Origin of the sequence: Psychromonas marina, from assembly GCF_030161115.1 — a bacterium.
Taxonomy (GTDB): domain Bacteria; phylum Pseudomonadota; class Gammaproteobacteria; order Enterobacterales; family Psychromonadaceae; genus Psychromonas; species Psychromonas marina.
This window is the reverse complement of sequence record NZ_BSPQ01000002.1, coordinates 57,672-156,195: the sequence shown is the minus strand read 5'-3', so window position 1 is coordinate 156,195 and position 98,524 is coordinate 57,672. Positions and strand designations below refer to the sequence as shown.

At 39.1% G+C, this 98,524-nt stretch carries 88 protein-coding genes and 3 tRNA genes (2 of these 91 only partly in view); 39 read left to right on the top strand and 52 right to left on the bottom strand.

Features of this window, described 5'->3' with window-relative positions; genetic code table 11:
• Positions 1–73: transfer RNA gene (locus QQK09_RS04815), tRNA-Leu, on the top strand; it begins 179 nt to the left of the window's first position.
• 722 nt (positions 74–795) lie between these two features.
• Here QQK09_RS04815 and QQK09_RS04810 read toward each other — a convergent pair.
• The gene (locus tag QQK09_RS04810) at positions 796–1,143 is read right to left on the bottom strand and encodes a hypothetical protein (protein ID WP_284202991.1); all 348 of its coding nucleotides are present in this window, start codon (positions 1,141–1,143) and stop codon (positions 796–798) included.
• A 220-nt stretch (positions 1,144–1,363) separates the two neighbouring features.
• Between QQK09_RS04810 and QQK09_RS04805 the strand changes: the two genes are divergently transcribed.
• Complete coding sequence (locus QQK09_RS04805) at positions 1,364–2,152, top strand: class I SAM-dependent methyltransferase (protein ID WP_284202990.1); 789 nt, start codon at positions 1,364–1,366, stop codon at positions 2,150–2,152.
• Positions 2,153–2,196: 44 nt separating this feature from the next.
• Here the strand turns inward: QQK09_RS04805 and QQK09_RS04800 are convergent, their stop codons facing one another.
• Positions 2,197–2,502 (bottom strand): DUF1244 domain-containing protein, encoded by a 306-nt coding sequence (locus tag QQK09_RS04800; RefSeq protein WP_284202989.1) that lies wholly within the window; start codon positions 2,500–2,502, stop codon positions 2,197–2,199.
• A 96-nt stretch (positions 2,503–2,598) separates the two neighbouring features.
• On the opposite strand from QQK09_RS04800, the gene QQK09_RS04795 reads away from it, so the two are divergent.
• Positions 2,599–3,480, top strand: coding sequence for a chemotaxis protein (locus QQK09_RS04795; RefSeq protein ID WP_284202988.1), 882 nt, complete (start codon positions 2,599–2,601; stop codon positions 3,478–3,480).
• Positions 3,481–3,517: 37 nt separating this feature from the next.
• Here QQK09_RS04795 and QQK09_RS04790 read toward each other — a convergent pair whose 3' ends face one another.
• Together QQK09_RS04790 and QQK09_RS04785 are read right to left on the bottom strand one after the other, a co-directional pair.
• Complete coding sequence (locus tag QQK09_RS04790; protein ID WP_284202987.1) at positions 3,518–4,999, bottom strand: alanine/glycine:cation symporter family protein; 1,482 nt, start codon at positions 4,997–4,999, stop codon at positions 3,518–3,520.
• A 56-nt stretch (positions 5,000–5,055) separates the two neighbouring features.
• The gene (locus QQK09_RS04785; protein ID WP_284203479.1) at positions 5,056–5,487 is read right to left on the bottom strand and encodes a MerR family transcriptional regulator; all 432 of its coding nucleotides are present in this window, start codon (positions 5,485–5,487) and stop codon (positions 5,056–5,058) included.
• Positions 5,488–5,583: 96 nt separating this feature from the next.
• Between QQK09_RS04785 and QQK09_RS04780 the strand changes: the two genes are divergently transcribed.
• On the top strand, positions 5,584–6,225 hold the full coding sequence (locus QQK09_RS04780; RefSeq protein ID WP_284202986.1) for a cation efflux transmembrane domain-containing protein: 642 nt from the start codon (positions 5,584–5,586) through the stop codon (positions 6,223–6,225).
• Here the strand turns inward: QQK09_RS04780 and QQK09_RS04775 are convergent.
• Positions 6,222–7,340 (bottom strand): GGDEF domain-containing protein, encoded by a 1,119-nt coding sequence (locus QQK09_RS04775; protein ID WP_284202985.1) that lies wholly within the window; start codon positions 7,338–7,340, stop codon positions 6,222–6,224. The two genes, QQK09_RS04780 and QQK09_RS04775, sit on opposite strands and share 4 nt — an antisense overlap.
• Positions 7,341–7,468: 128 nt before the next feature.
• On the opposite strand from QQK09_RS04775, the gene QQK09_RS04770 reads away from it, so the two are divergent.
• From QQK09_RS04770 to QQK09_RS04755, 4 genes are all read left to right on the top strand, one after another.
• Complete coding sequence (locus QQK09_RS04770; protein WP_284202984.1) at positions 7,469–8,101, top strand: glutathione S-transferase; 633 nt, start codon at positions 7,469–7,471, stop codon at positions 8,099–8,101.
• A 107-nt stretch (positions 8,102–8,208) separates the two neighbouring features.
• Positions 8,209–8,736 carry a cytochrome b gene (locus QQK09_RS04765; protein WP_284202983.1) on the top strand — a complete coding sequence of 176 codons (528 nt, stop codon included), beginning with the start codon at positions 8,209–8,211 and terminating at the stop codon, positions 8,734–8,736.
• A 16-nt stretch (positions 8,737–8,752) separates the two neighbouring features.
• Positions 8,753–9,322, top strand: coding sequence for a YceI family protein (locus QQK09_RS04760; RefSeq protein WP_284202982.1), 570 nt, complete (start codon positions 8,753–8,755; stop codon positions 9,320–9,322).
• A gap of 146 nt (positions 9,323–9,468) precedes the next feature.
• The gene (locus QQK09_RS04755) at positions 9,469–11,391 is read left to right on the top strand and encodes a methyl-accepting chemotaxis protein (protein ID WP_284202981.1); all 1,923 of its coding nucleotides are present in this window, start codon (positions 9,469–9,471) and stop codon (positions 11,389–11,391) included.
• Between the two features lie 130 nt (positions 11,392–11,521).
• Here the strand turns inward: QQK09_RS04755 and QQK09_RS04750 are convergent, their stop codons facing one another.
• The 3 genes from QQK09_RS04750 to QQK09_RS04740 form a co-directional block, all read right to left on the bottom strand.
• On the bottom strand, positions 11,522–11,896 hold the full coding sequence (locus tag QQK09_RS04750) for a DUF2799 domain-containing protein (protein WP_284202980.1): 375 nt from the start codon (positions 11,894–11,896) through the stop codon (positions 11,522–11,524).
• A gap of 210 nt (positions 11,897–12,106) precedes the next feature.
• Positions 12,107–13,171 carry an endonuclease/exonuclease/phosphatase family protein gene (locus QQK09_RS04745; RefSeq protein WP_284202979.1) on the bottom strand — a complete coding sequence of 355 codons (1,065 nt, stop codon included), beginning with the start codon at positions 13,169–13,171 and terminating at the stop codon, positions 12,107–12,109.
• Between the two features lie 20 nt (positions 13,172–13,191).
• Entirely contained in the window at positions 13,192–14,211 is a 1,020-nt protein-coding gene (locus tag QQK09_RS04740; RefSeq protein ID WP_284202978.1) for a PLP-dependent cysteine synthase family protein, read from the bottom strand.
• Positions 14,212–14,353: 142 nt separating this feature from the next.
• Between QQK09_RS04740 and QQK09_RS04735 the strand changes: the two genes are divergently transcribed.
• Entirely contained in the window at positions 14,354–14,806 is a 453-nt protein-coding gene (locus QQK09_RS04735) for an Lrp/AsnC family transcriptional regulator (RefSeq protein WP_284202977.1), read from the top strand.
• Positions 14,807–14,858: 52 nt separating this feature from the next.
• Here the strand turns inward: QQK09_RS04735 and QQK09_RS04730 are convergent, their stop codons facing one another.
• The 4 genes from QQK09_RS04730 to coaE are packed head-to-tail and all read right to left on the bottom strand — an operon-like array spanning position 14,859 to position 16,814.
• Positions 14,859–15,203 (bottom strand): HopJ type III effector protein, encoded by a 345-nt coding sequence (locus tag QQK09_RS04730; protein WP_284202976.1) that lies wholly within the window; start codon positions 15,201–15,203, stop codon positions 14,859–14,861.
• Between the two features lie 44 nt (positions 15,204–15,247).
• Positions 15,248–15,436 (bottom strand): DNA gyrase inhibitor YacG, encoded by a 189-nt coding sequence (yacG, locus tag QQK09_RS04725; protein ID WP_284202975.1) that lies wholly within the window; start codon positions 15,434–15,436, stop codon positions 15,248–15,250.
• A gap of 16 nt (positions 15,437–15,452) precedes the next feature.
• The gene (zapD, locus tag QQK09_RS04720) at positions 15,453–16,193 is read right to left on the bottom strand and encodes a cell division protein ZapD (protein WP_284202974.1); all 741 of its coding nucleotides are present in this window, start codon (positions 16,191–16,193) and stop codon (positions 15,453–15,455) included.
• A 27-nt stretch (positions 16,194–16,220) separates the two neighbouring features.
• The gene (gene coaE / locus QQK09_RS04715; RefSeq protein WP_284202973.1) at positions 16,221–16,814 is read right to left on the bottom strand and encodes a dephospho-CoA kinase; all 594 of its coding nucleotides are present in this window, start codon (positions 16,812–16,814) and stop codon (positions 16,221–16,223) included.
• A gap of 105 nt (positions 16,815–16,919) precedes the next feature.
• Between coaE and nadC the strand changes: the two genes are divergently transcribed.
• Together nadC and QQK09_RS04705 are read left to right on the top strand one after the other, a co-directional pair.
• Positions 16,920–17,771, top strand: a complete 852-nt coding sequence (gene nadC / locus QQK09_RS04710; protein WP_284202972.1) for a carboxylating nicotinate-nucleotide diphosphorylase — start codon at positions 16,920–16,922, stop codon at positions 17,769–17,771.
• A gap of 63 nt (positions 17,772–17,834) precedes the next feature.
• Positions 17,835–18,662: a DNA ligase gene (locus QQK09_RS04705; protein ID WP_284202971.1), complete on the top strand. Its 828-nt coding sequence runs from the start codon at positions 17,835–17,837 to the stop codon at positions 18,660–18,662.
• Between the two features lie 6 nt (positions 18,663–18,668).
• On the opposite strand, the gene QQK09_RS04700 is transcribed toward QQK09_RS04705, so the two are convergent.
• From QQK09_RS04700 to QQK09_RS04685, 4 genes are all read right to left on the bottom strand, one after another.
• Positions 18,669–18,950: a hypothetical protein gene (locus QQK09_RS04700; RefSeq protein WP_284202970.1), complete on the bottom strand. Its 282-nt coding sequence runs from the start codon at positions 18,948–18,950 to the stop codon at positions 18,669–18,671.
• Between the two features lie 36 nt (positions 18,951–18,986).
• Positions 18,987–19,367: an 8-oxo-dGTP diphosphatase MutT gene (gene mutT, locus QQK09_RS04695; RefSeq protein WP_284202969.1), complete on the bottom strand. Its 381-nt coding sequence runs from the start codon at positions 19,365–19,367 to the stop codon at positions 18,987–18,989.
• 86 nt (positions 19,368–19,453) lie between these two features.
• The gene (gene secA, locus QQK09_RS04690; protein WP_284202968.1) at positions 19,454–22,174 is read right to left on the bottom strand and encodes a preprotein translocase subunit SecA; all 2,721 of its coding nucleotides are present in this window, start codon (positions 22,172–22,174) and stop codon (positions 19,454–19,456) included.
• A 40-nt stretch (positions 22,175–22,214) separates the two neighbouring features.
• A complete protein-coding gene (locus QQK09_RS04685) occupies positions 22,215–23,138 on the bottom strand; it encodes a M23 family metallopeptidase (RefSeq protein ID WP_284202967.1) in 924 nt (307 codons plus the stop codon).
• Positions 23,139–23,167: 29 nt separating this feature from the next.
• On the opposite strand from QQK09_RS04685, the gene QQK09_RS04680 reads away from it, so the two are divergent.
• Complete coding sequence (locus tag QQK09_RS04680; protein WP_284202966.1) at positions 23,168–23,620, top strand: DciA family protein; 453 nt, start codon at positions 23,168–23,170, stop codon at positions 23,618–23,620.
• Between the two features lie 66 nt (positions 23,621–23,686).
• On the opposite strand, the gene lpxC is transcribed toward QQK09_RS04680, so the two are convergent.
• The 16 genes from lpxC to mraZ form a co-directional block, all read right to left on the bottom strand.
• Entirely contained in the window at positions 23,687–24,613 is a 927-nt protein-coding gene (gene lpxC / locus QQK09_RS04675) for a UDP-3-O-acyl-N-acetylglucosamine deacetylase (RefSeq protein ID WP_284202965.1), read from the bottom strand.
• A gap of 96 nt (positions 24,614–24,709) precedes the next feature.
• On the bottom strand, positions 24,710–25,903 hold the full coding sequence (gene ftsZ, locus QQK09_RS04670) for a cell division protein FtsZ (RefSeq protein WP_284202964.1): 1,194 nt from the start codon (positions 25,901–25,903) through the stop codon (positions 24,710–24,712).
• 30 nt (positions 25,904–25,933) lie between these two features.
• Positions 25,934–27,178 (bottom strand): cell division protein FtsA, encoded by a 1,245-nt coding sequence (gene ftsA / locus QQK09_RS04665; protein ID WP_284202963.1) that lies wholly within the window; start codon positions 27,176–27,178, stop codon positions 25,934–25,936.
• 24 nt (positions 27,179–27,202) lie between these two features.
• Positions 27,203–27,949 carry a cell division protein FtsQ/DivIB gene (locus QQK09_RS04660; protein ID WP_284202962.1) on the bottom strand — a complete coding sequence of 249 codons (747 nt, stop codon included), beginning with the start codon at positions 27,947–27,949 and terminating at the stop codon, positions 27,203–27,205.
• Positions 27,950–27,959: 10 nt separating this feature from the next.
• The gene (locus QQK09_RS04655) at positions 27,960–28,880 is read right to left on the bottom strand and encodes a D-alanine--D-alanine ligase (protein WP_284202961.1); all 921 of its coding nucleotides are present in this window, start codon (positions 28,878–28,880) and stop codon (positions 27,960–27,962) included.
• Entirely contained in the window at positions 28,880–30,340 is a 1,461-nt protein-coding gene (gene murC, locus QQK09_RS04650) for a UDP-N-acetylmuramate--L-alanine ligase (RefSeq protein ID WP_284202960.1), read from the bottom strand. The genes QQK09_RS04655 and murC overlap by 1 nt, the downstream gene beginning before the upstream one ends.
• A 115-nt stretch (positions 30,341–30,455) precedes the next feature.
• Positions 30,456–31,541, bottom strand: a complete 1,086-nt coding sequence (gene murG, locus QQK09_RS04645) for an undecaprenyldiphospho-muramoylpentapeptide beta-N-acetylglucosaminyltransferase (protein ID WP_284202959.1) — start codon at positions 31,539–31,541, stop codon at positions 30,456–30,458.
• Complete coding sequence (ftsW, locus tag QQK09_RS04640; RefSeq protein ID WP_284202958.1) at positions 31,528–32,748, bottom strand: putative lipid II flippase FtsW; 1,221 nt, start codon at positions 32,746–32,748, stop codon at positions 31,528–31,530. The genes murG and ftsW overlap by 14 nt, the downstream gene beginning before the upstream one ends.
• On the bottom strand, positions 32,745–34,082 hold the full coding sequence (gene murD, locus QQK09_RS04635) for a UDP-N-acetylmuramoyl-L-alanine--D-glutamate ligase (RefSeq protein WP_284202957.1): 1,338 nt from the start codon (positions 34,080–34,082) through the stop codon (positions 32,745–32,747). Before murD ends, ftsW begins: the two co-directional genes overlap by 4 nt.
• A 1-nt stretch (position 34,083) precedes the next feature.
• On the bottom strand, positions 34,084–35,166 hold the full coding sequence (gene mraY, locus QQK09_RS04630; RefSeq protein ID WP_284202956.1) for a phospho-N-acetylmuramoyl-pentapeptide-transferase: 1,083 nt from the start codon (positions 35,164–35,166) through the stop codon (positions 34,084–34,086).
• A gap of 4 nt (positions 35,167–35,170) precedes the next feature.
• Positions 35,171–36,583 carry a UDP-N-acetylmuramoyl-tripeptide--D-alanyl-D-alanine ligase gene (locus QQK09_RS04625; protein ID WP_284202955.1) on the bottom strand — a complete coding sequence of 471 codons (1,413 nt, stop codon included), beginning with the start codon at positions 36,581–36,583 and terminating at the stop codon, positions 35,171–35,173.
• Positions 36,580–38,097, bottom strand: a complete 1,518-nt coding sequence (murE, locus tag QQK09_RS04620; protein ID WP_284202954.1) for a UDP-N-acetylmuramoyl-L-alanyl-D-glutamate--2,6-diaminopimelate ligase — start codon at positions 38,095–38,097, stop codon at positions 36,580–36,582. Before murE ends, QQK09_RS04625 begins: the two co-directional genes overlap by 4 nt.
• 4 nt (positions 38,098–38,101) lie before the next feature.
• Entirely contained in the window at positions 38,102–39,940 is a 1,839-nt protein-coding gene (locus tag QQK09_RS04615; protein WP_284202953.1) for a peptidoglycan D,D-transpeptidase FtsI family protein, read from the bottom strand.
• Between the two features lie 2 nt (positions 39,941–39,942).
• On the bottom strand, positions 39,943–40,257 hold the full coding sequence (gene ftsL, locus QQK09_RS04610; protein WP_284202952.1) for a cell division protein FtsL: 315 nt from the start codon (positions 40,255–40,257) through the stop codon (positions 39,943–39,945).
• Entirely contained in the window at positions 40,258–41,205 is a 948-nt protein-coding gene (gene rsmH / locus QQK09_RS04605) for a 16S rRNA (cytosine(1402)-N(4))-methyltransferase RsmH (protein WP_284202951.1), read from the bottom strand.
• The gene (gene mraZ, locus QQK09_RS04600) at positions 41,205–41,663 is read right to left on the bottom strand and encodes a division/cell wall cluster transcriptional repressor MraZ (protein WP_284202950.1); all 459 of its coding nucleotides are present in this window, start codon (positions 41,661–41,663) and stop codon (positions 41,205–41,207) included. The genes rsmH and mraZ overlap by 1 nt, the downstream gene beginning before the upstream one ends.
• A gap of 323 nt (positions 41,664–41,986) precedes the next feature.
• On the opposite strand from mraZ, the gene rsfS reads away from it, so the two are divergent.
• From rsfS to QQK09_RS04575, 5 genes are read left to right on the top strand one after another with little or no spacing between them, the layout of a single operon-like run.
• Positions 41,987–42,313, top strand: coding sequence for a ribosome silencing factor (rsfS, locus tag QQK09_RS04595; RefSeq protein WP_284202949.1), 327 nt, complete (start codon positions 41,987–41,989; stop codon positions 42,311–42,313).
• Positions 42,313–42,783, top strand: a complete 471-nt coding sequence (gene rlmH, locus QQK09_RS04590) for a 23S rRNA (pseudouridine(1915)-N(3))-methyltransferase RlmH (protein WP_284202948.1) — start codon at positions 42,313–42,315, stop codon at positions 42,781–42,783. Before rsfS ends, rlmH begins: the two co-directional genes overlap by 1 nt.
• A 3-nt stretch (positions 42,784–42,786) precedes the next feature.
• On the top strand, positions 42,787–44,673 hold the full coding sequence (gene mrdA, locus QQK09_RS04585; RefSeq protein WP_284202947.1) for a penicillin-binding protein 2: 1,887 nt from the start codon (positions 42,787–42,789) through the stop codon (positions 44,671–44,673).
• Positions 44,666–45,763, top strand: coding sequence for a rod shape-determining protein RodA (gene rodA / locus QQK09_RS04580; RefSeq protein WP_284202946.1), 1,098 nt, complete (start codon positions 44,666–44,668; stop codon positions 45,761–45,763). Before mrdA ends, rodA begins: the two co-directional genes overlap by 8 nt.
• Positions 45,764–45,783: 20 nt before the next feature.
• Positions 45,784–46,566 (top strand): septal ring lytic transglycosylase RlpA family protein, encoded by a 783-nt coding sequence (locus QQK09_RS04575; protein ID WP_284202945.1) that lies wholly within the window; start codon positions 45,784–45,786, stop codon positions 46,564–46,566.
• Between the two features lie 50 nt (positions 46,567–46,616).
• Here the strand turns inward: QQK09_RS04575 and punC are convergent, their stop codons facing one another.
• Entirely contained in the window at positions 46,617–47,852 is a 1,236-nt protein-coding gene (gene punC / locus QQK09_RS04570) for a purine nucleoside transporter PunC (protein WP_284202943.1), read from the bottom strand.
• A 99-nt stretch (positions 47,853–47,951) separates the two neighbouring features.
• On the opposite strand from punC, the gene punR reads away from it, so the two are divergent.
• Positions 47,952–48,854: a DNA-binding transcriptional activator PunR gene (gene punR / locus QQK09_RS04565; protein WP_284202942.1), complete on the top strand. Its 903-nt coding sequence runs from the start codon at positions 47,952–47,954 to the stop codon at positions 48,852–48,854.
• A gap of 457 nt (positions 48,855–49,311) precedes the next feature.
• On the opposite strand, the gene pmbA is transcribed toward punR, so the two are convergent.
• Positions 49,312–50,637 (bottom strand): metalloprotease PmbA, encoded by a 1,326-nt coding sequence (gene pmbA, locus QQK09_RS04560; protein WP_284202941.1) that lies wholly within the window; start codon positions 50,635–50,637, stop codon positions 49,312–49,314.
• Positions 50,638–50,732: 95 nt separating this feature from the next.
• On the opposite strand from pmbA, the gene yjgA reads away from it, so the two are divergent.
• Positions 50,733–51,239 carry a ribosome biogenesis factor YjgA gene (gene yjgA, locus QQK09_RS04555; RefSeq protein ID WP_284202940.1) on the top strand — a complete coding sequence of 169 codons (507 nt, stop codon included), beginning with the start codon at positions 50,733–50,735 and terminating at the stop codon, positions 51,237–51,239.
• A gap of 66 nt (positions 51,240–51,305) precedes the next feature.
• On the opposite strand, the gene tldD is transcribed toward yjgA, so the two are convergent.
• The 12 genes from tldD to gyrA all read right to left on the bottom strand — a co-directional run bounded on the left by tldD (position 51,306) and on the right by gyrA (position 68,764).
• Positions 51,306–52,751 carry a metalloprotease TldD gene (tldD, locus tag QQK09_RS04550; protein ID WP_284202939.1) on the bottom strand — a complete coding sequence of 482 codons (1,446 nt, stop codon included), beginning with the start codon at positions 52,749–52,751 and terminating at the stop codon, positions 51,306–51,308.
• Between the two features lie 11 nt (positions 52,752–52,762).
• Positions 52,763–53,599 (bottom strand): carbon-nitrogen hydrolase family protein, encoded by an 837-nt coding sequence (locus QQK09_RS04545; RefSeq protein WP_284202938.1) that lies wholly within the window; start codon positions 53,597–53,599, stop codon positions 52,763–52,765.
• The gene (locus tag QQK09_RS04540) at positions 53,589–57,524 is read right to left on the bottom strand and encodes a YhdP family protein (protein WP_284202937.1); all 3,936 of its coding nucleotides are present in this window, start codon (positions 57,522–57,524) and stop codon (positions 53,589–53,591) included. The genes QQK09_RS04545 and QQK09_RS04540 overlap by 11 nt, the downstream gene beginning before the upstream one ends.
• Before the next feature lie 28 nt (positions 57,525–57,552).
• Complete coding sequence (gene rng / locus QQK09_RS04535) at positions 57,553–59,025, bottom strand: ribonuclease G (protein ID WP_284202936.1); 1,473 nt, start codon at positions 59,023–59,025, stop codon at positions 57,553–57,555.
• Positions 59,015–59,602, bottom strand: a complete 588-nt coding sequence (locus QQK09_RS04530) for a Maf family protein (protein ID WP_284202935.1) — start codon at positions 59,600–59,602, stop codon at positions 59,015–59,017. The genes rng and QQK09_RS04530 overlap by 11 nt, the downstream gene beginning before the upstream one ends.
• 13 nt (positions 59,603–59,615) lie before the next feature.
• Positions 59,616–60,098, bottom strand: a complete 483-nt coding sequence (gene mreD / locus QQK09_RS04525; protein WP_284202934.1) for a rod shape-determining protein MreD — start codon at positions 60,096–60,098, stop codon at positions 59,616–59,618.
• On the bottom strand, positions 60,082–60,960 hold the full coding sequence (gene mreC / locus QQK09_RS04520) for a rod shape-determining protein MreC (RefSeq protein ID WP_284202933.1): 879 nt from the start codon (positions 60,958–60,960) through the stop codon (positions 60,082–60,084). Before mreC ends, mreD begins: the two co-directional genes overlap by 17 nt.
• 35 nt (positions 60,961–60,995) lie before the next feature.
• Positions 60,996–62,039 (bottom strand): rod shape-determining protein, encoded by a 1,044-nt coding sequence (locus QQK09_RS04515; protein WP_284202932.1) that lies wholly within the window; start codon positions 62,037–62,039, stop codon positions 60,996–60,998.
• A gap of 387 nt (positions 62,040–62,426) precedes the next feature.
• Positions 62,427–63,719 (bottom strand): 3-phosphoshikimate 1-carboxyvinyltransferase, encoded by a 1,293-nt coding sequence (gene aroA, locus QQK09_RS04510; RefSeq protein WP_284202931.1) that lies wholly within the window; start codon positions 63,717–63,719, stop codon positions 62,427–62,429.
• Between the two features lie 2 nt (positions 63,720–63,721).
• Positions 63,722–64,831 carry a histidinol-phosphate transaminase gene (hisC, locus tag QQK09_RS04505; RefSeq protein WP_284202930.1) on the bottom strand — a complete coding sequence of 370 codons (1,110 nt, stop codon included), beginning with the start codon at positions 64,829–64,831 and terminating at the stop codon, positions 63,722–63,724.
• A 53-nt stretch (positions 64,832–64,884) separates the two neighbouring features.
• Entirely contained in the window at positions 64,885–65,973 is a 1,089-nt protein-coding gene (gene serC / locus QQK09_RS04500; protein ID WP_284202929.1) for a 3-phosphoserine/phosphohydroxythreonine transaminase, read from the bottom strand.
• Between the two features lie 67 nt (positions 65,974–66,040).
• A complete protein-coding gene (gyrA, locus tag QQK09_RS04495; protein WP_284202928.1) occupies positions 66,041–68,764 on the bottom strand; it encodes a DNA topoisomerase (ATP-hydrolyzing) subunit A in 2,724 nt (907 codons plus the stop codon).
• Positions 68,765–69,016: 252 nt separating this feature from the next.
• Here gyrA and ubiG point away from each other — a divergent pair, with 252 nt between their 5' ends.
• On the top strand, positions 69,017–69,757 hold the full coding sequence (gene ubiG, locus QQK09_RS04490; protein ID WP_431312577.1) for a bifunctional 2-polyprenyl-6-hydroxyphenol methylase/3-demethylubiquinol 3-O-methyltransferase UbiG: 741 nt from the start codon (positions 69,017–69,019) through the stop codon (positions 69,755–69,757).
• Positions 69,758–69,836: 79 nt separating this feature from the next.
• Here ubiG and QQK09_RS04485 read toward each other — a convergent pair whose 3' ends face one another.
• The 3 genes from QQK09_RS04485 to QQK09_RS04475 all read right to left on the bottom strand — a co-directional run bounded on the left by QQK09_RS04485 (position 69,837) and on the right by QQK09_RS04475 (position 72,334).
• A complete protein-coding gene (locus tag QQK09_RS04485) occupies positions 69,837–70,088 on the bottom strand; it encodes a hypothetical protein (protein WP_284202927.1) in 252 nt (83 codons plus the stop codon).
• A 1,598-nt stretch (positions 70,089–71,686) separates the two neighbouring features.
• A complete protein-coding gene (locus QQK09_RS04480; RefSeq protein ID WP_284202926.1) occupies positions 71,687–71,860 on the bottom strand; it encodes a hypothetical protein in 174 nt (57 codons plus the stop codon).
• A gap of 78 nt (positions 71,861–71,938) precedes the next feature.
• Complete coding sequence (locus tag QQK09_RS04475) at positions 71,939–72,334, bottom strand: ACT domain-containing protein (protein ID WP_284202925.1); 396 nt, start codon at positions 72,332–72,334, stop codon at positions 71,939–71,941.
• Positions 72,335–72,604: 270 nt separating this feature from the next.
• Here QQK09_RS04475 and QQK09_RS04470 point away from each other — a divergent pair, with 270 nt between their 5' ends.
• The 4 genes from QQK09_RS04470 to QQK09_RS04455 all read left to right on the top strand — a co-directional run bounded on the left by QQK09_RS04470 (position 72,605) and on the right by QQK09_RS04455 (position 78,384).
• Complete coding sequence (locus tag QQK09_RS04470) at positions 72,605–73,375, top strand: hypothetical protein (RefSeq protein ID WP_284202924.1); 771 nt, start codon at positions 72,605–72,607, stop codon at positions 73,373–73,375.
• A 758-nt stretch (positions 73,376–74,133) separates the two neighbouring features.
• A complete protein-coding gene (locus tag QQK09_RS04465; RefSeq protein WP_284202923.1) occupies positions 74,134–75,831 on the top strand; it encodes an endo-1,4-beta-xylanase in 1,698 nt (565 codons plus the stop codon).
• Between the two features lie 309 nt (positions 75,832–76,140).
• Positions 76,141–77,697 (top strand): alanine/glycine:cation symporter family protein, encoded by a 1,557-nt coding sequence (locus QQK09_RS04460; RefSeq protein ID WP_284202922.1) that lies wholly within the window; start codon positions 76,141–76,143, stop codon positions 77,695–77,697.
• A 120-nt stretch (positions 77,698–77,817) separates the two neighbouring features.
• A complete protein-coding gene (locus QQK09_RS04455) occupies positions 77,818–78,384 on the top strand; it encodes a hypothetical protein (protein ID WP_284202921.1) in 567 nt (188 codons plus the stop codon).
• A 36-nt stretch (positions 78,385–78,420) separates the two neighbouring features.
• Here QQK09_RS04455 and QQK09_RS04450 read toward each other — a convergent pair whose 3' ends face one another.
• Positions 78,421–79,041: a LysE/ArgO family amino acid transporter gene (locus QQK09_RS04450; RefSeq protein ID WP_284202920.1), complete on the bottom strand. Its 621-nt coding sequence runs from the start codon at positions 79,039–79,041 to the stop codon at positions 78,421–78,423.
• A 113-nt stretch (positions 79,042–79,154) separates the two neighbouring features.
• Between QQK09_RS04450 and QQK09_RS04445 the strand changes: the two genes are divergently transcribed.
• Complete coding sequence (locus QQK09_RS04445) at positions 79,155–80,051, top strand: LysR family transcriptional regulator ArgP (protein ID WP_284202919.1); 897 nt, start codon at positions 79,155–79,157, stop codon at positions 80,049–80,051.
• 20 nt (positions 80,052–80,071) lie between these two features.
• Here QQK09_RS04445 and QQK09_RS04440 read toward each other — a convergent pair whose 3' ends face one another.
• Complete coding sequence (locus QQK09_RS04440; RefSeq protein ID WP_284202918.1) at positions 80,072–80,272, bottom strand: hypothetical protein; 201 nt, start codon at positions 80,270–80,272, stop codon at positions 80,072–80,074.
• A 596-nt stretch (positions 80,273–80,868) separates the two neighbouring features.
• Between QQK09_RS04440 and nrdA the strand changes: the two genes are divergently transcribed.
• The 11 genes from nrdA to QQK09_RS04385 all read left to right on the top strand — a co-directional run bounded on the left by nrdA (position 80,869) and on the right by QQK09_RS04385 (position 95,751).
• Entirely contained in the window at positions 80,869–83,142 is a 2,274-nt protein-coding gene (gene nrdA / locus QQK09_RS04435) for a class 1a ribonucleoside-diphosphate reductase subunit alpha (RefSeq protein WP_284202917.1), read from the top strand.
• 324 nt (positions 83,143–83,466) lie between these two features.
• A complete protein-coding gene (locus tag QQK09_RS04430) occupies positions 83,467–85,620 on the top strand; it encodes a dihydrolipoyl dehydrogenase family protein (protein WP_284202916.1) in 2,154 nt (717 codons plus the stop codon).
• Between the two features lie 140 nt (positions 85,621–85,760).
• Positions 85,761–86,510: a DUF547 domain-containing protein gene (locus tag QQK09_RS04425; RefSeq protein WP_284203477.1), complete on the top strand. Its 750-nt coding sequence runs from the start codon at positions 85,761–85,763 to the stop codon at positions 86,508–86,510.
• 282 nt (positions 86,511–86,792) lie between these two features.
• Positions 86,793–87,941 (top strand): class Ia ribonucleoside-diphosphate reductase subunit beta, encoded by a 1,149-nt coding sequence (gene nrdB / locus QQK09_RS04420; protein WP_284202915.1) that lies wholly within the window; start codon positions 86,793–86,795, stop codon positions 87,939–87,941.
• 6 nt (positions 87,942–87,947) lie between these two features.
• A complete protein-coding gene (gene yfaE, locus QQK09_RS04415; protein WP_284202914.1) occupies positions 87,948–88,199 on the top strand; it encodes a class I ribonucleotide reductase maintenance protein YfaE in 252 nt (83 codons plus the stop codon).
• A gap of 141 nt (positions 88,200–88,340) precedes the next feature.
• Positions 88,341–90,056: a tetratricopeptide repeat protein gene (locus QQK09_RS04410; RefSeq protein WP_284202913.1), complete on the top strand. Its 1,716-nt coding sequence runs from the start codon at positions 88,341–88,343 to the stop codon at positions 90,054–90,056.
• Positions 90,057–90,125: 69 nt separating this feature from the next.
• Positions 90,126–91,742, top strand: coding sequence for a cation:proton antiporter family protein (locus tag QQK09_RS04405; protein ID WP_284202912.1), 1,617 nt, complete (start codon positions 90,126–90,128; stop codon positions 91,740–91,742).
• A gap of 219 nt (positions 91,743–91,961) precedes the next feature.
• On the top strand, positions 91,962–93,632 hold the full coding sequence (gene asnB / locus QQK09_RS04400; protein ID WP_284202911.1) for an asparagine synthase B: 1,671 nt from the start codon (positions 91,962–91,964) through the stop codon (positions 93,630–93,632).
• Positions 93,633–93,743: 111 nt separating this feature from the next.
• Positions 93,744–94,223: a YchJ family protein gene (locus tag QQK09_RS04395; RefSeq protein ID WP_284202910.1), complete on the top strand. Its 480-nt coding sequence runs from the start codon at positions 93,744–93,746 to the stop codon at positions 94,221–94,223.
• Positions 94,224–94,239: 16 nt separating this feature from the next.
• Positions 94,240–95,076: a formyltetrahydrofolate deformylase gene (gene purU, locus QQK09_RS04390; RefSeq protein ID WP_284203476.1), complete on the top strand. Its 837-nt coding sequence runs from the start codon at positions 94,240–94,242 to the stop codon at positions 95,074–95,076.
• Between the two features lie 123 nt (positions 95,077–95,199).
• Positions 95,200–95,751 carry a VC2662 family protein gene (locus tag QQK09_RS04385; RefSeq protein WP_284202909.1) on the top strand — a complete coding sequence of 184 codons (552 nt, stop codon included), beginning with the start codon at positions 95,200–95,202 and terminating at the stop codon, positions 95,749–95,751.
• A 94-nt stretch (positions 95,752–95,845) separates the two neighbouring features.
• Here QQK09_RS04385 and QQK09_RS04380 read toward each other — a convergent pair whose 3' ends face one another.
• Complete coding sequence (locus tag QQK09_RS04380; protein WP_284202908.1) at positions 95,846–96,382, bottom strand: VC2046/SO_2500 family protein; 537 nt, start codon at positions 96,380–96,382, stop codon at positions 95,846–95,848.
• Between the two features lie 124 nt (positions 96,383–96,506).
• Between QQK09_RS04380 and QQK09_RS04375 the strand changes: the two genes are divergently transcribed.
• The 3 genes from QQK09_RS04375 to QQK09_RS04365 form a co-directional block, all read left to right on the top strand.
• Positions 96,507–96,590 (top strand) — tRNA-Tyr (locus QQK09_RS04375).
• Between the two features lie 478 nt (positions 96,591–97,068).
• A tRNA-Tyr gene (locus QQK09_RS04370) sits at positions 97,069–97,152 on the top strand.
• A gap of 133 nt (positions 97,153–97,285) precedes the next feature.
• A protein-coding gene (locus QQK09_RS04365; protein WP_284202907.1) for a response regulator crosses the window boundary here: on the top strand, positions 97,286–98,524 show its 5' portion. Its footprint extends 396 nt past the window's final position; only the first 1,239 of its 1,635 coding nucleotides appear in the window; it begins with the start codon at positions 97,286–97,288; its stop codon lies off the right edge, out of view.

Sequence of the window (98,524 nt, the reverse complement as noted above, 5' to 3'; positions counted from 1 at the left end):
TCTAACCAGATTTAGGTTCAGCTATTCGAAGTAAGCGTAAGATGTGAGCGTTCAAGTCTCTCTTTCCGCACCATTATTCCTTGTTTTAATTAACAATGGAGTAAATAAAATAACCAGCTTATTGCTGGTTTTTTTATATCAAAATTTGAGAAATGAAACGATACAATAAATCTAACAAGATTTAGGTTCAGCTATTCAAAGTAAGCGTAAGATGTAAGCGTTCAAGTCTCTCTCTCCGCACCATTATTCCTTGTTTTAATTAACAATGGAGTAAATAAAATAACCAGCTTATTGCTGGTTTTTTTATACCTAAAATTTGAGGGATGAGACGATACAATAAATCTAACCAGATTTAGGTTCAGCTATTCGAAGTAAGCGTAAGATGTGAGCGTTCAAGTCTCTCTTTCCGCACCATTATTCCTTGTTTTAATTAACAATGGAGTAAATAAAATAACCAGCTTATTGCTGGTTTTTTTATACCTAAAATTTGAGGAATGAGACGATACAATAAATCTAACCAGATTTAGGTTCAGCTATTCGAACTAAGCGTAAGATGTGAGCGTTCAAGTCTCTCTTTCCGCACCATTATTCCTTGTTTGAATTAACAATGGAGTAAATAAAATAACCAGATTTAGGTTCAGCTATTCAAAGTAAGCGTAAGATGTGAGCGTTCAAGTCTCTCTTTCCGCACCATTATTCCTTGTTTTAATTAACAATGGAGTAAATAAAATAACCAGCTTATTGCTGGTTTTTTTATACCTAAAATTCACCAAATAATGCATTATTTGGATTCGACTACTCCAAATCAATTAACCTGATCGCTTGCTTTAAAAAATTTGACTTAAGCTGAAACTTTTCACTATTAGGTTTGTTTTTACTTGCATAAAGCTGGCTCTCTACAGCCACTAACTCCTGAAATAACCAGCCACGAATCATCGAGTAATAACGACTATCGGTCCCATATAATTGAATTGTTTGTAGCGCTTGCTCATCTCTCACTTTTAACGCTTGCTGTAATGTTTCTACCATCACCCCTATTTGATAAGTTTCACTCTCTTTTTGCTGCTGTATTGTTTGTGAAATAGCACTATGCACAGTTAACAGAGAAAATAGAATAAATAGAGATTTTAATATTAAACGCACATTAACTTCCTAAACTGATAAATGAATAATTATTATACAACACACAAGCCAATAATATTTTTGTTGATTTAATATTTGACCTAATGGGTTAAGTAGAGAATCAGTAAAATATCCTCATTAAAGATTTGATGGACGATAAAGTATTTATTTAAGGGTAATGCTTAATCAACCAATCATTAAGTGTTAAATTAGCGCTGAATTTATTTGATGAGTATTGTGGATGATTATTAACAAAAACTGGCGCATATTAACCGTAGGAGATGGTGATCTCTCTTTTTCTCACTCTCTATATAAGCACCACCAGCCAGAGAGCTTAACTGCAACGGTATACGATTCTTTTGATACGATGACCAGCAAGTATAGTGAAAATGCATACAGCGCATTAGCAGAGAATAAAGTACCGCTTTTATTTGGTTTTGATGTTACTGATCCAGAAAGTTGGTCAACGCTTAAAAAGCAGCAGTTTGATGTAGTTATCTTTCAATTTCCACTGTTACCCGCTTTTCGCTCTTTTGATGAATATAAACAGCACGGTGCAGAAGTAAGTGTCAATACCCTTAACCGATCCCTATTAAGAACATTTTTAAAAAATGCTTTTAAACATTTTTTAGACCCCAAAGGAGAGCAACTCTGCTTCATTACATCTAAAGATGTAAAACCTTACCGTGAGTGGAATATTGAGAATGCATTACATCAACAGACAGATTTTTATTATTTAGGCTCTTCTCTGTTTGATATTAAAAACTTTCCTGATTATAAAGTACGCAATGTAGATCGTGACAAGCATGTACGCGATACACAAGGTAGAACATACGTGTGGAGTTTAAAAGAAGACCATCCTTTGAAAGTGGCATTGGATGGAGCAGTTTATCAACAGCAAGGTTGCTGTACGCTGTGCCGAGCAGGCCCTTTTAGTACACAACAAGATAGAGAGGAGCACAATGCCTCGAAAAAACATCAACAGATGTTACATTTCGAGGCATTGTGGTCAGCACATATTTCAAGATAGTGATTGATTTATTGAGCAAATATTACCGATACAATAGAGCGCGATTATTTATTACCTTTATTTGCTTGTATCTTCTCAAAAATAGCTAATTGTTCTGCCGTTGCTGGTAGTTGATGGTTCTCTTTCCACTGTGAATATGGCATCCCATAAACCTGCTCTCTGGCTTGATCATAATCAAGATCAATATCCATTGATGTCGCTTCTGCCATCATCCATTTTGATAAGCAGTTACGACAGAAACCAGCGAGGTTCATCAACTCTATATTTTGCACATCTTTGCGGCTATCTAAATGTTTTAGTAAACGACGAAAAGCAGCAGCTTCAAGTTGAGTTTGTTGATCAGATCTCATATATTTCCCTAGAATAAGTTAACATTACAATATGTTAGCATCTATTTTAGACTTATCATCCACAATTTAAGATTGAACCATATATACGGATACTTTATGCAATCAACCTCTAGTCAATCACAGGGTTTATTACTTTTTAAACTATCAGCACTACAAAGTTTTGCGCTTGGCACATTGAAGATTCAAGAAATAGTCCCCTACCAACCTTTAAGTCAGTTACCTAATGCTGATAGTAATATTATTGGTGCGACCAGTATTCGCGGACAAACATTGTCGATTATCGATATGGCAGCAGCAGTTGGTTACCCACCTATTAGCGACGATGAAAAAGCAAACTGTGTCATTATTATTACAGATTGTAGCCGTCAACATGTTGGCTTTTTAGTTCGTAAAATTGAACGTATTATTGAATGTAACTGGAAAAACATAGAGCCGCCGCCTAACGCTCTTGGACATAAAACCTATATAACCGGCGTGACTCACTATGAAAAAAAGCTGATTCAGCTCCTAGATATTGAACTATTACTGTCACAAATTTTTCCTGATACTGATGATCATGCTGTTGAAATAACAGGTGTGCAAAAAGGCTTATTACAAAATGAGCATATTTTACTGGTTGATGATTCCGCAGTTGCACGTAAACAGCTAGAGAATGCATTAACTCAAATTGATGTGCCCTTTAAAGTATGTAAAAACGGTGATGATGCACTGCAAGTGATAAAAAGGTGTGCAGAAAAGCAGGATCCAATTACTATCTTGGTGAGTGATATTGAGATGCCAGGACTGGATGGCTATGAACTTACCTTTGAAGTACGCAGTTTAAAAGAGGTTGTTAATCCCTATATTATTTTACACACCTCTCTTTCAAGTGAGATGAGTGTCGATAGAGCGCAACAAGTGGGGGCAGATGACGCCTTAACTAAATTTGCCGCACAGTCATTGGTCGATGCAATGTTGAAAGGTACATCCAAAAAATAAAAATGGCTTGAGCGATCAAGCCAACTTTACTAACCAGTTACTTTTTAATTTTATCTTCCCAAAACGTGGCATTTTTAATGCCTAGTTTTAGAGGGTCAAAGCTATATTTCTCTTTTTTCATTTTACGTTGCTGTTCATAATCTTTTAATGCTTTCAAAGCAGGTTTACCCATAAAGAAGATGATCAATAAACCGATGATGTTTAACCAAGCCATCACCCCTACTCCTATATCTCCCAATCCCCATGCTAAATTAGCCGTTTTAATGGTGCCGTAGAAAGTAGCAGCCATCAGAACAATCTTTAAAATAAACGTAAAGTTAGTCATTTTTAGAGTACGTCGAATATAAGCAACATTCGTTTCGGCAATATAGTAATACGCGAGAATGGTGGTAAAAGAGAAGAAAAATAACGCTAATGCAATAAAAGGCTTACCAACACCCGGTAACACTCTTTCAACGGCCATTTGCGTAAAGGCAGGACTGTTAGCGGCGATATCTGCTGCAACATTCTGTACTAAGAAGCTTTCCCCCATACCATGCACATTATAAGCTCCTGTGATCAAGATAACGAATGCAGTCGCTGAGCAGACAAATAATGTATCGATATAGACAGAAAAAGCCTGCACCAACCCCTGCTGAGCCGGATGTTCAACTTCTGCAGCTGCAGCCGCATGAGGACCAGTTCCCTGCCCTGCTTCATTAGAATAGACACCACGCTTTACTCCCCAACCTATCGCGGCACCAAACCCTGCCATAGGTGTGAATGCATCACCTATGATCATGGCAAAAACTGCAGGTAGTTCATTAATGTGCAGCGCAATAATCACACAAGCAATAATAATATAAGCAAGCGCCATAAACGGAACAACAAATTGAGTGAAACTGGCGATACGTTTCACGCCACCAAAAATAATAAAACCCAATATTAAGACTAAGCCCGATGCAGTCATTATTTTAGTTGCACTAATTAAACCAATGCCAGTATCGATTAATTCGCCAGGACCAAATGCCAACTCAACGGCATTACCAATACTATTGGATTGAATACCGGGTAACAGAAAACCACAAGCTGCAATAGTAGCGATGGCAAAAATAATCGCATACCACTTTTGTCCTGTCACTTTCTCAATATAATAAGCAGGGCCACCACGATATTGGCCATCATCGACCTCTTTATAAATTTGCGCTAGTGTAGATTCTGTATATGCGGTTGCAGCCCCTAAAAATGCCACCACCCACATCCAAAATACAGCACCAGGCCCACCAAAACCAATTGCAGCGGCTACTCCAGCAATATTACCAGTACCGACACGGCCGGAGAGTGAGACGGCTAATGCTTGAAATGAGGAGATGCCATGGTCTGATTTTTTTCCTGATATTAATAACAGCCACATTTCATGAAACAGACGAACTTGAACAAATCGTGTCTGAATAGAATAAAACAGTCCAGCGGCTAAACATAAGTAGATAAGCGCAGGGCTCCAGATAATACCATTTAAAAAATTAACAAATTCTTGCAAGGTAACACTCCTCATCATCGTGTTTAAATGCACTGAAAGTTGTTATCACCACTCTTCTATTTAACAACGGTGACACTATCATTAAGGTCTACATGACTATTTAAAATACTCAAAGTTTGGCAACCTTGGGCTTCTCCTTCAGAACAACATTTAACGACTTCTTGTAATTCATTTGCTAATAATTGTAGTTGATTAATTTTCTGCAGTACATCTTGTAGATGTTTCTTTGCAATCACATGTGCTTCATCAGGCGAATGTTTATTGCAATCTTGCAGATGAATCAGTTGCCGAACTTCCTCTAAATTGAACCCTAAAGAGCGACAATGGCGAACAAAGCGCAAACATTGTAAATGTTCATCGTTATAACGTCGTTGATTGCCTTCACTTCTCTGAGCAACAGGGATAATACTAGCCTCTTCGTAGTAACGAATAGTCGTAATTTTACAACCAGTTAGTTTTGCCAATTGCCCAATACCATAAATCGCCATCAATAGGACTCCATTTTATTTCAAATAACACTTGAACCTCTAGCTACTAGAGGTTTTATACTTAACTTAATATAAAACCATTATTAAGGAAAGAAAATGGCAGGATGTTGTGGTGGTCACGCAAACTTTGACGGCATGAGTCAACAGTATAAACGCATTTTATGGTGGGTCATTGCGATCAATGGAGTCATGTTTTTCATTGAAATGAGTGCCGGTATAGGTGCACAATCTCAAGCTTTACAAGCCGATGCTTTAGACTTTTTAGGTGATACTCTCACCTATGGCATCAGTTTATGGGCAATTGGAAAATCCCTTACGCTACGCAGTAATGTTGCTCTGTTTAAAGGTTATAGCCTCTTAATCATGGCATTATGGGTATTTGGATCAACACTATACCGATTTTTTATCATCAATAGTCCAGAACCTTTTACCATGGGCAGTATTGCATTACTCGCATTTTCTGCAAATGTAGTGAGCGTATTATTACTGATGCGCTATAAAGATGGCGATGCCAATGTCCGCTCGGTATGGTTATGTAGTAGAAATGATGCAATAGGAAATTTAATCGTATTAATAGCGGCTTCCGGGGTTTGGTATAGCAATAGCGCATTACCAGATTTGATCGTTGCTTTTATTTTAGCCGCACTATTTTTATCTTCAGCTTGGCAAATCATTAACCAAGCCAAGGCAGAAAAGAAAAAAGCAGAATCTGCGTCTCGTTGCCATAGTGAAAATTAAAATGTTTTGACGCAGCTTTTTCCAGCTTGCTTCGCTAAATAAACACCTTGATCGGCCATTTTTATTAACTCATCAAGGTGTTGCATAGAAGCAAGCTTAGTAGCAACACCGATGCTGATACTGCCAAACCATTGTCCATCACCCACTGTTACTACTAACTCTTTTACGGCAGTAGAGAGTAATTGAGCTGCATATTGAGCACCCGCAAGGTCTGTATTTTCACATATGACAAAAAATTCATCCCCACCTAAACGGCAAATAATGTCATCGTTACGTAGTGTTTGCTGTAATTTTTTGGTGAGTTCAATTAACACTTTATCACCGGCATCATGTCCGAAGCTATCGTTCACTATTTTAAAATTATCAACATCAATCATTAAACAAGATAACGGTTTTTCTGATAATTCAGCGTATTCTGTGTCCGCTTCAGTCCAAAGCGCTTGAAGATGAGAAATAGCAAAGCGGCGATTAGGCAGATTTGTCAATTGATCAGTAATTGATAGATGCTTTAAATCATCATTCATTTTTTGTAATTCAATGGTTCTTTCAGATACTTTATTTTCTAAGCTTTGATTTAATGACTCAAGCGCCAGGTTACGTTGTGCTACCTCAGAAAAAAGGTGATTTAATGCATTAACTAAAATTTCTGTTGCCGAATCGTTAGATTTTTTTTCCGATTTAAAAGCTTCTTTAGAAGAGACACCTGACTCAATCTTTTCTATTTGTCGCCCCATACTTTTATCAACGATAAGAATATGAACAATTAACCAATGAACTAAGAAATCAGAGAGGCGATGACAATCATCAAAGTTGTCAGCGGTTATGTTTTGATACATACGCTTTATTTCAGCCAAAAACATTTGATGCGCTTTAATGTGGTCATCCAAAAAGTCCGCATCAATGCCTGCATCGCGCATTAATTGCTCTTCTTCTTGAAAATGATAAACAGAGTATTCTTCTAAGGCCGCGTAAATTTCAGACACTTCCTTGAGTGATACTTTATTTTCCGTGATTAACGCAATAAATTGATTGATTAAAGTCACTAAGTAAAAGTGCTGGTCATCAACCTCTTTTTGTCCGGTTAAAAACTTATCACTCCATGGAAATGGATTCATTGTTGCTCCTACTCTGGTCACGATTAATTATTAAAAACGTAATAACAGGTTGGATAATATAGCAAACAAAGATACTTTATTAACTACAATAATATAATTTATGTGTTTAATTGTTCAGGATCAAATCTATGACTAACCTTTTATATTCATTTCGTCGCTGCCCTTATGCTATCCGGGCACGACTGGCGATCGTTTACAGTCAACAAACGGTTCAACTACGTGAGGTAGTATTGAAGAACAAACCTCAAGAGATGCTGCAACTCTCAAGTAAAGGTACCGTGCCCATTTTGCAGATCAATGATACTGAGGTACTTGATGAGAGTTTAGATATTATGGTTTGGGCCATTTCACAAAATGATCCAGATAACTGGTTAACGCAGGATATTCATCCTATGTTAGCACTGGTTGATAAAAACGATTTTGAGTTTAAAGGTTGGCTCGACAAATATAAATATGCAGATCGTTTCCCTGAATATAGTGAACATTATTACCGTGAGCAGTGTGAGGAGTTCTTAGTCGAGTTAGAGCAACGCCTACAGATTAATGCTTACCTATTTTCAGCTAATTTATCACTTGCTGATATCGCCATTGTGCCTTTTATCCGTCAATTCGCTTTAGTAAATGAACAATGGTTTAAAAATAGCCCTTACCCACATCTACAAAAATGGTTGTATACACTGATCAATAGCCCGCTATTTGACTCTGTCATGCTTAAATATTCGCCTTGGTCAGAGCAAAAGCAACAATATGAATTATCATAACATCAAATTTTTTGAACAAAACATTCTCCATCTATCTGTTTGATTTTAAATTCATTTGATTACAATACGTTAACTCAATTAACAATATTAAAACAAAGGAACTGTGAATGTCTCAACCTACCTCACAATATAATACTATTGCAAAAGTACTACATTGGCTCTCTGCACTAGCTATTTTCTCACTGTTTGCACTTGGTTATTGGATGGTAGAACTAACCTACTACAGTGAATGGTACAAGGTTGCTCCTTACTGGCATAAATCCATAGGATTAACACTATTTGCATTGACGATATTTCGCGTCATTTGGAAATTTTTCAATAAAGCACCTCAAATAGAGGGGGCGGCATGGGAAAAAAATGGTGCTAAAGTAGCCCATGCACTACTCTATATTTTACTCTTTGCAACATTCATTTCGGGCTATCTAATATCAACAGCCGATGGTCGAGGTATTGAGGTATTTAATTTATTTACTCTCCCAGGCTTAGGTTCAATCATAGAAAACCAAGAAGACATTGCGGGAGATGTTCACTTTTATCTCACTTATACCTTAATTGGATTAGCACTTTTACATGCAGCAGCGGCACTTAAGCACCACTTTATCAACAAAGACAATACTCTTAAAAAAATGATCTAACAGACAAGGAAGCAATATGAAAAAATTATTACTCGTTACCACATTAGCGTCAACATTGTTATTACCAACATTAGCCAATGCGGCTGATTATAAAATTGATACTAAAGGTGCACATGCCTCAGTAAACTTTAAAGTAAGTCACTTAGGTTATAGCTTTATTCAAGGTCGATTTAATACTTTCTCTGGTGATTTTAGCTTTGATGCCAACGATGTAGAGGCGTCGAAAGTTTCTGTATCGATCGATACAACAAGTTTAGATTCAAATCATGCAGAACGAGACAAGCACATTAGAAGTGACGATTTTATCAATGCAAGTAAATTTTCAACCTCTACTTTTGTTAGTAATAAAGTGGTTAAAAATGCAGATGGTAGTTTAGCGATCAGTGGTGATTTAACACTACATGGTGTGACAAAAAATATTACCTTAGACACTCAATTTATTGGTGAAGGTTCTGATCCATGGGGTGGCTATCGTGTTGGTTTCGAAGCGACAACACGCCTTGAACTGAAAGATTTTGGTATTAAGGTAATGGGCGCATCAAGCTATGTAGATATGAATCTACAAGTAGAAGGCATCAAACAGTAAAAAATCATATCGGTACGTAAAGTTAACCTTAACGTGCCGATAATAAATTTTTAATAATAAAGTAAGTTATACTCTTCTTTTTAACACCTCATATCCTACATATTTTTGCTCGTTATTATTCAATATGAACAGGAGAATTTGATGCCATGAAGCTGTTACACTTATTTTCAATTAAACAAAAACTCACCATAATATTTTTATTTCTCTTAACTGCCGTGAGTTATCTTGCGATTAGTACCATTCAGAATACGCAGCAGCATAATAAAAACATTATTCAGATCGACGTCGTACAACAACAGAGAGTAGTAGTAAAAAACTACCTGAGCCTGTTTTTATTAAACAGTCAACAAACTATCATGAGTGGTGAAGAGGCGGATAAAAGTGAGCTCAAACAGAGTCAATTTATTTTTAATAAAAACTCAAAAGCACTACTTACAGGTGGGGAAGCTTATCGAGAACTAGAGACGGACAACAGTATCAATCTGGATCCTATTATGGATTTGGAAGCTAGAGATGCTATTCAAATCAGTCAAAAACTGTGGGTGGAATTACAAATTGCATTGCAAACATTACATACCGATTCAGCAACAATTGAACAACTTTCGATTGTCCATCATCTAGCGGACAGTTTACATAAAACACTCACTGAAATAATCAATACACTGTCTAAGGACAGTTTGCACGAGGCAGAAAAAAACCGCCTCATTCTACAAATCAGTTGGTTCGTTATCGTTCTCATGGGGTCTATTTTTTCCTGGCTTATTGCAAAAAACATTACTAACCCCCTAAATAATGCAGCGCAAGCAGCCTCTCGTATGCGTTTAGGCGACTTACAATCTTATCCAGATCAGAACAATCATCGTGATGAACTAGGTACACTGATTTATGAAGCCGATGAAATGCGCCATACATTAGGTAAACTTATTTTAGAAATTCAGCAACATAATAAACAGATAGTTTACTCTTCTGCGCACTTAAGCGAACTCTTTGCAGATATGAAAAAAACACATCTGCTTCAACATAACCAGCATGAAAAATTAGAAATGCAGAGCAACAGATTACAACAAAAAAATCACGAATACAGCCAGTTACTTGCTCTGCACCAACAATCTAATCAACTAAAGAAACAGTTCATCGATAGTGCTACTAAAAGTATTCAGGTCGCAATAACAGATCTAAAAAGTACGCATAATAGCCATACGGTCTGTATCGACAATATGAACAACTTACAAAAAACAGCCGAACAGCTATATCTTTTATTGTCCAACTTAGAACAGGTAACCCTTGAAACAGAAGGCTTAGCCTCAAAAAACACAACTGACATGATTAAACAAATGTCACCGTTACTGACACTATTAAAAGAGCAGGTTAATTACCTACCAATACCGCTTCATCAAGCAGAGATGCAAGTTACTAATTTACAACTACAGTTAAGTTCATCAACCCAATTGCTTGCATCACTAAACACGACAGATAGCAAAATACAGGAAACAAGTATCGACCTCGAGGCACATAACAAACAACAGGGGTTACAGATCAATATACTAAGTAAAGCGCTAGACAATGCTTTACAACTGTTAAAAGAGACGAATACTAAAATAGTGACAAACCAACTGTTTGCCCAGGATTTACATACAACAGCAATGCAGCTTGATAAGTTAACAGCTGATTTTAAAACCGACAAAAAAGTGAAAAGAGCACGCAGGGGCAATGATAAACGACTCCACCCGCGGATTAACAACCAGTTGGAAATTTCATTACAACAGCAAGATAAAGTATTACACGGATTAACACAGGATATCAGCTTGTCGGGATTACAAATGAAGTCATTACAGCCCATACAGTTTGATCATACTGAACCAGTGAATTTTTCAATTATTCTCCCGAATAACAGTATTCAAATGGAGTATATAACCATTACTTTACTTGCTGATATTGTTCATTATAAGCAACAACAGCATAATTTTTTATATCGTCTTAGCTTCCATTCTTTGGACTTAAAAGACCAAGCAAAAATACAACAGATATTTGATTATTTTGATAAAAGCTCAGAGTTTAAGATGAAGTGATGCCGTCGATGATATTAATCATATTATCAAACAGCAGAAATAATTTAATGGGGCATATAAGGGAGATAACGTTAGTCGCTAGATCAGTAGCGATCCGGTTAACTCCTTACAATAAAAATAATAAAAAGACTTATCCTCTTGCACTGCCACGAGTTGAAGTTAGCCAGTCATGATAGAAAAAACCACCATTAGGAAAACGATCACAGGCATTCATATATGGTTTACCTAGTATCGCCAATCGATGTGCATTTTTGGGTTCACAATAAATAATGACTGCGGCTAAATAACTCTCTTGGTACTGTTTATAATCTACAGCCCCGCCATTAAATTTATCACTGACTACCTGTAATTGTTGTTGAGACTTTTCAGGTAAGCCTTCACTACCATCATACCTTCCTACTGCTTGCCAGTCACTGCTCGCTATATAACCTTGTGATTCATAAGAGACTGATGAACAAGAAATTAAAAAAAACGTAAGGGGTAAAATAAGATAAAATTTCAGCATAAAAGCCACCACTTGATTAAGGTTAAAGAAAATATAGTTTTAGGAAAATGAGTAAAACACCACTCAACTTCCTTTCTATGCGTTTATAAAATTGTAGCTAGATAATAATGAAATGTAACACTATCAATTTACGCCTATTTTACGAACAATTCAAAGTAGCCCTGAAATTATTTACAATACAACACATTAAAGAACATTATTATTGGTAAGTTAACTACGCAGTTGCAGTGTAACTAACACAATCCCATGATCAGTACTTTCACCATCTCGATCAAATATCGGATTAATTAGATGGCGATCATAAGTATCATAATCAGTCACTGAAAATACACTTTTATTGTATTTGGCATCAAACTCACAAGAAACTAATATATGATCTAATACCGAGCTTGATTCACCAAAATAATGGGTTGGTTGACGTGACTGCCCTTGATAAAAATCACTTTCAGTGAACAGACTCCAAACATCCTGTAAGCAATATTTTTCTAAAAACTTATCTTTATCCACCTTAGAAACAAAGCGCAGGTTGTTGGTTAACAATTGACTTAAAACGCCATCATTTAAATTGTTATTAAAATCGCCCATCAATAACATTGGCTTTTGTGTTTCTACTTTACGCTTTATCATCTCAACCATCAGCAACGTAGCCTCACTTCCTCGTTGAATGGTTGAAGCCCAGCCTCCCGCCACATTTGCTTTGAGGGATTCGATAATATTTTCTTCACCTGTGAGATGTTCGTCTTCGGTATGTTCCAAACGCGCCCGTTTAGATTTAAAATGAACAACATAACAATCGCACTCACCAATATGAGGAAGGTCTACGGTGGCACGCAATATTTCTCGACTAAAGACAAAGTCATCAGCAAGCCCTATTTCAGTCGCTAATGCAGCGTCTTGTGTAACCGCAACCGCATCGGTGATCGGGTAGCGAGAAGCAAGTGCAACCACAGGAGAACTACAGATAAAGTCATCAACAACAGTACATTCATCAATAACTGAAAAATAGTCATAACCACACTCTTTGACTAAGGCTTGCAATGAAGCGGGGCTAAATACCTCTTGAAAACCAATTACATCAGGCTGGCACTGCGCTAAATAATCACGGATCCAGCGTTGCTTTTTCTGCCATTGTTGCTCGCTGTATATACGTTCAAATTCATAACAAGCAAAAGGCGGCTCAAGGTAGTTAAGCAGATTAAAGGTTGCAATTTTTAATCTGCTATTAGGAATTTCTAATGAGGTTGTTGTAGCGTTAGGCGTTATTGTTGATATCAATGCGCTGATCTTCTTTAGGCTTATGTGATATGCAGTTTAACCCACTCAGGCGAATAATAACTATTTAAATAACGATCACCTCGGTCACAAAGTAGCGTCACAATTGCACCCTGCTCGCCTTTTTCCTGCATCTCTCTCGCAAGTTGCAATACCCCAACCATATTAGTACCAGTACTTGGCCCCACTTTTCTCCCTAATACCGTTTCTAGCCATAACATGGTGTTAATAGATTCAATATCAGCAACTTTTATCATTTTATCAACCAATGAAGCAATAAATGATGGCTCTACCCGTGGACGCCCAATCCCCTCGATTCGGCTGCAGCTATCTGAAACTAACGATTTATCACCGTTTATAAAATAGTCATGAAATACTGAGTTTTCAGGATCAACAACTACTAACTTACAACTGAGCTGGTTATAACGAATATAACGCCCGATAGTAGCACTTGTGCCCCCAGTCCCCGCACTAACAACGATATACCTGGGGACAGGATGTGCTTCAAGTTCCATCTGCTTAAAAATAGAATCGGCAATATTATTATTCCCACGCCAATCCGTTGCGCGCTCAGCATAAGTAAACTGATCCATATAATAGCCATTTAGCTGTTTTGCAAGCACCTCTGACTGTTCATATATCATCTCTGTTGATTCGACTAGATGACACTGCCCACCATAATTCTCTATTAAGGTTAACTTCTCTTGGCTGGTATTTTTTGCCATCACAGCAATAAACTTAAGTCCTAACAAGCGTGCAAAATAAGCCTCCGATATGGCAGTACTACCAGAGGAAGCTTCAATAATAGTTGTCTCTTGATTGATATTGCCATTACACAGTGCATACAGAAACAGTGAACGTGCTAAACGGTGCTTAAGGCTGCCCGTTGGGTGTGTACTTTCATCTTTTAGATAAATATCAATGCTGGGAAACTCATTAAGTTCAAGCTTAATTAAGTGTGTATCGGCACTACGTTGATAGTCTGCTTGGATCAAAGCAATTGCATTATTAACCCATTGGCGGTCGTGACTCAAATTATTCATCAGTTATTCCTTATTACGTTGAACTCAGTATAAAGAACAATCAGCAGAACTTTCCTCCCATTTTACTGCAAACAATGACAATAAAAGAAAAACAACCCGCTATAATAAGGTTATATAGAAAATAAACCCTAATGAGGTCAAAGTGGATAAAATAGACAAGCAAATTTTAAGACTATTACAGCAAGATTGCTCTCTGTCACTACAACAGATTGCCGAGTCTCTTCACCTCACCACTACCCCCTGTTGGAACCGAGTAAAACGTTTAGAGAATGAAGGGGTTATTAAAAAGCGGGTTGCCTTACTCGATACTGAGAAAGCGGGCTTAGAGTTGATTGCGTTTGTACAGATTAAAACGCAACAACATTCTGAAACTTGGTTTGAAGACTTCGTTTTACAGGTAAAGGGGTTTTCCCAGGTGATGGAGTTTTATCGTATGGCGGGGGAGTACGATTACATGATGAAAGTATTAGTGAAGGATATGCGTAGCTATGACACCTTCTATAAAACCTTGGTTAATAATGTCAGTGGTCTAAGTGATGTCACTTCCAGCTTTGCGATGCAGCAGCTAAAATATACGACTGAGCTACCTTTATGAAAAGGTGCTGGATAAAGAAGCGCAAAACAACCGTTCTGCGCTGAATATTACTTTATTTAGCAGTTAATGCTGGCGCACTAAAATTAATCGCATCCCAACCATTAGCCATAAACTGACGAATGTTTTGATGGTCGTTACCGTCAGGATTTTTTAAAACGTCTTCACGGTAGTAATCACCAAAACAAGCAAGAGTTTGTGCAGCGGAAAGATTTTGCTGTAAAGCAAAGGCAAACAGTTTACATGATCCTGAGTTTTCTCCAGCTCCATTTTGTTGCTGACCATTTGAAAATTCTGTTTCAGTGAACAGATAATTTGCTTCGATCACCGCCATCGTATCAGTGAATTCAACGCTCTCAGGCGCAGTGTTTAGTTTGTCTAAAAATGTTGTTATCAACATATTATTTCCTTGATTAAAAAATACTGTAGCGCTAAATTTTATGCTTAGTCGAAATAGATAGTTTTATTTTGAGGTAGGTTCTCTGCAGTAACAGTTTCACCTTTAATGCGTTTTTCTTCATCAGCCCACTCACCTAAATCAATAAGTTGGCAACGCTTACAACAAAATGGTCGATGTAGGCTCTCTTTACACCATTCAACCTCTTTTTTACAAGTTGGACAATTTACTTTCATTCTTTACTCTCTTTTTCTAACAACAAATCTGTTTAAATTCTATATTTTCAGCTAAATGATGCTCAATATCACTGCTCATAAAACGCACCGAATAGCGATCTTTATGTCCGCTAATCATCGGATAAACCGCTAACGATTTTTCAAATTCAATGCTGACAAAACAGCTATTTTCTACTTCGCCCTGAAAAAAACCATTAACTGCTGTTTGCTTTGATACCACACCTTGCGAGCGCTTAATTTTCAGGTACAAGATTAATGCTTTTTGTAACGCGTCAAAATGAGTAAGCCAGATCGCTGCATCCTTTTGTTGTTTCTCTTGCCCTTCAGCAAGCCAAAAATGGTACTGCGGAAGATCGAAATTACAACAGCCACTCGGAATAGAAAAGCGTTGCTTAAGTGAGGTTAAGAAGCGATTGGTTTTAAAGTAGCGCAGCTGTTTTGGCATCAATAAAACCGCAGTGATTAATTCATCGATCTCTAATAACAGTTGAGAAACGGCCTCATGATCCACTTGATCATGGTTCAGCCATAATTTCATCTGTGTCGACAATAAACGTAAGTCTTTAATTAAGTCATGACGAATATCGCAACGCTCACTCAGCTCTAAGAGCTCAAACAGTGCTTTAAAGAAAACCGTTGTATCACTTTCATGATTAAATTTTTTGCTTTTAACAATTTGTAAAAAAAGAAATTCAAAGCGCAGGTAACTACGCATTTTTTCATTCAACGGATATTCAAAAGTGATCATATTAGTCATGTTAATCTCATTACACCAAGTTACTGCCTATTGTAACGCCCGAAGTTGTTTATCTAAAGCAATTACCGATTTTTCTAGCTGTAGTAATGAAATTGTACTATTTTCGATGACAAAGTTGGCTTTTTGTAAACGCAGCTGACGTTCAATTTGGCTATTAATGATCGCTTTGATCTGTTCAATACTATTATTATCTCGTGCACTGGCGCGTTTAACTTGCACTTGTTCATCAATATCGACCACCACCACGTAATCACAATATGTTTCAAGCTTATTTTCAAATAATAACGGCGCTTCTAAAATAACGTAATCTCCCTTGGCATCTGCAAGTTGCGTTAACATCTGCTCGCGAATAAGAGGATGAAGTAATTTATTTAACCAATTTTTCTTTTCTGGATCAGCAAAAATAATTTCACGTAATTTAGGTCGATTTAATTCCCCCTCGATAAGTATATCAGGACCAAAGTAATCATGGATTTTCTTCAAAGCCATCTGGCCTTTGGCAACTACCTGCCGTGCCACAACATCGGCATCAATAACACTCACATTTAATGCTTTGAATAAGCCTGAAACAGTTGATTTACCACTACCAATGCCACCTGTTAAACCGATCACAACACTCATTTTAACTCCTTCAACTATACTGTTTAACCATTTTATAAGAGTTGTGTCATTAAATCTTAACTTCATGCTAAAATTAGTTTTTTATTGTTGCTTGGAAAGAAAGTCATGGTTGAAGAAGAAATTTCACAAAGCGTTAAATTAGCGCTTCATGAAGATTTAAATGGTTTATCAGCTGCAGAGGGGGATATTACCGCTAATTTAATCCCTGAAGATAAACAAGCGAAAGCGATCGTTATTACACGCGAAGATGCAGTTTTTTGTGGACAAGCATGGACCCAAGAGGTCTTTCGTCAGCTTGGTAATAGCATTACTATTACTTGGCATGTTAAAGATGGTGACTTTGTCAAAGCAAATACCACATTGTTTACCCTTGAAGGTTGCGCACGAACACTGCTCACAGGTGAGCGCAGTGCATTAAACTTCATTCAGACACTTTCAGGTATTGCGACACGAGTTAAACAATACTTGGATTTAATCAGTGAAACGAACTGTAAATTGCTCGATACACGCAAAACGCTACCTGGTTTACGAAATGCGTCTAAATATGCGGTATTGTGTGGCGGTGGCTTTAATCACCGTATCGGTTTATACGATGCTTATCTGATCAAAGAAAACCATATTTTAGCATGTGGTGGCATCAAGCAAGCGATTGAAATGGCGAATAAACAGCACCCTGAACGTTGGGTTGAAGTTGAAGTGGAAAGCATTGATGAACTAAAACAAGCGCTCGATGCGGGTGCACAGCGCGTCATGCTCGACAACTTCACAGTACCAATGATGGAACAAGCCGTCGCAATTAATCGTAGCAATGTGCATACTGCTGATTTAGAAGTATCGGGCAATGTAACTACTAGTACGATTTTGAGTTATGCATGCACAGGCGTAGATTATATCTCTGTTGGTGCACTCACAAAACATGTTAACGCTGTTGATCTTTCAATGCGTTTTGTTGATTAACAAAAGTACATTGCACAATGGCTAAAACTTCCTAGACTGATTAAATCACTAGGGAGTTTTTTTATGCCATTTTTACTACTATTCATATTATTTATTGCCCCTCTCGCACACTCAACCCCACCACCCATTCAACTTGCCAGTAAATTTCATGATGATATCAATATTGAGCATTATTGGGTCAGTGAAAAACTCGATGGTGTACGAGGATATTGGGATGGGAAACAACTTATCTCTAAACAGGGTAATCCATTTGCAGCCCCCCCTTGGTTCACCAAGGATTTTCCCGAACAACCGCTTGATGGTGAATTATGGATAAGTCGAAGTGCCTTTGAAGAGGTTTCTGGTATTACTCGTACCCAGCAAGGTGGTAGCAATGCATGGAAAAAGGTCTCTTTTATGATTTTTGACCTGCCAAGCTCCACAGAAAAATTTACGCAACGAGTGATAAAAATGCAAAAATTAGTGGCCGATACACCCTCTCCCTACTTAAAAATGATTCCACAACAAAAAATAGCAACGCATCAAGCGCTGCAAAAAAAACTCGATGAAGTTATTGCAGGCGGCGGTGAGGGACTCATGCTGCATCATATCAATGCTTACTATCAGGTAAAGCGCAGCCTAGATTTAATGAAACTAAAGCGTTATGATGATGCAGAAGCCGTTGTGCTAGAACACCTTGCCGGCAAAGGTAAGCACTATGGTCGAATGGGGGCGCTAGTGGTAAAAACAACGGAAGGCATCGTCTTTAAAATAGGCACAGGTTTTAGTAATGCTGAACGTGAAAATCCACCAAATATTGGTGACACTATAACTTATCAATATATTGGAAAAACTAAAAATGGTGTACCACGTTTTGCCAGTTATTTACGAATTAGGTATAAATTAGAATAGTAGTAATTAACGTCGTAGCTTACTTTTAATCAATAACTCTAAAATAATATGACAGGCATGATTAAACTGTTCACCCGAATTAGGGTGACTTTCAAGCGTGCTTAATTGCTCAAAATAGAGTTTATATTCAGCAATAAGTTCATTAGCAAGGTCGCCGATTACACCGGCAGAGAAACAAACATCTCTAATTAATGGCTCAATAGCAGCAAAGCTGTCGATATCTTCACAATCGCTACTTTCTAAACTTGGTTTAGCAATATAATCGCAAAAGTTAATAATATTACTCATAATTTCTCCTAGCTACCCATCCTCAGTGCTTATAGCTTATAGCTTAGCAATAACGCTAAGATTCGCTTCAGGAAATGCATACTCTGCTAATTGTGATTTACTAACCCATTTTAGTGGTTGTCCCTCTTTGCCTGACGCTTCGCCAGTAAAATCCTCAACTAGATAAAAGTACAAATTCAATTGTTTATCACCATAGTCAAAAAAAAGCTTTTCAAACAACTGATATTGCGAGGCTGTTAAGCCAACCTCTTCATATAACTCACGGCACATCGCCTGTTCAGGAGTTTCATCAATTTCGATCTTACCACCCGGAAACTCCCACTTTCCGCCTTGGTGGCTTGCATCTGGTCGCAGCGTAATAAGAAAATGATGCTGTGCATTTTTTATAATTGCAATGCTGATATCAATGACTTTCATAAAACCTTCTTTGCTTACGTTAATTTAGAAAAATAAAACAAAAAAAATGGCTCATTAAGAGCCATTTTTGTTATTACAGCAGTAAATTAAACTGATAATTTACCGTGACATTGTTTGTATTTTTTACCAGACCCACAAGGGCAAGGCTCATTACGACCCACTTTACGTTCTTCACGTTTGAACGGATCAGAACCTTCTTCAGACTCATCTTGCTCGCCATTTGATGCGCTAGCATGTTTCATCTCAAGTTTTGCTTTTTCATCAGCAAGACGACGCTGTTCTGCAATCGCTTCTACTTCTTCTTTGCTTTGTACTTGTACTTTCGAAAGAATTGTAACCACATCATGTTTTAGCGTATCTAGCATCGCGAGGAACATTTCAAAAGACTCACGTTTGTATTCCTGTTTCGGATCTTTTTGCGCGTAGCCACGTAAGTGAATGCCTTGGCGTAGATGATCCATCGATGCCAAATGTTCTTTCCATAATGTATCAATCGTTTGCAGCATTACTGATTTTTCAAAACCAGCGATAATATCTTGACCAACTTGCTCTTTTTTAGCTGCGTAGACTTCCTTCGCATGTACTAAGATATTCTCTCGAATCGTCTCTTCTTGTAAATTAGCTTCATCAACTAACCACTGTTGAACTGGCAATTCAATTAAGAAATCAGATTTAAGCTTACGCTCTAATCCCTCTAAGTCCCATTGTTCAGTCAGTGATTGCTGCGGGACATATTGGTCAACACAATCATTGAATACGTCATCCCAAATACCATCGATTGTTTCAGTGATCTCTTCACTGTCCATCACACCATTTCGTTGTTGGTAAACAACTTTACGCTGATCATTTGCAACATCATCAAAATCAAGTAACGACTTACGCATATCAAAGTTACGCCCTTCAACTTTACGCTGTGCATTTTCAATCGCACGTGTTACCCATGGATGTTCAATCGCTTCACCATCTTCCATGCCTAATTTTTTCATCATGTTAGACACTTTTTCAGATGCAAAGATACGCATCAAAGAATCTTCCATAGACAGGTAGAAACGACTCTCACCTGCATCACCTTGACGACCGGCACGACCACGTAATTGATTATCGATACGACGAGACTCATGACGCTCAGTACCAATGATGTACAAACCACCTGCTTCAAGCACCATTTTGTGCTCTTCTTGCCATGCCGCTTTTTCTGTTTCTATTTGTGCTTCAGAAAGGTTACCTAATTTATCAAGGCGTGCCTGTAAGTTGCCACCTAATACGATATCGGTACCACGTCCCGCCATGTTCGTAGCGATAGTTACAGAGCCTAGCGCACCAGCTTGGGCGATAATATCTGCTTCTTTTTCATGGAACTTGGCGTTTAATACACTGTGCTTAATTTTAGCTTTAGTCATCAACGTTGATAAAAGCTCAGAGTTTTCGATAGAAACGGTACCAATTAACACCGGTTGACGACGTTCAAGGCGCTCTTGGATATCTTTAACAATCGCTTGATATTTCTCAACTTCAGTTAGATAAACAAGATCACCACCATCAAGTCGTAACATCGGTTTATTGGTTGGAATCACGATCGTTTCTAGGCTGTAAATAGACTGGAACTCAAATGCTTCAGTGTCCGCAGTACCGGTCATACCCGCTAATTTTTCATATAAACGGAAGAAATTTTGGAAAGTAATCGACGCTAGCGTTTGGTTTTCATTTTGAATTTCAACACCTTCTTTTGCTTCAACGGCTTGATGTAGACCTTCTGACCAGCGACGACCTGGCATGGTACGACCCGTATGCTCATCAACAATAACCACTTCACCTTTATCAGTAACGATGTATTCAACGTCTTTTTCAAATAAAGTGTGTGCGCGTAAAGCTGCATTAGCATGATGTAACAAACTGATGCTAGACGCTGAATAGAGTGATTGATTTTCGCCTAACAAACCACGATCTTGAAGAATTTTTTCAACTTTTTCTTGGCCACGTTCAGTCAGTAGTACCTGTTTACTTTTCTCATCAATAGTATAATCACCCTCGCCAATGTACTCTTCAGTATCTTCTTGATCCTGTTTAGTTAACATAGGGATGACGGTATTTAGCTCAGTGTATAACGTTGCATCACCATCCGTTGGGCCCGAGATAATCAATGGTGTACGCGCTTCATCGATTAAAATTGAGTCAACTTCATCGACAATCGCGTAGTGTAATGGGCGCATAACACGTTGTGTCGCTTCAAAAGCCATGTTGTCACGAAGATAATCAAAACCAAACTCATTGTTTGTACCGTAAGTAATATCAGCAGCGTAAGCTTGGCGCTTCTCTTCACCCTGCATACCTGAAAGGTTAATACCTACCGTCAAGCCTAAAAATTCAAATAATTGAGCATTCCACTCAGCATCACGTTTCGCAAGATAATCATTCACAGTAATAACATGAACACCTTTCCCGGTTAAAGCATTCAGATAGGCTGGCAATGTCGCAGTTAATGTTTTACCTTCACCGGTACGCATCTCAGCAATTTTATTTTCATTTAAGATCATGCCACCGATTAATTGCACATCAAAATGACGCATACCAAACACACGCTGTGATGCACTACGTACAACAGCAAATGCTTCAACAAGAATAGAATCAAGACTTTCACCAGCTTCAACGCGCTGTTTAAACTCGGCGGTTTTTGCTTGTAATTCGAGGTCTGAAAGTGCTTCTATCTCAGGTTCCAATTTATTAATTTCATTAACAACCTTACGAAGTTGCTTTAAGTATCGGTCGTTACGACTGCCTATTATTTTTGTTATTAGCTGTGTGATCATTTTACTTTCTCATTATTTTAAAATTAAATTTGTTTTCTGACTAACCCGCAACGCGGTGAATATAATAATCGGGATCTACCTGTCTATCATTTTTTAATACTTCATAATGTATGTGGGGCCCCGTCGAACGTCCAGTACTCCCCATTACAGCAACCTGTTGTCCTTTACTAACTATTTCCCCTACTTTAACCGTTAATTCAATAGCGTGTGCATAACGCGTGGCTAAGCCATTACCATGCTGTATTTCCACCATTAACCCGTAACCACCTCGCTGACCAGCTTCTACGACCACACCTGCAGCAGTTGCAATTAATGGCATACCAGCGGGACCTGCAATATCAACCCCACGATGACTTCTTAATTTACCAGAAAAAGGGTCTTTACGTGTCCCATAAAGTGATGATATCCAAGAACCTTTCCCTTTAACTGGGCGTCCAGAAATATATAGCTCATCAAGCAAATGGCGATTATTAATTGCAATTTCAAGGCGCTGCAGCTGTTTTTCTTTTTTTATCAGATGTTGATCAAGGTTTTCAATATCATTTAATAACACAGAGGATTGAAAACTATCATCCGTTGCAACACTTTCTATTTTACCCGAAGCAGGAAGTGCTTCAAAATCAAATTCCTCTTTCGGTAATGCTGATTTTTCAATGATACGTTCACCAAGCATATTTAATCGCTCAATATTAGCCTCTAGCTCACCCACTTTACTGCTTAGTACCATCAACTTTTGGTCGCTTTGCGCTTTAATCAGCTGCAGGTATTTATCTTTACTAATATCGTTATCATTCAACGCATCGATTTTAAATTGCGCAAGTTGATTTTTATAATAGGATTGAATAAACCACGTGCTTGCGGCAAATAATGTAATAAAAAGAAAAGGGATCAACAGAAACCTGTTTTTTGTGAAGGAAAAAGTATGATCTTGTTCCTCTCTTGAATAGATTACCGTTATACTCATAATTATGAATTCACTATTGAAAGATATAAATGAATAGAAGCCGCCAACCAAAACCGATGGCTCAACTACTTAAAAAGAGTGAGCTGCAATATAACCAACCCCTTTTCACCAAGCTAGACAGTCTACTACAAAGTTTTTTGAAACAACATAATATCGATGGCTGTCGTCTAGGTAATTTACAAAATGGGAGCTTGCTTATAGAAATCCCCAATGCTACTTGGATGGTTCGCTTGCAATTTATGCGTAATGACCTACTAAGCTTACTACGACAAGCTTCACCTGGATTGTTAAAAATTAATATTAAGGTCAATCCACGTTTATCAATTACTAAAAATATCCCTAAAAAGAATAAAAACAGGGTGAAAAAACGTGCAAGTAAGATGCCTTCAGATGTCGCGGATAGCTTTTTAGCGATGGCTGATGATGCCGAACCCGCGCTTAAAAAAGCACTTCAATCTCTTGCTCAATTCTCAAAAAAATAGCGCCAAAAAAAGAACAAAAAAAATCCTGCAAATTTGCAGGATTAAGTTTTAGTATGGTAAGTATTCTCAGAAAGCCAATACAGGTTCGATGTATTGCACTGGTGACTCACTCACAGGTTCTTCAAAAGTAACCATTTCAAATGCTTCTTGATCTGCAAGTAGTGCACATAACAGTTTATTATTTAGTGCATGACCGGTTTTAAACGCTGTTAGGTGACCTAAGATGGTGTAACCAGAAAGGTATAAGTCACCAATAGCATCTAATACTTTATGCTTAACAAACTCATCTTCATAACGAAGACCATCTGGATTTAATACACGGAACTCATCAAGTCCAATTGCATTATCTAAGCTTGCACCTAACGCTAGATTATTTGCTTGAAGTTGTTCAACACCCTTCATAAAACCAAAAGTACGTGCACGGCTGATCTCTTTAACAAATAGATCACCAGAGAACTGCATCTCAATATGTTGGTTTTGACCTTCAAATACAGGGTGATCAAAATCAATTTTAAAATCTAAGCTGAAACCCTTGTTAGAAGGTCGTAACTCAGCAAATTTACCTTCTGCTTCATCTTCAACACGAATTGTTTTTTTAACGCGAATAAATTTTTTCGCTGCGTTAAGCTCTTCAATACCGGCAGATTGTAATAAAAATATAAACGGACTAGCACTACCATCCATAATTGGAATTTCTGGCGCATCAACATCGATAATAATATTATCAATACCAAGACCAGCAAGTGCAGCAGAAAGATGCTCAACCGTCGATATTTTCTGACCGTCATCGTTCACTAGACACGTACATAGTAACGTTTCTTGCACCGCTTGTGCGTGCGCTTTAAACGTCACGACAGGGTTAAGATCGATACGACGATAGACGATACCTGTATTAGCAGGTGCAGGGTGCAACTCAATCGTCACTTTATTCCCAGAATGTAAACCAATACCAGTTGATTTAACACTTTGCTTTAACGTTCTTTGTTTAATCATCGTATCTCCTTTGTACTTATTTTTTGTATATTGGTGATAGTATACCAGTTTGAGATTTACATCACAAACTGAACAAAAATCACACAACCGTTAATGCTAATCTGCTTGCTTACGTAAGAAAGCAGGAATGTCTAAATAACTACCTTCTACCTTTGCAGCTTCAACAACGGGTTCTTCTACAACTTCATCTTCAACTTTTTCTTCAACTGCTTCAGCTACAGTCTCTGTCAACACAGCAGCCTCAGCTTTAACCGTAGGGTTTTTCACTACTGTTAAATCTGATTTACGTTCGCCTAGACCAGTAACAATAACTGTTACGTGTAGGTCAGCTGTATCGATAGTTGGATCAACGGTTACACCAATAATGATTTGCGAGTCTTCAGATGCAAATTCACGCAATGCATCACCCACAGTTTCATATTCATCCCAAGCAAAATCCATTCCCGCAACAATATGTACAAGTACACCACGCGCGTTAGAAAGATCAACATCTTCAAGTAGTGGGCATGAGATAGCTTGTTCAACCGCTTCCTCTGCACGCTCTTCACCAGATGCAATACCAATACCCATCACAGCAGTTGTACCCGCTTCGGTCATCACCGTACGTACATCGGCGAAATCGATATTGATTGTGCTTTCTTCATTATTAATAATGGCAGAGAAACCAGAAACAGCATCATATAAAACACCATTAGCAGCTTCTAAAGCCCCCAAGAAAGTAACACCTTTAGGTAATGATTTCTGTAACTTATCATTTGGGATGATAAGCAGTGAATCAATATGCTCAGAAAGGCGAGAGATGCCCTGGTTTGCATAATTGATGCGTTTTTTACCTTCAAAGAATGACGGTTTAGATACCACACCAATCGTTAAAGCACCCAGTTCTTTTGCCACTTCAGCAACAACAGGTGAAGCACCCGTTCCTGTTCCACCGCCCATGCCTGCTGCGATGAACACAACGTCAGCACCGGTTAGCATTTCACGGATTGTCTCTTTGTCTTCAAGTGCAGATTTATAACCTACTTCAGGGTTTGCACCCGCACCAAGGCCATTCGTAATTGACGCACCAAGTTGCAAGCGAATTGTCGCTTTTGATTTACGCAATGCCTGAGCATCAGTGTTCATAACAATAAACTCAGCGCCCATCAAACCTTGGTCTATCATGTGATTAACAGCGTTACCGCCACCACCACCAACACCAACGACTTTTATTACAGCTTGTTGTTCGTACTCTTCATCAACTATTTCAAACATTTGGTCTTTTTCCACTTTATTTAAATCATCAGACATGATGTGCCTCCATCGGTATTGAGATACCCACTAATATTCTTTTTTTATCCAGCTTTTAACTTTATTTAAAAGTTGGCTAAAGCGATTTTCTTCAAGCTCTTCCTGGCCTTCGCTATATTCATCATTTTTGTAACGTAGTAAACCAAGGGCAGTTGAATAAACAGGAGACGCGATATCATCTGCTAATCCCTTTACATTTTGTGGTATGCCAATACGAACTTGCATACTATCAAAAACTTGTTCTGCCACTTCAACCAATCCTCTGATTTGTGCACTACCACCCGTTATAACAATGCCTGCAGCAAGTTGTTGTTTTAACCCATCGGGATCAGATGCATAACCTAGGGTATACAGTTGTTTCTTGACTAAACCTAATAACTCGCTATAACGAGGCTCAACGACATCAATTAATGTATGTCGCTCTAGGGAACGACTAGCACGCCCTCCCACACTAGGTAGCTCAATCTTTTCATCAGGACTAATGCCATCTTTTGATAGGCTGCCATATTTTATTTTTACTTCTTCAGCAGAAGTTGGCGGTGCACTAAAAGCAATCGCGATATCATTGGTGACTGAATTTCCGGCATAATCCAATACACTGCTATGGCGTAATGCCCCGGCAATATAAACAGAGATATCCATAGTGCCGCTGCCCATGTCAACAACGCAGACACCTAATTCTTTTTCATCTTCACTGAGTATCGCCGCACTTGATGCAACGCCAGAGAAAGTTAATTGATCGACATTTAAATGGCAGCGTTCAACGGCTTTTTCTAAGTTTTTAACTAAATCATTGTGACAAGTGATTAAATGCACATCTGCCTTTAGCTTAATACCAGATAAACCTAACGGGTTATTAATACCACTTTGTGAATCAATTGAGTATTCCTGAGGAATAACATGTAACAAACGTTGATCATCGCGTAATTTAATAGAGCGCGCATTATGAATAACACTTTCAATGTCATAGGGTTTTACTTCGTGTTCATAGATAGCCCATGTACCAGATTCATTTAATGACTCAATATGTGCACCAGAAATGGATAAGCTAACCGAAGAAACCTGACAATCAGCCATATCTTCTGCTATTTTTAATGCTTTTTTGATAGCAATAACAACAGAATCTAGGTCTGTGACCGCTCCTTTATCCACACCTTTTGAATAAGATTCACCGATACCTACAATGTTAATTTGTTCATTCGCAAGCAGCTCGCCAATCAAAACGACAATTTTATGGCTACCAATATCTATACCAACGGTGTAATCATTTTCCATACTCTAGTTATACCTTAACATCATTTAATTAACTGACTGATTGTCGCTCTTCCAGCCTATTGCAAAACCAGTATCATATCGTAGATCGATGTAATCAATCTTGTTTACATCATATTTTTTACCTATTAATGGGTAAACTGCTAAAAACGACTGAACTCTATCCAGCTTTTGCTCTTTTCCTAAACGTAATACAATATCATTTTGTAACGTTAATGAAGTCGCTTGTCTGCGGTCGCTGCTTAATGAAGCGATATCAAACTGATTTACTTTCAACAGTTGGTGCAATTTCATATAAGTAGTTAACACATCACCCGCTTGCTCATCATTACCGTATAGTTCAACATACTCTTGTTTTGCTGATTCTGGTGGTGCGTCCACTATCTCGCCAAAACGATTTAACAATGCTTTGCCATTCCAAACTGCAACAATTGATTGTTCAACAATATGGATTTTCAACGTTTCTGGCCAGCGTTTACGAATTGAAACAGAATATACCCAGGGCATATCCTCTAACTCTTTTTGAATCTGAGCGATTTCAACAGTAAAAAAATTAAGTCTATCTTGTTGCCGAATGAGCACATTACGTACGTCATCAAACTGAACATGGGTATTATCACCCGTTAAAATCAATGCACTTAATGGCACTGATTTTTCATCGGTTAACCAGTCTTTTAAGCTAAAGTAACTCCACTGCAACAGATAAAGTAAGCCGATAAAAAAAAGCGCACTTATTAACCTAGCTACATTTATCTGTTTTAGTTTTTCCCACATAATGCGTTACTTATAAAGTCTGCTTGAGAATTTCTACGACTAATCGCTCAAAACTATAACCAGCCTGTTTCGCAGCCTTTGGTACTAGACTCGTTGGCGTCATGCCAGGCACTGTATTCACTTCTAATAAGTACCAATTGCCCTGTGCATCTTGCATAAAGTCAACACGCCCCCATCCGCTACAACCAATTGCTTCAAATGCTTCGTTAGCAATTTGGTTTAGCGTTGCGAGATTATTTTCTTCTAAGCCGCACGGGCAAAAATACTGTGTTTCTGTTGATTGATACTTAGCTTGATAATCATAAAATTCATTTTTTGTTTGCATGCGAATAGCGGGTAATGTTTTACCATTAAGTAACGCAACCGTATATTCCGGTCCTGTTATCCATGATTCAACGAGCACTTTATTATCAAACTTAAAGGCTTCAATTAATGCACTTTTCAGTTGTTGAGCATTGCTGGCCTTTGCCATACCAATGCTAGAACCCTCATTAATCGGTTTCACCATTACCGTACCAGATAAGTCAGCTATTATAGAGGCACACTCACTTTCATCAAAGCACTCTTTGACAATAACTTGATATTTTGCAGTCGGTAACTGTAAACTTTGCCAAATCTGTTTAGTTTTGGCCTTATCCATTGCAATTGCAGAGCTTAAAACATCACAACCGGTAAAAGGGATGCCTAATGTGGTTAAGAAACCTTGAATCACACCATCTTCGCCACCACGTCCGTGCAGTGCGATGAATACACGCTCAAAACCCTGTTTTTTTAATAACGTAATATCATCAATTTTAGGGTCTACTGCGATCGCATCAATACCTTGGTCGACGAGTGCTTTCAAAACTGCGTTACCAGATGCTAATGACACTTCACGTTCCGCACTGTTACCACCTAATAAAACCGCAACCTTGCCAAAATTAATGCTCATTATTTTTCGCCTACTAATTTCATTTTTTCAATGTCTAACTTTAAATCTGCTAATGTTTTTACCACTGCACCAATGTTTCCTGCGCCTTGGGTTAATACAATATCACCTTCGCCAATAACCTGTGCCAGTGCAGCAGGTAATGCCTCGGGTGACGCAACAAAAATGGGTTCTTTGTCTGTATGTTGACGTATTGTGCGACATAAAGAACGGCTATCTGCTCCGGCGATAGGCGCTTCGCCTGCAGCATAAACATCCAGTAACAAGAGCTGATCGACCTGTCCTAAAACATGCGCAAAGTCTTCATAGAGATCACGAGTTCGCGTATAACGGTGTGGCTGATAAGCCATCACTAAGCGCTTCTCTGGCCAACCTTCACGTACTGCATTAATGGTTGCCTGCACTTCTGTTGGATGATGACCATAATCGTCAACCAACATCGCTTTACCATTACCCGTTTCAAATTCACCATATTGCTCAAAACGACGACCAATGCCTTCGAACTCTGAGAATGCTTGGATAATGGCTTCATCACCAATTTCATCTTCCATAGCAACAGCAATCGCCGCGGCCGCATTTAATGCATTATGTTTACCAGGCAGGTTCAACTGAATTGTAATGTCCTCGCGGTTAACACGATGTACAGTAAATTCGCTGCGATTCATTGACTGTTTAAAACCTGAAATGCGTACATCTGCTTTTTCATGAAAACCATAAGTAACACATTGTCGTGCAAACTGTGGAATCAACTCTTCAACCACTTCATCGTCTAAACAAACCACCGCCGTACCATAAAAGGGTAAGTTTTGGATAAAAGTAACAAAGGTATCTTTTAATATTTCAAAGCTGCCTTGATAGGTATCCATATGATCCGCTTCAATATTAGTGACCACTGAAACCATCGGCTGAAGGTGTAAAAAGGATGCGTCACTCTCATCAGCTTCGGCAATCAGATAACGACTTTGTCCTAATTTTGCATTGGTTCCGGCACTGTTCAAAAGGCCACCAATAACAAAGGTCGGATCTAAGCCTGCTTGACCATAAATACTGGCAATCAAACTTGTTGTGGTGGTTTTACCGTGGGTGCCTGCAACTGCAACACCATGTCGGTAACGCATCAACTCAGCCAACATTTCAGCACGTCGAACAACCGGAATACGTGCTTGTTGTGCTGCTAATAATTCTGGGTTTTCAGGATTGATTGCCGTAGAAACGACGACAACAGAAGCACCATAAATATTTTCTTGTTGGTGACCAATAAAGATTTCTGCACCAATTGAACGTAATCGTTCGACAACTGAGTTTTCAGCTATATCTGAACCCGTTATTTTATAACCTTCATAAGCAAGCACTTCTGCAATACCACCCATACCGGCACCGCCAATACCCACAAAATGAATCTGTTTTACCCTGCGCATTTCAGGAATAATGGTGCGTATTTTTGCAAGTTCAATTTTTTTCATAATTCGTCGGTCACTTATTTTTTTTATTCGTTATTACTCGTTAATACTCGTTAATACAGAGTAATTAGACTCTATTGTTAATAAATAGCAGAAATTTACATGCTAATATTTACTTTTATTTGTGTGAATTAACTGTCTCTATACATATTTGTGCAACACGCTCAGTTGCATCCGCAATCCCTGCTTTTTTACATTGCTCAGACATATCAATCAATAACTGCCTATTTTGGCTGAATGCTTGTAAATAATCACTTAATTTTTTCGCATTTAACTGTTTTTGAGGGATTAATACTGCTCCCCCTTGGCTCACTAAATCCTGCGCATTCTTGGTTTGATGATCATCAACAGCATGCGGCAAAGGAACGAATATGGCCGGTAAACCAACCACGGCAACCTCAGCAACAGTCAACGCACCCGCCCGGCAAATAACGAGATCGGCCCATGCATAACTTGCATCCATATCCGTAATAAATTCTTGTACATCAACATTTATCTGTTTACAGCTCGTTGCGTAACTATCCTGAACTTGTGCAAGCTTACCTTTACCGGTTTGATGAATAACTGAAACGCTATCATTCTCGAATGTAGCAATCACATCAGGCAACAAATCATTTAATACTTTCGCACCTAGGCTACCACCAACCACTAATACTTTAAGGGACTGTTGTGGCTCAGAAATAACCTTTTCTGGCAACTTAAGCACACTTTCTCGTACCGGATTACCCACTAAAATCGCTTTTTTATCCGTAAAGGCGCCATCAAAACCCATCAGCACCTTTTTAGCAAAGCGCGCTAAAATGCGGTTAGTTAATCCAGCTGCTGCATTTTGCTCATGCAATAATACAGGAATCCCCATCGTCCAAGCTGCAATACCACCGGGCCCACTAGCAAAACCGCCCATGCCTAACACTAAATCAATGTTTCTATTTTTTAACACCGCTCTTGCCTGCAGGATAGATTTAATAATGCGAATCGGTGCCATTAATAATCGTTTTAAGCCATTACCGCGAACGCCCGCTATATCTATAAAATCAATTTCGTAGCCATGCTCGGGGACTAGTTGCGCTTCCATCCGATCTGCAGTACCTAACCAACTAACCTTCCAGCCCTGTTTTTTTAATTTATCAGCCACCGCAAGCCCAGGAAAAACATGCCCTCCAGTACCTCCCGCCATCACCAACAATGTTTTATTCGTTTTCATCTGCATCTTTTTCAATCTCAGTTTTTGTCTTTTTCGTGGGGCTTTTCTTTAAGCGAATTGGCGAAGCTGCAATGCGCGTTTCAAAATCAATACGTAATAACAATGCCACCGCAATCGCAATTGAAATAAGACTCGAACCACCATAACTAACCAGTGGGAGTGTCAAACCTTTAGTCGGTGCAATACCGGAAGCTGCACCGATATTTACTGCGGTCTGGAAGAAAAACCAGATAGCGATACCAATCGCAACATAACCTGCAAACACTAAAGGTGTTTTTAATGCGAGTGCTTTTTTACCAATTGAAAATGCACGATAAACTAAAATAAATTCTAAAATAATAACGATACTTACGCCGATGAAGCCAAGTTCTTCTGCAAGAATAGCCATGATGAAGTCTGTATGCGCCTCTGGTAGATATTCCAGCTTTTGTACTGAATTTCCTAACCCTTGGCCAAACCAACCGCCTCGACCAAAAGCCATTAATGATTGGGTTAATTGATAACTTCGCCCAAAGGGATCTGCCCACGGGTCAAGGAAACCAACAACACGTGCCATTCGATAAGGCGAGATAACCACCAACAATACGATCACCGCTAACAAGGCGACAATAATACTGATGAAATTAATTAATTTAGCATCCGCAATAAACAGCATGCCCATCATGATCACAACAATAACAACCGTTGAACCTAAGTCAGGCTGCGACATCAGTAAACCAGCAAACATGCTCATGATAATTAATGGCTTAATAAACCCTTTAATGGTATCAACCACCTCCTCTTGGCGGCGAACTAAATAGCTTGCTAAAAAAAGTACAATCGCTAACTTCGCAAACTCAGAGGGCTGCACATTAATAGGCCCTAAACGTAACCAACGCGATGACCCGTTTACCTCAGTACCAATCAGTATGACTGCAACAAGTGCCAATAATGACAATGCTAATATCAGCATTTGCCGGTCATACCAAAATGAAAATGGGACATTCACTATGGCAGCGATCAGAGCTAAACAGATACATACGTACAATACTTGACGCTTCAAAAAACGAAATGGGTCATCAGAGATTGCAATTCCTTCTGGTATGGACGATGAAGCGACGATCACCATACCGATACACATCAGTACTAACACAACCACTAAGAGCGGTTTGTCATAGGGCTGATTAATATCATCAAAAGTAAAGAGAGCACGTAACTTTTGTATCATGTTTCACTCAAAATAAGTTTGTTAACCAGGGCCTTAAAGTGATCCCCACGTGCCATAAAATTTGGGTACATATCTAAGCTAGAACAAGCGGGGCTTAAAATAACCAGATCGCCTTGTTGCACATGGGTATTGATGTGTTTAATTGCTGACGCTAAATCATCAACAATGTGAGCAATCGGGGCAGCCCGATTGATTTTTTGTGCATCCGCGCCAAAACAACAAATCTCGCCTTTAATATCGGTCAAAAATGGCAGCAATTCATTAAAGTCAGCCCCTTTGCCATCTCCCCCTAAAATAAGGTGTACATCGCCACTGATAGTTTCAGATAATCCGAGTAAAGCCGCTTGAGTTGCACCAATATTGGTCGCTTTAGAATCGTTAATCCAACGTATCCCCTGCGCCTGTGCAACAAATTCGCAACGATGCTCAAGTCCGCTGTAAGTGGTCAACGTATTCAGCATTGATGGCATATTTAAAGCAACCGCCTCACCAAGCGCAAGCGCAGCTAATGCATTTAGCCAATTATGCTTACCACTCAATTTCAGCTCGCTTACCGCTAGAAGTGATTGTTCTCCCTTTGCTAGGTAACTGTGATTATTGTTATCTACAGCTATCTGATAGTCAGCGTCAGAAAAACCAAAATTTGTCGTTTGTTGTTGCTTGTCCTGTACATAGGTCAACGCGTCTTGTTGGTTAAATAGCGCAACTCTTGCCTGAGTGTAAATGGTCTGTTTAGTATCAATATAGTGCTGATATGAATCATACCTATCGAGGTGATCTTCACTCACATTTAAAATAGTTGCGATATCTGCATCTAATGACTGAGTTGTCTCAAGCTGAAAACTAGAAAGCTCTAGAATATAAAGGTCAATATCGGGAGAGAGGAGATCTAAGGCAGGAATACCAATATTGCCTCCGACAGCCACACGTATGCCCGCTTCTTTTGCCATCTCACCTAATAAACTGGTCACCGTACTCTTACCGTTAGAACCAGTAATGGTGACACATTTAGCGTGCTGATAAGCTGAGGTTTTAAGTTTTTGTGCAAACAGTTCAATATCGCCAATCACCCTACAACCCGCCTTGATAGCAGATTGTAAAGCAGGTGTTGCAAGCGCAATACCCGGGCTTGAAACAATCAGCGGATATTCAGCTAATTTTTCACCGCAAAGCGCCCCTTTGATCAAGGTGACGCCCGGCGCTAATTTATCTTCACCTGGAGGCTGCGCGCGGGTATCAAAAACAGTCACTTGATAACCCGACTGAAATAGATAGTTTACGGTGGCTAATCCGGTAATGCCTAAGCCTAATACGGCAACGTTTTGTTGTGCCATATTAACGTACTTTTAAAGTAACAAGACCAATCAATACCATCACAATAGTGATGATCCAAAAACGCACAATAACACGTGGCTCTGGCCAACCTTTTTTCTCATAGTGGTGATGAATCGGTGCCATACGGAAAATGCGTTGTTTACGGAGTTTGTAAGAGCCAACCTGTAAAATTACCGACAGTGTTTCGATAACAAAAATCCCCCCCATAATAACCAGTAGGATCTCTTGGCGAACTAATACCGCAATCACACCTAACAAGGCACCTAACGCTAATGAACCAACATCGCCCATAAACACTTGTGCAGGGTAAGTATTAAACCATAGAAACCCTAATCCGGCGCCCACAATGGTGCCACAAATAATCACTAATTCACTCGCTTTAGGAATATAAGGGATATATAAGTAATGTGCGTAATTAACATGACTAGTGAGATAGGCAATTAATGCAAAAGCCGCTGCGACCATTACCGTTGGCATAATTGCCAGTCCATCTAAACCATCGGTTAAGTTAACTGCATTACTACTTCCCACCACAGTGAAATATACTAACGGGATAAATAACCAACCTAAATAGGGCATATATTCTTTAAAGAATGGCACAACAAACGTTAATTCGGCAGGGCTTGAAGCAGTCACCATTAAGATAATAGCCAGTACAATTGCGGTGACCGATTGCCAAAAATATTTCCAACGCGCGATCAACCCATCAGGGTGTTTACGTACTACTTTTAAGTAATCATCCATAAAACCAATCGCACCAAATGCGATGGTAGTAAACAGTACAATCCACACGTAATGGTTATCTAAACGAGTCCAAAGCAATGTTGATAATGTAATCGCAGCCAGTATCATCAACCCACCCATGGTTGGTGTACCCGCTTTACTAAAGTGAGATTCAGGGCCGTCATCGCGTACCACTTGTCCAATCTGCATGCTTTGTAAGAAACGTATTAGTTTCGGGCCAACCCAAAGTGAAAATGCAAGTGCTGTTAAAACAGCCATGACCATACGTACCGACAGGTAGGTCAATACGTTAAGAAAAGAAAAATGGCTTGAAAAAAGCTCTGCTAACCAAACTATCATGGGGTTATCCTATTTGAGGTTGCTTTATGAAAGCAACAATCTCTTCCATTTTAGCGCTACGAGAGCCTTTAACTAAAATGGTTAAATTTTTATTGCTAGATTTTTGTAAATAAGGTGTTAAGTATGCTTTTAACCCTGCTTTATCGGCAAAGTGAACCGAGCTTTGATCGCTTAAACTACTAAAAGATTGATGTGTAAACTGCGTTAATTGACCAACAGTTAATAGTAAATTAACTCCTTTTTCTGCAGCATATTCACCGACACTGCGATGCTCTTGCTCTGCATATTGACCAAGTTCTCCCATATCAGCAACAATCAGTAATTTTTCCCCCGAACACTGCATCAACAAGTCGATCGCTGCTTTTAGTGATGCTGAATTAGCATTATAACTATCATCAATTAATAACAGATTATCGTTCACCTGAGTGCTGTTCACACGCCCCGCTACTTGTTTTAAATTAGCAAGACCTTGACGAATATGGTGTAAGTCACAACCTAAAACGAGTGCCATGCTTGTCGCAGCTAATGCATTACTGACATTATGCTTACCTGCAATATTCAAGCAAACCTGCTCTTTACTATGCTCATAGTTAAGCGTAAATATTGCGTTTCCTAATGGGTCATAGGTCACATCACTTGCATAAACAGTTGCATCAGTATCTGTTTGAGAGAAGGTAAACAGCTGGCTTTGTTGAGCATTTAATTGCTTAATAAACGTCTCTGAAAATTTTGCATCAAGGTTAACAACGCCGGTGCCACATTTCGTTAAGCTTGACCAAATTTCACTCTTTGCGTTAGCAACACCTTCGATACTGCCAAACCCTTCAAGATGTGCAGGCATGACATTGTTAATTAACGCGACGTCTGGTTTCGCTAAGTTTGCAGTATAAGCAATCTCACCTTGGTGATTAGCACCGAGTTCAACGACGGCATAACGGTGATGCTCTGTTAAACGCAGTAACGTCAATGGCAAGCCAATATCATTATTAAAATTACCCGCTGTCGCTAATACGCTATTTTCTGACTGACTAAACACGCCTAAAATCGCAGCTAACATCTCTTTGGTGGTGGTTTTTCCATTACTACCTGTTATCGCAGCACACTTTAAATTTTCTATTTTTGTTTTTACGTAAGCACTTAATAAACCTAATGCAATACGTGTATCTTTTACCAAAATTGTAGGTAACTCAGAACTTGTTTTCTGATGAACAAGCAATGCACTAGCGCCCGCTTGTTGTGCATTTGTTAGGAAATTATGCGCATCAAAGCTCTCGCCTTGTAATGCAATAAATAGGCAACCCGCTTCAATATTGCGCGTATCAGTACAGACGCTATTAATAGACAGCTGCGACTCATTACTATTGAGTAATTTTCCTGCAGTTGCCGTTGCTATTTCAGCTAAAGTGAGTGGAATCATAAATCCGTCTTTTTATTTTCTAAATGTTGTAACGAGGCTAATAACAGTCTATCGCTATAATCAATACGTGTTTCGCCAATAATTTGATAATCTTCATGGCCTTTACCTGCCACTAAAATAAGATCATTTTCTTGGCTATCTGCTAACAATTTTACAATGGCTTGCTTTCTATCATGAATACAATCAATCTGTTGCGGTTGTGTAAAGCCAGATAATATATCTTGCATTATCTGCTCGGCAGGCTCGGTGCGGGGGTTATCATCAACTAAAATCACTTTATCCGCAAAGGCTTCAGCTATTTTTGCCATTTCCGCGCGTTTTCCTTTATCTCTATCACCACCACAACCAAAAACGCAGATTAAACGACCAGTTTTACTGTGCTTTTTTAGTGCGACAAGGGCTTTTTCTAACGCATCGGGTGTATGTGCATAATCAACAACAAAGGTACTTTGTTGTTGAGAAAAGTAATATTGCTCCATACGCCCTGCAACAGTATCTAAATGAGGGATGGTTTTTTCTATTTCAGCAATAGTAAATCCTTCAGCAAGCAGTTGAGTAATAACAGCGGCTAGATTAGCGACATTAAAATCACCATAAAAAGGCGCCATAATAGAACCATTACCCCAAGAAGACTCAAACTTAAATGATAAACCTTGTGCTAAATAGGAAACATTATTAACAGATAGATAACGATGTGAATCAGTTCGTTTACCCATTGCACTGTAGGTAATTGCATCGCTGTAACCGGCTAACCAAGTTCCCCCGACCTCATCATCTAAATTAATAATGCGCTGTTGTAATGGGAACTCATCAAATAGCATTTTTTTTGCTTGAGCATACTCTTGCATCGTGCCGTGGTAATCGAGGTGATCACGGCTTAAATTAGTAAAAATTGCACTGTGAAAAGGTAATGCACTAACTCGGCCTTGCGCTAGTCCATGCGAAGAAACTTCCATCAACGTATATTTTGCACCTTTTACGTGATAATCCCTTAAGCAACTAAACACCGATAACGGATCTAATGTAGTGTTTAAACTGTCGCTTAATTCGCCAAATAGGCCGTTTCCAATGGTGCCCATCTGTGCACTTTTTTGATTTAATAGCGTAAGGCTATTAGCTAATAAGGTTGCAATGGTGGTTTTACCGTTGGTACCTGTAATCGCAATGACTTTATGGCAGTCGGCGGCAGGAAAATAAAAACGAGAGGCAAGTTTGCTGAGTATTTTGGGTAGCTGATAAAAATGAATAATGACCGCACCATTTTGTTCAGTGATTAAGCCATGTTTTTCAGATTGCTTGGTTTCAGATAAAACCGCACAAGCACCTAATTTAATCGCATTAGGGATGAATTCACGGCCATCTAATAAGGCGCCTTGTAATGCAACAAACAGATCGTTTTTTGTGATTTGACGACTATCAAGCGTCATGCCAGCTAATGTAATTGATAATGATCGCGGCAGCGATAGCCACGGTGATAAAAGCTCAGTTAATGGCGGGATAGTTTGATTTGACATGGTCTTATTTAGCATCGTTTAATTGGTCCAACAGGGTATAGCGGTTATTTTCGTCATCAGGACGAATATGCGATAATAACAGTGAACTTTGCATCACGGCTGAAAAAACCGGTGCAGCAACATCACCGGCATAATAGCGGTCTCCCTGTGGTTCATTGATCATCACAACAATTGAGAATTTTGGATTAGTTGCAGGTGCAATACCTGCAAAAATTGAGACATAATCGTCACCGTACCCGCCAGCTTCAGCTTTACGCGAGGTACCCGTTTTACCTGCAATTCGGTAACCTTCAACACGCGCTTTACGCGCTGTGCCGCCTTGTTCACTGACTCCTTCCATCATATGCACAACTTCCAAGGCGATATTTCTTGGAATAACCTGCTCACCTTCACCTGGATTATCTATTTTTAAGATACTGAGTGGGTATTGTTTCCCACCACTGCCTAGAATTGCGTAAGCTTTAGCAATTTGTAATGTCGTGGCTGTGATACCATATCCAAATGACATCGTAGCTAGCTCAAAGTCAGACCAACGATGGCGTAGTGGTAAACGGCCCATACTCTCACCAATCAGTCCAATACCGGTATCATTACCCAAACCAAAATCAGCAAAGGTCTGCTGTAATTCACCCGGCTGTAGACGTAATGCTAATTTACTTACCCCAATATTACTGGATTTTTTAAGGATCATCGCAAGATCGATCTTACCTAAATTTGTGCCATCACGAACACGACGACCACCGATATTCATCCACCCTGGTGATGTATTAATTATTTCATCAACATCGGTTTTTTTATGCGCAAGTGCACTCGCAACCACCAACGGTTTAACCGTTGACCCCGGTTCAAAGGTATCTGTAATCGCACGGTTTCTTAATTTATAAGGTTGATACTGGCTACGATCATTAGGGTTAAACGAAGGAAAGTTCGCCATTGCATAAATTTCACCGGTGTTCACGTCGACGACAACAACTGATCCAGATGTCGCCTGGTGAATTTTAACTGCACGTTTAAGCTGACTATATGCAACTGCCTGAATGCGTTGATCGATACTTAGCTGTAGGTTACCCGCCGCTTTTTTCTCTTTTACTACTTCAATATGGTCTATTACATTGCCAAGTCTGTCTTTACGAACACGGTTTTTACCCGTTTGGCCTTGTAGGAAGTTGTTATAGGTTTTCTCAATCCCCTCGATCCCTTGTGCATCAAGATCGGTTAAACCGATAATATTGGCATTGATTTCTCCCGTAGGATAAAAACGATGTGATTCTAATTGGTTGGAGATCCCCGCTAATTTAAGCTGTTTAATATAATCAACAATAGGGGCATTAACCTGGCGTTTAAGATAAACAAAACGTGCATTAGGTCGTTCAATAATGCGAACTAAGTCTTCCATCTTAACATCTAATACTTCAGCTAAAGCGGGCCACTTTTTAGACTCGAAGAATTTTTTCTTGGTATATCTTGTTTTACCGGTGCGAGTATTTTCGACAGCACTTTCCTGCCATTGTTGATCGTTAAATGCGTAAGACTCTTTGACTGTTTTAGGATCAACCCAAATAGCATAAGCCGGAACACTAATAGCCAGTTCCTCACCATGGCGATCAGAAATATTACCACGATGAGTCACAGACTGGGTAACACGCAAGCTACGTTTATCTGCTTCTTGAGTGAGGTATTCAGGTTCAATTACCTGAATATAGGCAAGGCGAGTGATCAGCAGAAGCGCAATGATTCCGACTACAATAGAAACAAACACAAAACGCCATGAAGAAAAGGCATGATACACTTTTCTAGGCTGGGCTTGTTTTGCTTTTCTTTTTTTAGTCTGAATCCGTTTCATTTTTATGGTACTTCCACTAAGACTGTATTATTTTTTGTCGGTTGTGCCATCGATAACTTGTTTTTTGCAATACGTCTTATTCGACTATGCTCATCCAAGGTGTGCTCTTCGATAAGCAAGTTTTGCCATTCGATCATTAAGTTATCTTTTTGCTGCGCTAAGTGTTCTTTTTCAGTCGCTAATTTACGAGTTTCATGAGTTAAAAAAATGTTATAAAACGCGCTTAGTAACAGAACAATTGCGAATATCACCACCACAAAGTGGCGGCGTAAATCAGCGACAATTAGCAACAACAAATTATCACGTGATTCAGTCAATTATTCGCTCTCTGGCTGCGCAATTTTAAGCGCTACACGCAGCACAGAACTTCGTGCACGAGGATTATCATCCACTTCACGCGCACTTGGCTTCAATGCTTTGCCTACTGCTTTTAATGTTTTTCCCGATTGCATCTGTGCATCCGTGAGTGGCAATCCTGCAGGATATTCACGCCCTTTCTCTTGCTTACGAATAAAGCGTTTTACAATTCGATCTTCCAATGAATGAAAACTAATCACCGAAAGTTGTCCACCAATAGCGAGAATATCTAAGGCACCGTCTAATACTTTATGGATCTCTTCTAGTTCACTATTTACATAGATGCGGATCGCTTGGAAACTACGCGTTGCTGGATGCTTTTTCTTTTCACGCTTAGGACAAAGGCGCTCAATAAGTTGTGCTAAATCTAAGGTACGTAAGAAAGGTTTTTCTTCACGATCTTCGACAATTGCGCGTGCAATTCTGTAAGCAAACTTCTCTTCACCAAAGGTTTTTAATACCCAGCTAATATCTTCAACATCCGCTTTTGCTAACCAATCTGCAGCACTGATACCCGAAGTCGGATCCATGCGCATATCTAATGGGCCATCACGCATAAAACTAAAACCACGCTCAGCGTCGTCAAGTTGTGGTGATGAAACACCGAGGTCGAGCAATACACCATCGATCTTACCCGCAAGGCCTAGCTCTTTTACGTATTCAGCTAAGCCAGAGAATGGCCCATGAATAATCGTAAAACGCGGATCTTTCTTCATTAACTCTTCACCCACCGCGATTGCGCGAGGGTCTCTATCGATAGCAATTAAACGCCCATTTTCACCTAATCGGTCCAAAATATAGCGAGAATGTCCACCACGCCCAAAGGTGCCGTCGACATAAATACCATCTTCTTTAAGCGCTAAACCGTTAACCGCTTCATCTAATAAAACCGTGATATGCTCTGCCATTACAGTGAGAATCCTTTTAAACTTTCTGTTAATTGGTCACCAGTCGGTAAACCTTCGAGTAGATCAGCTTCAACTTGCTGCTGCCACATATCTTCATCCCACAATTCAAACTTATTAAACTGGCCGACTAACATCACTTTTTTTTGTAATTTTGCGTGTTTTCGTAACGTAGGCGCAATTAATAAACGCCCACCTTTGTCTAACTCAGTCTCGGTCGCATGACCTAAAATCAAACGTTGAACACGACGTTCAACGTCATTGGTACTGGATAATGTGCTTAATTTTTTTTCTATCACTAACCATTCATTTAATGGGTAAAGTAATAGACAGGGAGACTGCAGATCGATAGTGCACACAAATTGTCCCTGGCAGGACTCGATCAAACCATCACGATAACGTGTTGGCATGGCGATCCTTCCCTTGGTATCAATATTTATGGCATTTGCACTACGCAACATGACGAGTAAACCCTAAATTAATTAAGAAATTATCCACTTTTATTGTCATTTATTGTTCTTTTTGGCAAAAAGATCCACTTTTAGACACTTTTTACCACAATAGATCTGGAAGTTTAATAAAGTGCACCATTTTTGCAAGTAAAGGATCTTTTTTTTTACTGTTACTTGTCACACAAACATGATTTATTTATTCTAAATTGGTGAATATTAGGCTAGAGAAAATAATTTCTCTTAAATTGTGAATTTATTATCAAGAATGGCAATGAATAAGATCTATGTGATATAGTCCGCGATTAGCTGTTTTATTTAAAAAGGATACTCCTTTGTTAGACCAAGAATTAAAAGCATTTGTGATAACACAAATCGAAGATATGAAAGCCAAAGACATTACTATTATTGATGTAGCAGGTACCTCTGATGTAACTGATACAATGATTATCTGTACGGGTAACTCAAAGCGTCACGTACGCTCTATTGCAGAACAAACTGCTCTAGAAGCTAAACGTGCTGGCGATGCACCAATTGGTGTAGAAGGCTTAGAAGGTAGTGAATGGGTATTAGTTGACCTAGGTAATGTTGTATTACACGTAATGCAAGATGAAACGCGTCAATTTTACGACCTTGAAAAGCTTTGGGGACACTCTGCTTAATGAAAATTCAGTTGATCGCAGTAGGCACTAAGATGCCAGACTGGGTTGAAAAAGGATATCAAGAGTATGCACGACGCTTTCCTAAAGAGATGCAACTTGAGTTGCTTGAAATCAATGCAGGAAAGCGCGGCAAAAATGCAGATATAGCACGCATTTTGAAAAAAGAGGGAGAGCTGACATTAGCGGCAATTCCTAAAGGTAATAAAATTGTGACCCTTGAAGTCACAGGTAAAGCATGGACAACCGAGCAATTAGCAGGTGAGATGAAAAAGTGGCAGTTAGATGCACGCAACATCAGCTTACTGATCGGTGGACCAGAAGGCCTTGCACCAGAGTGTATTGCAAAGTCGGAACAACGCTGGTCGCTTTCGCCACTCACTTTACCCCACCCTTTAGTGCGTATCATCGTTGCTGAAGGACTATACCGCGCTTATACTTTAACGATTAATCATCCCTACCATCGCGAGTAATTTGTGGCAAGAAAACGCATCAATATACGTAATCATTCTGCTGAGTCAGCACTTTTTATGCGCCGTACGTTGGTGGTTTTCATCGCTATTATTATTGCGATTGGGGTATTAATTAGTAACCTTTATTACCTACAAATCAACTCCTTTGAAAGCTTCCAAACACGCTCAAACGACAACCGTATCAACGTACAGACGGTTCCGCCCAATCGTGGTTTAATCTACGACAGAAACGGTATTATTTTAGCAGAAAACAGACCCGTATATAGTTTACAGGTTGTTGTTAGAAAGACTAAAAACCTGACGGAAAAGATTGATAATTTACGTGATATGTTAGGACTTACCGATAAAGAGGTGGAAAGCTTTTACAGCCGTAATCGTTACTCTCGCTCTTTTAAACCGGTTTTATTACGCGATCAGTTAAGTGAAAAAGAGGTGGCTCTCTTTACCGTTAATCAGCACCTTTTCAAGGGTTTTTCAATTCAAGCAAACCTTAAACGTTATTACCCGTTTGGTGAAGCCTTCACCCATGTATTAGGGTACATCGCAAAAATTAACAGCAACGATATAAAACGTATTGATGAACGCGGGGAAACTGCACGCTATCGCGGTACTCATTACATTGGTAAATTGGGTATCGAAAAATATTATGAAGAACTGTTACACGGCAAACCAGGACAGCGTCAAGTTGAAGTAGACAGCTGGGGTAAGGTTATCCGTGTGCTCAACTTTACACCGCCAATACCTGGTAAAGATATCAAACTTAATATCGATATTCAGCTGCAACTAAAAGCTCAGAACTTACTCGGAGATACACGTGGTAGCATTATTGTTATGGATACACGCACAGGCGGGGTGTTGAGTCTTGTTTCTAATCCAAGTTATGACCCAAACCTATTTGTGCAGGGTATAAGCAGTAAAAAGTATAATGAACTGTTAAATTCAAAGGATAGACCACTTATAAACCGTGCGACACAAGGTCGATATCCACCCGCTTCAACCATTAAACCACAAATGGCCCTGCTCGCATTAGATACCAATGTGATTACTGAGCATACTAAAATAAAAGATCCTGGTTGGTGGATAGTGCCAGGAAGTAAGCGACGCTTCCGTGATTGGAAACGCTGGGGACATGGTGAAGTTGACGTTAATCATGCCATTGAACAAAGTTGTGATACTTTCTTTTATGATGCTTCCTATAAAATAGGTATCGATAGAATAAACCCATTCATGGAAAAATTTGGTTTTGGTCAATATAGCGGTCTTGACCTTGGAGAAGAGACTAAAGCGATCATGCCTTCTAGAGAATGGAAGCGTGAGCGATATAATGCGCCTTGGTATGACGGCGATACTATTTCGGTGGGTATTGGTCAAGGTTACTGGACAGTAACTCCAATTCAGTTAACCCAAGCAACGGCGACTTTAGCACGCAGAGGTGAGATTATAACACCGCATATATTACACTCAATTGTGGGTGATGGGGGAGAGTTCACTCCACCAGTGCAAGCTTCGCAACCTATTAAATTAAAAGATGAACATTATTGGGATATCGCATTAAAGGCAATGTATGGTGTAACTAGCAATACTAGGGGTACGGGACATCGTGCCTTTGCAAATACTTCCTATACCGTCGCAGGTAAATCAGGTACGGCGCAGGTCATTAACATGGCTGAAGATGAAGAATATGATGCAGAAAACATTTCAGAACGTCATCGTGATAATGCTATGTTTGTCGCATTTGCACCCTATGAGTCGCCTGAAATTGTAACCACCGTTATTCTTGAAAATGCGGGCGGAGGAAGTTCTAATGGCGCGCCAATTGTTCGAGCACTATTTGATGAGTACTTCGACCACATAAAAACAAAAGATAAATTGGATGAGATAGATGGTTAGTACCAAAGCACAAAAAAGTATCTTCTACCGATTGCATATCGATCCGTGGCTATTATTGGGGATTTTTTGTTTAATGGGCTTAAGCCTTATCACTCTTTACTCTGTCAGCCCAGACTGGGTGATGCCTCAACTAATTAGGCTAGCAATTGCTATTACTGCAATGCTTGTCATGGCACAGATCCCCCCCGAGGTTTACCAACGCTGGACACCTGCGGTATTTATTGTTGGTGTGCTTTTATTGATTGCTGTATCCGTTTTTGGGCATACAGGTAAGGGAGCACAACGTTGGTTAGATCTTGGTTTTACCAAGTTTCAACCCTCAGAGATAATGAAACTTATCATGCCCTTTGCCGTTGCCTATTATATTAGCCAACATACGCTACCAGTACGTTTAAAAAATGCCGTTATTGCACTACTCATCGTGCTTGTTCCAACACTCTTAATCGCTAAACAACCTGATTTGGGTACGTCTATTTTAGTCGCTTCTTCGGGAATATTTGTTCTGTTTCTTTCTGGCATATCATGGTTATATATTAGTATTGCTATTGGTGCTGTGCTTGCTTTCGTCCCTATTTTATGGTTTTACCTGATGCATGATTATCAGCGAACTCGGGTGATGACATTGTTTAATCCTGAGGCGGATCCGCTCGGTGCTGGTTACCATATAATACAATCTAAAATAGCGATTGGCTCAGGGGGTGTTTGGGGTAAAGGTTGGCTTCAAGGAACACAATCTCAACTAGAGTTTTTACCCGAAAGGCATACTGACTTTATATTTTCGGTGTATTCAGAAGAGTTTGGTTTTGTTGGCATTCTCTTACTGTTAACGATCTACCTATTTATTATTGGTCGCGGTCTATGGATAGCAAACCAAGCGCAGGACGCTTTTACAAAATTAGTTGCTGGTAGTATTATCCTCACTTTCTTTGTTTACATTTTTGTAAATATTGGCATGGTAAGTGGCCTGCTGCCCGTTGTTGGTGTCCCACTGGCATTAATAAGCTATGGTGGTACTTCTATCGTCACTTTATTGGCGGGGTTTGGTGTATTAATGTCATTTAATACCCATAAACGTTTTAATAGAAAATAATAGTCTCACAGAGTACTAAAATGAAAAAAAAAATAAATGTTGTTCTCAGCTTGTCATTACTTACTTTAGTCGTAGGCTGTAGCTCTGATCGTTATCAATATAAGAATGATCATCAAGCAGATAGTATCCCTTCACTGGATCATGTCGAAGATGCAGTGCCTCGTTATGAGCCTTATTCTCGCGGTGGAAATAGCAACTACCGTGTCCGTGGCATCGATTATAAAGTGATCAAAGATGTCACCTCTTTTACCGAGCAAGGTTACGCGTCATGGTACGGCAATAAGTTTCATGGTCATTTGACCTCTAATGGTGAGCGCTACGATATGTATGCAATGAGTGCTGCACATAAAAACCTGCCCTTACCGAGTTACGTAAAAGTAACTAACCTTGAGAATAACAAAACGGTTATTGTACGCGTGAACGATCGTGGTCCTTTTCATGAAGGACGGGTTATTGATCTCTCTTACGCGGCAGCTAATAAACTTGATATTGTAAAATCGGGGACGGCTAAGGTAGAAGTCGAGCTTATCCATATTGATGAACAGCAAAACAGCTATAAGAATGATTTTTTAAATGGTTATTTTTATGTGCAATATTTAGTGACGTCACAGCCAGATAAAGCTGAAACACTGAGCAAAGCCCTATCAAAAAAGTACCAAGTGGAACCTATCGCCGTTAAAGATAATAGCAACTACCGTCTACGTTTAGGTCCTTTCAGCAGTGAAAAAGAAGCACAAGCATTGTTAGCAAAATTACGACCAGACTACCCTAGCGCCTTTGTTATACATCAGAAAAAGCGCTAACGTCTGCGGCGCTAATCTAAGGTTACCCGTAGATTAGCGCTTTCTAATTATTATGCAGAAGCGGTATTATTTAATTGCTCATTTTTGCGCTGTTTTGCTATCAAACTATAACCTATAATCACTAACACACCTTGCAGCATCATCACGGCCGTCATTGCAATCACACCATACTCAGTAAACCATGAAACTAGCGCACTTGCTATTACGCATAACATCATCTGTAAGAAATTCAATAACCCCGATGCTGATGCACTATTGGTTTTAAAAGTAGCTAGTGCATTATTAGCAACAATAGGATAAATACCGCCATTCGCAGCTGCCATGAAACACATTGGAATCAACAGTGGAATAATGCTATCGGTTGGCCCCATTACAGCCACTAAAAGCATAACGATGACACTTAAAAGAAAGCCTTTCAATAACCACGGTAAAATTAATGCACTATCATAGCGGCTTAGTAAATGTCGACAGCTATAACCACCTGCAATAAAGGCGATGGTTTGTGGAATGTAACTTAACCCTATGTCGGTACCAGAATAGCCCATTGCACTCATAGCAAAGGGTGATCCTGTTAACCATGCAAAGAAAGCTGCAGAACAAGCTGCATAAATAATCATATTACCGCTAAATGTTTTTGATTTTAGAAAGCCCACATATTGCTGCAAAATAGATTCTTTTGGCCCTTTAATTTTTTGTTCCTGAGAGGCTGTTTTTTTAACGCTAAAGTCGATTAAGCTACTGCGTACACTCCACACAATACCAATCAGTAATAAACAATAAAAAATACTCTGCCAACCTAGGTGTGCTTCAAGTACCGCACCGAGTAAAGGGGCTAATGCCGGTGATAACGCAACTAATGGCATGACTGTCGCAAAAACGCGCTGGGAGGTTTTATCATCATATTTTTCGATAACAAAAGATTGCCAAATGATGGTTGACCCAGCAGCGCCTATAGATTGTATAAACCGCCCAGCTAATAATAGTTCAACACTATCAGACATTGCACAAATAACAGTACCAACACTAAAGATAGCTAAGCTGCTAATAAGCACTTTCTTTTTGCCAAATGCATTACTAATAGGGCCATAGATAAGCTGACCTATCGCCATACCAAGCAGGAATATACTCAGAGACCAGCCAATCATCTGACTGCTTGTCGCTAAATCTTGGCGTAAAGTATCAAATGCAGGTAAGTACATATCGGTAGCAAGAAAGCCTAACATGCTTAACCCGGCTAACCATATATAGGGAATTTTTGGTTCTACTTTATTTAGCTTTGAATTCATTTTTAGGCTCATAATAAGGGATTTCGCACATTATAGGCTTGTACAAAAAAGGAATAAAACGGTATATTTTAACCCTTGCTATCAAAAAAGTTGATGTGTATGTTTTCCAATCATGATTTAATCGTTATCGACACGGTTGCCCGCCGGGGAAGTTTCTCTGCAGCAGCTGAAGAGTTACATAAAGTGCCGAGTGCCATTAGTTATACCGTTAAACTAATCGAAGATAAATTAGAGGTCTTACTGTTTAAGCGATTGCACCGAAGAGTGCAGCTAACACCTGCTGGTGAATACTTCGTTGTGCAAGCACGTTCATTGTTAAAACAGATGAGTGAAGTCAAAATGCAGACGCAACGTGTTGCAAATGGCTGGCAAAGTAGCGTTTCTATTGCCCTTGACACTGTCGTTCGTGAAGCATCAGTAAACCAGTTGGTAGCCGATTTTTATCAACAGTTTCCAGATGTCGAATTACTACTGACCATGGAAGTATTTAATGGTGTATGGGATGCATTGGTTGATAATCGGGCCGACATTGCCATTGGTGCAACGGCAGCGGTTCCGATCACTGGTGGGGTTAGTTATCGCCCTATGGGAGAATTAAGCTGGGACTTTGTGGTCAGTAGTGAGCACCCTCTTACCAAGCTCGATGGACCACTTAGCGATCAACAAGTTATCGATTTTCCAAGTATCTGTTTAGAAGATAGTGCGCGGGCACTGCCTAAACGAACAACCTGGTTACTCAACAATCAACGCCGTTTAGTCGTACCGAATTGGCATAGTGCTGAACAGGTTTTTATCGCGGGACTCGGGATCGGGGTGATGCCAACACACCGTGCGACACCATTAATTGAGAAGGGACTCTTAGTGAAAAAAGAGTTAGTTAATAATCCTGAAAATAGCCCTTGTTGTCTTGCATGGCGCGATGGTGACTTGGCACCAGCAATCAGGTGGTTGTTAAGTTACTTGGGAGATAGTGAAAAGTTACATCAGCAGTGGTTGGCTTAAATAGCAGTCAGTTTTTAGCTGCCAGTTATCAGTAAAACTCCTCTAACCCTTGTGGGAGTTCATCCAACTGTGGGTCAGTGTTCACCAGCTGCGTTGTATTTCTTAGCTCGATCCGCCGGGCTAAAGTCCCGACTTACAGATGGAGCTTAATGTTTTGTAGGTCGTGGCTTTAGCCCGACAGTTTTTTATGATTCGAGTTGCGAGCAGCGAAAGTCAAAAGCAATGTTTTTTGGGGTGTCGCATAAAATAGCTTGTGCTTAAACAGAGCATCTACCGCTTACCTCGATTTATGCTGATTTTTTGACTTTCACCACGCGCAGTTCGAAACCCGCAACATTTCCTCCCAATATTGGCTTTGCAAATTGATATTTTGAGTAATATGAAAATCCAGACATAAAAAAAGCTGATAGTTCTTAACTTGTCAGCTTTTAGATAAATCAAAGTGTTAAACGGTTAATTAAGCACCGGCTATTTTCATTTTATTAATTAAAATAGAACCGGTTTTTAAGCTGCTACGAGGGTCAATGTCAGAACCCACTGCTTCGATCCCCATAAACATCTCTTTAAGATTACCAGCGATTGTCACTTCATGAACAGGATAAGCGATCACGCCATTTTCAATCCAAAAACCTGATGCGCCACGTGAGTAGTCACCCGTCACCATGTTAACTCCTTGTCCCATCAATTCGGTTACAAAGAAGCCCGTGCCCATCTCTTTAAATAACCCTGCTAAATCAAGTCCAGTAGATTCAACAAACCAGTTGTGGATACCACCCGTATGACCAGTGCTTTGCATATTTAGTTTACGTGCTGCATACCCAGTTAATAGATAAGTTTGTAATACGCCCTGCTCAATAATATTACGATCAATGGTTTTACCGCCCTCTTGGTCAAAAGGAGAACTCGCGATGCCCCCAATGATATGCGGTTTTTCTGAAATCTGCATCCAATCAGGGAAAATTTGTGTATCTAAACTATCTAATAAGAAAGTCGATTTTTTATAGATACTGGTACCACTGATTGCACTAACTAGATGGCCAAATAAACCAGTCGCCGCTTCAGGTGCGAATAATACCGGTGATTCTTGTGTTGCTATCTTTGTCGCTCCAAGACGCGATAGCGTGCGTTTTACCGCTTCATCGGCAACCCACTTAGCACTCAATAGGTCTTTCATATCACGTGCGCTGGTATAGCTATAATCACGCTGCATCTCATCACCTTGCTGTGCAATCAATACACAACTTAAACTATGGCGGCTACTTGCGTAACTATGTAAAAAACCATTGCTATTACCATAAACACGCAAGCTTGAATGGCTATTCACCGCTGCACCGTCAGAGTTAACGATACGTTGATCACTGCTTAACGCGATCTCTTCACACTGCTTCGCTAATGCTAAAAATTCATCGGTATCACCATTACTTGGATGGTATAAATCAAGATCTAACGGAGAGGTTTCTAAACACTCTTTATCTAATAGCCCGGCAATTGGGTCTTGGCTAGTATAACGAGCGATATCAACCGCCGCTTTCACCGAAGCGGCAATAGCATCAGGACTGAGGTCAGAGGTAGATGCGCTACCTTTACACTGATCGATATAAACACTAATGCCCATTGCACCATCAAGATTAAACTCTACATTTTCAACTTCACCTAAGCGCGTATTAACCGAGCTTCCAGATGATTTTCCGAGTGCGACTTCAGCTTGATCAACGCCTAATTTATTAGCAATAACAAGGGCTTCATTAACCGCATTTTCGAGTTGTTGTTTTTGTTCAATCATAATCAGGTACCAGTAACAGAAATTAAATTTAGAAACACAGAGAATAACACGTATACTTCAATTAATTCCCCTTTAATCTGTAACGACAAAACATTATGAATAAAAAAGTAGAAGTAATCGAAGAAGAAGAGATCAGCAAAACACAAATTAAAAAGGAAGCTGATGCCTTAAAACTAATTGGACGAGAACTCGTCGGGCTGAGTAAAAAGCAACTGCTACAAATACCAGGTAGTGAACTGTTATTCCATGCCATTTCAGTGGCACATAAAATCAGCGATAAAAATGAAGCATTACGTCGCCAAATCCAATACATCGGTAAAGTATTACGTAATGAAGATTGTGATGCGATTCGTACTGCAATTGACAAGCTTAATAACAAGCATCAGCAATTAACACATGCAACACTGCGTTTAGAGAAACTACGTGATGATTTAATCGCCGAAGGTGATAGCAAGATTAATGAATTACTGGAGCAGTTCCCAAGCTTAGAGCGTCAAAAACTTCGCCAGTTGATCCGTCAAGCGAATAAAGAGAAAAAAGCAGAAAAACCAGCAAAAGCTGCAAAAGATCTGTTTGCCTACCTTAAACCTGTTTGTTTATAACAACAGATAATCAGGCATAAAAAAATAAAAAAAGGGACAGTTAAACGGTCCCTTTTTTTATACCTGTTAGTTTGTACCACCAACGGTTAATTGATCAACTTTCACCGAGGGTTGACCAACACCAACAGGGATACTCTGTCCCTCTTTACCACAGACACCAACACCAGGGTCAAGCTTCATATTATTCGCAACCATTGAAATCTGCTGCATCGCCTCAAAACCATTACCGATTAGTGTTGCCCCTTTGATAGGCGCAGTGACTTTACCATCTTCAATCAAGTAAGCTTCTGATGCTGAAAATACAAATTTACCCGAAGTAATATCAACTTGACCACCGCCAAAGTTAGGTGCATAAATACCTTTTTTAACGCTACTGATTAACTCATCATGCTCATGTTCACCATTTAGCATAAAGGTATTTGTCATGCGTGGTAAAGGCAAGTGTGCATAAGACTCACGACGCCCGTTACCCGTTGGTGCAACGCCCATTAGACGCGCATTCAGCTTATCTTGCATGTAACCTTTTAAGATACCGTTTTCGATCAATACATTGCGTTGTCCCGGTGTACCTTCATCATCGATATTAATTGAGCCGCGGCGATCGGCAATAGTGCCATCATCAATAATCGTACAATGCTTAGAGGCGACCTGCTCGCCGATTTTACCACTGTAAGTGGAAGAGCCTTTACGGTTAAAGTCTCCCTCTAAACCATGACCTACCGCTTCATGTAATAAAACACCCGGCCAACCAGCACCGATAATCACCGGCATCGTGCCTGCAGGCGCTTCAATCGCATCGATATTAATTAACGCTTGGCGCACTGCAGCACGTGCGTAAGAGAATGCTTTCATTTCGCCTTCCGCTGTATCGGTAAAGTAATCTAAGTCAAAACGACCACCACCACCGGCACTACCATGTTCACGCTTGCCATTTTTTTCAATCAATACCGAACAACCAAAACGTACTAATGGGCGGATATCTGTTGCTAATGTGCCATCACTGGCTGCGACTAAAATCTCTTCATAAACTGCATTTAATGAAACCGTCACTTCAGATACAGAAGAATCTAATGCACGTGTAAAGATATCGACTTCTTTTAACAGAGCAATTTTTTTATCTTGAGGCAGACTAGTTAAAGGATCCGTTGCGCTATAAACGCTGTTTGTATCACCTGGCAATATCAGCTTAATCTGACGTTCTTGCCCACTATTAACAATACTGCGCGCGGCATTGGATGCGTCTGTTAACGACTTTGCTGATATTTGGTCAGCATAAGCGAAACCTGTTTTCTCACCTGATACGGCACGTATACCAACACCTTTATCGATGTTATAACTACCATCTTTTACGATGCCATCTTCTAAGACCCATGATTCATGGCGACTTGATTGAAAATAGAAATCAGCATAATCAATCGCAGGCGTACAGATTCGACCAAGTTGTGATTGTAGATCTGAGAGGGTTAATTGTGCTGGGGCTAAAAAGCGCTCAGAAACTTGTTCAAAAGACATATATCTTTCCTTTATTTTAAAACGCTAATAAAGCGATTATGGGCCACGATTGGCATACTGTTACGTACCTCATCAATGACCGTTTTAGAAAATGGGGCAGAGACAAACCCTTCGTTCATATCAAGCGAGTCTAATACTTCTCCCCAAGGAGAGATGACCATTGAATGTCCGTAGGTTTGGCGTCCACAGAGGTGGGTACCACCTTGGTTCGCTGCAATAACATAACACTGATTCTCTATTGCTCGTGCTTGCAATAAAGGTAACCAATGAGCTTTACCTGTGACTTGGGTAAACGCAGCAGGCAGCAATAGAATATCTGCACCTTGTGCTCGTAACGTTTGAAATAGTGCAGGAAAACGTAAATCATAACAGATAGCAAGACCGACTTTATAGCTACCTTGCTTGGTTTTCCAGTCAAAAACCTGTACCGACTGACCAGGAATAAAGGTATCAGATTCTTTATAGGTTTCCTGTTTGTCATCAACAATGGCATCAAATAGATGCATCTTATGATAATGACTAATTAACACTCCCTGTGGCGAGAACACTAAACTAGTGGTATATATTTTATTGTCGATGCCGCTTTTAATTGGAAAACTACCACAGACTAAATAACAACTATATTGTGTTGCTAGAGTAGCAAGTTTAGCTTGATAAGCCCCCTTTCCTAAAGGCTCAGCAAGCGTTAAGTAACTGTTTTTATCTGCAAAACAGAGTGCATTTTCAGGCAATAATACTAATTGATCCGGTTGTGGTGCAAGTTGTGCTAATAGCTTACTAATAGCAACCAGATTCCGTTCTGGTTGACGTTCACTGACTAATTGTAAAGCAGAAAGATCACTTGTCACGGGTGTTATCCTTAGCGCTTGATTGCTGTTCACTCATCTCTTCTAATACTTCACTGTTATCCAATTTAACCTTACCGGTTTTTCGACTTTCAAGTTTAACCGTCGGATTAGATAAATCTCCTTTTACAGAGAAATCAACACGGATAATACTATCTACAACAGGCTCTAATAACTTAGTAATCATTAATACCGCGGCACCAGTCAGCGGATTAATTGCAAAAGCAGCTAATACCGGCAAACTTGATGTGACCGCAGGACTATAACTGAAGTGATAATCTGTTTTTTGAGCAGTCATATCAACCACGCCATCACCGATAATCTTACCTGCCGACCCCTCTAAATAAAAATCATCATTATGAATCACACCGTCGTCAATATTGCCTGTAAAAGTTAATTCATCGAAATTAAAACCTTTAGCAAAGACATTATCAAACTCTATGTTTAGCGAACGGCGAATACCATCTAAGCTAAACACACTGAGTAGCCTTGTCCCTTTGTCGCTCACCTCAGTGATTGCACCATCCTTTAGCTGTGCAGATAATGCGCCATTTAACGATTCAAAATTAGCCTGCCAGGGCGCTCCAATCCAATTTACCGCACCACTCACCTGTCCTTTTTTATAATAAAGCGGACTTTCAAAACCAAGGCGTTCGATCAAGTTTTCTTTTTTATCACCTTCGATATCAAAAATAATATTAGTTAAGCGCTGATCCCAAAATCCAGAAATATTAGTAAACTCTGTATCACCACCAATTTTAATATGGTCAATATTGAGTCGCTTCTTGGTAGGATAAACATGCGCACTTAATGGTGATAGGTTGATCTCTTTATAGATGCAGGTTTCACATTCGATAAATATCTCTGGATATTTATCGCGTAAATTTTCACTTTTAGTTTCTGGCGTCGCCGCTGTTTTGGTTTGTTTATCTTTAAACAAGTTAACATCAAGATGCTGTAAATTGACCTTTTTGGCTACCACATCAAATCGAGCAGGAATACCTGGTCGATATTCAATATTCGTTTGTAAATTATCAGAGCTAATATCCGTTTGCCAATGGTCACCGTTATCGGTTGTTTTACTACGAAACAGTGTCAATGGCTGGTTGAATATATTAAGGTGTTTAACATTGATATCCACTTCATCTAATTTAATCAGAGATATCTCTTCAAGCGGCTCCTGTGTGAGTGTTAAAACAGGGGGATGCTGCGCGGCTTTCTGTTCTTCAACTAACCAATAATCATACCAGTGATCAATATTTAGATTGTCTAAATTAACATTAATAACCTGCTTACTTTTATTCAGATAGAGAATCTCAGACTGCCCAATATTAAGGTTGAAATAAGGGATACTATGCTCGCCAGATGCATAATTGAGTTCGCCATCAAAGGCAAGTTTATCTTTAATGGTTACTACCATACGGGTACTGCTATCATCACCAGAAACGGTTACCGCTGTAGGCCAAGACTGTAATGGATTCTTATAAAATGGGGCGGGTAACTTAACTTCAACACCTTGAGTTGAAGAGTTTAACGCCACATTATATTGGTAACCACCGCTATATTCATGGGTAAAACTAACTTTTCCAGACCAATCTAAATTACCAGAGAGGTTGCCGGGCAAAAGTTCACTGCGGTATTGACTTAATTTAGCCATATCCCAGTTCGCGCGAGTTTGTACATCTACCTGGTACTTATCTTCCAACTCTTCAGTCGTAAAAGAGATATCAACCGCTTGATCAAAAAGCGAAGCACTAATATTATTGGCGGTTAAATTACCATTTATAAAATCAAAACTACCATTCACATTACTTAATGGCATCGGCAAATCGTCTGCTAATTGAAGGTCTAAGGTATTATCTTTTAGTAAGACATGCCCTTCGCTCTTGGTCTGTAATATTTCACGATTAAAGGGCACGGTTAAGATGATATTTCCTGATAATGGCTTAGCAACATTAATCACAGAAAGCGCTTTTCCGACACTATCTTTAAGCGGCGATGCTTTGAGGTAATTATTTATTTTATAAGCATCTTCACTAATATCAGCCTTGATGGTTAAAATGCCATTTGGGTTTAGGTGGTCGACCTTCGCGCTGAGTTTATCGACCTCTATCTCACCTAAATTAGCTTTCTTAGCATCCATCAATAGGTAGTCATTTTCAAAAAGCAGATCTAAATCTAAATTTGTTAACCCTTCCCAATCACCATAAAAGTCATACTGCGCATCACGCAATGGTACCCAAGCTTGGAAAATACCGTTATGTTTGCCATAAGGATAATGGTTAAATGCACCATACCAGAGAATTTTAGCGCCTTTAACATGACCTTTTTGGATAGTTGGTTGAAGATAGTCAAAAACACTATCGCCCATCGCTTTTACCGGAAAGTAATATTGCGCTTTGCTGGCATCATTTAATGATGCATAAGTATACAAGCTCAGGAAAGCACTTTGGTTTTGGGCTTTTTCATTAGGAAATAAAATTGAAAAATCAGTAAGTGTATCAAGCTCATCAGTGTTTAATTGTGCTGATTTACTAAATAACTGTAATCCAGTATCTGTTTGTAACCAACGTAGATCAATATCACCAGACTTCACTGGCATACTGCGGCTAAACTGCCCATCAAAATAGATTTTCTGTTTAGCTAAGCCAATCTCAACACGTCCCTGATATATGTCACCTTGTAAGGTGATATTACCATTGCTAATACCAGGGATAGCACCGACGGGTCGGTTTTTGAACTCATGTAGCTTTAACGCGAACTGAAACTTACTTTGCTCGTTTAATGACAAACCAATTTGGTCGATGTGGGCATCCACATCTAACTGGCGAATAAAATTAATTTGTGCAGCACTCAGGTCCGAATGTAACAGATAAAAAGGGAGAACATGTTTAATCGTTAAGTTGTTAAAATCAACGGATGCACTACTATTATCACCTTTCCCACTCAATGATAACTGCTCCCATGCCGTATAATTATGGGTCATCACTAAGTCATAACTATCAACTAACCAACCTTTGTCACTATTCGTGAGTTGTAGCGAACCACCATTTAATCCCCAGTTATAATTTTCATCAAGCATCGACCATGAAAACTGGTTATGCTTAAATTTAACTTGAACACTATCTAAGGTGTCTCCAGAAAATTTTGCCCATGCGTCAAAACCAACAACGGCCTCTATTACCTTAGCGTTGCTATTCGCCTGTTCCAATAAGTAATCTTTAATATCAATATTGTCAGCTTGCAGGTATAGGTCACCAGAAAGTGGTTTATCGTCTGATTTAGGAAAAAGGTCGATAACAAATTTTAATTCATTCTTTCCAAGGGCATTAGGGAAACTTGCTTGACCAATGCCTTGGTGATCATCATCTTCATTTAACCAACGTAATTGCTCAATAATAATAAGCTTATTGATGCCATATTTATCGGTAAAATTAAAGGTACTGTCTCTTACGGAAAACTTTTTTAAACGTGTTAAAAATATGTTTTCAAGTTTATTGACCGTGACTTGAGATTTTTCAGATTGCTCTGTGTGAGCACTTTTCTGAGAGGATAGATCTAAGATAAAATCAGCACCTTGCAAAGAGATATTTGTAAAATGGAGTTTTCGTGCAGTAACAGAATCCCAAAAATCTATATGTAAAAAAAGATATTTAAACTTAAGTTCGAAAGGCAGATCCTCAGTATCGAGCAGCTCAACATTATTAAGTGTTAGTACCATCCCAGAAAAGTCGATACCCGCAGAAATATCTTCTACGGAAATAGCAACTTGATACTCTTCGGTCAACCAATCGATTGCTTGCTGTTTATAATCTTGTACGCTGATGAATAAAATACGCGCAGTGGAAAGCAATAATGCAATTAAAACTAAATTTACAGCAATGACAATATAAAGTCGTTTTAGCCATTTAAAGGTAAAATGTTTCAATTACAGGTCCATCTTTTATTATTAATTCTCACATCATTACCACATCAAATTGTTCAGGGCCGTACATCGGCTCTGCATGAATTTTTACCTGTTTAGACATGAACAGGATAAGTTCTCCCAAACTATGTGATTCATCGCCCTGTAATGCCTCTGCAACAGCAGGAGAAGTATATACGACAAAGTGATCCGCATCGTAAGCACGATTCACACGTAAGACCTCACGTAAGACCTCATAACAAACCGTCTCAACCGTTTTGACATAACCACGGCCATTGCACTGTGAACACTCATCACAAAAGATATGCTCTAAACTCTCTTGTGTGCGTTTACGGGTCATCTCGATCAGCCCAAGTGGAGAAAAGTCATTAATATGTGTTTTTACACGATCTTTACTAAGCGCTTGTTCCAAGCTAGTAAACACACGACGCTTATGTTCATTAGATTTCATATCGATGAAATCAAGGATAATAATGCCCCCTAAATTACGTAAACGTAATTGACGCGCAATCGCTTGTGTTGCTTCAATATTAGTATTAAAAATAGTTTCTTCTAAATTACGATGCCCAACAAAGCCACCGGTATTAATATCAACCGTGGTCATAGCTTCAGTTTGATCGATAATTAAGTAACCACCTGATTTCAATTCAACCTTTCTTTCTAATGCGCGTTGCACTTCATTTTCAACATCAAACAAGTCAAAGATTGGGCTTTCACCATCATAGTATTGAATGTTATTTTCAAGCTCAGGTACAAACTCCTGAGTGAACTCTTTAATATCAGTGAACGTTAATTTTGAATCAATGCGTACGCGCTCTATTTTTGTTCCCACAAAGTCACGTAAAATTCTGAACGGTAATACTAGGTCTTTATAAAGTAATTTGTTTTTAGATTTATAGCGCGCTTTACGCACCAATACTTTCGCCCATACACGCTGTAAAAACGCAGCATCATGTCGTAACTCTTCTTCAGGTACTCCCTCAGCAGCGGTGCGAATAATAAAACCGCCTAATTCATTGAGGCATGTTTGAGTGATTTTTTTAAGGCGATTACGCTCTTTTTCACTTTCAATACGTTGAGAAACACCGACATGAACACTGCCAGGCATAAACACTAAATAGCGAGAAGGGACGGTGATGTCAGTGGTTAAACGCGCGCCTTTGGTACCAAGAGGATCTTTTACCACTTGCACGATAATATCTTGCCCTTGGCGAACCAGTGTAGAAATGTCGGCAACTTTAAACTGTTTTTGTTCTGTAGGCGTTACACAATCAGTATTAAGAACAATATCAGAAGCGTGTAAAAAGGCAGCCTTTTCTAAACCAATATCAACAAAAGCAGCTTGCATTCCGGGTAAAACCCGACAAACTTTGCCCTTATAAACATTACCAACAATCCCTTTAGAAGCTAATCGTTCAATATGTAACTCTTGTAATATTCCACCTTCAATCACAGCAACGCGCGACTCTGAAGGGGTAATGTTCATTAGTAGCTCAACCGACATATGGAGATTCCTTTAAAAATTCTTTGATTAACTGATCTGTCTCGTACAGTGGCAATCCCACCACGGCACTATAACTTCCGCTGATATTAGTAACAAACTTTCCACCAAGACCTTGAATACCGTACCCTCCCGCTTTATCTGCAGGTTCGCCACTATTCCAATAATCAGTAATCTCTTGCTCTGATAGTTTTTTAAACGTAACCGAGGTGGTAACTAAGCACTGTTTTTTGTGTGTTTTGTCTACTAAGGCGATAGCGGTAAATACTTGATGTGTCGTATTGGAAAGCAACTGCATCATCTGCTTTGCATGAGCTTGATTTCGTGGTTTCTCTAAAATATGTTGGTTACTCACGACAATAGTATCAGCACCTAAGACGGGTTTATCTTGTGGGCTATTTAAAAAACCAGCTTGTGCTTTTTGTAATGCTAAACGGGTAACATATTGCGGAGCATTCTCGCCCACTTGTAGACACTCTTCAACGTCACCCTTTACGCGTGTATATGAGACGCCTATCTGGGTTAAAAGTTCCGCACGACGTGGTGAATTTGATGATAGATAAATCATAGGGTCAAGCATGTTACTACCCATATTATGTTACCTTAAAGCGTTGACGTAGGTAACGCATAAAAAAGAAAAACCATGGCCAAATCAGCATAGAGGTAAAAATCGACCAAAAGTAGTGTTTGTGTAATACGATCTCTTGCAAGCTAGAGGCAAGCCAGTATAACGCTAGCTTAGTAATCAGAACAAAAAGCCCTACTAAGAGCGTTGTTTGTACAATAGTAAAATACCGAAAACGTTGGTAATTCATGCTAACAACATACGCTAACAGTGAAAACAGTAATGCATGGGTACCAAGGGTTGAGCCAAGCAGTAAATCAAGTAATAGACCCAGTATAAATGCATGCACAATACTGACACGGTGCGGTAGCGCCAATACCCAATAGAAAATAATGAGTACTAGCCAATCAGGTCTAAATGCATTTAAAAAAATAGGTAACGGGTAGATAGCACCAAGAAGACCAACAATAAAAGTACTGTAAATAACTCGGTAACTACTCAGCAGTGACATCTTCGCTCTCCAGATCAAGCGATAGATCAGATTCACTAAATTGATGATCGTTCCACAACAATAATAGGTAACGACTTCGATCTAGCAAAGCAACAGGGGTCGCTGTTACCTGTGCATATAAAGCGCCCTGTTGATAATTAAAGTGGCTAATTGTTGCGACAGGGTAACCAGCAGGAAAACGCCCACCTAGCCCAGAAGTAACCAGTAGGTCACCCTCTTTAAGATCGGCATTACTTTGTACAAAGGGAATGTTAAGTTTATTCCAAGCTCCGCTACCATGCACCACCGCTGCGATATCATTACGCTGTACTCGCACAGGGATACCATGGCTTGCATCAACAATCAGTAAAACACGGCTCGTAGTACTTCCAACTTGTGAAATCTGCCCGACAACCCCTTCTTCATTAATAACCGGCTGACCAACATATACACCATCGGAAGCACCTTTATTGATTAACAACTGATGGGTAAAGGGATCTGAGCGTAAACTCATTACCTCTGCAATCATGCGTTTATTACTAAAGCTACGTTGCGAATTGAGTAACTCACGAAGTTGTTTATTTTCATTTTCTAATTGTGTTAATAACAGACGATCCGCTTTTAAAAAAAGATTCTCTTTCTCTAACTCTTGATTGCGATCTTTAAGCGCCTCACGGGTCAGTAAATTATCAGAGATAACACGCGATAATTTCTGTGGCGCATCGGCAATATACTGAATTGGACTCACTAATGAATTGAGGTAGACACGTGAAGAGGCAAACAGATTTAATTGGCTATCTGCTAAAAACAAAATAACCGAAAAGGCTATCACGATGGATAGCCTTAATAAAAATGAGGGACCGCGAAGAAAAATAGGTTTCATTATAGATATTTAATATTCAAATTAGTTGAAAGAACTTAGTCTGCGTTAAAAAGATCACCACCATGGGTATCGATCATCTCTAGTGCCATACCGCCGCCTCGTGCAACACAGGTTAACGGATCATCAGCAACGATCACTGGAATGCCTGACTCATCAGAAAGCAGTCTATCTAATTCACATAGAAGTGCACCACCGCCTGTCAGTACCATGCCCTGCTCTGCGATATCTGCAGCAAGTTCTGGTGGCGTTTTCTCAAGTGCTAACATAACTGCAGAAACAATACCGCTTAATGGCTCTTGAAGTGCTTCTAGAATTTCGTTGCTGTTTAATGTAAAGCTGCGTGGAACACCTTCAGCTACATTTACACCACGTACTTCAATCTCTTTTACTTCATTGATTGGGTGAGCGATAGCAATACTTTTCTTGATACGTTCCGCGGTAATTTCACCAATAGTACAGCCATAGTTACGGCGTACATAGTTGATAATCGCTTCATCAAATTTATCACCACCGATGCGTACTGAGGCAGAGTAAACGACGCCATTTAGTGAGATAACCGCTACTTCTGTTGTACCACCACCGATATCAACAACCATTGAACCTTTTGCTTCTGATACAGGCATACCCGCACCAATCGCAGCCGCCATTGGCTCATCGATAAGAAATACATCACGTGCACCAGCACCCTGTGCAGATTCGCGAATCGCACGACGTTCAACTTGCGTAGAGCCACAAGGCACACACACCAAAACGCGAGGGCTTGGACGTAAAATACTGTTGTTATGAACTTGCTTAATAAAATGTTGTAACATTTTTTCAGTAATGTAAAAATCGGCAATAACACCGTCTTTCATCGGACGAATCGCTTGGATATTACCCGGAGTTTTACCTAACATCTGCTTAGCAGCAGAGCCGACAGCAGCGACACTTTTACCTGCCCCATTTTTATCTAAACGGATAGCAACAACTGAAGGCTCATCTAACACGATACCTTGATCTTTTACATAAATAAGTGTGTTTGCGGTTCCTAAATCGATCGACAGATCATTTGAGAACATTCCTCGGAGCATTTTAAACATGAATTTTATCCAACAGGGCTTAAAAAAAAATATGATGACGCACTCTACCAACCCTCATAAATTTCATCAAGAAAAGAAAGCGAATAGCGTCGTCTATCAACACTTTTCGAAGGAAATAGACGCCATTTTGACCACAAAACAAACAATGATTTATTGTTTAGTTATTTTAGTCTTTATCAGGGCTTGTTTGGGCGCTTAACGGGCTCTCTTTCTGAAAGAGCAGGAGGGTCAGTATATTTCACCTATAATCAATAATAATAAGCCGAAGGCAATAATCAAACTCACTAGCACAACCCCTGTCTGGAATTGGATTACATAATAGTAGCCAATAAAAAGCCCTGCATCAGCAAGGCTCTATTTTACATTAACTGATTAATTAAGGTCGTTTTATTGGCTCACTAGCGCCAACTTTTCAAAGTAATCAGGGAAGGTTTTTGAAGTACATTTCGGATCATTGATCGTCACTGAAGTACCACTCAATGCCACCAGCGAGAAGCACATCGCAATGCGGTGATCATCATAGGTATCTATTTCAGCATGCTGAATTTGCTCAGGTGCAGTGATCTCAATAAAATCATGTCCCTCAACAACAAATGCCCCCACCTTACGCAGCTCTGTAGCCATTGCAAAAAGACGATCGGTCTCTTTCACACGCCAGTTATAGACATTCGTTATTTTAGTCGTACCCGTCGCAAATAGCGCAACAACGGCAATAGTCATCGCCGCATCAGGAATGTGGTTAAAGTCCATATCAATGGCTTTTAACTCGCCTTTGCTGGCTTTAATATAATCATCGCCCCACTCAATTTCAGCACCCATCGCCTCTAATGCATCAGCAAATTGAATATCGCCCTGAACTGAGTTGCGACCGATACCGGTTACTTTAACCGTACCGCCAGCAATTGCGCCAGCCGCTAAAAAATAAGACGCAGATGACGCATCACCTTCAACTAAATAACTGCCTGCTGCAGTGTAGATTTGACCACCTTTAATAGTGAACTTCTGGTATTCACCGTTTTCATTATCAACATCAACACCAAAATCAGCCATGATTTGCAGGGTGATTTTTATGTAGGGTTTTGATACTAGCTCACCAACAATCTCAATGACGGTATCGCCCTGTGCCATCGGTGCTGCCATTAAAAACGCGGTTAAGAATTGGCTTGAAACACTACCATCAATTTTTACATTGCCACCCTTAAGACCGGTACCGCTAATTTTAAGTGGTGGATAGTTTTCATCTTTAAGGTAAGTCACTTGTGCACCAGCTTGTTGTAGCGCATCAACTAATGAGCCTATCGGGCGTTCAAACATGCGTGGCTCGCCAGTTAATACATACTCACCTTGACCTAAACACAGCGCGGCACACAGTGGGCGCATTGCCGTTCCCGCATTGCCTAAAAATAACTCTAGCTCGCCAAGTTCAGTGGTATTAAATGCACGGCCAAGACCTTCCACAACACACTGTTTTTTATCTGCAGAAAGTTGGTAGTTAACACCTAACTTTTTTAATGCATTAAGCATGTGGCGAATATCGTCACTATCAAGCAGATTGGTTAGCGTGGTCGTACCTTTCGCTAATGCCGCCAATAGTAATGCGCGATTTGAAAGACTTTTTGAACCCGGCAGGTTAATTTCGCCATCAACTTTTTTAATTGGATTTAGTAATAGTTGTTCCATGTTTAACTCTCTAAATTTAATACATGACTAAGCGCTTCTTTGAAACGCTGATTTTCGCGATGAGTACCGATACTAACACGTAGATGATTAGGTAAACCATAACCTGTGATAGGACGTACAATCACCCCTTGCTGTAACAATGCGTGAAAAACTTCATCGCCAGATTTACCAACATTAACAGTGATAAAGTTACCCATTGATGCGATAAAATCAAGATCATTATCAGTGAAAAAAGCACTTAAATCTTCCATACCTTGATTATTTAACGTAACACTTCTTTGCAGATATTCTTCATCATTTAATACCGTTTCCGCTGCTTTTAAGGCTAACGCATTACAGTTAAAGGGCTGACGAACACGATTTAAAATATCGGCGATATCAGGGTGTGAAATTGAGTAACCAACGCGTAACCCAGCAAGGCCATAAGCCTTTGAGAAAGTGCGTGAAACAATCAGGTTAGGGAACTCGGTTATCCAAGCAATCGCATCGCCACGACGCGCGGGTTCAGCATATTCAAAATAAGCCTCATCTAACACGACTAACACATTGCTAGGCACTTTTTTAAGAAACGATGTTAACGCATCTTGCTCTAAAAATGTCCCAGTAGGGTTATTAGGGTTAGCAATAAAAATAAGCTTAGTTTTATCTGTAATAGCGGCGGCCATTGCATCCAAATCATGCCCGTAATCTTTAGCAGGAACGGCGACAGCGATTGCCCCAATTGCTTGCGTCACTAATGGGTAAACCACGAAAGCGTGCTGTGCGAAAATCACTTCATGCTCGCGAGCAACAAAAGCGCGTGCGATTAATTCAAGCAGATCGTTTGAGCCATTGCCAAGCGTCACTTGCTCGATATCAACTGCGTATTTATCGGCTAATGCTTTTTTCAGGTAATAACCATTTGCATCAGGGTAGCGGGTCAGACCCGTAAGTTCATTTTGCAACGCATCTTTAACCGACTGCGCGAGCCCTAATGGGTTTTCATTAGAGGCTAATTTAACGATGTTACTGATACCAAGTTCGCGTTCTAACTCATCACTTGGTTTGCCTGCTTGATATGGGTGTAGTTTCTGAACACCCGTATTTGCTAAACTTAAAAAATCACAACTCATCTTAATATTCCTTTAACAGATAACTGACGACTGATGCCGGTCAGCTTTCAGTATTATGCGTGTTTTTTCTCAAAAGAGTTCATGAACTCAACCAAGGCTTGTACACCTTCGATCGGCATTGCGTTGTAAATACTTGCACGCATCCCACCGACTAATTTATGCCCTTTCAGCGTTAACAGTCCCGCTGCTTTTGCTTCACTTAGAAACGTATCGTTCAGGCTATCGTCAGCAAGGTTAAATGGGATATTCATGCGACTACGTACACTGTTATCAACATTATTACTGTAGAAATTAGAGCCATCGATGAAGTTATATAACAACGCCGCTTTGGCAATGTTATTCTTCTCGACTGCAACTAATCCGCCTTGCTCTTTTAACCACTTAAACACTAATCCAGCTAAATACCATGCGTAGGTTGGTGGCGTATTAAACATCGAATCCGCTTTCGCTTGTACTTCATAATCGAAAATAGATGGGATCGCTTTACGTGCATAACCAATCAAGTCTTCACGTACGATAACAATCGATAAGCCAGATGGGCCGATATTTTTTTGTGCACCAGCGTAGATAATACCAAACTTACTGACATCAATCGGACGCGATAAAATAGTTGAGCTCATGTCTGCAACTAATGGCACGACACCCGTTTCAGGCAGGTCAAAAATCTCAATCCCTTCGATGGTTTCATTCGGACAGTAATGTAGGTAAGCAGCGCCGGCATTAATCGGCCATTCAGTCGTTGGCTTCACCGTCACTTTCCCATCGATAGTAGTAGTCATAATATCGGTTTCAGTAATGCGTGCATGCTTCTTCGCTTCGACCACGGCAGATTTTGACCATTGCCCTGTTAGCAGGTAATCGGCCTCTAACTTGTCACCTAATAGATTCAGCGGTACGGCAGCAAACTGACCACGTCCACCCCCATGGCAAAAGAGCACTTTATAATTTTCAGGAATAGCCAATAAATCACGTAGGTCTTGCTCAGCTTCAGCCGCCATTGCGATATATTCAGGACTACGATGGCTCACTTCCATCACAGAAACACCTAGTCCCTGCCAATTACAAAACTCCGCTTGTGCTTTCTCCATTACCGCTGTTGGTAACATTGCAGGACCCGCACAGAAATTAAATATTTTACTCATTTTTATTTTCTCATCCACTTGAAATAAAATAAGCGGCCAAGGCCGCTTATTTAGTTAACTACAATTGTTATTCAGTCGGTTCTGATTGCTCTACATCAGCACCTGTTTCTACTACCTGCTCTTGCGCAGCAGACTCTTCAGATTGTGGTGTTTCACCTTCGTCTTCAGATTCGAAACCAGGTTGCTCTTTTATCTCTTCGATACGTTGCAGTGCCACGATTTTTTCATCTTCACGCGTTTTGATTAACGTAACACCTTGAGTATTACGACCAACAATCGATACGCCGCCAACAGGAGTACGTACTAACGTACCCTTGTTAGAGATAAGCATTATCTCATCGTTATCATCAACTTGTACCGCGCCAACCACTTTACCGTTACGTTCGCTCACTTTGATTGAGATAACGCCCTGTGTTGCACGACTCTTCGATGCGTAATCTTCAAGTGGCGTACGTTTACCGTAACCATTTTCAGTTGTCGTTAAGATGTGACCCGTTGCATTTGGAATGATTAACGATACAACACGTTCGCCATCTTTCAGTTTGATACCACGAACACCGGTTGCTGTACGACCCATTGGGCGAACACCTTTGAACTTGATCTCTTGCACGCCATTCTCATCAAGAATAGGGTTACCTTCTTCATCTACTGCTGGTGTTTCTTCTGCTTCTTTAAAGCGAACCACTTTACCTGCATCAGAGAAGATCATGATTTCGTTCTCACCATTGGTGATTTGCGCACCAATTAGCTCGTTATCATCGGTTAAGTTAATTGCAATCAGACCACTTGTACGTGGACGACTGTAAGCACTTAATGCTGTTTTCTTAACCGTACCGTTTGCTGTTGCCATGAAGACAAACTTATCATCTTCGTAATCGCGAACAGGTAGAATCGCAGTAATACGTTCACCCTCTTCAAGCGGCAAGATATTCACAATCGGACGACCACGTGCTTGACGAGAAGCAAGCGGTAGCTGGAATGTTTTCAGCCAGTACAAACGACCACGTGTCGAGAAACATAAAATCGTATCATGGGTACTTGCTACTAATAGTTTCTCAATGAAATCTTCATCTTTCATCGACGTTGCAGATTTACCTTTACCACCACGACGCTGTGCTTCGTAGTCAGTTAATGGCTGGTACTTAACGTAACCTTCGTGAGAAAGGGTTACAACAACATCTTCTTCGTTGATTAAGTCTTCCATGCACAGATCAGTTTCACTTGCAGTGATCTCAGTACGACGTTTATCGCCGTAGTTTGCACGAATTTCTTCAAGCTCTTCTTTAATCACTTCCATTAGACGCGAAGGATTTTCTAGAATAAAGATTAAACCAGTAATTAAATCGATTAGCTCTTTGTACTCGTTTAAAATCTTCTCATGCTCTAGGCCGGTCAATTTATGTAAACGCATATCTAGGATTGCTTGTGCTTGTACTTCAGTCATGTAGTACAAACCATCGCGCATACCAAACTCAGCAGGTAGCGAATCCGGGCGAGCAACATCAACGCCAGCAGCACCAAGCATTGCTTCAACGTGACCTAATTCCCAACCCTGTGCTTGTAAGCCAAGTTTCGCTTCAACAGAGGTAGGAGAGTTACGAATCAATTCAATGATAGGTTCGATATTTGCTAATGAGATAGCAAGGCCTTCAAGAAGATGCGCACGATCACGAGCTTTACGTAGTTCAAATACCGTACGACGTGTAACCACTTCACGACGGTGACGAACAAACGCTTCTAACATATCTTTCAGGTTAAACAGTTTTGGCTGACCGTGGTCTAGCGCAACAGCATTAATACCAAATGAAACTTGCATCTGTGTTTGAGCGTAAAGGTTGTTTAATACTACCTCACCCACTTCACCACGTTTCACTTCAACGACCATACGCATACCGTCTTTATCAGACTCATCACGTAGGGCACTGATGCCTTCAATTTTTTTATCTTTAACAAATTCCGCGATTTTTTCAATCAAACGGGCTTTATTTACTTGATAAGGTAGTTCATGAACAACAATCGTTTCACGACCGGTTTTTTCATTTACTTCAATATCCGCTTTAGCACGAATTTTCAGTTTACCACGGCCGGTTTTGTAACCGTCAATGATACCTTTACGTCCATTGATAATACCGCTGGTCGGGAAATCTGGACCAGGGATAAATTCGATTAACTCTTCGATAGTAATATCTTTATTAGCGATTAGCGCTAAACAACCATCGATCACTTCACCTAGGTTATGTGGTGGGATATTTGTTGCCATGCCTACCGCAATACCCGATGAACCGTTTACTAATAGGTTCGGAATTTTCGTCGGCATTACTTCAGGAATCAGTTCAGTACCATCATAGTTTGGTACGTAATCAACGGTCTCTTTATCAAGATCAGCTAAAATTTCGTGGGCAATTTTATCCATACGGATTTCGGTATAACGCATTGCCGCAGCGCTATCACCATCAACTGAACCAAAGTTACCTTGCCCGTCAACCAGCATGTAACGCATTGAGAAATCTTGCGCCATACGTACGATTGTATCGTAAACAGCAGTATCACCATGTGGGTGATATTTACCGATTACATCACCAACAACACGTGCTGATTTTTTGTAAGGCTTATTCCAATCGTTACGCAACACATTCATAGCAAACAATACGCGGCGATGAACTGGCTTTAAGCCATCACGTACGTCAGGCAATGCACGCCCAACTATTACGCTCATTGCATATTCGAGATAAGAGTTTTTTAATTCGTCTTCAATATTAATTGGAGAAACGTCAGATGCAAATTCGCTCATAGCGATAATAATCCTCAAAATTTTAGGGTGAACTACTCTAGCACAAAAGCTACCACTATCATGCCTCTTTTATCACTTAAATCGCCTTAGAATGCGATTTTGGGACAAATAAGGGCAATTAATAAATTAACGGTTAATTTTTAAACACCAAAAAAACCTTAAAAACGCCTTAAAACGCGAAATAAATCAATTTATAAAATTACACCTTGTCGTTATACTCATATATCGACTATTTATCAGGTACCTAAATTTATGTCTGCAACTACAAATGCAATGGAAGAAACCACTTTTACAGATAATGTTGACCCGAAAGAGATTGAGAAATTTTCTGCAATGGCAGAACAATGGTGGGATTTAGAGGGCGACTTCAAGCCACTACATATGCTCAACCCTACGCGTCTTGAATATATCGAGCAGGGTGTAGATGGATTGTTTGGAAAGTCGGTTATAGATGTGGGCTGTGGCGGTGGAATCTTAGCAGAAAGCATGGCAATTCAAGGTGCAACGGTCACGGGTATCGATATGGCCCATGCCTCATTGCAGATAGCACGCCTGCACGCAATGGAAACGCAAACTAAGCTAGATTATCAAAAAATCACCGCGGAGGAGTTTGCGAGCCTTCACCCTGCGCAGTTTGATGTAGTGACTTGTATGGAGATGTTGGAACATGTGCCAGATCCGGCTTCTATTATTAAAGCCTGTTGCGACATGGTGAAACCGGGTGGCACCGTTTATTTCTCGACCATCAATAAGAACTTCAAAGCCTACATGATGATGATTGTGGGTGCAGAGCACTTATTAAAGTGGGTACCCAAAGGCACTCATGAATATGAGAAGTTCATTCGCCCTTCTATTCTATTAGCCGATATCGATAAAACGACGCTGAAATGTGATGATTTATGTGGTGTTGAATATAGCCCGCTTAGAGGTGGTTTTAATATCACGAAGAATGTAGATGTGAATTATATGCTGCGTTGTACGAAGTTAGCTTAAGAAAATAAGCTATCAATTTTTAGCTGCAGCTTTCAGTAAAACCAAGCGCTGTACCTAATGTATAAGCACAGCGCTAAGGTTACGTTTTTATCTTAAAATAATAAAAGCGCCTGAGGTGACGAACAGTCTTTTTAGCTTTGACGCTAGGTGGAAATTTTTCACCTACGTCAAAGCCATCAACCTGAAGTCCAATATCACGCATTAAATGAGTACTGTGATGCTGTAGATGTATCCTTGCAGCGCGTTGCAGGTTGCGTTTTTTACGTAGCTCATTATAAATATCAGCTTTAATTAATGTCGTTGCAAGTATTATATATAGTGATTGACGCATTACGTCTCTCCTTTTTATGTTTATAAAAGAGGGCGTTAGATAAAATGCGACTGAATAGTTGTAATAGTTTACTTACTGAGTCACTTTCTATCCGCGACCCAAAGTAAAATTTAGAACACGTATTTATTGCTGATGTTTTCCAAAATGAATACCCATAATGGTATCCATTTCGGCTGAAACAGAAGAACAGCGCATATTTTGAATATTAAAATTTTTCATGGTGCCTCCTTTATTTCTCAACAGTAAAAACGAAAATACGATGTGTTAATAACGACCAGGTCATTATTAGACCTAATACGCTATACATACTAGATACTTAAATAAATTAATCAACATATAAATCACAATTATTTGACACTTACTTGACGTTCATTTTCTAAGTATTTTGACCTTTTTAATTTCTATCGGAAAATACACATTAAATGATTTGTTTATTCAAAGCGCGGTGTGCCGTTCCAAAGCATTTAAAACTATGATTTCTTAACGCATCGTGACTAAATGCACATTCATATAGACACTAATGAAATCAAAGGACACACTGAGCTTAGCCCGCCCATAAACCTAACCTGTCGTTTAATTCGCTCCATGATTTCTTTTACTAAAGTCAGACTTTCCAACAGAAAAATGCAACGGAATCCTCCTGTACCCTGACTTGGTCATCAAGCTACGATATGTTTATGGTGATCCCATAGTTTAGGTTTTAGGTTTTAGGTTTTAGGTTTTAGGTTTTAGGTTTTAGGTTTTAGCAAAAATTAAACACAATGCGTACACATGTAAATGGGGTCAAGTCTTTCATTTTGCATTTTAGAATAGCTGTAACAAAAAGTAACTAGTGCGAGGCAAGCTCGCTTGAAGTTTTACTGTATACGTATAGAGTAGTTTCGCCTCTCGGCAACTCACTTTCTTTTAACGGCAAAAAAAAGTAAGCAAAGAAAATCCGCCCGACTGTATTTTTTATCTGTCTGAAATAACACATTTATAACGCACCAATTTAGACAGCACATCCCTGTGCTGGCTAAATCTAACCACAGCATCCATGCTGTGATTTGCTAAATGTGTCACCTCAACCAGAAAATACAAACGGGAAGTTGTGATACCTGCAAAGAGTAATATTAATTGTGGGTTTTCATTTTCCTATGACGTTACTTAATAACTATGAACGTTCTCAATTAGAAATTTGTTTTTTGTTTTTTGGTTTTTGGTTTTTGGTTTTTGGTTTTTCAGGATTAGACACAATGCGTACACACGACCCCCTTCCATTTTTATTGCTAAGAATTGATTGCTTAGCAAGGTAAGGCAGCGAATTATACGACAGCATAGTGATATGAGCAGCCGGCTAAGCTCAGCACAGGGATGTGCTGTTTGAGCTGGTGCGTTTTAAGCAAACAATTCGTGCAAGATTAAAAAATGGCAGTGGCAGCTTTTCTTTTGCTTCCGTTTTCTTTGGCTGTTCAAAGAATCTTAATTCCTTCGAACTGCGAAACTACGTTTCGGTTTCTCATCATATACTCGTCGAGTTCCGAAGCCTCTATAAAAGTAGGTTGGATAATTGACTGGATAAGCCTGACGAATTGAGTTCAAAAAATACTATTAACGTTTTAAACGAACTCTCTTATCAACATAGCAAATAACATAATAAACACTAATATAGGTACTATTTTACTGTATTTAGCGAGTTGCTGCTCATCCGCAGGCTTAGCAAAACGTTCAACTAACATAACCATCAACGCAATGGCTAAAAACAAGACGCCTAAAAGAATTAATACTTTCATGCAATAACACCTTAAACACTAATAAAAGAGATAGAAAAATAATGAGTAAATATTCCTCTCATATTTCCCCTAAAACAATTAAACACTGAACTCTTGCAACGCCTGTAATGCGGCCTCTGCTTTGCTAGATTGAACAAATATATGATCATGGTAATAAGCAGCGATTACATTTGCGCTGATTCCTTTTGATGCCAACTTAGTTGCAACTGCAGCCGTTAAACCAACCGCTTCTAAACTAGAATGAACCGTCATTGTTAGTTGTCGAAATACACCTTCAAACTCTAAGCTAGCGTTTACAGCGATCCCTTTTTCCAATACTAAGGTTAATCCTTCCGCTTCGACAAATGTTGCGACAGGGTTAAGCGACACATAATCGATCAACGATCCTGACACTGTACAAAATACAAACTCTGCATCAAGCAACACAGGCTGCATTGAATGTAATAACTGGTCTAACTCTGTAATTCCTGACATATTTTAAATTTCCTTTATTATAAATACCTAAATTTATCGGATATTCACAATGACGTTGACTATCGTGTACTAGGTTAAGCGTTTAAAATCACTACAAATATTGCAGTGAACTATAACCTGCATAGTGTAAAACAGGAATACAGATAACATTTAAAATTTAACCATTTACACCCAATCATCACCTTACCTTATACCCTGTATAACCAATGCTATATTTATAGCATTTAACTCACTAGATATACTTAGCCTCTACTTATTTGGGGCTTTATTATGAAAATAAAAACGTTATTAATCTCACTATTTATTGCAGTCACATCCACCATGTCTGTACAAGCGGCAAAAATCACCTTAACTGACGAACGTGAATTCATCGGTGAAATCCTTCATCATAACCAACAAGCATTAGTCATAAATGTAAATGGTATTGAAATGACACTGCCTCCAGAGCTCATTAAAAGTATCGATTTTTCAGTTAAACCGACAACCCCAGAACCAGTAAAAATAGAACCAACTGAGATAGCAAAAAAAGAAAAAACAGTAATAATGCCCGCAGAAGTACCAGCAGGTACAGTTTTACGCATAAAAATGGATCAATCGATTAATTCACGAGAGCATAAACAAGGTCATCGGTTCACCGCTAAATTAGAAGCAAACCTGATGGTTGATGGAGTAGTGATAGCACCAAGAGATAGCGTCGTATATGGTGTAATGGATCAAGTAAAATCAGGTGGACGCATCGCAGGTTCTGCGGAGATGAGCCTAATATTAACTGATATCTTAATCAATGATGAGATGGTTGCCATCTCTACAGTATCGTTGAGTGGCAAAGGCGCAAATGCAGCAGCAGATACGCTCGGAAGAACAGCTCGAACAGCAGCTATTGGCGGATTAATTAATGGCAGTGATGGGGCAAAAACCGGTGCGAAAGTGGGTGTGGGTGCATCACTACTAACAAGAAATAATGACATACAAATTGCCAAAGATACGCTCTTAGATTTCTCACTAAAAACCCCCATTAAAATTAATAGCAGTGCGGCATAATTTAATAATAAGAATTTAATAATAAGAATTTAATAATAAAAATTCAATAATCAGTTCACTGTTGCTCTCACAAAATGTAGTGAGAGCATAAAATACAGATCCATCTAAATACGACTTATCATATTGATGATTAAAACAGTGGATAGCACTGTTACATTTAATCACTACCTTTTATAGATTAAGTCATGACTTTAAAATTCCAGTTGAGTAAATCCCCCCCACTTCCCTCCAAAAAAAAGAAATCACAAACTTGACAATTACAAAATAACACCACGTAATTACAAAAAAACAACAAAACCTCTAATAACAAACACATAAGACACTGTTTTAAAGGTGAATATAATAAAAAGTACGACTTTGTGATAACAGTTACCAAATACCATAAAGCATAAAATAACAACAAAAAAGACGATAAAAAGCTTAACAATAAAAATCACAGGTCACATAAAAATCAACTAAACATTAAAATAGAGACACGTAGATCACAAATAAAATTTCGACGGATAGACTCATTACAGCATTACATGCAGTAATGCATTGTCGAAAATGATAACGCCAACAGTTAGTTGGCGGCAATAAAATCACTTTTGTCACAAAAAAATTACATTCTAAGACATTTATTCGTGACCTTAAGAGCACCGATAAAATAATAACGCTGCAGCTGTTAACCAAGTCTTTAATAAAAAATTATGCATAAAGATGAAGTGAATCAATGATGATTCGTTCATCTTTATGCCTTAACCATAGGAAACAGTGAAATGAAAGAATCGTTAACTCGATTGGCGAGTGCAGTAGCACTAACCTCACTCCTCGCAGCATGTAGTGAAGAATCAACCACACCACCAGCGGTAACAGAATCAGCCGTTAAAGCTGAGATTATTAATGGCAGCTTTGAACAGGATATGGCAGGTGAAACCTCGCCAGCAGGAAATTGGGTATTAAGAGAAGCACAAGATGCAACTGCAGTTTCTACTATCGAAGTGATTGAATCGGAAGAAGGTGTTGACAGTTACAAAGGAACAAAAGCGGTTAAAGTGATGGTTGATACATTAGGAGCTAATAACTGGGATGTTGAAGTTGCCTATGAAGAGCTTCCTGTTATCGGCGGAAAAACTTACGAATTTAGTGTTTGGGCTAAAGGAGATGCGGGAACAAATGCCGATTTTTATATTCAAACCCCTGAGTATGCGGCACGTAACCTTACAACTGTAGACTTCACAGGTGAATGGCAAGAGATTAAACTAACAGCAAAAGCCGATCCAGTAGACACACTTCATAGATTAGCAGTACATTTCTCAAAAGAAGGTAATGCAGGTAAGTCTTTTTACCTAGATGAATTTACAGGCGTTATCAGTAATGTGCCCGAGGTTGTAATACCAGATGTCGAGTATAGTGCAGTTAATGTCACAAGCTTAAAAGCGTTAACTGATAATTTAACAATTGGTGTCGCTGTTCCAGCTGGTGCTGCGGGTAACAGCATATTAATTAGCGAAGATCGTCAAGGCGTGATTGAAAAACACTTCAATCAACTATCTGCTGAAAATATTATGAAACCTGAAGCTTTGCATTCTGTTCGAGGTGAACCTTCATTTGATGAGGCTGATGCGCTTGTTAGCTATGCTAAAGAGAACTCAATGACGGTACATGGTCATGTATTCGTTTGGCATGGCCAAATTCCTGGATGGATGATAAATTTCGATGGGGATAAAGCAGCTTGGATAACGATGATGGAAGATCATATTACACGTATTGCAACTCATTTTGAAGAAGCGGGAAATAACGATACCGTGACTAGCTGGGATGTTGTTAATGAAGCCTTTAATGAAAATGGTACCTATCGTGGTTCAAAAGCTGCGACGAATGAAAATCCAAACGATAACTCTGTTTGGTATGAAAATATTGGTGAAGAATTCTTGCCATTAGCGTTTACAGCAGCAAGAGCCGCTGATCCCGATGCCGATTTATACTATAACGATTACAATCTAATTCACAATGAGGTTAAATTAGACGCCGTTATTGCCATGGTTAATACATTTGAAGCCGGTACAATTAGTGGGATAGGTTTCCAATCTCATATTTCAGTTGGAGATCCAAGTATTGACACTATCAAGGCTCAGCTACAGAAGGTTGTAGACGAGACTAACCTCAAAGTTAAAATTACCGAACTAGATGTGCGCATGAACAATGTGCCTGATAGTGATACACCTTTAACTTACCTAACCAGTGAAAGAGCGGATGAACAAAAGCAATATTATCATGATATTGTTGAAGCGTACTTAGAGGTAGTGCCTGCCGATCGACGTGGTGGTATCACTGTTTGGGGAGCGATTGATTCAGATAGCTGGTTACAAAGCTGGCCTGCACCAACGACAGAATGGCCACTTTTATTCAACAGTGATTATACTGCAAAACCAGCATTACAAGGTTTCGCTGACGCGCTTACTGAAGCTCAGTAAATAAAAAATCACTTTATTTTAGAAAGCCACTAACGACATAGTTGGTGGTTTTTTTATAGTATTCCAACTGGTTACGCCATTCAATCCCCCCTCTTTTATGCATACTCACATAAGCTTAATAAATGGCAGAATGACTCATCAACATGAATTTACTGGGTTTTATCTCTAATTTATAGAGCAAAATCAGTCGAATAAACGCTTTAAGGATAAAAAAATCAATAAAAATGCCCATAACACCTACACTTTACGGTTAAACACGTTTTGATTTAAAAAAATCAAACAACTACAGATAAATATAAGGAAATAAACATGAAAATAACACGAAAGTTGATGTACCTGTTTCTATTCGCATTTAGTACCAGCGCTTTGGCTGAGGAAATGAGTAGCTTTGGGCAAACCATTAATAATCTCAGTAAAGCTGTAGATGGTTTTTTTAATGACTATACGGGGTGGTTTGTTGGTTTAATCTTTAAAAGCGTACCAATAGGAGATGCAAACTTTCCAATTATCGTTGGATGGTTGTTGTTAGCAGCCTTAATATTCACCGTTTATTTTGGTTTTATTCAATTTAGACGTATCGGAATGGCGATCAATATTATAAAAGGAAAATATACCGATCCTAATTCAAAAGAGGAAGGTGAGGTTTCTCACTTTCAAGCCTTAACCACAGCATTATCAGGAACTGTTGGTCTTGGTAATATCGCAGGTGTTGGTGCAGCACTCGCTATTGGTGGACCAGGAGCGACTTTCTGGATGATTATTTGTGGTTTTCTAGGCATGGCCAGTAAGTTCTGTGAATGTACGTTAGGTGTTAAGTACCGAACAGTTTTACCGTCAGGTGCTATCTCTGGTGGTCCAATGTATTACCTAAGCCAAGGACTAAGTGAAAAAGGTTTAGGTGGATTAGGTAAAGCATTGGCAATCGGGTTTGCATTAATGTGTATTTTAGGCGCGTTAGGTGGCGGTAATATGTTCCAAGCTAACCAAGCACACGCGATGCTAACCTACGCTTTTGATGTACCAAGTGAATATGGCGTCATTACGGGCATTGTATTAGCCTCGTTAGTTTTTTCAGTTATTGTTGGCGGTATGCCTTCAATTGCCTCTGTGACAGAGCGAGTGGTTCCATGGATGGCGGGCTTATATGTTGGCATGTCACTGATTGTTATCTTCGTTAATTTAGATCAAGTTGGTCCAGCTTTTGCTGCTATCTTTGATGGTGCCTTTACTGGCGCAGGTGTTGCGGGTGGTTTTATTGGCGCGTTAATTCAAGGATTAAAACGTGCAACCTTCTCCAATGAAGCGGGTGTTGGTTCTGCTGCAATTGCGCATTCTGCAGTTAAAACGAAAGAACCTATCACTGAAGGTCTGGTTTCCTTATTAGAACCTTTTATTGATACTGTTGTTATTTGTACCATGACGGCATTAGTTATCACTATTGCAGGCCTAAACGTGACACCGTTTAATGGCGAAGGCTTAACGGGCGTGACACTTACAGCGGCATCATTTACAGAAACGGCAGGTATATTTAAATATTTGTTAGCGCTTGCTGTTGTTATGTTTGCTTTTTCAACCATGATCTCTTGGTCATACTACGGATTGAAGGCATGGACTTACCTGTTTGGTGAAGGCAAAACAACGGAGTTAATCTTCAAGATTATTTTCTGTATTTTTGTGGTTATCGGCGCAACAATCCAGTTTGGTGCGGTGATAGACTTCTCTGACGCAGCTATCTTTGCTATGTCGATCTTTAACATTATTGGTTTATATTTCTTAATGCCAATCGTGAAAAAGGAGTTAAAATCTTTCCTCGCACGTGTAGAATCTGGTGAAATCAAAACCTACGATAATAAAGACGCTAAATAACAATCTAAATACGGGTCATTGGGGCTGTCTTTGTTTAACATTGACGACCCATTCATTTTACTATCGCAATAATAATTTAATGCGATAGTAAAATATCAGTACCATCGCAAGGGCATCAATATGGATAAAAAAGATTTTTTTACTATTGATTTAAAGCGCCCCTTACTTCGAGACGGCCCTAATTTTTTATCTCATACGGTTATTGTAATTGGTGATATTGCCTATTTAAGACCCACCATCTCTTCGATGATGTTTTGCATGATATACGTTGTTGTAGGAAGTTTTTTATTAAGCCTCGCCACTTATCTACTTATCGTTTCGACTAAATATGATCTGGTCATTTTTCTCGGTGGTTTTGGCATTGCCATTACAACCTTTGGTATCTCTTTAATTCGACCTTTTCTGCAACGAGCAAGCTTTAATAAGCAACTGGATATCTTTAATAACCATAAGGATAGGGACGTCAAGCTACACCATATTACTTCGCTGCACATCAACAACAAGATTATACAACGCAAACATGCATTAAGTTATCCCTGCTTTGAGCTAAACTTATTAACCGCGCATGGTCGAAGAATTAATGTGTTAAATCATAATGATCAACAGCAGCTACAACAAGACGCACAATTATTAGCGACGTTTCTAGGCATTGAACTGCATGATTGTCGCAAAGAAGTCATGTTATAAACGGAGGTACCATAAACATATTGATAGCGTCATTGCTTAAAGGGCTGCTAATTGAATATTTAACAATAAATAAATGGCTAATCCCCACATCATTAAACCAATCAATGTATCAATAATTCGCTGTGCCCTTGCACTGCTTAAGACCGGTGCGAATTTTGAGCCTAATAATGCCAAACTGAAAAACCATAAAAAAGAAGCAGTGATACCACCTAATACAAAGTATGGGCGTTCTTCAGCTAATAAATTAGCAGCAAATCCGCCTAGAATAACAATCGTATCAATGTATACATGCGGGTTTAAAAAAGTAAACGCGCAACACGCTAAGACGATCATCTTAAAACTACGTTGGGTATTATCAGTCTCAATGCCCCCTGCTCCTTTAATTGCACGTTGTAGACATTGCCAGCCATAAACCATCATGAATAACGCACCAACAACAGTAATAGTGATTAATAACCAAGGGTAAGCACTAAACAATGTTGCACCGCCCCACACACCAATACACATAAAAAACACATCTGCTAAACCACAAAAAGCAGCGACAAATAGGTGATGCTGTTTACGAATACCTTGGTTTAATACAAATGCATTTTGTAAGCCAATCGGCATGATCAGCGTAGCCATCAGTGTTAATCCGGTAAAGTAGGTAGTAACCATTAGCGATCCTTAAAAGTAAAAAACTGGACTATAGCGAGCAAATGGAATTAAATATAACTAATAATATTAATGATTGATTAGTTTTACTAATAACCCTAAAAAAGAGTATAAGCATGCAGGACTACAAACTATTCATGGCATTAGATGCTGTTTTAAAAGAGCAAAGTTTTGATAAAGCAGCTAAACGCTTGCATATCACCCAATCAGCGGTGTCTCAACGTATTAAGCAGCTAGAAACAGAATATGGACAACCGCTGCTGATCCGTAGCCAACCTATCAAAGCAACCCCCTTAGGACAGAAACTGCTAGGGCATTATCAACGTGTACAGCAATTAGAGTCAGAACTGGAAATACAACTCGTCACACATAAACAGTTACAACGATTACCACTTTCCGTTAATGCAGACAGTCTAGCAACATGGTTTGTAGATGCATTAACTCCGCTATTACAGCAACAACAAATAGAATTAAACCTGTATGTTGAGGATGAATCAAGAACATGGGAACGGCTTTCAAGCGGGGAAGTGCTAGGTTGCATTACCAGTAAAGAAAAAGTCATGACAGGAGGTGAGAGCCATTTTTTGGGATACATGGAATACTTGTGTGTAGCAACACCAGACTTTATAACACGTTATTTTGCAACCGGGATTAATGAAACAAGTTTACAGAGTGCGCCTGCGATCACCTTTGATCAACACGATGATATGCACATCCAGTTTTTAGCACAGCATTATTCCCTGCAACAGGGCCAATACCCTTGCCATACTATTCGCTCATCGCAAGGTTTTGTAGACTTAACCTTAGCAAATGGTGCTTACAGCTTTAATTCACGATTACATATAGAAGCGTATTTAAAAACAGGACAGTTAATTAACATCCTGCCGGATAAAGTCGTTTATATCCCGCTCTATTGGCACTGCTGGCAACTGTCTGGCAATCTAATCGCCCAGGTAACGCAAGCGATGATCGAACATTGCCAAACAGTATTAGCACAAACGACTAAGGCATAAAAACAACAAGTACACTTTCGCTAGTGATCATGATCCTGCTGCTGTTGAGCAATCGGCTCTAAACACGCTTCAAGCTCTTCATCGGTCGTTGGCATCATGCCGAGATCAAAAACCAAACGCGACCCGAGCATATAAGCACTCGTATCTCCATGGTCGTGATGGAACCATTTCCCGTGTAAGCAAACATCGGTATAACATTTGGGTTGCATAAGTAGTTTCATCATAACCTCCTTAATAATTGTTCATTGTTAATATAAAGTGATTTAACACATCTTTAGCATTAACCGTGAAAACTGATTCATCAAGTTGTTAAATTGATCCTGATCAATAACCTGCCACAGTAAACGATACACACCCTTTTTGTATTGAATAATGTGACACCTTCCTCTTTTCCAAACAAGATGGCGCATAATTGATGCCAAACTAGTCGCCAGTAAAAATTAAAAATGCAACAAATCACTAAAACATGAAGCAACTAGAGTTTCTGATCTTTAAATAGTATTTTTTACTTTTAACATTTCATGAATATTTTTTTATAAATAGTGTTTGCATTTTATTACAAACATAGCTGACGTAACGGAAAAAGTTAGTGACTACCAACATCTTTTTTTATACTGAATTATCCACAAAATTATCCACGGCAATATGAAAATTATTAGCTTGAAAAAATATGAAAAAACGTTATCTTGTGCCTCCTTATTTAATAAAGCACTACATGTTGTGTTTAAAATAAACAAGTCACACAATTCCCAACATCAATATATGTTGTTGAGCAATTGTAATTCACCTATTTAAGGTATCTGGGAAGGTAGTCATAATGAATAAAAACCTGTTTGTTACGAAACGTAATGGCAAAAGAGAAAGCATAGATCTTGAAAAAATTCACCGCGTCATCACATGGGCAGCGGAAGGTCTTAATAACGTTTCAGTTTCACAGGTGGAGTTAAATTCTCATATTCAATTCTATGATGGCATCCGCACTGATGATATCCATGAAACGATCATCAAAGCTGCCGCAGACCTTATCTCAGAAGAGTCGCCAGATTATCAATATCTTGCAGCGCATTTAGCGGTTTTCCACCTGCGTAAAAAAGCTTACCGACGTTTTACACCACCGAGTGTATTTGAGCACGTCAGCAAAATGGTTTCTAAAGGCAAGTACGATGCACACCTATTAGAGGACTACAGTAAACAAGAATTTGAGGAGATGGAGAAATTCATCGACCATAATCGTGATTTGAACTTTTCATATGCAGCGGTTAAGCAACTTGAAGGTAAGTACTTAATTCAAAACCGTGTTACCGGTGATATTTATGAAAGCGCACAGTTTTTATACATCATGGTAGCCGCTTGCCTATTCTCAGGTTACGAAAAATCAACGCGTCTTGACTATGTAAAACGTTTTTACGATGCAACATCACAATTTAAAATATCATTACCGACGCCGATCATGTCGGGTGTACGTACACCAACACGTCAATTTAGCTCATGTGTTTTAATCGAAACCGGCGATAGCCTTGATTCGATCAACGCAACAGCAAGTTCAATTGTAAAATATGTATCGCAACGTGCAGGTATTGGTATCAATGCAGGTCGTATCCGTGCATTAGGTAGTACTATTCGTGGTGGTGAAGCTTTCCACACAGGTTGTATTCCATTCTACAAATACTTCCAAACTGCGGTTAAATCCTGTTCACAGGGTGGCGTACGTGGTGGTGCTGCGACAGTTTTCTATCCGATCTGGCATTTAGAAGTTGAATCTTTATTAGTCCTTAAGAATAACCGTGGTATTGAATCAAACCGTGTTCGTCACCTAGATTACGGTGTACAACTCGGTCGTCTATTCTACCAACGTTTGATCGACAAAAAATCGATCACGCTGTTTAGCCCATCTGATGTACCTGGGTTATACGATGCATTCTTTGAAGACCAAGATGAGTTTGAACGTTTATATCATCTTTACGAAGGTGATGATTCAATTCGTCAAAGCAGTATTCCTGCGGTTGAACTGTTCTCGTTATTAATGCAAGAGCGTGCAAGTACTGGTCGTATCTATATTCAAAACGTAGATCACTGTAATACACACAGCCCATTTGATAGCAAAGTAGCACCGATTCGTCAAAGTAACCTTTGTCTAGAAATCGCATTGCCAACTAAGCCTCTACAGCATATTACTGATGAAGAGGGTGAAATTGCACTGTGTACACTTTCTGCGCTTAACTTAGGTGCTATTGATGACTTAAGTGAACTAGAAGAGCTTTCAGAACTAGCGGTTCGTGCACTTGATAATCTATTAGATTACCAAGATTACCCAATTAAAGCGGCAGAAAGCAGCTCAATGGCACGTCGTACATTAGGTATAGGCGTGATTAACTACGCATATTACTTAGCTAAAAATGGTGTTAAATACTCAGACGGTAGTGCAAACAACCTGACGCATAAAACCTTTGAAGCAATTCAATTTTACCTATTGAAAGCATCAAACAAGTTAGCGATAGAGCGTGGCGCATGTCCTAAGTTCAATGAAACACGTTACTCTCAAGGTATTTTACCCCTTGATAATTACAAAAAATCATTGGATGACATTCATAGTGAACCACTGCATCTTGACTGGGAAACACTGCGTAGCGACATCGTAAAACATGGTTTACGTAACTCTACACTATCTGCATTAATGCCTTCAGAGACATCTAGCCAAATCTCTAATGCGACTAATGGTATTGAGCCACCACGTGGTTTTATTAGTGTTAAAGCAAGTAAAGACGGTATTTTGAAACAGGTTGTGCCTGAGTTTGATAAATACAAAGATAATTATGAGCTACTATGGAATATTCCAAATAACCAAGGTTATTTAGAGCTTGTAGGTTTAATGCAAAAGTTTGTAGACCAAGCTATCTCAGCAAATACTAACTACGACCCTAAACGTTTTGACGATAATCGTGTTCCGATGACTAACCTGTTAAAAGACCTGTTAGTTGCTTACAAAATGGGTGTAAAAACATTGTATTACCATAACACACGCGATGGTGCTGATGATGAAAACGTCATGGAAGAAGATGACGACTGTTCAGGCGGTGCTTGTAAGATATAACCGACTCTGAGTCAGCAATGACATAAAGTCGATATACAATTAAAAGGATGTGTTTAGCACATCCTTTTTTAATTCCCCCTACCGTACAATAAGTTACCCTCCCATTAGTTTTTCAATTGAACTTCACACTTAATTTTATTAATTAAAGATAATATGAAATTAAATGAAGATATCACTGGTCTTTATTTTTGAGCTATCCATAAAACAGATAAATAACAATTGCTGTTCGATTTTAAATAGATGGATAAAAATTCTACTTAGGTGCCAATGCATTTGTACTACAAAGGCAAATTTCCTGAGTTATTCATATAAAGGTCATAAAACATGTTAAAGAAAATCGTATTACTGTTACTCGCGATATTACTCATAGGGATGTTTTTTCATTTTAACTTGAATCAACTATTAACCTTAGATGGGTTAAAAGGCTCAATGGAGCAGTTTAGCCAATGGAAAGAACAGTCTCCATTGATTGTGATTGGTGGCTTCTTTGTATTATATATTTTAGTAACTGCCCTCGCATTGCCAGGTGCAGCAATTTTAACCTTAGCAGCTGGCGCCTTGTTTGGGTTGTTTGAAGGGTTTGTGATTGCCTCTTTTGCTTCAAGCATTGGTGCATTATCTTCATTTTTAGTATCGCGTTACTTATTACGTGACTCACTTAAACGTCGTTTTCCAGAACGATTAGCTGCTATTGATGAAGGGATCAAAAAGGAAGGCGCTTTTTACCTATTCACTTTACGATTAGTGCCACTGTTTCCTTTCTTCTTAATTAATCTATTAATGGGTGTGACTGCGATTAAGTCATGGACATTCTACTGGGTCAGCCAAGTAGGTATGCTTGCGGGGACATTTATCTATGTCAATGCAGGTACGCAGTTAGCGCAAATAGACAGCTTATCGAACATATTATCATTTAACTTAATTATCTCTTTTGTTTTATTAGGCGTCTTCCCATTGATTGCAAAAACTATTGTGAGCACGATTAAGAAACGTCGCGTTTATAAAAAATGGACTAAACCCGCTAAATTTGACCGTAATATGATTGTGATTGGTGGCGGAGCAGGCGGACTTGTAACCAGCTATATTGCCGCGGCAGTAAAAGCGAAAGTAACATTAATTGAAGCAGGTGAAATGGGCGGTGATTGCCTGAATTACGGCTGTGTTCCAAGTAAAGCTATTATTAAAAGTGCAAAAATTGCAGAACAAATTAGAAATGCACACCACTATGGCTTGGAAGATACAACACCAAAATTTTCATTCAAAAAGGTAATGCAGCGTGTTCACCAAGTTGTTGCTGATGTTGCACCACACGATAGTGTTGAACGCTATACAAAATTAGGCGTTGAAGTTGAAAAGGGTTATGCAAAATTACTTGACCCTTGGACTGTACAAATCAGCTATGAAAATGGTGAAACTAAAAAATTAACGGCACGCAGTATTGTTATCGCGACGGGCGCACGCCCATTTGTACCACCGCTTCCTGGCATTGAAGAAACAGGTTATGTCACCAGTGATACACTCTGGAGCGAATTTGCCAAACTTGAAGAAGCACCCAAAAAACTAGTTGTGTTGGGTGGCGGCCCTATCGGCTCAGAATTAGCACAAAGCTTTGCTCGACTTGGCTCACAAGTAACACAAATCGAAATGGCTGAACGTATCATGATCAAAGAAGATCTTGAGGTGTCTGAGTTTGCGACTGAATCACTTAAAGAAAGTGGCGTAAATATCTTAACCTCACATCAAGCACTGCGTTGTGAGACTAAAGATAATAAGAAGTTCATTATCGTCAAACATAACGATCAAGAAATTGCTATCGAATACGACCAGCTTTTATGTGCTGTAGGGCGAAGTGCGCGTTTAACTGGATATGGACTTGAAGAGTTGGGTATTGAAACGAATCGTACCATTCTAACTAATGAATATTTAGAGACCTTGTATCCAAACATTTTTGCTGCCGGTGATATTGTTGGACCATACCAGTTTACCCATGTTGCAGCTCATCAAGGCTGGTATGCTGCCGTGAATGGGTTATTTGGCAACTTGAAAAAATTCAAAGTAGATTACCGTGTTATTCCATGGACTACCTTTATAGATCCTGAAGTGGCACGTGTAGGCATTAATGAAGATGAAGCTAAAGAGCGTGGTATTGATTATGAAATTACCCGTTTTGACTTTGAAGAGCTTGATCGCGCAATTACTGACAGTGCGACAAAAGGGTTTATTAAAGTGATCACGCCAAAGGGTAAAGATAAAATTTTAGGCGTCACTATCGTTTCTGAACATGCTGGTGATTTAATTGCAGAGTTTGTATTAGCAATGAAACATGGTTTAGGTCTGAACAAGATTCTTGGTACGATTCATAGTTACCCAACTTGGGCTGAAGGTAATAAATATGCTGCCGGTGAGTGGAAACGCAATCATGCACCACAAACCGTTTTAAGCTGGTTAGAGAAATATCACACATGGAGACGTGGTTAATGATGCTTTCAGCGATTAAAAGTAGTAGCAAAAATGTAAGCGCAATATTGCGCTTAACATTGACCTTTTTATTATTAACCAATCCATTATTAAGTAATGCAGCGTCACCTACAATAAAAGATACCGTTGAAACAAAACCTATGGTCAAGCAATCAAACTTACACGCTGACTGGCAAACATTACTCAGTCAGCATGTAAAAAAAATCAATAATGGTCACAGTACTGAGGTTGATTATGCAGCGATACAGCAGCAACAAGCGCTTTTACAGAAATACCTCGCACAATTAGGCCAGGTATCACGAAGTGAATTTGATACCTGGCCTAACAACAAGCAACTCGCATTTTTAATTAATGCATATAATGCATGGACCATTGAGTTTATTTTAACTGAATACCCTGCTTTAGCATCAATTAAGGATTTAGGCAGTTTCTTTAACTCTCCTTGGGATAAGGAATTTATTCCTTTATTAGATAAAACGCTAAGCTTAAATGATATCGAACATGGTCTGATTCGAGGTAGCGGACGTTACAATGATCCACGTATTCATTTCGCGGTTAATTGTGCCAGTATCGGCTGCCCAGCATTACGTGAAGAAGCTTATACTGAAGCTCAATTAGAACAACAATTAACAGAGCAGACGGAACGATTCTTAACCGATACAAGTCGCAACAAGATAAAAGCAGATACCCTTTATCTATCATCAATTTTTAAATGGTACGGTGATGATTTTGAAGAAGGATTTCGAGGAACACAATCTATAGAAGCATTTTTATTATTATATTCCGAAGCATTAATGCTGAGTGACGCACAAGTATCAGCACTAAAAAATGAAGATCTGAACATTAAATTTCTAGATTATAACTGGATGCTTAATAGTGTTAATGAGTAATAATCTCAACATATTTTTGATGTTCAACTTGAGGTGGGTACATGTTGCCCTCACCTTTTATCAATGTAGCTTAAAAGTAAAAAACAGTGTGAGTAATACAAAAATCACAAAATCAAAGCAAACTAGGGAAGTAAAAAGATAACCAATGTGTTGAACGCGCAAATGTTAAACAAATTGAATATTTGTAGTAATTATTGACCACGCTATTTAACAAAAAAGGAATGAATCAACAGCCGTATTTTGTTAGGATAGCGACAATTTAAATCCTTCTTGGAGAGTCACATGGCTTACACAACTTTCTCAACATTATCTAATGACGCAATGAAAGAACCCATGTTCTTTGGTAACCCAGTTAACGTGGCACGTTACGATCAACAAAAATTCGAAGTATTTGAAAAATTAATTGAAAAACAACTTTCTTTCTTCTGGCGCCCAGAAGAGATTGACGTAAGCCGAGATCGCATAGATTTCATGAACTTACCTGATCATGAACAACACATTTTCATCTCAAACCTTAAATATCAAACACTGCTTGATTCGATTCAAGGACGTAGCCCAAACATGGCGTTACTGCCGATAGTTTCGCTGCCAGAACTTGAAACTTGGATTGAAACCTGGGCCTTTTCAGAAACAATTCATAGCCGCAGTTACACGCATATTTTACGTAATTTATTCACTGACCCAAGTGAAGTATTTGAGGATATTGTTAATAATGAAGAGATTCAAAAACGTGCCATTGACATCTCAGGTTATTACGATACGTTGATCCACTCTGTACAATATATGCAACTACATGGGTTAGATAACCAAGACAATATTGAATATATTAACCTTGATGGCGAAAAAGAAGTGCTAACACTTCGCAGCCTTAAAAAGAAACTTTACCTGTGTATCTGTTCAACCAATGCACTAGAAGCAATTCGTTTTTATGTTTCATTTGCTTGTTCATTTGCTTTTGCTGAGCGTGACCTTTTAGAAGGCAATGCAAAAATCATTAAATTGATCGCACGTGATGAAGCATTGCACCTAACTTCTACACAGCAAATGTTAAACATCTGGGCAGATGGCAAAGATGACCCAGAGATGGCAGAAATTGCACTTGAGTGTTTTTCCGAAGGGCGTGAGATCTTTCTACAAGCTGCAGAACAAGAGAAAGAGTGGGCGCAATATCTATTTAAAGACGGCTCAATGATTGGTCTGAATGAGCAAATATTATGTCAATATGTTGAATACATCAGTAATCAACGCATGATTGCAATCGGCTACGAAGCACCTTTCCCTGTTAGCACCAACCCTATTCCATGGATCAACCACTGGTTAGTGAGTGATAACGTACAGGTTGCGCCCCAAGAAGCAGAAATCAGCTCTTACCTTGTTGGTCAAATCAACAGTAAAGTAGACAGTGAAGACCTGAGCACATTTGAGCTTTAATAACGAATGACAAAAACACTGACCATTAATGGAAAAATTTATCCATTAGACACTAAAAAAACATTGCTTGAGAACTTAGAGTCTCAAGCAATAAAAATAGAATTTCATTGTCGTGATGGTCATTGCGGTGCATGTCGTTGTAAACTGTTATCAGGTAAGGTTAATTATATAAGTTACCCAATGGCTTATATACGTGAAGACGATATCCTTACCTGCTGTAGCAAATCTCAAAACAATATAAAACTAGCAACTTATTAAACTGCAAAGAAGATCCTAAGTACGTGAGTCTATTCACAAAAACATTATCAAAACAATCTATCCTTTCAATGAATTCCAATAATCAAATAAAATGCCTTATACTTTAGTAACTCGCTAGCATACGGACAACCATTTGATTAAATGTTAACCACTTACAAACCTATACTCTTCATTCTGTTTTTTACCGCAGCATATCTGCCTGCGAATTTCGCGCGCGCGGCATTCACTGATGCCTATGAAGCAGCGCAATCAGGCGACTATAAAAAAGCAATTTCACTTTGGACACCCTTGGCTGAAAAAGGTGATGCTGCAGCGCAATATACTTTAGGGTGGATGTTTGAAAGTGGTCAAGGTGTCCCTCAAAACGATCAACAAGCTGCTTTTTGGTACACAAAAGCGGCAGAACAGGGTGATATCGCAGCGCAATATGTTTTAGCAACCATGTATGACAAAGGCACAGGCGTTGAGCAAAGCCATATTAAAGCGGTACAGTGGTTGGAAAAAGCGGCAAACCAGGGGGATGCCGTAGCCCAATTTCAGCTAGGCGTGCATTATAGAAAAGGACAAGGTGTTGAACAAGATTTGCAGCAAAGCTTAGTGTGGTTTAAAAAGGCAGCAGAGCAAGGGCATATTACCTCGCAGATTAACCTAGGGAAAATATATCAATCGGGTCGAGGGGTTGAGTTAGATTATAAACAAGCAATACAGTGGTATAAAAAAGCAGCCTCACAAAATAATGCATTAGGTCAATTTCATTTAGCACATATGTATGAATTTGGACGTGGTGTTAATCAAGACGTTAAAAAAGCAAAGTCACTTTACCTGCAATCAGCAAATAATCAATATGCGCCTGCTGCTTATAAACTTGCCGAATTTTATGAGTTAGGAAAAGGTATCGATGTAGATTTTAAAAGTGCAGCAAAGTGGTATAAAAAATCGGCGTTGAAAGGCAATAGCGCCGCACAATTCAAACTAGGTAACTTGCACCGCGATGGGAAAGGCGTAAAAAAAGATATTCGTAGTGCAATCGAATGGTATAACCTAGCTGCCAACCAAAGCCATGCAGAATCACACTACCAACTTGCCCTGATTTATGAGCAAGGAATACAGGGCGCACATAAAGCACAAACCATCAGAATAAATTATAAAAAAGCATTACAACACTATCAAAGTGCATCTGCATTAGAACACAATTTTGCACATACACGGCTTGCTTACCTTTATGAGCGAGGCTTGGGAACAAATATTGATTTACAAGCTGCGATCGCACTTTACCAAAAATCTTCGCAACCCTTTGCTGTTGAACGCTATGAGCAACTGACTAAGCTGCTCAATTGCTATGAGACAGCAACGACAAAAATATTTTCGGTCAATATTGCCTGTACAACACGCGAGGTCATGCGTAAAAAAATTAAAGAACAAAAAATTGTTGCTATCGATGAGAATATTAACCGCTGGTCAGATAATTACTTCACTGGCGCAGTGATCCGCGGAAGCAGCGAATTAAAAGTGACCTACACACGAGAAGATTATTTTGTTAGCGCACTTTATACGTTTGTGGGCAGGAATAACCCAGAGCTTATTAGCAATGTTAAAAATAAAATTGTTGAGAGATATGGTCAGCCAAATAATAAAAATGGCCTTGAAAGTGAAGGTCCTGCTAGTTTTGAATGGCTTTTAAATGATGGCATTCAATTAATAGTAAGCCGAGAATGGCCCGACACAACTACCTTTATTTTGTATCTTTCTACTGAAAAAAAACAGATACTGGATGCACAGCAAAAACAGTCAAGTAGTAAAACCTTCAATCCCTACGAAAAGGAGCAAAACAACTTAAACGAAACAAACCTTTTTTAATAAAGCATTTGGAATAGTCTACCTAATCCAATAAAATCAAATAATTAGAATTTTATAAAAGTTGACATAATGGACCCCACTCTACTGTTTTTTATTGGCACTGCCTTCACTTTTGGCATGGTGATTAATTTTACCGGCCTGCCACCAATGGTTGGCTTTTTGATTGCCGGCTTTGCATTAAATTATTTGGGCTTTGAAATCACCGATGGATTAACCACATTAGCCAATCTAGGCGTAACTATTCTTCTTTTTTCAATCGGCCTAAAGCTCGATATACGCACTTTATTTAAAAGAGAAGTATGGGCTGGTGCATCAATTCACATATTAGCCAGCATCCTATTTTATGCAGGTTTATTGTTTGTTTTTAAGCAAGTTGGTTTACACTTTTTCCTTGATTTGGATATCACCTCACTATTACTGGTTGCCTTCGCGCTGAGTTTCTCCAGTACCGTTTTTGCAGTAAAAATACTAGAAGAAAAAAGTGAAACAAACTCACTTTATGGTCGTATTGCGATCGGCATACTGATCATGCAAGATATTTTCGCGGTGCTTTTCTTAACCGTTTCTGTCGGAAAAGTCCCCTCAATATGGGCACTTGGCCTTTTTGCACTTCCGCTTATCAGACCTCTACTGTTTAAATTATTAGACCGTGCAGGACATGGTGAGTTATTGGTTTTATATGGCTTTTTCTTGGCGCTTGTTGTTGGTGCAGGTTTATTTGAGTCGGTGGGTATGAAAGCTGATTTAGGTGCGTTAATTGCAGGCATGCTACTTGCGGGGCATCCAAGTGCTAAAGACATGGCAAAATCACTGTTTAATATGAAAGAGTTATTTTTAATCTGTTTCTTTTTAAGTATCGGTTTAGGTGGATTGCCACAGTTCGAACATGTTGTGGTTGCCCTCATTTTATCGGTATTATTATTTGGTAAAATTGCACTCTACTTTCTTACTTTAGCGAAGTTCCAGCTTCGTTCACGTACCTCACTATTTGCAGCATTTTCATTAGCGAATTACAGTGAGTTTGGGTTAATTGTAGCTTCGCTTGCTACCTATAAAGGTTGGTTATCACAGGATTGGTTGATTATCACCGCCATTGCGGTTTCATTCAGTTTTATTATTGCAGCACTGTTTAACAAGTATTCTGATGCTATTTATACCCACTTCAGTCCTAAACTAAAACGTTTCCAATCAACTCGCCTGCATAAGGATGACAGACCTGTGCGTGTCGGTGATGCACAAATATTAGTAATGGGTATGGGCCGTATTGGTGCGGGGGCTTATGATGCGCTAAAAGCTAGTTATGGAGAGCGCGTAATGGGCATCGATTATGATCATCAAACCACCCTCAAACATCGTGAACAAGGACGCCGTGTTATTACTGGTGACGCGCTCGATTCTGATTTTTGGAATAAATTACAACTTACCGATAACATTAGACTTATTCTGCTCGCAATGCCTGACCATAACGGTAATCGTTACGCTGCAGAGCAACTCAAAAAAATTGATAGCTGTACCTTCAAAGTGGCAGCCCTAGCACATTACAAAAGTGATGAGGTTGAGCTTAACGAGCTTGGCGTAAATCCGGTTTATAACATGTACGAAGAAGCAGGATCTGGTTTTGCACATCATGTTTGGACTGAATTACAGCCACAGATTGTCAACCCAAGAACAGATCAAGAGCTATAGACAAAGATAAAAAACAGACATTACAAAGCCATTAAATAAATTATGACTTTATTAGCAAAAAAGTGTGACCCACCCCTCATAAAGTATCAGTTGGTTACGGCTATTTAGTGTGACTTTTTAATCATATTCTGTAAAAATCAGTTAACTTATTTAAACTATTCGTTTTTTACAACTGAGCTTTTAACATTTGTGAAACAATGAAATTATAAAGGTAACAATATGTGTTCAATTTTTGGTGTGTTCGACATTAAAAGCGACCCTACGGTATTACGTAAGCAAGCGATTGAAATGTCAAAATTATTGCGTCATCGAGGCCCGGATTGGTCAGGTGTTTACGCAAGTGATAAAGCGATTCTAGTGCATGAGCGTCTTTCTATTGTTGATGTGAATACAGGTGCACAGCCTTTATATAACCAAGATAATACACATATCCTTGCTGTAAATGGTGAGATTTACAATCATAAAGATTTAGAAGCGACACTAACCTGTGGTTATCAGTTCAAAACTAAATCAGATTGTGAAATTATCCTGGGTCTATATGAAGAGAAAGGAAACCAATTTCTAGATGACTTAAACGGTATCTTTGCATTTTGTTTATACGATGAAAATAAAGATAAATACCTTATTGGCCGAGACCATATGGGTATTGTTCCATTATACATGGGCTGGGATGAGCACGGTAACTTCTACGTAGCATCAGAAATGAAAGCATTAACACCTATCTGTGTAAAAGTAGAAGAATTTCCACCGGGTCATTACCTGGACAGTGAAATTGGTGAGTTAACTAAATATTACATTCGCGATTGGATGGAATTTGATGCTGTTAAAGATAACGGCGGCAGTGCTGCTGAGATCGGTCAAGCATTAGAAGAGTCTGTTAAACGTCAATTGATGTGTGATGTTCCTTACGGCGTATTACTTTCTGGTGGTCTTGATTCTTCAGTTATTTCTGCAATTACACAAAAATTTGCTAAACAGCGTGTTGAAGATAATGACCAATCTGGCGCTTGGTGGCCACAACTGCACTCTTTCTCAGTAGGCCTTGAAGGGTCACCTGATTTAGCCGCAGCACAAAAAGTTGCTGAAGAGCTAGGTACAGTACATCACCCAATCATCTTTACTGAACAAAATGGTATCGATGCACTTAAAGAAGTTATCTACCATCTAGAAACTTATGATGTGACGACTATTCGTGCATCAACCCCAATGTACCTAATGGCGCGTAAAATAAAAGCGATGGGTATTAAAATGGTACTTTCTGGTGAAGGGGCTGATGAGATCTTTGCGGGTTACTTATATTTCCATAAAGCACCAAATGCACAAGAGCTTCACGAAGAGCTTAACCGTAAACTAAATAAACTACATATGTTTGATTGTTTACGCGCAAATAAATCGATGTCTGCTTGGGGCGTTGAAGCACGTGTACCTTTCTTAGACAAAGAGTTCTTAGATGTTGCAATGCGTACCAACCCTGAACTTAAAATGATCAAAGATGGTCGTATCGAGAAGAACATTTTACGTGAAGCATTTGACGGCAAACTATTACCTGAAGTGTTGTGGCGTCAAAAAGAACAATTCTCTGACGGTGTAGGTTACAACTGGATCGATACGCTAAAAGAGCATATCGAAACACAAGTTACTGACCAACAGTTAGCAAGTGCTGAGTTTAAATACCCGATCAATACACCAGATACTAAAGAAGCTTACTTCTACCGTAGTATTTTTGCAGAGCACTTCCCATTAGACAGTGCAGCAGAGTGTGTTCCACATGGTAAATCAGTTGCATGTTCAACGGTTGAAGCATTAGCATGGGACGAAAGTTTCCAAAATAATGCAGATCCATCGGGTCGTGCGGCAGGTATCCACAATGATGCATACGATCAAAAATAAATGCTAATTTAGATTTATGCTAGAATCCCTAAAGCGCTCAATGAGCGCTTTTTTTATGCCTATGATATAAAATACCGTAATTATTTGAGTTAACATTTGATGGAAAATAACATGACTAATCCAACCACTTTACCCTGCCCTTGTAAAAGTGGTCATACCTATGAAAAATGTTGTGCTATTTTTCATACTCTGGAGCAAAAACCAGCGCGCTGTGAGCAACTAATGCGATCACGTTACAGTGCTTTTATTTTACAACTGGGTGAATATCTATTTAATAGTTATCACCCTGATTTTCGTGGTGATGTAACCATTGAGCAACTTTCTGAAAAAAGTCTAGATTGGCGCAACTTAGACATAATCGGAAGTGAAAGTTTAGATAAAACCGGCTTTGTAGAGTTTAAAGCTTGGTATATGCTTGAAGGTCAACTTAACTACCACCATGAACGTTCAAACTTTGTGAAAGATAAGGATCAATGGCTTTATTGCGATGGGACTTTTTATCCAGAGCAAAAATCAGGTAAGATACAGCGCAATGACCCCTGTCCTTGCGGCAGCGGTAAAAAATTTAAAAAATGTTGCGCTAAAAATTAAAAGAATTGAGATGAAAATGGAAAAGAAAACACTATTAACTGATTGTCCAGATAGCAAAGGCCTAATCGCACAAATTACAAATATCTGTCAAAAGCACCAATTGAACATCGTTAAAAACAATGAATTTGTAGATCATCAACACGGTCGTTTTTTCATGCGCACAGAGATCGAAGGCTACTTTAACGATCAAACGTTATTAGCCGATCTTGATTACAGCCTGCCTAAAGGATCACAACGTTCTTTAATCTCGGCACAGAAAAAACGTATTGTTATCTTAGTCACCAAAGAAGCACACTGCTTAGGTGATATTTTAATGAAAAGTACCTATGGTGGCATTGATGTTGAAATTGCAGCTGTTATCGGTAATCATGATGTGCTTGAAGATTTGGTAAGCAAATTTAATATTCCTTACCATACAATAAGTCATGAAGGTTTATCGCGTGAAGAGCATGAAGAAAAAATGTTGGCTGCAATTGCTCCTTACACACCTGATTACGTTATTTTAGCAAAATATATACGCATTTTAACGCCAAAATTTGTTGAGCAATATGCGAATAAATTGATCAATATTCACCATTCATTTTTACCTGCATTTATTGGTGCGAAGCCATATCAACAAGCCTTCGATCGCGGTGTAAAAATAATTGGTGCAACAGCTCACTTTGTAAACAATGAGCTGGATGAAGGTCCAATCATTACCCAAGATGTTGCCCATATTGACCACGCTTATAGCGCAGCTGATTTAGCAAAAGCAGGACGCGATGTAGAGCGCTCAGTATTAAGTCGCGCATTACAGCAGGTGCTTGACGATAAAGTATTTGTTTACGGAAATCGCACGGTTGTTTTTAAATAATAACTCGGTCGTATCCCACATAAAATGATAAAGAGTGTAAATAAAACAATGGTTTTCTTTACACTCTTTTCGTTTAAAGCATAAAATAGAGATTCTTAGGTCATTATTAAAAGGAAATCTATAATGAAAAAATTATTAATCGCTTCTGCCCTGTTGGCCTCATCAACAAGTGTATTTTCTGAAGAAGCCCCCGCTATGTTTTCTGCATTAGATTTTAATGCTCCCAATGCACAATCGGTTAAAGGTATTCGCCTCTCTGTATTACACGGTAAAATTGATAGCATGACAGGACTTGATTTGGCTGTTGTTGGCATGTCTGAGACTAATACAACTAAAGGTGTTAATTTAGGTATCTGGGGCGCAGCAAAAGTAAATCAGAGTATGACTGGTGCTTCATTAGGACTTTTCAACTGGATCCCTGGTCAAACTAAAGGCTTAAACATGGGTGCAGTAAATGTTACTGGCGATGTTAAAGGTGCAAATCTTGGTTTCGTAAACTATTCAGAGGGCGATACGCTTTTTGATTGGGCGGCTGTCAGTGTTTCTAACTCATCAACGGTCCAATTAGGTTTTGTTAATGTGACGAAAGAGATTAAAGGTGTACAAATCGGCATTCTAAACTGTGCTGAAAATGGCTTCCTAAGATGTTTCCCAATCATTAATTTTGCAAAATAACTAACGTTAAATAGAGCTGACAATTATTGACAGTCAGCTCTCATTCTATTTCATCCATAGATACGAATAACAACTCACTTTCCTATCAAACACTCTAGTTATAACTCACTTGTAAAGGTTTGCTCTCTAAGTTCATCGCTTGATATTTTTCCATCAAAGTATGATCAATCCCATTTAAGCTAGCTCCTGCATTTTCTGCCTCTATTTCTGTTTGCTTAAGACGTGTTTGCGCAAGAAAAGATAAATTATCAACGACATCTGTATCGAAATTGGCTTTATGAGTACGTGATAAAAGTGCTTCATTATTTAACAAACTGTGTAAACGAGCATCACAAAGATGCCCTTGCTGGACCGCTGAGTTAATCTGTTTTGCTTGTGGTAATGAAAGGCCTTCATTCACTAAAGGTTGTGCTTCACCTAAGGCCAAAGATTCTCGTAACTCAACTTCATTAAGCGAAGCTTGTGTGGCCTTGGGTGTATCAAATTGAGAGAAGTCACGCGCATCATCAGAAAGTAAGCTCAATAACAGATTAAATTTATCACGGGTGCCATTAGCCACAGCAACATTTAGTTGCGTGCCTAACTGCCACTCATTGACCAATAACCCAGCTTCAATCTGCTTACTATTCATGCGATATTCTTTAATTATTTCCGACAACTTAAGTTATCGGCAACAAGCTGATTTTATTTACTGTTTTTTTGTTTTTTTCTCTTCACAATAAAAATTATTCTGATATTATGCATCTCGAAATGACGGAGGGGTTCCCGAGTGGCCAAAGGGAGCAGATTGTAAATCTGCCGCGAAAGCTTCGGTGGTTCGAATCCACCCCCCTCCACCATTCATCTCCCGGATAGTCTTATCATTTCAATACTTATTGAAAACCACATTCAAATACATTTTTATTCTCAATAACTATTATCATTTAATAGTAAGCTCATTTTATTCACAACTATTTCCCTGTGTATTCTTCATTGTATAAATTAATAGCATTGCTATGAGTGCACTAATTTTTATTCTGCGTGCTCAAATACAATTATCTCTTTAACGTTTAAAGAAATGTGTAATTTATACCAAAAGAATTAATAAAGTGATCATCCTTGCTGGTTAAAATTATCCCTAACTGCGTTGTGAGTTTTGAAGTGAGAACAACTATCTCCTGCAACTCACGCCTTATTAGTAATAATTTTTCCTACGCAAACTCTGATCACCTATTAAATTCCATTGGTATTATCAGCAAAGAACTGATTTAATTTACTGTTTTTGGATTTTCTTCTTCACAATAAAAATTAATCTGATATTATGCATCTCGAAATGAAGGAGGGGTTCCCGAGTGGCCAAAGGGAGCAGATTGTAAATCTGCCGCGAAAGCTTCGGTGGTTCGAATCCACCCCCCTCCACCATTTCTCTTCTGAATGATCTTCCCTTAGTAACATCAGTATATTCAATTAAACATCATATTTACAACAGAATAATTTTCCCATAACTATCAGTTTAATATACACTTTATAAATTATATTTCTTTAAAGAGTGATAATGTTTAGTTACGAAAATAAACGTTTTTTGATAGTAGACGACCAAAAACCTTTCCACGTCATGCTCAAAACAATGCTTACCAACCAAGGTGCGAAAAGAATCACTTTTGCAGATAGTGCGGAAAGTGCTGCCAGGCTTGCTCAACGTAAGACTTTTGATATCTATCTGATCGACTACAATCTTGGCTCTGGCAAGAATGGTGCTCAACTGCTCGATTATTTGCGTCATAATCAACTAATACCCAAGAGTGCATTATGCTTTATTATCACCGGAGATAATAATAAAGGGATGGTATTGAGTGCGATTGAGAAAGCACCTGATGACTATATGATGAAGCCCTTTTCACAAACGCAACTCTTCAACCGCCTTAGTAAAGCCGATCAAAAAAAATCTGCCTTATCTAATATTTTCGATGCACTCAACGATGAAAAGTATGATCAAGCAATCATGCTATGTAAAAGTAAAATAGAAACGCAGAGCAAGTTTAGCGGATTGTGTAAAAACCTACTAGCCGACATTTACATCACCACAAAAGCGTTTAGTGAAGCAGAGCGGCTACTCAGTATGATTATAGAAAAACGTCCTCTCGTGCGCGCTTGCATCACCCTAGGTAAAGTTTATTGCTTACAACATAAATACCATCAAGCAATCACTGTTTTAAAGGAAGTTCTCCATAATAATCCGTTACAAATGCATGCCTACCAATGGTTAGCACGTGCCTATCAAGGGGACGGAGAATTGAATAAAGCATTGAGTATATTAACCCATGCAGCAAATCTAACTCATCATAGCCTCGAAAAGCATCAACAAGTTGCACTGCTTGCCCATGAAATGGAAGAGCATAAGGTGATCATCACCAGTTACCAGTCAATTTTGCAGATCAGCCGAAACTCTTTTTATCCGGATCCTTGCCACCTCGCAAACTATATTCGCAGTCTTATTAATTTTGCGAATACGCAGGAAGAGATGTTTGAAAAAAAGACCATCTTAAAGAAGGTCAATTCGACTTTATATCAAAGTCGTTTTGAAGAGGGACGTAATAAGAATTTTGATTTCAATAGCTTTGATGAAATCTGCCAGGCCAATGTGTTTTTTTCATTGGGTGAATTACTGAAAGCCAAACGTAGAATTCTTAATACACTAGGAAAAATTCAAGGGAATATTGAAGATTTTGATAATACATTACTCTATGAAAGCCTATTTTCACTGCTTGATATTGGTGAGTTTGATTATGCAGCG

What these genes read in the sequence shown, in the direction of transcription:
- QQK09_RS04425 (WP_284203477.1), top strand. Translation starts at nt 85,761, where the DNA reads ATGGTCAAGCAATCAAACTTACACGCTGACTGGCAAACATTACTCAGT.
- QQK09_RS04785 (WP_284203479.1), bottom strand. Translation starts at nt 5,487, where the DNA reads ATGGCGATTTATGGTATTGGGCAATTGGCAAAACTAACTGGTTGTAAA.
- QQK09_RS04465 (WP_284202923.1), top strand. Translation starts at nt 74,134, where the DNA reads ATGAAAGAATCGTTAACTCGATTGGCGAGTGCAGTAGCACTAACCTCA.
- hisC (WP_284202930.1), bottom strand. Translation starts at nt 64,831, where the DNA reads ATGAGTTGTGATTTTTTAAGTTTAGCAAATACGGGTGTTCAGAAACTA.
- QQK09_RS04750 (WP_284202980.1), bottom strand. Translation starts at nt 11,896, where the DNA reads ATGCTGAAATTTTATCTTATTTTACCCCTTACGTTTTTTTTAATTTCT.
- QQK09_RS04480 (WP_284202926.1), bottom strand. Translation starts at nt 71,860, where the DNA reads ATGAAAGTATTAATTCTTTTAGGCGTCTTGTTTTTAGCCATTGCGTTG.
- asnB (WP_284202911.1), top strand. Translation starts at nt 91,962, where the DNA reads ATGTGTTCAATTTTTGGTGTGTTCGACATTAAAAGCGACCCTACGGTA.
- QQK09_RS04460 (WP_284202922.1), top strand. Translation starts at nt 76,141, where the DNA reads ATGAAAATAACACGAAAGTTGATGTACCTGTTTCTATTCGCATTTAGT.
- QQK09_RS04805 (WP_284202990.1), top strand. Translation starts at nt 1,364, where the DNA reads ATGATTATTAACAAAAACTGGCGCATATTAACCGTAGGAGATGGTGAT.
- rlmH (WP_284202948.1), top strand. Translation starts at nt 42,313, where the DNA reads ATGAAAATTCAGTTGATCGCAGTAGGCACTAAGATGCCAGACTGGGTT.
- QQK09_RS04705 (WP_284202971.1), top strand. Translation starts at nt 17,835, where the DNA reads ATGCCATTTTTACTACTATTCATATTATTTATTGCCCCTCTCGCACAC.
- QQK09_RS04515 (WP_284202932.1), bottom strand. Translation starts at nt 62,039, where the DNA reads ATGTTTAAAATGCTCCGAGGAATGTTCTCAAATGATCTGTCGATCGAT.
- yjgA (WP_284202940.1), top strand. Translation starts at nt 50,733, where the DNA reads ATGAATAAAAAAGTAGAAGTAATCGAAGAAGAAGAGATCAGCAAAACA.
- QQK09_RS04450 (WP_284202920.1), bottom strand. Translation starts at nt 79,041, where the DNA reads ATGGTTACTACCTACTTTACCGGATTAACACTGATGGCTACGCTGATC.
- QQK09_RS04440 (WP_284202918.1), bottom strand. Translation starts at nt 80,272, where the DNA reads ATGAAACTACTTATGCAACCCAAATGTTATACCGATGTTTGCTTACAC.
- punR (WP_284202942.1), top strand. Translation starts at nt 47,952, where the DNA reads ATGTTTTCCAATCATGATTTAATCGTTATCGACACGGTTGCCCGCCGG.
- QQK09_RS04700 (WP_284202970.1), bottom strand. Translation starts at nt 18,950, where the DNA reads ATGAGTAATATTATTAACTTTTGCGATTATATTGCTAAACCAAGTTTA.
- pmbA (WP_284202941.1), bottom strand. Translation starts at nt 50,637, where the DNA reads ATGATTGAACAAAAACAACAACTCGAAAATGCGGTTAATGAAGCCCTT.
- ftsZ (WP_284202964.1), bottom strand. Translation starts at nt 25,903, where the DNA reads ATGTCTGATGATTTAAATAAAGTGGAAAAAGACCAAATGTTTGAAATA.
- aroA (WP_284202931.1), bottom strand. Translation starts at nt 63,719, where the DNA reads ATGGAACAACTATTACTAAATCCAATTAAAAAAGTTGATGGCGAAATT.
- serC (WP_284202929.1), bottom strand. Translation starts at nt 65,973, where the DNA reads ATGAGTAAAATATTTAATTTCTGTGCGGGTCCTGCAATGTTACCAACA.
- QQK09_RS04680 (WP_284202966.1), top strand. Translation starts at nt 23,168, where the DNA reads ATGAATAGAAGCCGCCAACCAAAACCGATGGCTCAACTACTTAAAAAG.
- secA (WP_284202968.1), bottom strand. Translation starts at nt 22,174, where the DNA reads ATGATCACACAGCTAATAACAAAAATAATAGGCAGTCGTAACGACCGA.
- QQK09_RS04625 (WP_284202955.1), bottom strand. Translation starts at nt 36,583, where the DNA reads ATGATTCCACTCACTTTAGCTGAAATAGCAACGGCAACTGCAGGAAAA.
- QQK09_RS04575 (WP_284202945.1), top strand. Translation starts at nt 45,784, where the DNA reads ATGAAAAAAAAAATAAATGTTGTTCTCAGCTTGTCATTACTTACTTTA.
- nrdA (WP_284202917.1), top strand. Translation starts at nt 80,869, where the DNA reads ATGAATAAAAACCTGTTTGTTACGAAACGTAATGGCAAAAGAGAAAGC.
- gyrA (WP_284202928.1), bottom strand. Translation starts at nt 68,764, where the DNA reads ATGAGCGAATTTGCATCTGACGTTTCTCCAATTAATATTGAAGACGAA.
- purU (WP_284203476.1), top strand. Translation starts at nt 94,240, where the DNA reads ATGGAAAAGAAAACACTATTAACTGATTGTCCAGATAGCAAAGGCCTA.
- murE (WP_284202954.1), bottom strand. Translation starts at nt 38,097, where the DNA reads ATGTCAAATCAAACTATCCCGCCATTAACTGAGCTTTTATCACCGTGG.
- mraZ (WP_284202950.1), bottom strand. Translation starts at nt 41,663, where the DNA reads ATGTTGCGTAGTGCAAATGCCATAAATATTGATACCAAGGGAAGGATC.
- QQK09_RS04800 (WP_284202989.1), bottom strand. Translation starts at nt 2,502, where the DNA reads ATGAGATCTGATCAACAAACTCAACTTGAAGCTGCTGCTTTTCGTCGT.
- rodA (WP_284202946.1), top strand. Translation starts at nt 44,666, where the DNA reads ATGGTTAGTACCAAAGCACAAAAAAGTATCTTCTACCGATTGCATATC.
- QQK09_RS04455 (WP_284202921.1), top strand. Translation starts at nt 77,818, where the DNA reads ATGGATAAAAAAGATTTTTTTACTATTGATTTAAAGCGCCCCTTACTT.
- murD (WP_284202957.1), bottom strand. Translation starts at nt 34,082, where the DNA reads ATGGCACAACAAAACGTTGCCGTATTAGGCTTAGGCATTACCGGATTA.
- QQK09_RS04410 (WP_284202913.1), top strand. Translation starts at nt 88,341, where the DNA reads ATGTTAACCACTTACAAACCTATACTCTTCATTCTGTTTTTTACCGCA.
- QQK09_RS04770 (WP_284202984.1), top strand. Translation starts at nt 7,469, where the DNA reads ATGACTAACCTTTTATATTCATTTCGTCGCTGCCCTTATGCTATCCGG.
- QQK09_RS04760 (WP_284202982.1), top strand. Translation starts at nt 8,753, where the DNA reads ATGAAAAAATTATTACTCGTTACCACATTAGCGTCAACATTGTTATTA.
- ubiG (WP_431312577.1), top strand. Translation starts at nt 69,017, where the DNA reads ATGTCTGCAACTACAAATGCAATGGAAGAAACCACTTTTACAGATAAT.
- ftsW (WP_284202958.1), bottom strand. Translation starts at nt 32,748, where the DNA reads ATGATACAAAAGTTACGTGCTCTCTTTACTTTTGATGATATTAATCAG.
- QQK09_RS04740 (WP_284202978.1), bottom strand. Translation starts at nt 14,211, where the DNA reads ATGAATAATTTGAGTCACGACCGCCAATGGGTTAATAATGCAATTGCT.
- mutT (WP_284202969.1), bottom strand. Translation starts at nt 19,367, where the DNA reads ATGAAAGTCATTGATATCAGCATTGCAATTATAAAAAATGCACAGCAT.
- QQK09_RS04385 (WP_284202909.1), top strand. Translation starts at nt 95,200, where the DNA reads ATGAAAAAATTATTAATCGCTTCTGCCCTGTTGGCCTCATCAACAAGT.
- QQK09_RS04470 (WP_284202924.1), top strand. Translation starts at nt 72,605, where the DNA reads ATGAAAATAAAAACGTTATTAATCTCACTATTTATTGCAGTCACATCC.
- nadC (WP_284202972.1), top strand. Translation starts at nt 16,920, where the DNA reads ATGGTTGAAGAAGAAATTTCACAAAGCGTTAAATTAGCGCTTCATGAA.
- coaE (WP_284202973.1), bottom strand. Translation starts at nt 16,814, where the DNA reads ATGAGTGTTGTGATCGGTTTAACAGGTGGCATTGGTAGTGGTAAATCA.
- lpxC (WP_284202965.1), bottom strand. Translation starts at nt 24,613, where the DNA reads ATGATTAAACAAAGAACGTTAAAGCAAAGTGTTAAATCAACTGGTATT.
- mreC (WP_284202933.1), bottom strand. Translation starts at nt 60,960, where the DNA reads ATGAAACCTATTTTTCTTCGCGGTCCCTCATTTTTATTAAGGCTATCC.
- murC (WP_284202960.1), bottom strand. Translation starts at nt 30,340, where the DNA reads ATGAAAAAAATTGAACTTGCAAAAATACGCACCATTATTCCTGAAATG.
- QQK09_RS04615 (WP_284202953.1), bottom strand. Translation starts at nt 39,940, where the DNA reads ATGAAACGGATTCAGACTAAAAAAAGAAAAGCAAAACAAGCCCAGCCT.
- QQK09_RS04660 (WP_284202962.1), bottom strand. Translation starts at nt 27,949, where the DNA reads ATGTGGGAAAAACTAAAACAGATAAATGTAGCTAGGTTAATAAGTGCG.
- mreD (WP_284202934.1), bottom strand. Translation starts at nt 60,098, where the DNA reads ATGTCACTGCTGAGTAGTTACCGAGTTATTTACAGTACTTTTATTGTT.
- tldD (WP_284202939.1), bottom strand. Translation starts at nt 52,751, where the DNA reads ATGTCTTTTGAACAAGTTTCTGAGCGCTTTTTAGCCCCAGCACAATTA.
- QQK09_RS04485 (WP_284202927.1), bottom strand. Translation starts at nt 70,088, where the DNA reads ATGCGTCAATCACTATATATAATACTTGCAACGACATTAATTAAAGCT.
- murG (WP_284202959.1), bottom strand. Translation starts at nt 31,541, where the DNA reads ATGAAAACGAATAAAACATTGTTGGTGATGGCGGGAGGTACTGGAGGG.
- rsmH (WP_284202951.1), bottom strand. Translation starts at nt 41,205, where the DNA reads ATGGCAGAGCATATCACGGTTTTATTAGATGAAGCGGTTAACGGTTTA.
- yfaE (WP_284202914.1), top strand. Translation starts at nt 87,948, where the DNA reads ATGACAAAAACACTGACCATTAATGGAAAAATTTATCCATTAGACACT.
- QQK09_RS04530 (WP_284202935.1), bottom strand. Translation starts at nt 59,602, where the DNA reads ATGCTTGACCCTATGATTTATCTATCATCAAATTCACCACGTCGTGCG.
- punC (WP_284202943.1), bottom strand. Translation starts at nt 47,852, where the DNA reads ATGAATTCAAAGCTAAATAAAGTAGAACCAAAAATTCCCTATATATGG.
- zapD (WP_284202974.1), bottom strand. Translation starts at nt 16,193, where the DNA reads ATGACTAATATGATCACTTTTGAATATCCGTTGAATGAAAAAATGCGT.
- QQK09_RS04780 (WP_284202986.1), top strand. Translation starts at nt 5,584, where the DNA reads ATGGCAGGATGTTGTGGTGGTCACGCAAACTTTGACGGCATGAGTCAA.
- QQK09_RS04775 (WP_284202985.1), bottom strand. Translation starts at nt 7,340, where the DNA reads ATGAATCCATTTCCATGGAGTGATAAGTTTTTAACCGGACAAAAAGAG.
- QQK09_RS04655 (WP_284202961.1), bottom strand. Translation starts at nt 28,880, where the DNA reads ATGAGCATTAATTTTGGCAAGGTTGCGGTTTTATTAGGTGGTAACAGT.
- yacG (WP_284202975.1), bottom strand. Translation starts at nt 15,436, where the DNA reads ATGAAAGTAAATTGTCCAACTTGTAAAAAAGAGGTTGAATGGTGTAAA.
- QQK09_RS04755 (WP_284202981.1), top strand. Translation starts at nt 9,469, where the DNA reads ATGAAGCTGTTACACTTATTTTCAATTAAACAAAAACTCACCATAATA.
- QQK09_RS04795 (WP_284202988.1), top strand. Translation starts at nt 2,599, where the DNA reads ATGCAATCAACCTCTAGTCAATCACAGGGTTTATTACTTTTTAAACTA.
- ftsA (WP_284202963.1), bottom strand. Translation starts at nt 27,178, where the DNA reads ATGGAAAATGATTACACCGTTGGTATAGATATTGGTAGCCATAAAATT.
- QQK09_RS04685 (WP_284202967.1), bottom strand. Translation starts at nt 23,138, where the DNA reads ATGAGTATAACGGTAATCTATTCAAGAGAGGAACAAGATCATACTTTT.
- QQK09_RS04475 (WP_284202925.1), bottom strand. Translation starts at nt 72,334, where the DNA reads ATGTCAGGAATTACAGAGTTAGACCAGTTATTACATTCAATGCAGCCT.
- mraY (WP_284202956.1), bottom strand. Translation starts at nt 35,166, where the DNA reads ATGATAGTTTGGTTAGCAGAGCTTTTTTCAAGCCATTTTTCTTTTCTT.
- QQK09_RS04765 (WP_284202983.1), top strand. Translation starts at nt 8,209, where the DNA reads ATGTCTCAACCTACCTCACAATATAATACTATTGCAAAAGTACTACAT.
- QQK09_RS04380 (WP_284202908.1), bottom strand. Translation starts at nt 96,382, where the DNA reads ATGAATAGTAAGCAGATTGAAGCTGGGTTATTGGTCAATGAGTGGCAG.
- QQK09_RS04445 (WP_284202919.1), top strand. Translation starts at nt 79,155, where the DNA reads ATGCAGGACTACAAACTATTCATGGCATTAGATGCTGTTTTAAAAGAG.
- QQK09_RS04730 (WP_284202976.1), bottom strand. Translation starts at nt 15,203, where the DNA reads ATGTTGATAACAACATTTTTAGACAAACTAAACACTGCGCCTGAGAGC.
- QQK09_RS04405 (WP_284202912.1), top strand. Translation starts at nt 90,126, where the DNA reads ATGGACCCCACTCTACTGTTTTTTATTGGCACTGCCTTCACTTTTGGC.
- nrdB (WP_284202915.1), top strand. Translation starts at nt 86,793, where the DNA reads ATGGCTTACACAACTTTCTCAACATTATCTAATGACGCAATGAAAGAA.
- QQK09_RS04395 (WP_284202910.1), top strand. Translation starts at nt 93,744, where the DNA reads ATGACTAATCCAACCACTTTACCCTGCCCTTGTAAAAGTGGTCATACC.
- QQK09_RS04430 (WP_284202916.1), top strand. Translation starts at nt 83,467, where the DNA reads ATGTTAAAGAAAATCGTATTACTGTTACTCGCGATATTACTCATAGGG.
- rng (WP_284202936.1), bottom strand. Translation starts at nt 59,025, where the DNA reads ATGTCGGTTGAGCTACTAATGAACATTACCCCTTCAGAGTCGCGCGTT.